General features: G+C 25.0%; 100 protein-coding genes, 2 rRNA genes, 1 other RNA gene and 1 other annotated feature (2 of these 104 running past the window's edge). Of the genes, 73 read left to right on the plus strand and 30 right to left on the minus strand.

Annotated elements, in window-relative coordinates; genetic code table 4:
- The 14 genes from JRW51_RS01875 to JRW51_RS01940 form a co-directional block, all read left to right on the plus strand.
- Positions 1-56, plus strand: partial view of a hypothetical protein gene (locus JRW51_RS01875; protein WP_250328485.1) — the final stretch only. It extends 982 nt beyond the left edge of the window; only the last 56 of its 1,038 coding nucleotides appear in the window; its start codon lies off the left edge, out of view; its stop codon occupies positions 54-56.
- A gap of 15 nt (positions 57-71) precedes the next feature.
- Positions 72-803, plus strand: a complete 732-nt coding sequence (locus tag JRW51_RS01880; protein WP_250328486.1) for an ABC transporter ATP-binding protein — start codon at positions 72-74, stop codon at positions 801-803.
- Complete coding sequence (locus tag JRW51_RS01885; RefSeq protein ID WP_250328487.1) at positions 784-1,986, plus strand: ABC transporter permease; 1,203 nt, start codon at positions 784-786, stop codon at positions 1,984-1,986. The genes JRW51_RS01880 and JRW51_RS01885 overlap by 20 nt, the downstream gene beginning before the upstream one ends.
- A 101-nt stretch (positions 1,987-2,087) precedes the next feature.
- Positions 2,088-2,615, plus strand: a complete 528-nt coding sequence (locus JRW51_RS01890) for a hypothetical protein (RefSeq protein WP_250328488.1) — start codon at positions 2,088-2,090, stop codon at positions 2,613-2,615.
- Positions 2,616-2,660: 45 nt separating this feature from the next.
- Entirely contained in the window at positions 2,661-3,242 is a 582-nt protein-coding gene (locus tag JRW51_RS01895) for an NAD(P)H-dependent oxidoreductase (protein ID WP_250328489.1), read from the plus strand.
- A gap of 97 nt (positions 3,243-3,339) precedes the next feature.
- Positions 3,340-4,242 carry a hypothetical protein gene (locus JRW51_RS01900; RefSeq protein ID WP_250328490.1) on the plus strand — a complete coding sequence of 301 codons (903 nt, stop codon included), beginning with the start codon at positions 3,340-3,342 and terminating at the stop codon, positions 4,240-4,242.
- 15 nt (positions 4,243-4,257) lie between these two features.
- Entirely contained in the window at positions 4,258-5,181 is a 924-nt protein-coding gene (locus JRW51_RS01905) for a hypothetical protein (RefSeq protein ID WP_250328491.1), read from the plus strand.
- 3 nt (positions 5,182-5,184) lie between these two features.
- A complete protein-coding gene (locus JRW51_RS01910; RefSeq protein ID WP_250328492.1) occupies positions 5,185-5,874 on the plus strand; it encodes a hypothetical protein in 690 nt (229 codons plus the stop codon).
- Positions 5,840-8,482: a valine--tRNA ligase gene (gene valS, locus JRW51_RS01915; protein WP_250328493.1), complete on the plus strand. Its 2,643-nt coding sequence runs from the start codon at positions 5,840-5,842 to the stop codon at positions 8,480-8,482. The genes JRW51_RS01910 and valS overlap by 35 nt, the downstream gene beginning before the upstream one ends.
- Before the next feature lie 32 nt (positions 8,483-8,514).
- Positions 8,515-9,819, plus strand: a complete 1,305-nt coding sequence (locus JRW51_RS01920) for a hypothetical protein (RefSeq protein ID WP_250328494.1) — start codon at positions 8,515-8,517, stop codon at positions 9,817-9,819.
- 116 nt (positions 9,820-9,935) lie between these two features.
- Positions 9,936-12,062: a PTS fructose transporter subunit IIABC gene (locus JRW51_RS01925; RefSeq protein WP_250328495.1), complete on the plus strand. Its 2,127-nt coding sequence runs from the start codon at positions 9,936-9,938 to the stop codon at positions 12,060-12,062.
- A gap of 20 nt (positions 12,063-12,082) precedes the next feature.
- On the plus strand, positions 12,083-13,036 hold the full coding sequence (locus tag JRW51_RS01930; protein ID WP_250328496.1) for a type I phosphomannose isomerase catalytic subunit: 954 nt from the start codon (positions 12,083-12,085) through the stop codon (positions 13,034-13,036).
- Between the two features lie 156 nt (positions 13,037-13,192).
- Positions 13,193-14,512 (plus strand): hypothetical protein, encoded by a 1,320-nt coding sequence (locus JRW51_RS01935; protein ID WP_250328497.1) that lies wholly within the window; start codon positions 13,193-13,195, stop codon positions 14,510-14,512.
- 50 nt (positions 14,513-14,562) lie between these two features.
- Positions 14,563-15,945 carry a hypothetical protein gene (locus tag JRW51_RS01940; protein WP_250328498.1) on the plus strand — a complete coding sequence of 461 codons (1,383 nt, stop codon included), beginning with the start codon at positions 14,563-14,565 and terminating at the stop codon, positions 15,943-15,945.
- Positions 15,946-16,032: 87 nt separating this feature from the next.
- Here JRW51_RS01940 and rpsT read toward each other — a convergent pair whose 3' ends face one another.
- A complete protein-coding gene (gene rpsT / locus JRW51_RS01945; RefSeq protein WP_250328499.1) occupies positions 16,033-16,323 on the minus strand; it encodes a 30S ribosomal protein S20 in 291 nt (96 codons plus the stop codon).
- 693 nt (positions 16,324-17,016) lie between these two features.
- Here rpsT and JRW51_RS01950 point away from each other — a divergent pair.
- The 7 genes from JRW51_RS01950 (at position 17,017) to JRW51_RS01980 (ending at position 24,854) form a co-directional block, all read left to right on the plus strand.
- Positions 17,017-18,417 (plus strand): DUF2779 domain-containing protein, encoded by a 1,401-nt coding sequence (locus tag JRW51_RS01950; RefSeq protein WP_250328500.1) that lies wholly within the window; start codon positions 17,017-17,019, stop codon positions 18,415-18,417.
- Positions 18,418-18,434: 17 nt separating this feature from the next.
- Positions 18,435-18,806 (plus strand): hypothetical protein, encoded by a 372-nt coding sequence (locus JRW51_RS01955; protein ID WP_250328501.1) that lies wholly within the window; start codon positions 18,435-18,437, stop codon positions 18,804-18,806.
- A gap of 208 nt (positions 18,807-19,014) precedes the next feature.
- Entirely contained in the window at positions 19,015-19,968 is a 954-nt protein-coding gene (locus tag JRW51_RS01960) for a methionyl-tRNA formyltransferase (RefSeq protein WP_250328502.1), read from the plus strand.
- Positions 19,969-20,002: 34 nt separating this feature from the next.
- Entirely contained in the window at positions 20,003-21,820 is a 1,818-nt protein-coding gene (lepA, locus tag JRW51_RS01965; protein WP_250328503.1) for a translation elongation factor 4, read from the plus strand.
- 22 nt (positions 21,821-21,842) lie between these two features.
- A complete protein-coding gene (locus tag JRW51_RS01970; RefSeq protein ID WP_250328504.1) occupies positions 21,843-23,141 on the plus strand; it encodes a hypothetical protein in 1,299 nt (432 codons plus the stop codon).
- Positions 23,142-23,259: 118 nt separating this feature from the next.
- Positions 23,260-23,685, plus strand: coding sequence for a hypothetical protein (locus tag JRW51_RS01975; RefSeq protein ID WP_250328505.1), 426 nt, complete (start codon positions 23,260-23,262; stop codon positions 23,683-23,685).
- A 14-nt stretch (positions 23,686-23,699) separates the two neighbouring features.
- Positions 23,700-24,854 (plus strand): hypothetical protein, encoded by a 1,155-nt coding sequence (locus tag JRW51_RS01980; protein WP_250328506.1) that lies wholly within the window; start codon positions 23,700-23,702, stop codon positions 24,852-24,854.
- Positions 24,855-24,910: 56 nt separating this feature from the next.
- Here the strand turns inward: JRW51_RS01980 and JRW51_RS01985 are convergent, their stop codons facing one another.
- Positions 24,911-25,078: a hypothetical protein gene (locus JRW51_RS01985; RefSeq protein ID WP_250328507.1), complete on the minus strand. Its 168-nt coding sequence runs from the start codon at positions 25,076-25,078 to the stop codon at positions 24,911-24,913.
- A 116-nt stretch (positions 25,079-25,194) separates the two neighbouring features.
- On the opposite strand from JRW51_RS01985, the gene JRW51_RS01990 reads away from it, so the two are divergent.
- The 46 genes from JRW51_RS01990 (at position 25,195) to JRW51_RS02215 (ending at position 81,347) form a co-directional block, all read left to right on the plus strand.
- On the plus strand, positions 25,195-25,848 hold the full coding sequence (locus JRW51_RS01990) for a hypothetical protein (protein WP_250328508.1): 654 nt from the start codon (positions 25,195-25,197) through the stop codon (positions 25,846-25,848).
- Positions 25,849-25,974: 126 nt separating this feature from the next.
- Complete coding sequence (locus JRW51_RS01995) at positions 25,975-26,913, plus strand: DegV family protein (RefSeq protein ID WP_250328509.1); 939 nt, start codon at positions 25,975-25,977, stop codon at positions 26,911-26,913.
- Between the two features lie 143 nt (positions 26,914-27,056).
- On the plus strand, positions 27,057-27,875 hold the full coding sequence (locus JRW51_RS02000) for a hypothetical protein (RefSeq protein WP_250328510.1): 819 nt from the start codon (positions 27,057-27,059) through the stop codon (positions 27,873-27,875).
- Positions 27,876-27,907: 32 nt separating this feature from the next.
- Positions 27,908-29,368: an aminoacyl--tRNA ligase-related protein gene (locus tag JRW51_RS02005; protein WP_250328511.1), complete on the plus strand. Its 1,461-nt coding sequence runs from the start codon at positions 27,908-27,910 to the stop codon at positions 29,366-29,368.
- Between the two features lie 121 nt (positions 29,369-29,489).
- Positions 29,490-29,711, plus strand: a complete 222-nt coding sequence (locus JRW51_RS02010; protein WP_250328512.1) for a hypothetical protein — start codon at positions 29,490-29,492, stop codon at positions 29,709-29,711.
- A gap of 74 nt (positions 29,712-29,785) precedes the next feature.
- The gene (gene rplU / locus JRW51_RS02015) at positions 29,786-30,088 is read left to right on the plus strand and encodes a 50S ribosomal protein L21 (protein ID WP_250328513.1); all 303 of its coding nucleotides are present in this window, start codon (positions 29,786-29,788) and stop codon (positions 30,086-30,088) included.
- 11 nt (positions 30,089-30,099) lie between these two features.
- Entirely contained in the window at positions 30,100-30,456 is a 357-nt protein-coding gene (locus JRW51_RS02020) for a ribosomal-processing cysteine protease Prp (protein WP_250328514.1), read from the plus strand.
- 5 nt (positions 30,457-30,461) lie between these two features.
- A complete protein-coding gene (gene rpmA, locus JRW51_RS02025; RefSeq protein ID WP_250328515.1) occupies positions 30,462-30,761 on the plus strand; it encodes a 50S ribosomal protein L27 in 300 nt (99 codons plus the stop codon).
- A 43-nt stretch (positions 30,762-30,804) separates the two neighbouring features.
- Complete coding sequence (locus tag JRW51_RS02030) at positions 30,805-31,809, plus strand: hypothetical protein (protein WP_250328516.1); 1,005 nt, start codon at positions 30,805-30,807, stop codon at positions 31,807-31,809.
- 6 nt (positions 31,810-31,815) lie between these two features.
- Complete coding sequence (cgtA, locus tag JRW51_RS02035; RefSeq protein WP_250328517.1) at positions 31,816-33,114, plus strand: Obg family GTPase CgtA; 1,299 nt, start codon at positions 31,816-31,818, stop codon at positions 33,112-33,114.
- Positions 33,095-33,892, plus strand: a complete 798-nt coding sequence (gene nadE, locus JRW51_RS02040; protein WP_250328518.1) for an NAD(+) synthase — start codon at positions 33,095-33,097, stop codon at positions 33,890-33,892. The genes cgtA and nadE overlap by 20 nt, the downstream gene beginning before the upstream one ends.
- A 26-nt stretch (positions 33,893-33,918) precedes the next feature.
- Entirely contained in the window at positions 33,919-34,698 is a 780-nt protein-coding gene (locus JRW51_RS02045; RefSeq protein WP_250328519.1) for a YebC/PmpR family DNA-binding transcriptional regulator, read from the plus strand.
- A gap of 90 nt (positions 34,699-34,788) precedes the next feature.
- Entirely contained in the window at positions 34,789-35,070 is a 282-nt protein-coding gene (locus tag JRW51_RS02050; RefSeq protein ID WP_250328520.1) for a hypothetical protein, read from the plus strand.
- A 19-nt stretch (positions 35,071-35,089) separates the two neighbouring features.
- Positions 35,090-37,684 (plus strand): hypothetical protein, encoded by a 2,595-nt coding sequence (locus JRW51_RS02055; protein WP_250328521.1) that lies wholly within the window; start codon positions 35,090-35,092, stop codon positions 37,682-37,684.
- A 9-nt stretch (positions 37,685-37,693) separates the two neighbouring features.
- Complete coding sequence (locus JRW51_RS02060) at positions 37,694-38,956, plus strand: hypothetical protein (RefSeq protein WP_250328522.1); 1,263 nt, start codon at positions 37,694-37,696, stop codon at positions 38,954-38,956.
- A gap of 19 nt (positions 38,957-38,975) precedes the next feature.
- Complete coding sequence (locus tag JRW51_RS02065; protein WP_250328523.1) at positions 38,976-39,527, plus strand: adenine phosphoribosyltransferase; 552 nt, start codon at positions 38,976-38,978, stop codon at positions 39,525-39,527.
- A gap of 89 nt (positions 39,528-39,616) precedes the next feature.
- On the plus strand, positions 39,617-39,766 hold the full coding sequence (rpmG, locus tag JRW51_RS02070) for a 50S ribosomal protein L33 (protein WP_250328524.1): 150 nt from the start codon (positions 39,617-39,619) through the stop codon (positions 39,764-39,766).
- 32 nt (positions 39,767-39,798) lie between these two features.
- Complete coding sequence (locus JRW51_RS02075) at positions 39,799-40,890, plus strand: M24 family metallopeptidase (protein ID WP_250328525.1); 1,092 nt, start codon at positions 39,799-39,801, stop codon at positions 40,888-40,890.
- Positions 40,890-41,453, plus strand: a complete 564-nt coding sequence (locus tag JRW51_RS02080) for a hypothetical protein (RefSeq protein ID WP_250328526.1) — start codon at positions 40,890-40,892, stop codon at positions 41,451-41,453. Before JRW51_RS02075 ends, JRW51_RS02080 begins: the two co-directional genes overlap by 1 nt.
- Positions 41,454-41,456: 3 nt before the next feature.
- Complete coding sequence (locus JRW51_RS02085; protein WP_250328527.1) at positions 41,457-41,798, plus strand: hypothetical protein; 342 nt, start codon at positions 41,457-41,459, stop codon at positions 41,796-41,798.
- Positions 41,799-41,846: 48 nt separating this feature from the next.
- Positions 41,847-42,251, plus strand: a complete 405-nt coding sequence (locus tag JRW51_RS02090) for a transcription antitermination protein NusB (RefSeq protein WP_250328528.1) — start codon at positions 41,847-41,849, stop codon at positions 42,249-42,251.
- Between the two features lie 43 nt (positions 42,252-42,294).
- Positions 42,295-43,005, plus strand: coding sequence for a zinc metallopeptidase (locus JRW51_RS02095; protein ID WP_250328529.1), 711 nt, complete (start codon positions 42,295-42,297; stop codon positions 43,003-43,005).
- Positions 43,006-43,173: 168 nt separating this feature from the next.
- The gene (locus tag JRW51_RS02100) at positions 43,174-43,554 is read left to right on the plus strand and encodes a DivIVA domain-containing protein (RefSeq protein ID WP_250328530.1); all 381 of its coding nucleotides are present in this window, start codon (positions 43,174-43,176) and stop codon (positions 43,552-43,554) included.
- 4 nt (positions 43,555-43,558) lie between these two features.
- Positions 43,559-43,905: RNase P RNA component class B (rnpB, locus tag JRW51_RS02105), an RNA gene on the plus strand.
- Positions 43,906-44,035: 130 nt separating this feature from the next.
- The gene (locus tag JRW51_RS02110) at positions 44,036-44,881 is read left to right on the plus strand and encodes an otopetrin domain-containing protein (protein ID WP_250328531.1); all 846 of its coding nucleotides are present in this window, start codon (positions 44,036-44,038) and stop codon (positions 44,879-44,881) included.
- 24 nt (positions 44,882-44,905) lie between these two features.
- Positions 44,906-45,496 (plus strand): hypothetical protein, encoded by a 591-nt coding sequence (locus tag JRW51_RS02115; protein WP_250328532.1) that lies wholly within the window; start codon positions 44,906-44,908, stop codon positions 45,494-45,496.
- 89 nt (positions 45,497-45,585) lie between these two features.
- Entirely contained in the window at positions 45,586-45,912 is a 327-nt protein-coding gene (locus tag JRW51_RS02120; protein ID WP_250328533.1) for an HPF/RaiA family ribosome-associated protein, read from the plus strand.
- 5 nt (positions 45,913-45,917) lie between these two features.
- Entirely contained in the window at positions 45,918-46,499 is a 582-nt protein-coding gene (locus tag JRW51_RS02125) for a DJ-1/PfpI family protein (RefSeq protein ID WP_250328534.1), read from the plus strand.
- 41 nt (positions 46,500-46,540) lie between these two features.
- Positions 46,541-47,296: a CDP-diacylglycerol--glycerol-3-phosphate 3-phosphatidyltransferase gene (pgsA, locus tag JRW51_RS02130; protein ID WP_250328535.1), complete on the plus strand. Its 756-nt coding sequence runs from the start codon at positions 46,541-46,543 to the stop codon at positions 47,294-47,296.
- A gap of 137 nt (positions 47,297-47,433) precedes the next feature.
- The gene (locus JRW51_RS02135) at positions 47,434-48,288 is read left to right on the plus strand and encodes a recombinase RecA (protein ID WP_250328536.1); all 855 of its coding nucleotides are present in this window, start codon (positions 47,434-47,436) and stop codon (positions 48,286-48,288) included.
- On the plus strand, positions 48,272-48,448 hold the full coding sequence (locus tag JRW51_RS02140) for a hypothetical protein (protein WP_250328537.1): 177 nt from the start codon (positions 48,272-48,274) through the stop codon (positions 48,446-48,448). The genes JRW51_RS02135 and JRW51_RS02140 overlap by 17 nt, the downstream gene beginning before the upstream one ends.
- Before the next feature lie 87 nt (positions 48,449-48,535).
- Positions 48,536-49,336 carry a TIGR00282 family metallophosphoesterase gene (locus JRW51_RS02145; protein WP_250328538.1) on the plus strand — a complete coding sequence of 267 codons (801 nt, stop codon included), beginning with the start codon at positions 48,536-48,538 and terminating at the stop codon, positions 49,334-49,336.
- Positions 49,337-49,521: 185 nt separating this feature from the next.
- On the plus strand, positions 49,522-50,277 hold the full coding sequence (locus JRW51_RS02150) for an MIP/aquaporin family protein (RefSeq protein WP_250328539.1): 756 nt from the start codon (positions 49,522-49,524) through the stop codon (positions 50,275-50,277).
- Between the two features lie 33 nt (positions 50,278-50,310).
- The gene (gene glpK / locus JRW51_RS02155; protein ID WP_250328540.1) at positions 50,311-51,831 is read left to right on the plus strand and encodes a glycerol kinase GlpK; all 1,521 of its coding nucleotides are present in this window, start codon (positions 50,311-50,313) and stop codon (positions 51,829-51,831) included.
- Positions 51,832-51,839: 8 nt separating this feature from the next.
- Positions 51,840-52,844, plus strand: a complete 1,005-nt coding sequence (locus JRW51_RS02160; protein WP_250328541.1) for an NAD(P)H-dependent glycerol-3-phosphate dehydrogenase — start codon at positions 51,840-51,842, stop codon at positions 52,842-52,844.
- 286 nt (positions 52,845-53,130) lie between these two features.
- Positions 53,131-54,656 (plus strand): 16S ribosomal RNA (locus JRW51_RS02165).
- A gap of 297 nt (positions 54,657-54,953) precedes the next feature.
- Positions 54,954-57,868: ribosomal RNA gene (locus JRW51_RS02170) — 23S ribosomal RNA — on the plus strand.
- The 16S and 23S rRNA genes sit together here, the layout of an rRNA operon.
- 104 nt (positions 57,869-57,972) lie before the next feature.
- Positions 57,973-58,061, plus strand: a sequence feature (5S ribosomal RNA rRNA prediction is too short).
- A 52-nt stretch (positions 58,062-58,113) separates the two neighbouring features.
- Positions 58,114-59,559: an ABC transporter permease gene (locus JRW51_RS02175; RefSeq protein WP_250328542.1), complete on the plus strand. Its 1,446-nt coding sequence runs from the start codon at positions 58,114-58,116 to the stop codon at positions 59,557-59,559.
- A 10-nt stretch (positions 59,560-59,569) separates the two neighbouring features.
- The gene (mnmA, locus tag JRW51_RS02180; RefSeq protein WP_250328543.1) at positions 59,570-60,727 is read left to right on the plus strand and encodes a tRNA 2-thiouridine(34) synthase MnmA; all 1,158 of its coding nucleotides are present in this window, start codon (positions 59,570-59,572) and stop codon (positions 60,725-60,727) included.
- Positions 60,728-60,789: 62 nt separating this feature from the next.
- On the plus strand, positions 60,790-62,082 hold the full coding sequence (locus JRW51_RS02185; RefSeq protein WP_250328544.1) for an AI-2E family transporter: 1,293 nt from the start codon (positions 60,790-60,792) through the stop codon (positions 62,080-62,082).
- A gap of 42 nt (positions 62,083-62,124) precedes the next feature.
- The gene (gene alaS, locus JRW51_RS02190; protein WP_250328545.1) at positions 62,125-65,097 is read left to right on the plus strand and encodes an alanine--tRNA ligase; all 2,973 of its coding nucleotides are present in this window, start codon (positions 62,125-62,127) and stop codon (positions 65,095-65,097) included.
- Between the two features lie 8 nt (positions 65,098-65,105).
- A complete protein-coding gene (locus JRW51_RS02195; protein ID WP_250328546.1) occupies positions 65,106-65,525 on the plus strand; it encodes a RuvX/YqgF family protein in 420 nt (139 codons plus the stop codon).
- A gap of 13 nt (positions 65,526-65,538) precedes the next feature.
- Complete coding sequence (gene greA / locus JRW51_RS02200) at positions 65,539-66,024, plus strand: transcription elongation factor GreA (protein WP_250328547.1); 486 nt, start codon at positions 65,539-65,541, stop codon at positions 66,022-66,024.
- A gap of 184 nt (positions 66,025-66,208) precedes the next feature.
- Positions 66,209-79,432: a hypothetical protein gene (locus JRW51_RS02205; protein WP_250328548.1), complete on the plus strand. Its 13,224-nt coding sequence runs from the start codon at positions 66,209-66,211 to the stop codon at positions 79,430-79,432.
- A gap of 112 nt (positions 79,433-79,544) precedes the next feature.
- Entirely contained in the window at positions 79,545-80,297 is a 753-nt protein-coding gene (locus tag JRW51_RS02210) for a protein phosphatase 2C domain-containing protein (RefSeq protein ID WP_250328549.1), read from the plus strand.
- Positions 80,298-80,300: 3 nt separating this feature from the next.
- Positions 80,301-81,347 carry a serine/threonine-protein kinase gene (locus JRW51_RS02215; protein WP_250328550.1) on the plus strand — a complete coding sequence of 349 codons (1,047 nt, stop codon included), beginning with the start codon at positions 80,301-80,303 and terminating at the stop codon, positions 81,345-81,347.
- Here JRW51_RS02215 and JRW51_RS02220 read toward each other — a convergent pair.
- The 17 genes from JRW51_RS02220 to JRW51_RS02300 all read right to left on the minus strand — a co-directional run bounded on the left by JRW51_RS02220 (position 81,344) and on the right by JRW51_RS02300 (position 98,942).
- Positions 81,344-82,453 (minus strand): sigma-70 family RNA polymerase sigma factor, encoded by a 1,110-nt coding sequence (locus tag JRW51_RS02220; protein WP_250328551.1) that lies wholly within the window; start codon positions 82,451-82,453, stop codon positions 81,344-81,346. The two genes, JRW51_RS02215 and JRW51_RS02220, sit on opposite strands and share 4 nt — an antisense overlap.
- Positions 82,454-82,561: 108 nt before the next feature.
- Complete coding sequence (gene dnaG / locus JRW51_RS02225) at positions 82,562-84,400, minus strand: DNA primase (RefSeq protein ID WP_250328552.1); 1,839 nt, start codon at positions 84,398-84,400, stop codon at positions 82,562-82,564.
- A gap of 5 nt (positions 84,401-84,405) precedes the next feature.
- Positions 84,406-85,776: a glycine--tRNA ligase gene (locus JRW51_RS02230; protein ID WP_250328553.1), complete on the minus strand. Its 1,371-nt coding sequence runs from the start codon at positions 85,774-85,776 to the stop codon at positions 84,406-84,408.
- Positions 85,777-85,794: 18 nt separating this feature from the next.
- Entirely contained in the window at positions 85,795-86,235 is a 441-nt protein-coding gene (gene ybeY / locus JRW51_RS02235; protein ID WP_250328554.1) for an rRNA maturation RNase YbeY, read from the minus strand.
- Positions 86,236-86,237: 2 nt separating this feature from the next.
- Positions 86,238-87,299: a hypothetical protein gene (locus JRW51_RS02240; RefSeq protein ID WP_250328555.1), complete on the minus strand. Its 1,062-nt coding sequence runs from the start codon at positions 87,297-87,299 to the stop codon at positions 86,238-86,240.
- A gap of 29 nt (positions 87,300-87,328) precedes the next feature.
- Positions 87,329-87,976 carry an energy-coupled thiamine transporter ThiT gene (locus JRW51_RS02245; protein WP_250328556.1) on the minus strand — a complete coding sequence of 216 codons (648 nt, stop codon included), beginning with the start codon at positions 87,974-87,976 and terminating at the stop codon, positions 87,329-87,331.
- A complete protein-coding gene (locus JRW51_RS02250) occupies positions 87,976-88,182 on the minus strand; it encodes a hypothetical protein (protein ID WP_250328557.1) in 207 nt (68 codons plus the stop codon). The genes JRW51_RS02245 and JRW51_RS02250 overlap by 1 nt, the downstream gene beginning before the upstream one ends.
- 1 nt (position 88,183) lies before the next feature.
- On the minus strand, positions 88,184-89,317 hold the full coding sequence (locus tag JRW51_RS02255) for a viroplasmin family protein (RefSeq protein ID WP_250328558.1): 1,134 nt from the start codon (positions 89,315-89,317) through the stop codon (positions 88,184-88,186).
- A 9-nt stretch (positions 89,318-89,326) separates the two neighbouring features.
- A complete protein-coding gene (locus tag JRW51_RS02260; protein WP_250328559.1) occupies positions 89,327-89,962 on the minus strand; it encodes a hypothetical protein in 636 nt (211 codons plus the stop codon).
- Positions 89,963-90,044: 82 nt separating this feature from the next.
- Positions 90,045-92,213 (minus strand): hypothetical protein, encoded by a 2,169-nt coding sequence (locus tag JRW51_RS02265; protein ID WP_250328560.1) that lies wholly within the window; start codon positions 92,211-92,213, stop codon positions 90,045-90,047.
- Between the two features lie 126 nt (positions 92,214-92,339).
- On the minus strand, positions 92,340-93,338 hold the full coding sequence (locus JRW51_RS02270; protein WP_250328561.1) for a ribonucleotide-diphosphate reductase subunit beta: 999 nt from the start codon (positions 93,336-93,338) through the stop codon (positions 92,340-92,342).
- 19 nt (positions 93,339-93,357) lie between these two features.
- Positions 93,358-93,621 carry a hypothetical protein gene (locus tag JRW51_RS02275; RefSeq protein ID WP_250328562.1) on the minus strand — a complete coding sequence of 88 codons (264 nt, stop codon included), beginning with the start codon at positions 93,619-93,621 and terminating at the stop codon, positions 93,358-93,360.
- A gap of 83 nt (positions 93,622-93,704) precedes the next feature.
- Positions 93,705-94,325, minus strand: a complete 621-nt coding sequence (locus tag JRW51_RS02280; protein WP_250328563.1) for a guanylate kinase — start codon at positions 94,323-94,325, stop codon at positions 93,705-93,707.
- 31 nt (positions 94,326-94,356) lie between these two features.
- Positions 94,357-95,076, minus strand: coding sequence for a purine nucleoside phosphorylase DeoD-type (locus JRW51_RS02285; protein ID WP_250328564.1), 720 nt, complete (start codon positions 95,074-95,076; stop codon positions 94,357-94,359).
- 245 nt (positions 95,077-95,321) lie between these two features.
- On the minus strand, positions 95,322-95,564 hold the full coding sequence (locus tag JRW51_RS02290; RefSeq protein WP_250328565.1) for a hypothetical protein: 243 nt from the start codon (positions 95,562-95,564) through the stop codon (positions 95,322-95,324).
- Positions 95,565-95,704: 140 nt separating this feature from the next.
- Positions 95,705-96,787 (minus strand): heat-inducible transcriptional repressor HrcA, encoded by a 1,083-nt coding sequence (gene hrcA / locus JRW51_RS02295; protein ID WP_250328566.1) that lies wholly within the window; start codon positions 96,785-96,787, stop codon positions 95,705-95,707.
- A gap of 13 nt (positions 96,788-96,800) precedes the next feature.
- Positions 96,801-98,942: an ATP-dependent Clp protease ATP-binding subunit gene (locus tag JRW51_RS02300; protein WP_250328567.1), complete on the minus strand. Its 2,142-nt coding sequence runs from the start codon at positions 98,940-98,942 to the stop codon at positions 96,801-96,803.
- 262 nt (positions 98,943-99,204) lie between these two features.
- On the opposite strand from JRW51_RS02300, the gene xseA reads away from it, so the two are divergent.
- The 5 genes from xseA to JRW51_RS02325 all read left to right on the plus strand — a co-directional run bounded on the left by xseA (position 99,205) and on the right by JRW51_RS02325 (position 103,602).
- Positions 99,205-100,557: an exodeoxyribonuclease VII large subunit gene (gene xseA, locus JRW51_RS02305; RefSeq protein ID WP_250328568.1), complete on the plus strand. Its 1,353-nt coding sequence runs from the start codon at positions 99,205-99,207 to the stop codon at positions 100,555-100,557.
- 154 nt (positions 100,558-100,711) lie between these two features.
- Positions 100,712-100,927, plus strand: coding sequence for an exodeoxyribonuclease VII small subunit (xseB, locus tag JRW51_RS02310; RefSeq protein WP_250328569.1), 216 nt, complete (start codon positions 100,712-100,714; stop codon positions 100,925-100,927).
- A 7-nt stretch (positions 100,928-100,934) separates the two neighbouring features.
- A complete protein-coding gene (locus JRW51_RS02315) occupies positions 100,935-101,708 on the plus strand; it encodes a hypothetical protein (protein WP_250328570.1) in 774 nt (257 codons plus the stop codon).
- 33 nt (positions 101,709-101,741) lie between these two features.
- Complete coding sequence (gene trpS, locus JRW51_RS02320; protein ID WP_250328571.1) at positions 101,742-102,770, plus strand: tryptophan--tRNA ligase; 1,029 nt, start codon at positions 101,742-101,744, stop codon at positions 102,768-102,770.
- A 1-nt stretch (position 102,771) separates the two neighbouring features.
- Positions 102,772-103,602, plus strand: a complete 831-nt coding sequence (locus JRW51_RS02325; protein ID WP_250328572.1) for a Cof-type HAD-IIB family hydrolase — start codon at positions 102,772-102,774, stop codon at positions 103,600-103,602.
- Here JRW51_RS02325 and JRW51_RS02330 read toward each other — a convergent pair.
- Genes JRW51_RS02330 through JRW51_RS02350 form a run of 5 tightly spaced genes read right to left on the minus strand, consistent with a single transcriptional unit; the run spans position 103,591 to position 107,865 of the window.
- Positions 103,591-104,595 (minus strand): GMP reductase, encoded by a 1,005-nt coding sequence (locus tag JRW51_RS02330; protein ID WP_250328573.1) that lies wholly within the window; start codon positions 104,593-104,595, stop codon positions 103,591-103,593. The genes JRW51_RS02325 and JRW51_RS02330 overlap by 12 nt on opposite strands.
- A 34-nt stretch (positions 104,596-104,629) precedes the next feature.
- A complete protein-coding gene (rpiB, locus tag JRW51_RS02335; RefSeq protein ID WP_250328574.1) occupies positions 104,630-105,202 on the minus strand; it encodes a ribose 5-phosphate isomerase B in 573 nt (190 codons plus the stop codon).
- Between the two features lie 15 nt (positions 105,203-105,217).
- Positions 105,218-105,667, minus strand: coding sequence for an RpiB/LacA/LacB family sugar-phosphate isomerase (locus JRW51_RS02340; protein ID WP_250328575.1), 450 nt, complete (start codon positions 105,665-105,667; stop codon positions 105,218-105,220).
- A 4-nt stretch (positions 105,668-105,671) separates the two neighbouring features.
- Positions 105,672-106,526, minus strand: a complete 855-nt coding sequence (locus tag JRW51_RS02345) for a class II fructose-bisphosphate aldolase (protein WP_250328576.1) — start codon at positions 106,524-106,526, stop codon at positions 105,672-105,674.
- A gap of 34 nt (positions 106,527-106,560) precedes the next feature.
- Positions 106,561-107,865: a thymidine phosphorylase gene (locus tag JRW51_RS02350; protein WP_250328577.1), complete on the minus strand. Its 1,305-nt coding sequence runs from the start codon at positions 107,863-107,865 to the stop codon at positions 106,561-106,563.
- Between the two features lie 118 nt (positions 107,866-107,983).
- Between JRW51_RS02350 and JRW51_RS02355 the strand changes: the two genes are divergently transcribed.
- Complete coding sequence (locus tag JRW51_RS02355) at positions 107,984-108,448, plus strand: inorganic diphosphatase (RefSeq protein WP_250328578.1); 465 nt, start codon at positions 107,984-107,986, stop codon at positions 108,446-108,448.
- An 11-nt stretch (positions 108,449-108,459) separates the two neighbouring features.
- On the opposite strand, the gene JRW51_RS02360 is transcribed toward JRW51_RS02355, so the two are convergent.
- From JRW51_RS02360 to JRW51_RS02385, 6 genes are all read right to left on the minus strand, one after another.
- Complete coding sequence (locus tag JRW51_RS02360) at positions 108,460-109,737, minus strand: HNH endonuclease signature motif containing protein (RefSeq protein WP_250328579.1); 1,278 nt, start codon at positions 109,735-109,737, stop codon at positions 108,460-108,462.
- A gap of 10 nt (positions 109,738-109,747) precedes the next feature.
- Positions 109,748-110,419: a class I SAM-dependent methyltransferase gene (locus tag JRW51_RS02365; RefSeq protein WP_250328580.1), complete on the minus strand. Its 672-nt coding sequence runs from the start codon at positions 110,417-110,419 to the stop codon at positions 109,748-109,750.
- A gap of 95 nt (positions 110,420-110,514) precedes the next feature.
- Positions 110,515-110,670, minus strand: a complete 156-nt coding sequence (locus JRW51_RS02370) for a hypothetical protein (protein ID WP_250328581.1) — start codon at positions 110,668-110,670, stop codon at positions 110,515-110,517.
- A 447-nt stretch (positions 110,671-111,117) separates the two neighbouring features.
- Positions 111,118-112,059, minus strand: coding sequence for a DNA (cytosine-5-)-methyltransferase (dcm, locus tag JRW51_RS02375; RefSeq protein WP_250328582.1), 942 nt, complete (start codon positions 112,057-112,059; stop codon positions 111,118-111,120).
- On the minus strand, positions 112,047-112,541 hold the full coding sequence (locus JRW51_RS02380; RefSeq protein ID WP_250328583.1) for a Bsp6I family type II restriction endonuclease: 495 nt from the start codon (positions 112,539-112,541) through the stop codon (positions 112,047-112,049). Before JRW51_RS02380 ends, dcm begins: the two co-directional genes overlap by 13 nt.
- Positions 112,542-112,787: 246 nt before the next feature.
- Positions 112,788-115,343, minus strand: partial view of an SIR2 family protein gene (locus tag JRW51_RS02385; RefSeq protein ID WP_250328584.1) — the 3' portion only. 1,437 nt of this gene lie beyond the right edge of the window; the window shows 2,556 of its 3,993 coding nt (coding positions 1,438-3,993); the start codon falls outside the window, past its right edge — the gene reads right to left on this strand; its stop codon occupies positions 112,788-112,790.

Genomic DNA, 115,343 nt, shown 5'->3' on the forward strand with positions numbered 1-115,343 from the left:
AAATACGTGGTATTTTTTCTGTCAAAGGACTAGAACAAATGAAAAATCAAACTTAATAATTTATTTTTTTTATGATGAATATTGAAAATGTCGATAAAGATACCGTTTTAGTAGTTGAAAATTTAACTAAACAATTTCCCTTATTTCGATTAGATAATATATCTTTTAGGGTTAATAAAGCAGAATCAATCGGAATCATAGGACCAAATGGTTCAGGGAAAACAACTTTAATTAATACAATTATTAAGGTCTATAAACCAACTTCAGGGAAAGCCTATTTTCCACGAATTAAGCGAAAAAATTTTTTTAAACACGTTAGTGTTCAGTTTCAAGAAACGTCTTTAACTCCTAATTTGTTAGTAAGGGACGTTTTAAGAGTGTTTGCCTATCGTTTTAAAACTGACTGGAAAATAGTTCTACAACTATGTCAAGAATTTAACGTTTTACACAAACTTTCATCAATGGCAGAAGGTTTAAGCGGAGGAGAAAAGCAAAAAATAGGTTTAATTATTGCTTTAATGAATGATCCTGATATTTTGTTTCTTGATGAAATAACTTCAAACGTTGATCCATTAGCAAGAAAAGATATTTTAAAAAAACTGATTCAAAAACAAAATGATGGTAAGGTTTTAATTATTATCAGTCATTACCTTGAAGAATTAGCACGTTTATGTAATCGTTTTATTTTATTATATTCTGGGAAAAAAATCTTTGATGGAACATTTGAACAGCTAAGACAAACATTTTCTCCAGATGATTTAAATGCAAGTTTAGAGGATATTTATGAAAAAGTTTACAGATAAAAGCAATCCTAAAGATAATATTAATCTAGATATTAAAAAGGGCAATCTACCTCTTTCTGAAAATTCAATCGCTAAACTTGAACAATTAAACGATCAAATTTCCAATAATCATCAAAAAAAACCCCATCGATTTAGATTTTTCAAAACCAAAAAACCACAAGAAAACTTTAACACCACTGATTTAGAAGATAATTTTTTTGCCTCAGATCAAGAAAAAGCTAAAGACAAACAAAAAACAGAATTTAGTGGTTTAAAAAAAGAATCTGTTCCGCTCGCTCAATATCAAAAAAATCGTTTGACATTAGAAAAAATTCAACAGATGCCATGACGGAAAAGAAGACGTTTAGTTAATTATTTATCTTTAAAAATTTTTAAAACGAATTTTAATCCAGTTCAAAGATATTTTCATATTCTTTTGATTCATGTTAAAAATTTTTTTACAAATCCGTTTGCTTTTATTTTTCCATTATTGATGCCAATGATTATTTTATATACGACAGGGCAAACTCTTAGTAATGAAACTAGTCTTCCTCCTGATGAAACTAATATGATTTGAGCGAATTTAATTTCACGTTTGCTTCTTGTTTCAGTTTTATCTTCTGCTTTTGTTTCTGTTCCAAGCGTTTTATCAATTAATCGATCACGGAAAATTTATTTAAGGTATTATTCAAGTGGATATTCGCCTACTTTTATTATTTCAATTCAAGCTAACTTGCTTATGATTATTGGTATTTTTGCTTCAGTTGTCAGTTTACTGGTTGGTAAATTAGCGTATGGACAACCAGATGTTAGTGTTTTAAGGTTATTTTTTGCTATTTTAGTAATTCTTGTCATGTCTATACCAGGCTATTGTATTGGAGCATGCTTAGCTTCATTGTTTAAAGATCCACGTTCTGTACAATCAGTTGGAGTTTTAGTTTATATGCTAATGTTATACTTAACAGGAGCATTCACCCCTGGAACAAGCATTCCTTTATCCTTAAATTATATATCTCCAGCGTGATACATGTCGCAAATTTTAATCTTTATAATGTACGGAGGTAATTTATCATCTTCTTTATATTCTTCTTTAGTCATTATTAATAATAGTGTAGCAGTCACAATTTTGACCTGATCATCTGTTTTAATTGGGATAACTATTTTATTTGGTATTATTTTCGTCAGAACTTTTAAATGATTGTAGGTTTAAAAAGTTTGTTTAAAAAAGATCAAACAAGAAAATGTTAACAATTTCAAAATTAGTCAGTTACAAACTTTGAATATATAATAAATTAAATAAATTTTATGAATAATCTCAATTTTAATGAAAATTTAATTTTAAATATTGAAGAAACGAATAAGTTAGTCAGTTATATAAAAACGCAATTTATTTATGGAATTAACGTTTTAAAAATATTTAGAAAGTTTTTAGAATCACAAACAAAATTAAATTTTAAAGCAATTAATAAAGAAATATCTTCTTTAAAAAAACTTTTAAAAAAACTAAACCGTTATTTAATAAATTTGCATATCGAAGATTTAAAAGTTAATATCAATTTATTAAAAGGTTATAAATCATTAGTTGAAAATTATTTATTATTAATAGAAAGTTTAAGAAAAATATTTAAAAGCCATAATAATTTTGATAATTGATTGATTTCTAATACCGCATCACTTGAAACTTTAGAAGATAAAAAAGCTTTATATTCTAAAATTAAGATTAAACAAATCAACCATCTTTTTAAAAAAGGTGAAAAAATATTAAAAAACTTTAATCAAGATTTACTAAATATTTCAAGAAATTTAGAAAAGGTTCAAAAATATCTTCAATAAAAAGCTGATAAGGTTTAGATTGAAGTTGTAATACGATTAAAGTAAATGAACAAAAATATCTTATATCTCTACATCGCCCCTGATCGATCATCTTTAAATAAAGCAATCAAAGAAATAGTTTTTAAGGCATTTCAAAATTTAGGAATTAAGTCAATCAAATTTCTTAATATTTTTGATTTAGATTTAACTTCTTTTTCTGATCCTTCTTTGAAAGAAAAAATCGGTTTATCGCAAGAATACGTTAAATGAGCTGATATTATCATTGCCCAGTTTCCAGTTTGATGATATTCTATTCCTGGAATTTTCAAAATATGATTTGAACTTGTCATGGTTGTCGATTTCGCTTATAAAACGGTTAAACCAAATGCTGGGATGGGTCTTTTGCAAGGTAAAGAAGTTATTTTTATCGGAACAGTTGGTTCTAAAAAAAATGATATCGTTAATAATTACACAATTCCAAATATTGAAGCATTGATTCATCCATGGGTTTTAGCCTTTAATTATGCTGCCATTGAAAATAAAAGAAATTTATTTTTTTATGGATGTAATCTTTTATCAAAAGAAGAATTTGAACAAATTGCAACTGACACAAATAAATTTATAATGGATAATTTTAGCAGTAAATAATTTTATTTATTTTTAAAATAGAGTTTAGTTCTTATCTTTTTTGTTCTATATTTTTTTATAATTGATATACAAATATTAAAATTTATAAACATTAAACATGAGCGATAACAACAACAATAAAGAAGTTAAAGATCAAGAACAAGGTTCTGTTCTTTCAAGAACAAAAAAACTTGAAAAACTTCATAATACAATCGAAAATCCAACGATTGATAAGATTGATAATTTAAACACTGAAGATGAAAGCAGTTTTTTTCAGACTTTGGATTTAAATTTAAAAGACATTAATTCACAATCAAAATATGAATTCAATAATACCCTTGAAGTTTATGGCACAAATTATAAAAAACAAACCAAGCAAAAGCAACAAGAAGTTAAAGCAGCTAAGGATACTGAAGATTTAAATCAACTTTTAACTTCAGAAATTGACAATTTCTCACATAAACTCCAACAATTAAAAAATAATGAAGAAAATTTGATCAATTTAAACAAAATTAGCGATGAGAAAAAAACATTAGCTTTATCAAAAAATGCAACAGCATTTAGTTCTAAACCTTCTAATATGTCTTTAACTGACATCATTGCTGAGTTGAATGATCAACAAACTGAACAATTATCGGTTGAAAATAAAGTTATGGTTGAAGAGTATTTACCTGAACTTGAAGCTAAAAAGGAACAATTTAATGAGTTTCAACAGAAAAACATTGACTATAAAGGTAAATTAAGAAAATTTTTTGGATTTAAAGCTTATTCTTTAAAAGAAGGGTATTTATTCCATAAATCTGCAAGAATATTAATCAAAGAGTTAAACATTTATCTTCAAAAGAATGCAGATGCTTTAGATAAAAACATTTGTATCAAAGCTCGTCATGGTATAGATGATTTAAAATATGAATCAAGAGCAATTTTCTTTAACCAAGTTTTACATTTACTAGGTTTTGTCGTTATTATTTGTTTATTTATTCTTTTGGTTATTTTTTTAATTCTTTATTTAGCATTTTAAGGATAAAATCAAATCATGAACAATTTTGAAATAAGTCCAGAAAACTATACACTTTTTATTTCCAATTCTTCATCGCCTTTTTCGGGGGTTTATACTGTTAAAATCAAAGCGTTCGCTTTTAAAACAGTTTGGAATAAATTATTAAATATAAACTTAAAAGACATTCCTAAAAAAGAGATTTTAATTTTTTTTAATCATGCTTTTAAATTTGTCTTTAACAGTCTTAATAATTTTGGAACCGATTTTGTTAATTCGCAACAATTGTATTCACAATTTGATGAAGCTGAAATCTTAGATCAACTAAATGCTAAAAATCATTTTTTCCAAGATAATGACTTGAACAAAAAAGGTAATTTAATATTTGATTTTTTTACCCCACCACATTTATTTTATGATCGAAATATTATTAAAATATTTTTTGATATTAGTTCTATATACAGCAAAGATATCAATTTTTATAAAAAATGTTTAGAAAAATCAAATGATGGATATCATTTTCATAAAATATCTTATTTATTTTCATTATTAATGTATAGCAAAATTAAACTATGAATTTATTTATTATTCATTAGCGTCTATAAAAGTTATGAAAAATTAGTTAGCGACAATACTTCAGAATTAGAAGTTTTAAAAAACGACAACTTCTTTAATTTTTCTAAAAACAAGACAAGATTTATTCAAATTAAAGATCATTTTGATAATTATTTAGATTTTGATCAAATTTTAACTGAATTTTTGAGTTTTATTTTTCAAGAAACCGAATTAGTTAATAAATCAAATGATGATAATTATTGAGTTAATAGTTATCTTAGAATTATAAAGTTTAAATCAGGTATAAAATCAAAATGAGAGGGGATAGCAGAAAAACTAATCCTTGATAAAAATAATTATTATGATAATTTATTTTTAGAAGTTCTTGAAGTTTTTAAGTCTATATAATGAATGATTCTTTTTTTTATTATTGTTAGCGGATGAACAGCATCTAATAAACATTATTTAGCAGAAAAATTAGCGGATAAATTTAAATGAAGTTTTTTTTCTGAAAAGTTATTAGTTTTAAGTTTTTTAAAATTTATTAAAAAAAACTATCCCCATCTAAAACCACAAGAAGGAGATAAATATCTTAAAATGATTTCTTTAAACCGTAAAAATAATTTCCTTTTTAACCAAGAAGAGATAATTTTAACTGATGATGATTTCCTTTTTAACCCAAATCATATAATTGATTGAAAAACGATCGGAAAAATATATTTAAATCCTGATAATTTCCCTAATCTTTTTAATTTAGCTTCAAAACTGTTAAATTCATTTGACAATCTTATTCTTATTTCCTATTACTTAATCGCCAACCTTAAAAAAAAATTAATTATTTTATTTTTAAAAACCGACCTATCACAACGTTGCAATTTATTCCTTTTAAGAAATAATTTAAAAACAGGATCTATTATTGCTTATTCAAAATACATTTCGGAAGTAGATGAATATGTTGCCAATTATTCACCTTTTTATTTAATCTATTTTAATGATAAAAATTTAAAAATATATCAAATTGAAGGTAATGTTGATAAAAATCAACTAGCTGAAGAAATTTTTAAAAATGTCGAATCAAAAAAACTTAACATCATTGGATAACGAAGCATTTAATCAAGCTGAATGGAAAGAAATTGAATCAAAACAGCATGATTGAATCAACACTTTCAATTTTGAAATTTATCAAAATCAAAACTTTAGTTTAGATACATCCCAAAATTTTTGTATTCTTTTACCCCCACCTAACATTACAGGTCTGTTACATTTAGGACATGTTTGAAATGTTATTTTACAAGACTTTTTGATTAAATGGGAAAAAGTCATAAACCATAAAAATGTTTATTGACTACCTGGTTTTGATCACGCAGGGATAGCAACGCAAATAGTTCTTTGAAGAATGATTGATGAAAAAAAACTTAATATTCAAAAAAATAATAAAGCTAAAATTGAAAAATTATTTTTAAAAGGTTATAACGGAGAAGAAAGTTATAAAACAAAAACGATTAAAAATATTACAAATCAATTAAAACAATTTGGGTTAAGTTTAAATTTTGATAAAACTTATTTTACTTTAAATGATGATATTTCGAAGATAGTTAAAAAAACCTTTTTAAAATATTTTAATGAAGGTATCATTTATCGAAGTAAAAAAATTATCCATTGGGATCCAATTCTTAAAACAGCGATAAGCGATCTTGAAGTAAAATTTGTTAAACAAAAGACAAAATTATATTATTTTAAGTATTATTATGAAACGAAAAAAGATTTTTATTTAGAAATCGCAACGACAAGACCAGAAACTATTTTTGCTGATACCGCTTTAGTATGCCATCCTGATAATAAGAAATATTTTAAATATTTAAATCAAAAATTTTTAAATCCTTTTACAAAAAAACCAATTCCGTTATTAGCAGATGAATCAGTTGATATTGAGTTTGGAACTGGAGTAATGAAATGTACCCCAGGGCATGATTTTGTAGATTTTGAAATTGGTAAAAAATATAATTTAGATTTATTAGTTTGTTTAACCAAAGATGCTAAACTTAATCATTTATGCGCTCAGTTTCAAAATATGACTATTAAAGAAGCAAGAATAGCAATTGAAAAAAAATATCTTCACAATTTATTAACTAAAATTGAAGATTATGAAAATATGATTTCGATTAGTTCAAGATCAGGGGCAGTTATTGAACCTTATTTAAGTAGTCAATATTTTATTAAAATTGAAAAACTGGTTGATATCGCCTTAAAATTTCAAAATAACCCAAAAACAAAAATTAATTTTTATCCGAAAAAATTTGAAAAAGTTTTCTTTAATTGATTAAATAATTGCCATGATTGATGTATTTCACGTCAATTATTCATTGGTCATCCGATTCCGTTATATTTTGATAAAAATGATAATATTTTTCTTAACGATGGAAGTGATCGTAAAAAATCAAATGATGTTTTAGATACATGATATAGTAGTTCACTTTTGCCACTTTTATTTTTAAATGATGATATAAAAGTAGGGGACAGTTTATCATCTGTTTTAGTAACAGGCTATGATATTTTATTTTTTTGAGTTATTAGAATGATATTACAAACAACATTTTTAGAAAAAAAAATACCGTTTAAAAATGTCTATCTTCACGGTTTAGTTAGAGATGAAAATAATATCAAAATGTCTAAATCGAATAACAATGGTATTAATCCGATTCAAGAATTAAATATTTTCAGCACTGACAGTTTACGTTTATATTTTCTTGAACATTCAACTTTAGGAAACGATTTAAGATATGATCGGAAAGCAATCAGTTTAAATAGTCGTTTTTTTTCAAAAATAATGAATATCTTTAAATGATGAGAAGCAATGAAAAGTAAATTTTCAAATAATCTAGTTTTATCAAAAGATCAACTTTTTTGGAAGAAAGAGTTTTTAAATAAGTTTGAGAATCAATTTATTATTTTTTTCAAAACAATTAATCATCATTATCAGAAGTTTCAATTTCATCTTTTAGTTGAAACGCTTAAAAATTTTACTTATGATATATTAGCTAATCAAATTATTTTAGAAATTAAAAACAATCCTTTTTTATTTCATGAATCAGATTTAAAGGAATATTTTCAATTATTTTTAATTATTTTATTTCCTTTTATTCCGTCAATTGGAAGTTATTTGTTAAATAAAGAATTTAATATAAGTCCAAAGGATATTTGCAAATCTCCCTTAATTAGTTCTTTTAAAACAAAAAGAAGTTTGAAAACGATTTTTTCTGATCTGATTACATTCGAATTAATTTGAAAAATTAATTTACTTTTAGCAGATAAGAATTGCAAAACAATTTTAATTAATATTTTGACTGACTCTGATCAAACCTTAATGATTAAAAATTATTCTTTATTACATTCTCAAAAAATAACAATTAAAGATAAAACTTTAAATGAAATTGATACAAATTGATCGCTTTATTTTAAATCTACTAATATAGAAATTTTTGCTATCTCAAAAAAAGTAAAATCTGAATCCTTAAACGCTGAAACTTTAAAAAGTAAAATTTTTGCTTTACAACAAAAAATTGCTAAAAAAAATCAATTATTAACTAATGATAAGTTAATTTCAAAAGCGGATAAAAAATTTATTGAAATGCTTAAAAGCGATTTAAATAAGCAAAAAGAAGAACTACAAGTTTTAGTCGATCAGTTAAATAAATTATCTAAAATTTAAAATATTAAACTTTAAAATTCCTATTAATATTTATGATGATTCATAAAGTTGATAGAATTTGTACAATCTTTTTTTTCGCAGTTGTTAATTTAATTATTATTTTAACTCTTTATTATTTTGATTGAAAGTTTTATTATTATCTTTTTTTTGGCGCTTTATTACTGGTTCAATTTTTTATTCTTAAAAGTTCTTTTTTCTGAACATTTTTCTTTTCAATCGGTTTTACCTTTGTTATTATTTTGTTTCATGCTCTTTTATTTAACTTTAATTTTGAAATTAAAAATATTCAAAAGTTTACAGTTGTTCAAGAATCTAAAAAAAATTATTTAATCAAATCATCATTTAATTTTTTTTGCTATCTTAAAAAAAGTAATTATTCTAACTTGAAGTTTTCAACAGGAGATACTATTTTTATTTCAATTACCGATCGATCAAAATATCAATTTGATCGATCTTTTTCTTTTACTTTTAATAATTATTTATTTTCAAATAATATAAAATATTTAATTTCAAAATATCAAATAAAATCAATTATTCACCCCAATTTTTTAAAAGGGTGGTGGAATAATTTAGAACATTATTTTAAAGATTGTCATTTGATAGAATCATTAATTTTTAATAATCATTTAACAGGAGGATTTTATAAAGAGACAATATTTTACAATGTTGTGCAATTAATAATTATCAGTAAGCATCATTTAAATCTTTGAAAAAAATTTTACTTAACCTTTTTTCAAAAAGTTTCACCAGAAATAATTGTAAATTTTCTTTTTTTAATTTTCTTTCTTCTTTATTGTTATTTAACAAATTTTAGTATTGTAGTGACAAGATTATTAGTTTCTGAACTTTTAACTGCTTGTTTTGCTTTTTTATTTTTTAGGAATATTTTTTCTTTCAATTTTAAGGTCATAAATAGACTACAAAAATATGAAATGAAATTAATTTGAAGCATTACTGCTTTCTTTTTTGTTTTTTATAATCCAAAAATTGTATTTGATATATCTTTTTATTTTTGTTTTATCATACCGTTAGCAATGATTTATTTTTTAAAATTAGAAATCAGTTCAGCATGAATTAAAAAAATATTTATTAATTATTTGGTTTTAATTGTTTGTTTACCAGTTTTTATTTCAGTCAATAATAGTTTAAATATAATTTCTCCTTTTTTAGTCCTATTAATTGAGCCATTGATTATGGTTTTTTATATTTTATTATGGCCATTAATTTTAACAAGCAATTTCTTTTTTCCTTTTGATTGGATTAATTTTATTAATTTATTTTTAGAAAAAATATTATCAAATTGTTTTAGTATATTTAGTTGAATTATTTATTTTTAATATTTTTTTTCTTGATTTTATGAACAATATATATTTTTATGGATCTTGGTAAGTTTAATTAATATAATTAATTGTGAAAGGAGTATATTTAAACAAACTATAAAAATTAATTTTTCATGATATACAAAGATTTAATTTTAAAAGGGACTTATAAGTCCCGCAGTCAGTTGTTTGAAGAAGTTGCACTTCTTCTTAAGCAAAAAGGCTTTGTTACCGATGAAAAAAAACTAGTAGATGAGTTAATGCAACGAGAAAACGAAGGAAGTACCAACTTTAATGAAGGTATAGCCATTCCACATGCTAGAAGTAAAAATATTTTAAAAACTTCAGTTGTTATCGTTAATTGTGTGAATGACATCGAATGAAATTCACAAGATGAAAATAAAGTAAAAGTTGCTATATTTTTGATTGTTGCTGATTCTTCAACTCAATTACATTTACCCATTTTAGCTAGGATTTCTTCAAAACTATTAGATGATGATTTTAAACAAAATCTGTTCAAGTTTAATAAAGCCAAAATATTGAAAATGTTGAAAGAAATTGAAAAAGAAGTCCAAAATTCAGTTTCTGAAAAATCAAATTTAAACACTAAACAAGAGATAAACGTAAAGCAAAATTTATCTTCAAAAGATGATGATTTAAAACCTCAATTTCCTCAAAAATTTGAAGCAGTTCCAGATGATAAAAAGCTTTTTATTGTTGGAGTTTCAAGTTGTCCGGTTGGTATCGCCCATACTCATATGGTTGCAACCGCCCTTGAAAGAGCAGCAAAATCATTTGGTTACGATGTTAAAATTGAAAAACAAGCCGCAGAGGGAATTGTTAATGGATTAACGTCTGAAGATATAATGAGAGCTGATCTTGTTATTATCGCTGCTGGTAAAACAATTCCAATGGACAGATTTGTCGGCAAAAGAGTATATGAAGCAAGACTTGGCGAAGTTCTTAAAAAACCTAAAGAAATCGTTAAAGATGCTGTAGAAACTGCCCGTGTTTATGAACAAGAAGGAGCACCTAAAAACGGTAAAGCTGGTTATTTTGAACGTAGAAAACAAAAATCAAAATCTGGAATAATGGGATACCTTATGTATGGGGTTGGATGAATGATTCCAATCGTGATTACTGGGGGGATTTTATTAGCTATTTCTTCACCTTTTGTTAGTGATCTTCCAAAAGATTATGGTTTTGGCCTTCATTTATTGAAACTGCTAAATGACCTTGGAGGCTTAGCATTTCAACTTATGATCCCAGTTTTAGGTGGATTTATTGCTTATGCTATTGCTGATAAAATTGCATTTGCACCCGCTGCTATTATTTCGTTTTTAGGAAACCAATTAAATGGAGATAATATGAACGAATTTTTATTCAATTGACCAGGATTGTCATTTGGATTAAAAGGTGGAGCTCTAGGATATCTTGGAGCGATTGCTATTGGGTTATTTATTGGTTATTTATGTTTATGAATGAAAAAATGAAAATGACCGAATGTTTTACTTCCATTAGTACCTATTTGTTTTGTTCCAATTATTGCAAGTTTAGTTGGTTGAGTTGCTATTGCTTTTATTTTAGCATTACCAGTTTATTACATCCAAACAGGTTTACATGATTTAGTTACTCTTCTACAGAAACATAGTTTACTATTATTAATGGGTCTTGTTCTTGGTGCTATGATTGCAATTGATATGGGTGGTCCTATCAATAAAATCGCCTTCTTTTTAGGAGTTGACGGCATTGGTACAAATGCTCCTAATAAGGGTGTTATTATGGGAATGGATGCATCTGCGATTGCTGTTCCGCCAATTGCTGCTTTTATTACCTGAGTTATTTTACGAAAAAAAATGGATGATGACGATTCAGTCGCAGGAAAAGCGGCTTTAGGACTTGGATTTATGGGTATAACTGAAGGAGCGATTCCTTTTGCAGTTAAATATCCTAAATTCATTATTGCTAACGTAGTTGGGGGAATGGTTGCAGGTGCCTTTTCTGGTGTCTTCGCTATCACCGACTTAGCAGGCCATGGTGGCATGATTGTTTATCTATTAGGAGCAATCGGTAAAAATGGTCAAACGAACTTCCTTTATGGACTATTACATATTGTATCTATTTTACTTGGTGCATGTGTTACTTCAGTGCTTTCAGTTTTATTCTTTACACTAGATTTAAAACGGAATAAAGTCAAAAAAGAATCATCAATCGGAAGTCCATTAAGTTATAGTATGGAGTCTCAAGCCACAAGATTATAAAATTGATAGTATTTTAATTTATGTTATTTCTAAATCCTATATTTATCGAAAAACTTTGAGGTGGTGAAAAATTTAAAAAATATAATTTTTCTTTGCCAAATAATAGTATTGGAGAAGTTATAGTTTGCGGTGCAATCGCAGAGGAAGCAGATTCTAAAATTGAAAGGGGAGTTTTTCAAGACTTAAATTTAAGTTTCGTTTGAAAAGTTTTTCCCAATCTATTTAATAATTTTCCATCAAATAACTTTCCGCTTTTAATCAAGTTAATCAGCGCTGAACAAGATCTTTCGATTCAAGTTCATCCAACCGAAGAATATGCTAAATTGCATGATACAGATCCTAAAACAGAAGCGTGATTTATTCTTGAATCTTCAAATGATAATAAAATAATTTATGGTCATCAAGCTAAAGATAAAGATGAATTAACGCAATTAATAAAAAATAAGAATTGAATCGATTTAATCAATGAAATTAGAATTGATAAAAATGATTGTTTATTATTAGTCCCAGGAACAGTTCATGCTATCAAAGCGGGAACCGTTTTATATGAACTGCAGCAGCCTAGTTTAGAAACTTATCGTTTATATGATTATGATAGGTTAGATAAAAACAAACAATTAAGGGCTTTGCATATTGATCAGGCCCTTGATAATATTTATTATCCTCAGCTTTTTCAACATCCTGATAAACCAATTTTAGAAATAGATACGATGCCTTTAAAAATTTGAAAACTTTTTGAATCAATTTATTTTATTGCTAAAAAAGTTCAATTAAATTCAAAAAAAGATATTAAAATTGATAGTTTTTCTGACTATTTTCTTGTCTTGACAATGATAAGTGGCCAAATTACATTCAATGATCATCTATTGACAAAAGGAGTCAGTTTGATTTTAACCAAAGACGAAATTGATAATTTCTATGTTTTTGGTAACGGAGAGTTTATTTTAGCTGCTCCGATAAGTAAAATTTCTTAGAATAATTATAAATAAATATAAAATTTACACAGATCCCTCAGTTTTTTAAATAAAACTGGGGGATTTGTTATTACATTAAAAATAAATTAGATAAAATAGATTTTTATAATATAATTAAAAATTAACATTAATTAATTAACTAAAATTTGGATAGCATTGGATAAATTAGATTTAGATAACAAAAGCAGTTCCTGTACCAAAATTAATATTGATAAAATTGATAAAAACACCAAAATTTACCAGAAATTGGTATCTTTGTTATGTTTTATTTTTTACAATTCAAAAGTAAATCAAGTTTTAAAAAAAAATTCTGGCATTTATAGCGATTTATTAATTTTGTTAAGTATTTTAAATTATCTTGAAGATTTGTTAAATATTACGACAAAGAAACGAGTTTTCACGAAGGTCTCAATGTGGTTTTCTAATTTTTTTCATAAAGATTTAGAAATTAGCGTTTTTGATGGCGTTTTATCTGAAAATTACATTTTTCAAAAAATTTCAACCCTTCAAACATTTTTATCCAATTTATCTTCAGTTGATTTAAAAGCATTAAAATTAGATTTATCAACGCATGATTTAGAAGAAATTGCAGACAATAAATTTGATTTTCAAAAGTTTGTACAATTGGAAAATAGTAATGATACGATTGTAGTTAAAGCCGAAGAAATGGAAGTATTACCGCAAGCTCAACCTTTACCATTAGATCGAGATATTGCTTTAGACAAACCATTTATTGAAAATAAACCAACAACGCAGTCACAAGAAATAAACGATCCTTACAAACCAATAACTCATCCAGCAACGACAAAGGCTGATAAAAAATTTATTTTTGATAAATTGAATAACGATCCGAAATTTTATCCCTTTACATCTAAACCAAAACTAATCATTCATTTAAAACAAGCCATAGCATGTTTAGCTTTATTTGCAATCGCTTGATCAGTTGCTTTTTTAATTTATTTTGGATCAAACGAAAACATAATTCTTTATGCTAATAAATGTCTAAATAAAGTATGGTCTGGAATTGGTACAAATGAAACAATATTTATTATGGTTGTTATATTATTTATTGTTTGACTGCCAGTTTATACTCGCTCATTATTTAAATTTCTGTTTATCCCAAAGCATGAAACGCAACGTTTTAATTTTCCTATTATTTCTAGTTTTTTAGCAATTGTTTGAGGTATGATCGTTTTATTCGCCTTATATAAATTTTGGTATAATTTTTTAAATATGTTATCAAGTTCTGGTTTATCGCTAGCGAATAATAGTTTGATAATCGCTTTTTCAACAGTAATATTAATTGTTGACATCGCTTTAATGATTTGTTTACTAATTGGAATTTACAAAAGACCAAGAGTAGATGTTAAAAAAATTATTTCAATCATTAACGAAAACAGACAACAAAATTTAGATAACTCTAATAATAACGACTATTGAAAAACTAATAATTCAAGTCATTATTTTAATTTATAATTTAAATAATGAATTGTCCCTTCAATTTTTATAATTTCTAATCTTTTTTTATGGAAAATTCAAAAAAAACATCCGCGCCTAAAATCAAAAGTGCACTTTCAAAAGCAAAAAATACATCTAAAAAAACATCTATTGTAAAAACTACAACAACCAAAAAAACCCTTTCAGTTAAAGGTACAAAAAGTCATAATGATTCAAAAAAATCACCGAAAAAAATCAAAATTTCCATTGTAGATGACTTAACATATGTTAATATATTAAGTTTTTTAACTAATTTTATTAAAAATAATCTTTTTTACCATCTTTTAGTTAAAAACACAACTTTACAAGATAAAATATCTGAATTATTAGGTTTTTTAAATTTTTTTGAAGAAAAACTAAATATTAAAGAAGATGAAAGATTTTTTTTCAAACTTGCCCAAATTTTTTCAAAAATTTTAAACAAAGATTTAGAAATCAATACTTTTGAGTCTGTAGAAAGTAAATTAGCGCAAGAAGAAGTTAATACTGTCAAAACATTTTTATTAAATTTAATTGACAAAAATATAGATAAAGATGTTTTTGATAAATTATTAAAAACAGATGAAATAAATGAAATTTTATTAAATTTCAAACAGAGTCCTTTGCTTGAAGATGATGAGATTGTTAAAACGAATGTATCTGTTTCCAATTTACCATCTGATGCAGATGTCCAAACAGATTTACCAGTTCCAACGAGAAGAGACTTAACACCTGAGACAACACCTAATCCGACAAAACCATTTGGTAATCAAAAAAAAGATCCTTTTGGAGGGCATATATATCCAAATAATAAATATATAAAATATATTGTTAAAACTTACCCTGATGTATATCCATTTCAAACAAAGCCAAAAATTATCCTGTTGCTTAAAAGATTGGTGGCTTCTTTTGCTTTATTAGGGTTTTGTTTCCTAGTCGCTTTTGTTTGATATTCTTTATCTCAACCAGCGATTAAAAATGTTATATTTGATATCATTAAAACAGAATTTAAATCTTATGGTAAAATTACTGAATCTATGGTGCCCGGCTTTTTGGGTGGTTTTATAATTTATTGATGTTTGTATATGGTTAGAGCACTTTGAGGATTTTTATTTTTACCAAAAACTGAATCTGCAAAATATTACCTTCCGTTAATAACACCTATTTTAGCTATAATATTAGCTGCTTTCTTATTATTTAATAATATAAATCTAATATCCCAATTTCATTCTGATCAACTAACGCATTTAGTTCCAAAATCTCAAAGAACCATATTTTATACACTTTTAAGTTTATCAAGTTTGGCTTATTTTGCTTCAGCTTGTTTATTATTAACAGCACTTGTTAAACGTCCTAAGCCAGAATCATTATCACGAATTCACGAAATTTTAACTTTGAAAAATTACCAAATACCAATTGGTATGATGTTTTAAAAAATTATTTTTTTCATTTTTATTTAAAAAAAACGCTAAGAATATTCTTAGCGTTTTTTTAAAATAACTTAAATTAGATAAAAAATTTTATGTTGAAATTTTTTGAGTATCTGTTTTTTTTAAATCATTTATTTTTTTGATTAATTTACTTTTTATTTTATTCGCTTTGTTTTGATGAATTACATTCGTTTTCGAAGCTTTATCTACTTTTTTTTGGATTAAAAGAAAAAGATCTTCTGAAGCCTTTAAATCACGATTTTGAGGGTTAACAGAAAGATTATATTTTTTGATATATGTTTTTATTTGATTTATTTTAGCTTTATTTTGGATTTTTTTAGCTAATTCTTTTCTTTTTCTTTTTTTATTGATCGGTTTCATATATTTAAAATTCAAGATTTATTATACTTTAAAATAATAAATTTTGGAACTTTAGTATTTTTTTATTTCCCAATATCTTTGATAATTTCAGATACTGATAGAAAATCTGTCAGTAGACTATATTCTTTTTTTCCACATATAAGATATTGATTTTTATAAGTCAATAGAAATGATCTAATCATTATCAAATAATAGTTTCTTTAACTATAATTACATTAATTGGGAATAGTATATAGAATAATTCAATTGGGGGTTGAGATGTATTTTGAAAGTTCTATTAATTTGTTCTTTCTTGGAGTAAACATCGGTATGGGTTCCAAGGTTCAACTATGGTTAAGTTTGGTAAATTATTGTTTGTTTGCTTTCATGGTACTATGAGCCTTTCTAAACTTTTTGTTTCCAATAAGACTAAGACCATTCAGTATTCCATTATTGGGGGTTTTGATAACTTCAACCGTTATTAATATAGTCTTCTTTGGATTTAATGATTCAACGGTTGTAGGTATATTGTATGAGCATATTAAGGATTTATTACAGTCCTTACATCTTGTATAAAGTGTATCGAAGTAAATGCTCTAATCATTTAGAACAATGCAGAACTAGAAATAGTTCTGCTTTTTTTTATACGACTAGTTTAAATTAGTTTAAACTTATAATAGTTTAAAATTATTATTTTAGATATCCCTTCCATCGATGAAAGAAAATAATTTCAGATACATTACAAAAAAAGATTATAAAAATTTTATAACTTGTAAATTTTTTTGGCAATTAGAACAAGAAGTTGAAGATATTAATTTTTTTAATGATTCAAATAAAACAACATTTGCTAAAAAAAAATATCATTCATTACTTGATGAATATGAGGTTAGCGATGAAGTTAATGATACTTATATGAAGGAAGGTCTCGAGTTTGATATTTTAGTTAAACAACTTTTTAGTCAAAAGTATGAAACGCTTAATTTAAATGATGAAAAATATAAAGATTTATCCCTTTCTCAAAAAGCCAAATTAACAAGGGAAGCGATTGATCAAAAAAATGTTCAATATATCATAAACGGTTGATTTATTTTTAACGATTTAATTTGTAATCCTGATTTAATCGAAGTTATTGATAAATCTGAAATTGTTTTAATTGAAATAAAAGGACGTAAAAAAGTTGATAACAGCCGAGATATCTCTGATTTAGCTTTTCAATATTACTTAATAACAAAACTAAAAATAAAAATTGAAAATGTTAAGGTAGTTTTATTAAGTGATAATTTTTTTTATACAAGATTAAATAATTACAATGAGATTTATAAGTTTGTTCACTTAGTAAGTATTAATCGTAAAATTTATTCATTATTGGATGCTGTTTTTGAACAATCATTGAATATTAGTAATGTATTAATTAAGATTAGACAAATGGCTTATCCAGTTCTAAAAGAACCTTTACCACGTAAAATACACAATAAGTGTTACATAAACGGAGAGTATTGTAAATATTTTAAATTTTGTGCAAAGCATATTAATAATATTGATATCGGAGAAAATAGTTTGCTCAATTTATATAACTTAAAATTTGATAAAAAAATAAAAATTTTAAATGATGGTTTTTATCATTTTCAAGATTATCCAACTTTCAAAGACCTTCTTATTGAATTAGGAGTCCAAAAGAAAGTCAACAGAATTAACACAATTAGAGAATTACAATATCTTGCAACGGTTGAAGATAGAGATATAGTAGATCATTTTTTAATCAACGAAGAATTAAAAAGATATAAAGGACCTATTTATATGCTTGATTTTGAAACTTTTGCAGTTATTATTCCTAAAATACTTTTTACAGGGTCATACCAACAAGTTCCGTTTTTATATAGTATTCATATAATTAATGATTTTGATTGCTTAAAAGAAGAAAACAAACAAATTTTGAAAAAGAAAATAGTTCATAAAACTCATATAGAAGATCCGAATAATTTTCAATTATTAAATTTTTTATCTCATTTAAGTCAAGATTTAAGATCACACGGCGATGGAACGATTGTTGCCTATCATGCTTCGTTTGAAATATCAGTAATTAAAAATTTAATTATGTCATGTGAAAAAATTTAATAAATAACAATAACAGAATGCAATATCAAGATGATATTAAATTTTTAAAATCTATCACTGAAAAAAATGGTAAAAATACAATTATTGATTTAAAAGATTTTTTTAATATTGGCGCTTTTTATCGAAAAATATTTAACGGAAAATTAAGCATTAAATCTGTCCTTCCATCCCTTGATAGTAATTTTTCTTATAAAAGTCTAAATATTCAAAACGGAGTAGAAGCTAATTCTGCGTATTTAAAAATCATGAACGATGATAATTTTCCTTTCATTATTAAAAAGAAAATTTTATCTGATTTAGTTTTGTATTGTGAACTTGATACTTTCGCTATGATAATTATTTTTCAATTTTTCTGAAAATTAAATCAAGAAAATATCAATAAAAGTTAATTTTTTAAAATTATTTTAACGTTAAAATTATAAATATTGTTTATTAATTTATATATAATAAAATTTAAGTAAATCTTATTCGTTTAAAAATTTATTCAATATGCATATTTTATTTGTTCATTTAGGCGCTGTTATTTCCGTCGTAGTTTTTGTTATTATTGTATATCTTGCTGAAGATGAATAGGACATTATCATACCTTTTTGTACCTTGGTTAAAAAATTAAAAATCGTTTTATTAGCCTCTGGCAATTTTGGGCATAGGTTACTTGAACATATTTTACACGAATCTGAGAAGTTTGAAATCGTTTCTTTTATTACTTATGTGAAACTTTCAAACTGTTCAATTATCAAAACAGCCCAAGATCATCATATCAATGTTTTGAATCTAAAAACAGAAAGGAAGTTAGACTTTGTTTCCATTTTAAAAAACCTTTATTCTAAAGTTGATTATTTTATTGTTATTGATTTTGGCAAAATAATACCATTAAAATTTTTTAACTTATATCCATATCCATTAACTAAAACGATTAATATTCATCCATCACTTTTACCATTGTTACGAGGGGCATCGCCTATTCAAACGACATTATTATTAGAAAAAAAAGAAACAGCGGTTACTTTTATTGAAATGATTAACGAATTAGATGCTGGTCCAATAATTTTTCAAAAAAAGATCACTATCTTAAAAGATGATGATTATGATAGTTTATTTGAAAAAATTGTTTCTGTTACAAATGAAAATATTTATGATGTTTTAATAAAGTTATCAACTAACCAAATCAAGCCACTAAAACAAGAATCTCAAAAAGTTTCATTAACCAGACTATATTATTCAAAGGATTTTTTTCTTGATTTTAAACAAATGGCGGTTGATAAAATAATTGCTAAAATAAAAGCATTTTCATATCGTGGTTGTTATTTTTATTTTTTGAAAAAAAAGTATTTAATTTATAAAGCAGAAGTCATTAAACATCCAAATAATAATAAACCGGGAACTTTAATTAAAATTTCTAATAAGCAATTATTAATCACATGTAAGAACAATTCAGTTGATAATTTAGTTTTAGATGTTAAACAGATTAAAGCAGCTACAAGAAAAAGTTTGCCACTGCTTGATTTTTTAAACGGTTTTAAGTTAGATAAAGCGCAGACCGTAGATTAAACCAAAACAATATTTCGATAAAAATTAATGAAAAATGATTAAAGATAAATCAAAAATACGATCTTTCTGTATAGTTGCCCACATTGATCACGGTAAAAGTACTTTAGCTGATAGAATTTTAGAAATAACAAATCCTTCTTTAAAAAAAGTTTTAGCTACTAAACATCAACTTCTTGATGAGTTATCCCTTGAACAAGAAAGAGGGATTACGATTAAAATGAATATGGTTCAACTTGAATATGTTTTTGAAAATGAAACATATTTTTTTCAATTGATAGATACCCCCGGTCATGTTGATTTTAATTATGAAGTTGAAAGAAGTCTTTTTGTATCACAAGGGGTTTTACTTTTAATTGATGTAAAACAAGGTATTCAAGCGCAAACTATCAGTAACTTTAATTTGGTAAAAAAACATAATTTAAAAATAATCCCTGTTTTAAATAAAATTGATATTCAGAATATTAATATCGAACACGTTGAAGATCAAGTTGAAAAAATTTTGGGAATTAATCGGAATGAAATAGTTAAAATTTCAGCAAAAACAGGTCAAGGTGTCACTGAATTATTAGAAACAATCATCAAAAAACTACCTGCTCCTGACGCTGATGATAAAAAAGATCTCAAAGCATTAGTTTTTGATTCATATTATGATCAGCATCGAGGTATAATTCTTTTAATTTATATTCAAAACGGCGTTATTAAAGAGAAAGATGATTTATATTTAGTTGGTAAGAAATTAAATTTTTTAGTCAAGCATATAGGCATTAAAATTCCAAAAGAAGTTAAGAAAAAAGAATTATCAGCAGGAGAGATTGGTTGACTTGAAACAAGAATTAAAAACACAAATTCAATCGAAATTGGCGATACAATCGTTCACAGCAACCAAGAAGATAAAACTGAACTTCTACCATATCGAAAATTAAAACCAATGGTTTTCATGGGTATTTATCCTTTAAATGCTGATGAATATGATAAATTGAAAAAATCTTTAGCTAAACTAAATTTAAATGATTCAAGTTTTGTCTATGTGCCTGAATCATCAGAAATTTTAGGGTATGGTTTTCGTTGTGGTTTTTTAGGGATATTACACGCTGAAATTATTACACAAAGATTAGAAAGAGAAGAAAATATTTCAACTGTTTCCTCTTTTCCAAATGTTATTTATAAGATAACCAATTCTAATAATGAAGTTAATTTTATTGAAAACTGTTCTAAAATTTTTCCCAATAAAGTTTTAAAAATCGAAGAACCGTTTGTAAGATTAAAAATTATTACACCATTGCAGTATTATGGAACGATTACAACTTATTTAATCAAAAAACTTGATGCTGTTTTTATTAAAAATAAATTATTAGATGAAAATTATCAAGAAATTACTTTTGAGTTGAGTTATGCAAATGTTATTATTGATTTATATGATCAATTAAAGTCAATGACAGAAGGGTATGCTACAATGGACTATGAAATATTAGACTATAGAGAAAATAATTTGACAAGAGTTGATATTTTATTAAATAAAAATCCAGTTGATTTTTTAAGTTTTGTTTGTCCAAAATCAAAAGCATATGAAAAAGGTGCATCGTTGTGCTTAAAACTAAAAAATGTCATACCAAGGAAAAATTTTGAAATTGCAATTCAAGCAGCGATCGGTTCTAAAATATTAGCAAGAGAAACTATTAAGGCTTATCGGAAAGATGTAACAGCAGGTTTATACGGTGGAGATGTCACTAGAAAGAAAAAACTTTTAGAAAAACAATCAAAAGGAAAGAAAAAAATGAAAAAAATTGGTAAGATAGAAGTATCAACTGATTTTTTTATTAATATTTTTTCTCATTTTAAGCAAAAACATTAAAATATTTTTTCAAAAACCTATCATGGATATCAACGGAACTAAATGTTATTTAAACAATTTGCCAGTAATTAAAACCAATGATAAAACTAAAGTTCGGTCAGATATCGATAAAAATAATAATATTTTTTATTTTGATATTGAAAAAGTTCTTCTTTTATCTAATACAACGATTAAAAATTGTTTTAATAATTTAACTTATTTCTACAACAGCATTAATAAACCAAGAGATTCTAAATTAATGTTCAAGTTATTTAAATATGAAGAAAAGCAATTTTTTAATCTCCTTTTTAGCAAAAAATATGAATTCTATTTTGAGTATTATTGTAATAAATACAATCTTTTTTTACATAAGAAAAATCAAAAATCTTTAACTTTAGAAGCATTTAAACAAAAAGTTCAAGATAAGATTAATGATTTTTTTGCATCTTATCAAAAAAAGAACTTTAGGTATAACATTGAAAATTTTAATTTTTTTATTTTTTATAATTCGTCTTTGTATAGAACTGAAAAATGAAAATTTATAAATAAAAAATATGATAGTTGAGTATTTGCGAATGGAGAAGAAAAAATTAAAAAATATTTTAATTCATTTTCAGACTATTTTAACAATGAAAAATTAGATCAAGAAATACCAGATTATGTCATTTTAAAACCTGTTATTGCATTAATTATCGTTAATAGAACTTTCTTTTTTGGTTATGACAACCCAGAAGTTCAAAATAAAAATCCATCGAAATTGTTTCAACAATTAGGAATTTTTATTCCAAATATAATCTTTGGGTTCTTTACCTTTTTTTATTTTTTCTTACCAAAAGCAAATATTCATTTCAAAAAATACATTCTTTTTTCGTTGTTGAACATTTTTTTTCATAAAAATCCAATCCAAAATTATTTAATGAAAATTATTGAATCAAACATTATATTTGATCTTACAGATCAAATTTTAAAAGTATTAAAATTAATAAATGATATTTTTTCAAATTTTAGAAAAATGTATAAAGAGTATGTTAAAAAAAGTTATTCTCGTTTAGCAAATACAAATATTTTTCAAGTTCTAAAAGAAAAATATAATGGAATTTCTGATTTTTTAATCTGTTTTTTAAATAACTTGAATATTAATAACGAGTTAGAGTTAGAAAAAATGTTTTCTATTAAAGATTTTCAAAGTTCAACATCTACATGTTATGAAACTTCTAGAAAAAATATTTTATATGGAGAGAATATTAATATTTTTAAGTGTGTTCGTCAAAAAAAACATAAAACTTGAGGATTTTATTTAACAAATGATATCAAAACAACTTTAAAAAATATAAAACACTAACATTTTTAGAGATATATCTTTATTTTGTTAAGTTATTTTTTATAATTAATTTAATAAAAAAAATATAAAAATATTATTTTTTTTAAAATAGAATCTATTTAAAATAATAACACCTCTAATGAGCGCAGATAGCCATAACATAATTTTGATACTACTAATTATCATTATTTTGTTGCTAGTTTTCTTAATTACTTTCTTTTTTGTTATATTTATTAGTAAATATTACCGAAGCAAAGCAGTTAATCCAAATCATAGGTTGGAAAAAAGGTTTTTTAGGACTTTAAAAAGACATCCTAAGGCACAAACCAATTTTGAAGAAAATATTTCTAAAAAATTTATCAAACCAAAAAGTCCACCTAAAAGAGATTATTTTGAAACAGTTGATTTAAGAAATACTACTAACGATAGTGATTTTGAGATACTATCTGATTCAACCGCAAGTGATGATAGTTTCAACGATGATACAACTCCAGATGACAATGATAATTTTGTTAGAGATTTTAAAAAACATCTTCATCATGTTAAAAAAAACATGGAGAAGTAGAAAGTAAATAATATATGAATAGATTCGACTTTTTTAAACAATCTTTAAAACATCATAAATATTATGATGAAACAGGTTCAGGCGGGAATAATTTTGAAGATATTAATTCTCCTTCAAATAATGTTCACTCCAATCTTCCAAGACCATGGTATTTAGAAGATCCTCAAAACTTAGAATTAAATAAACCGATAGTATCATTTAAAAACGATACTAATCAGAGACAACCAAAATGGTTTAATAAAAAATTACCAGATGATATAGTTGATGCTGATGATGGTGAATATGATGATCCACCTCCAAGAGGATACCCAAACGATAATTATTATCCGTTAGATGAATATGATGATTTAGATAAAATGAGGGATAAAAACGCCATTCGTGATAAATCAACAGGGGGAGCGGTTCATTTAGATAATAAAAATTGAATTTTCTTTCATATTACAAAGAAAAATAATATAGCATATATTTTGTCTATTTTTACTTTTATAACATTATTCATTTTAAATGGTTTATTTATTTGATATTTAACAAAACATCTTGTTATAAAAGAATATTGATTTCTTAATTTTGCATTCCTTTGAGCTGGAGCTTTGGTTTTAGGGCTAGGATGTATATATTTCATATGTTCTTTGTGTATTTTTAGAAGAAGAGAACGTCTTCATCATTTTTTCATTAAAACATCAGACACATACACTAAACATTACCATATATACTTATTTAATTTTAATAAACTAAAAAATATCTTTAATTCTGCAATTGTTCTCCTTTTGATCTATTTTCTTATCCTAGTTTTGAATTTATGTTTTGATAAATTTATTGTTAAGTTAATTTTTCCTGCTAATAAATGCGACATAAGTATAATTAATAAATTAACAGTTCCATTCATTGTTCTGATTTGTATTCCACTATTTTTTGGATTAGTTTTATTTATCATAAAAACTATTTTTATCAGTAATGCAAGATTTTATTCTACATTCTATAATTTAAATTCTTATGAATTAGAGCATAGTAGAACTAATTCAAGAAGACAAAAAAATATGCCTAATTTGAATACAAGAAATCGTGTTCCACAAATGCCTCCGCTTTTTAACAGCAGACGTTATAAAAGAGCAATGCCTGGATATGAAAGAAAAGAAAAACCACGTTCTTCATATTGAAGAAATAATTAAAGCGAACTTTTTTTAATATAATCGTATAAAATAATCTTTTTCTAAAAAATTAAAATTTAAGAAAATAAAATATAATTATTTTTAATCGTATTAATTTTGGATAAAAATAAATCATAAAAATTAACAGGAATTACTCTTAGATTGAAAGCATTCTGAAAAATATTAAGAATCATATTTTCTTTAGTTGTTGTCATTGCAATTATCTTGGGGATTATTTTAATCATCATTTTTGCTGTGCAAAAATAATATTTAATTGTTAAAAAATATTTACTTTAACGAGATTCATATAATTGTATTACTATAATATAGTTCTATTTACTTAGGTGAAAGGATATATTCTTTGAGATTAATAGATAAAAAAATCACTAAAAAAATCGAAGATCAAGTAAAAAACCCAATTTTAAAAATTATAAAATCGGGTTTTTTCCAAGATATTAAAAATATACTAAATTTTAAAAAATCTGTAGTATTATTTTCATATGTCGTTAGATTAAAAATATTATCTAGCTATATTCTTTTTTTTGCCAATGTTACTTATTTTTTAATTTATATTTTCTCGCTTTTTCTCTTTAATAGCGAAGAAACCAAGAACGGCAGTAATATTTCGATTGAATTGTTTTTTTGAGTTGCTGTTATTTTTAATTTATTAGTTTATTTTGTTTATATTTTTTTAAACTCATGGACTTCTAAAGTTATTAAATCAACTAAATATCAACACAATTTATTAGCAATTGTTTTTTTGGTTTTTCTTTCTTTTATTATTTTAATATTTTTAGTATCACCTGAAACGTCACAATCTTCAATGGCAACTGGCAATTTTTTTAAATCTTGGTCATTAGTCTTATCAATCATTGGATTTATTTTTATTTTGCTTTTTATGTTTTCAATTTTAGCCCTTGATCATGTTAATAATCAAACAATAAAAAAAATGAATGGAAAAATAACCAGTCTTTTAAAAGAGATTGATACCAAGTCCGATGCAAAATGATCTTAAAAATTATTGTCCTATATTTATAAGATTAAAACCATTTATAATTAAGGATAATAAAAAGGCAAAATTTATTATTTTTTAAATTGAAGTTTGATCACTTCTTAAAATAATTACATCAATTTTAATCTAATGACAGCTAAAAAACCATACATTATATTGACAGATTCATCTGCGTTATTACATGATCAAAAATCTAAACTTTTAGTAAAACAATTAAATTTAGATTTTTTTTACTTACATCTTCATTATCAAGAAAATGATGTTTGAAAATCAATTGTTTTAGATGAAAATTTTAATGAAAATAATTATTTAAAGCTTTATGAAACTAAATGTGATTTTAAAACAGCCCAACCCAGTCCATCAGATTTTATAAATAAAATTATTGATCTTTTAGAAAAATATGAAAAAATATATATTTTTGTTCTTTCTAAATTTATTTCAGGCACTCATAATACTTTAAGCAATCTAATTCAAAAAAATAATTGAAAGGATAAAGTTATTTTATTTGATTCTGTTAATATTTCTGCAGGTTTGCTTTCATATTCTAATTTGTTAAATAACCAGTTAAAAAATTATTCTTTTAATTTAAAACAATTTTCAAAATTTTTATCAGTTCATCAAAAATATCGTTTTTGGATTGTTATTCCAAATGATTTTTCATACTTAAAACGTTCTGGAAGAATGTCTGTCGCTGCATCTAGTATTGTTGCTATGTTTCGGATTAAATGTTCTTTATTATTTGAAAAAAAAGCTGAAAAATTAGTCATCGCTCATAATTTAAATAAAGTATTTGTTAAAACTTTTTCCTGAGCAGGGGAACAGTTTGAATCAAAAAAAATAAATTCAGCTAATATAAGTATCGTTGTTTTAGTTTGTTTCGTTAATGAAGTAAAAATTAAATCATGTATTCATACCCTTAAGAAATATTTTCCTAACGCAACGATTGAAGTTAAACCAATGTCAATTTTATTTGCTGTTTATAACGGAGTAGATTCAATTGTTATTTATTTTGAAGCTAACCCAGAAATATTTTTTAATAAAAAAGAATTACTCCAATTAATTTCTTAAGATACTATTATTAAGATAATTTCCATTTTTTTATATATTAGAAAATGTCCAACTACAGTCTAAATCATAAAATTAGTCTTTCGAAAGTGACTTTGCTGAAAAAATTGTATTATTATGGGTATACTTATCAGCAAAAACAATGTTTGCTAATTTCTTTACAATCGCCTTTTAGATGAATATATTTTTTTATATTTTATGGACTAGCAATAAAATATAATCATAATTTTCAATTGTTTCTTTTTATTTTTTTTGTTTGTGATGTTACGGTAATTTTTTGTTTTTGATTATTCAAGAAAATCTTTTTTAAACAAAAACCATCGAATCTAATTACTTATTTTGAAAAAATTAAATTTGATATCCCATTAAATGATTGAGAATATAATGACATTTTAAATAGTTTTAAAAAAATAAAGCAATCACAATCAGCTAAATTTTATAGCGAAATTAATTCTTTTTATAACAATATAGAAAGCAAGGGCAGTAATCTAAAACTATCTGAATATTTTTCTCATTTAGCTTTGATTAGTAAAATTAGACTTTGAATTTTTATAAAATTAGTCTTCAGGATAGTTTTTACTTGTTTTGTTCTAGCTATTCTTATTACTTTCCTTTTTTTAATTCATGAATCATTAAAAGGAGTAAAATTAATTATTTTAGTAGCTTTTTCTGTTTACTTTTGTTATTTTTTGTTAAATTATTTCATTAAAACTGCTACAAATATCCAAAAAGTAATTCACTATAAAAGAAGAATTTTTAGTTTAGAAGAAAAATTAATCAGTTTAGAAAATATAATAAGTTTAAATTATAATTTATCAATTACTACAAATAATCTTGTAACAAGCGAATTACATGCTTTAAAACAATATATCTTATCTGATATTAAACAAATTAGAGAAATAATTTTTCAAAATTTATTTATCATGATAATAGTAAAAAAAATTGTTACAAAAACACCTACGTAATTTTTTAATCTAAAATTATAAAAAAGATTTTAATGGCTAAAAAAAATATTATTAAAACAGACAAAAAGGTTAATTTTTTAGAATGATACGATGAAGTCATCAAAGTTTCTGAAATCGCTTTTCACGGAACTATTAAAGGAACTTTATTTTTATCTCCTTTGGCTACAAAATTATGAGAACAGGTTCAAATAATATTGAATGATAATTTTAAAAATTTAGAAATAGAGAATGTTCTTTTTCCTGCCATTTTTCCAAAATCTTTATTATTAAAAGAAAAAAATCATTTTAAAGGTTTTAATCCTGAAGTTTATAATGTTTTAAAATCAAATTTTAACTTTAAAAAATTAGATAATTCTGATAATTGAAGCGATGAAATAAGTATTTTAAGACCAACAAGTGAAATCTTATTTAGTATTTATTTTAAAAAAGTTTTGATTAATTATTCGCAGTTGCCTTTAAAATTAAACCAATGGGCAAATGTTTATCGTTATGAAAAAAATCCTAAGCCCTTTTTAAGAAATAATGAATTTTATTGACAAGAAGGTCACGCTTTATACCGCGATGAAGAAACTGGGAAAGACTTTTGTTTTAAAATAACGGATATCTATAAAAATTTTTTTCAAAATATACTTGCTATCTATCCATTTGCTGGATATAAAAGTAATCTTGAAAAATTTAGTGGTGCTAAAGAAACTTATGGTTTTGAAATTATTCTTGAAGACGGCCAATTTTTACAAGTTGCAACAGTTCATAATTTAGATAAAAATTTTTCAGTTGCATTTAATATAAGAGCTCAAGATAAAGATAATAAATATTTTCATCCATATAATTTTTCATGAGGACTTTCAACACGAGTAATCGGGGCAATCATTGCAGTTCATGGCGATGATAATGGACTAGTTTTACCTCCATTTATAGCACCATTCCAAATTGCTATAGTCGGATATGATGATAAAAATAAAGAAATTTTAGACTATATTACAAAGATTTTAAACATATTAAAAATTAACAATTATCGTGTTATTTACAAACCTAATTTGAACAACTCACCATCTAGAACTAAAATTAACTATATTATTAAGGGTGTACCTGTTATTCTAGAAATAGGAAAAAATGAAGTTATAAATAATAATATAACTTTATTAATAAGACATAATTTAGCAAAAATTTCAATCGATTTAGGATCATTTACAAATACTTATATTCTAAATTTATTGTTAGATATTCATCAAAAAATGTTGGCAAAAAGTAAATATTTTGCAACTATGAACGTCAAAACAATTACTAATGTCGATGAAATGCTCGCTTCTTTTAAAAATAAAAACGGATGTAAAGCATATTTTGATTTAAACGACATAAATGAAACTTTATTAAAGAATAAATATAAAATAACGGTCAGAGTACTTTTAGAAAAAGATACATTTTTGAATAAAACTTGTTTCTTAACAAACAAACCAGCTAATAGTTTTGTAATTTTAGGTAGAGCGTATTAGATTCTTTTTCTTTTTTTACCTATTATTATTTAAAGAGATTAATTAAAAAGAAAAATGAATCAAAATTATTATGAAATTATTAAATCAAGACGAAAAAAAATTTAAACAAATCTATCTTTCCATGCCTGGTATTCCGATTACTGAAATAATTAAAATCGTTCATATAGGTTTGGATCAACTTGTAAGAAGTTTTCATATAGGACCTGAGTTTGATGCTGCTAAAGCTGAATACTATTATCATAAATACGCAATGGATATAGTCAAAGAATATAATAACGCTGAATGACTAACTAATTACTTATCAAATCATCATGAATTAAAGTATTTAAATTGGTTAGAATAATTTATTATTTTAAATATTCGCTTTTTAAAGATTTTAGTATAATTAAAGGGATAAAATAAACAAAACCCAAAATTATGTATAAATCTGCAATTTTCGAAACATCTGGTAAACAATATTTTGCTAAAATAAATGACAGTATATTAATTGATAAAATTAATTCCCCTGAATCTAGCGAGATTTTTTTTGATAAAATTTTAATCGCTGATGAAAATATCGGAACACCATATCTTAATAATATTAAAATAAAAGCCATCGTTGAAAAACATGGAAAATTTAAAAAAATAATCGTTTTTAAGCACAAATCTAAAAAGAACTATAAACGTAAGTATGGTCATCGCCAGCAATATACAAGAATTAAAGTAATCGAAATTATATAATCAGTTTAATAGTGACTAAAGTATCTGTTTTAATAACTAATAACCAAATTAACCAGCTTCTAATTGTCGGACACGCTGAATCAAGACAATCAAATGAAGTAAGTTTAGTTTGCGCTGCAATTAGTGCGATAGCTTTTGGAGCAGTTAATGTTGTTGAAAGATATTTACAAAGTTCTATTGATTATGAAATAATTAATAAAAATATCGAAATTAGTTTTAAATTAAAAGAAAAATATAATTTATCTTTAATTAATGAGGTTAATTTTTTTTTCAATTGTATATTAATTCAATTAAAAACTTTGGAAAGTCGTTATCCGAAATTAATTAAAATCGTTCAATTAAAAGACAAACAATCAATAAAGAAATAATAAACATGGAAAATATTAATAAAAGCCTATATATTTTAGATCTTCAGTTTTTTTCTTCAAAAAAAGGATTAGGTTCATCAAAAAATAATCGTGATTCTCATTCAAAAAGATTAGGATTTAAAAAAAGTGATTCACAAAAAGTCGTTTGCGGTAATATTTTATATCGTCAAAGAGGGACAAAGTTTCATCCCGGAAATAACGTTGGTTTAGGAAAAGATCATACTTTATTCGCTTTAATAGATGGTAAAGTGAAATACGAACATATTTCCAAAAAAAGAAAAAAAATATCAGTTTATCCTGAATAATTTTAACAATATACTTTCAAATGGTTAATTAATTCCAAAAATAATGGAGCGCCAAGGAACATTTTTATCATTTATTGTTTTTTTAGGGGAAGAATTTTCTGATTTTAAAACATTAAAAGTTTGTTTTAAATCTTTATTATCTGCTTGTTTTTTAAAACATAAAATTAATATTGTAGTTTTTTCATTTCTTCAAGATCCTAAAAAACTACAAAATTTCTTAATTCAAGAGTTTGTTGCTAAACAACGAAAAAAAATCTGTTGTTGAGCAATTGATCAAAATACCGTTCAAAAAAATAAAATTTTAGAGTTAATTGTTAAAAAAATTTCAATTCACAACCCTGTTTATTTAAAAATAATTGATCCATTAGATTGATTGCAAATAAACGGAATAACACAATACATATCTACTTTAAGTGCTGTAGATTCAGATGTTTTTTTTCATAACTATGTTAGAGTAAATGATTTAAGTTATAAAAAAATAACATTAAATGATTGTTTTTCATCAACTGTTCAGGTTTTTGATACATTTCCTAAAGTACCAGCTAATCTCATTTGTTGAGAAACCATGATATTTAAATTTTCAATATTTAAGGATAAATGAAGAGAATTATTGTGATTAGATAATAATTTTTTGAATTATCAGCTTTCCTTATTTGTCTTTTTATTATCAAAAAAATTTTTCTTTATTGATAAGGTTTTTGTTTATCATATACCTCAAAAACGACTAATTAAGCCCAATTCAAAAATGATTAATTTTTTTTCAATTTTTATTTATTTTTTACTAAAAACTAATTTTATCTCTTTTAATATTGAACAAAAAATAGTTTTTGCTAATTATTTAAAAGAATTCTTTTTAATTTTTTTAAAAAATCTTCAAAGTTTAAAAAAATCTTTTAAATCAAAAAAAGAACTTATAAATTACAATAAATACTTAATAAAACAAATTAAATTATTGGATAAAATTGTATATAAAAAATTTTATAAATCCTTAACAATTAAAATATTTATTTTAACATCTGGAAAGGTTAATTTAAAGCGCTTTTTTTAATTCTTTATGAAGTATGTAGATTTGGTAGAAATAACCTGCATATCAGGGAAAGGCGGAAATGGAGTTATTGCTTTTAGTCATTTCCCGAATAATTACTATGGCGGTCCATGTGGTGGTAATGGCGGTAAAGGTGGTAATATTTATGTTAAAGGGAATATAAATACTAACAGTCTTTTAGATATTAATTTAAAAAAAATATATAAAGCAGAAGATGGACGCGATGGTGCGTCAAACAATCGTCAAGGTAGATTCGGGAAAGATTTAATTTTAGATTTACCAATCGGTTCTTTAATAGTTGATAAAACAACAAATGAAGTTATTTGTGATATTATTAATGATCAAGAAAAATTTTTAATTGTTTCAGGCGGTGTTGGTGGCCACGGTAACGCTTTTTTTAAAACAGAAAAACATAACGCTCCTTATTTATGCGAAAACGGAGAAAAGGGTGAAGCGAAAGAATTAAGAATTGAATTAAAATCATTAGCTGATGTTGCATTAATTGGTTTTCCTAATTCTGGTAAAAGTACCTTATTTAAGTCGATAACAAATACAAATGTTAAGATTGGAGATTATAAATTCACAACTCTTTTGCCAAATATTAGTTATAAAATTATAAATAACCGTAAAATTTTCTTTGTTGATATTCCTGGAATCATTGAAGATGCCCACCTTGGGAAAGGATTAGGTTTCACCTTTTTAAGACACGCTGAAAGGGTAAATTATTTAATTTTGTTATTAGATGGTCAGTTAGAAGTTGATGAAATTATTCATCAATACCAAACAATAGAAAGAGAATTAAATTTATTCTCAAACCGTTTAAGATCTATAAAAAAAATGATTACTATTTCAAAAATAGACATTATAAGTGATCAAAAAAAAGCTAAAATCAGAGAAACTTTTCAAAAGTTAATTAACAAAAAAGAGAATGAGTTAATCTTCATTTCAGGACTTAAAAACATTAACCTTGAAGATTTATATCAAAATATTTTTATAAATATCAAAGATTTAAAATTTTTTCACTGAGATCCAGAACAAAAACTAGTTATAGATGTTAATACCTATTTTGATAGAATTAACGTTCAAAAAATTAATCATACAACATGATCCTTATCTTCAAAAAAATTAAATTATTGAGTTGATCGAATACCATACAATTTAAGTACTGAAAATAGATTAAGGCTTGAAAAAAAAATAATCAATATTATTAATCGTGCTAATTTAGTCAAAAATTATAAATTTAAAAATAATGATTTGATCATAGTTGATAATTTTTCTTTTAATTATTATGAAGAATCTATTAAATAAATTAACAACTTTATCTACTTTAGAAATTAACAAATTGGATAAATATTCGCTATACCTAAAGGATTATTTAGCTAAAAATCTTATTCAATCGAAAATGAATGGGTTTATCGTATCAATTTCAGGAGGAGTAGATTCAGCTTTTATTGCTTTATTTTTAAACAAATATTTTAAAGACCAAACTTATTTTATTTATCAACCATCAAAAAATATAAGCAATTTAACAACTGAGTCAATTAAAGCGTTACAAGATAAAATCGACAATAAGCAAAAAATATTCACGATTGAGATTGAAAATATTTCAAAAACTATTATTAATCAATTTAAAAAGTCTGGTTTTAACTTCAAAACAAAAACTATTTTAAATATTTTTCCAAGAATCAGAATGACAAATATTTATACACTTGCTAATGAATTAAATTTATTAGTTGTTGGAACTTCAAATCGTTCTGAATGAGAATTAGGATATTTTACAAAACACGGAGATGGAGCTGCAGATTTGTTTCCAATCATTCATTTAAGTAAAGTTCAAGTATTATATCTAGCGAAAAAGTATAATGTTCCCAAAATCATCTTAGAAAGAGAACCAACAGCTGAACTTTTCAGTGGGCAAACTGATGAAAAGGATTTAGGTTTTAGTTATTTAGAATTGGAAAATTATTTTAATCAAAAAGAGATTAAAATAGAAAGCTATAACAAAATAAAAGCTTTAATCAAACTAAATAAGCACAAAAAGAATTTAAATTTTCCACAAGATTTAAATGAATTTACAAATAATTAAAATAATGTTAAATCAAAATTAAAAATATGTCTGGTCATTCAAAATTTTCAAATATAAAACATAAAAAAGCAATCCAAGATAAGAAAAAAAGTGAACTTTTTGTCAATTTTGCACAACAAATAAGAAATGCTTGTAAAAAGTATAATTCAAGTAATTTACAATTTAATCCATTACTTAAAAATCTTATTAAATCAGCTCAAAAAGCTGGAATGAAAAAAGAAAAAATTGAAAATCTTTTAAAAACTTTTGATTCTGAATCATTAACAAGTAAAACAGAAAATATTTATAACGCTTTTTATTTTAATGATTTCTTATTTTTAGTAATTTCTAATTTTAGTTCACAAAAAGCCGAAGTTTTACAATCCTTAAAAAAACTTTTAAAAAGCTTTAAAATTAGATGAGTAGGAACTGACTCTATTCATGGTTTAATAAGACCTTCGGGATATGGATTATTTGATTTAAATGAAGTTTTAAGGGATGATAGAGATAATCTTTTGTTAAAATTAATTGATTTTGGGATAACAGAATATTATTTTTATGGGATAGAGGATAATTATCTAGAAATTTTTTTTAACTTTTCTAAGCAGGATGAGTTAAATATTTTATTAAATGAATTTAAAAATATTAAAGTAATTTATCTATTAGATATTTTTATTCATAACATTTATCAACAAATTGATCAAAAAAGTTATGATGGCATAGAACAAATTTTCAAAATCTTGGCTAAAAACAAAGAAGTGAAATTAATTCACCCAAATTTTAAATATAAAAATATCAGCGATTTGCTTATTTTCGCATCAAATTAACCGATAGATTTTTTAATATATCAAAAAATTTTAATTATTATTTTATAATTTATAAATTGAATATCTTTTATATTATATTTTTTACTTTAAATGGGGACTATTAATGATTCAAAACAAACTCAATTAATTAAAAGAATTATTAAGTATCATTATTATTTTTATAAGTACTCAAATTTAGGAGTTGATTTTGATCTTTTTCAAGAATATATTTTAGGTCTTAAATTTAAACATAAAAAAATAATTTCTTTAAAAAATCTAATATTAGAATTAAAATCAATTGATAATCAAAAACTTTTTAATTATGTGCTTATTAAATCTATTGCTTGTCCAAAATTTGATTTGGAGACTTTAGCAAAAATTTTAGGTAAGTAAAAATTACATAACTTTTATTATGTTTTGAACAAAAAAATCAAAAAATAAATCTAATCTAATCAAAAAAAGTAAAAGCAGTAAAGCTATCTTTTCGTTGCGAAAAGATAAAATTGAAAAAGAAAAAAAAGAGCATCCTTTTTTAAAAGTTCTTTTTCTTTGAGTTGTAACTTTTTCAAAAGCATTCTTAAAACAGTGTAAAAAAATTCACCGCTTTTATTTAATTCATAATATTAAGTTTCGTTGATCACTTTTAGGACTTGTTGTTTCAGGATCATTGGCAGGGATTGGAGTTCTTTTTTCACCAGTTTCTAATAAATTTTTTCTTGACCCATTAAAGTCACATTTTAATGCCTATTTTAATTCTTCTGGAAAAATGTATATCAAATACATTAACAAAGATATTTCCAATCCGATTAAACAAGAAGATGTAAAAAATGCTATTTCTAAATCTATTTCAACCCTATTTTCAATTTATGCTCATACCTTTAGTAGTTATTCACAAAATGACTTAACGATTAATGTTGGGGGTTCATACAATGAATTTATGGCTGGTAAATATGTTACGCAATATTTAGTGTCAATTTCTGGCCCCCTAGATTTAATTCATCTTCTTGAAAGATATCATAATTTTCTATCAGGAACGCAAACAATTACAATAACTGATCAATGAGGAAATGGAATAGGTTACAATCCGGTTACAAAAACTATTTCTCCAACAGATCCAACTCCATTCGCTAATCTTTATATTAAAGATGATAAAGCCTTAAACCACCATTTAGGTTGACCATCTTTAGGACAGATGAGTTTTTCACGAGCAAGTGGAAGCGGGATTACAGCAACTGGTGATGAAAATTTAGGTAATCATCTACAAACTTCATTTGCAGCATCAGATAATGATATTTTTAAAACGATAATTTCAGATATTTATAAGCTATCACAAAAACCAATCAGTTCAACAAATCCTTGAGGATATTTTTATAAGGATAAAAATAATAATTGAATTACGGATTGAGGAAACCCTCCTTCACATTCTAAACCTTTTGATCCTAATATGGACGGACACCATAATTTTTTGATGTTTTGATTAGGTGATCCTTGGAACAATATGTATTGAAAATCAGATACTAGCAATCCTTATACTGGTCCTTATAAGGCATGACATAAGAGAGATCCTAAGAATAATCCTTCAGAATTTTTATCATACGATTTAGTAAGACAGTTATTTCCATCTTCTGATTCGCCATTAATAGAAACAACTGGAGATAATACAAAGAATGATTTTTTAAAAAATAATAATGACTGGAAAGAGATTAATTATTTATATTCACCATTAATTTTTGGTAATGGTCAAAGTAATTCTGCAAAATACTATTATTCATCCCCGTATTATGATAATAGTTATATGAATCCTTCTGCTAATATAAGTTTAAATGGATCTGCTGATAAAAGCATTACCCAAAGCGATTGGATCTCATCTCAAAATAATCCTTCTGGTTCTGAATTAGCTTTTTGCTTCCTGGGAGCTTATGACATTTCATCTTCTTTACCAGAAATAAAACAAGATATATCTGAGCTATATTCATCTTTAAATGATAAAGGAAAATTTAACCATTATACGAACCCTTCTTATTATGCATGACATAAATGACCTGGGAAAGATTCAAAAAGTGATACGTATTTAGATAAATTTAAAAATCCATACACAACTGATAATTTTGATATTAAAAACGTTTCTTTTACAAATGATATTGACAAGTTGACTCAGTACCCGAATAACATAAATAATTTTGCTAATTTTATTGATGATTCAACAATCAACGCAACAACTGATACATTTAAAAATATGTATAACCAATTGCTTGAAGATGCACAACAAGGATATGTTAATAATATCTATGCATTATATGACCAAGATCCAACAATAATGAATATGAATAACTTATGAATTATTGGTGTAGCGCTTCTGATCTTTTTATTAATTATCATCGCATATTTCTTTGTTCGTTTTGGTTTGATGGCGATTCCGTTAATTTTATCATTTATTTTTTATAACACTTTATTTTTAGTCTTTTTAATTCTTTTATCACCGAATTTACAACCATTTATTTTAATTATTTATTTGGTTTCATTGGTAATCTTTTTAATTTTTGGTTTAAAAAACCTTGAAAAAGTATACGGAATGATTAAAGGTATTTTACAATTACCTCACAATAAATTAGATAAAATGGCATGAAATAAATATCATAAATCATATTACATCGATTCACTTTCATTATTAATGTCATTTATTGTTGTTTATCTAGGATATAATTTCTTTTATAACTTTTTCCAAGGGGTTATTATTGTTTGATTGTTTGGATGATTTATATCTACTATTTTATTATTCTTTTTCTGTAAATTTATCTTTTCTACAATTATCTTAACTGTTCATAAAAATCCTGAAAAATTCCATCATTTAAAATTAAAACTTGATAAAAATGTAGCAAAAATTAATCTAAAACTAAAAATAGAAGATGAAGATAAAAGATTAAAACTGATTCTTTCAAAAAATAAGAAAAAAGCAAAAAGTCGTTTTTTTCAAAAAAAATCAAAAAAATCAAAAAACTTAAAATAAAATTGTACAATGACTAAACGTAGTATTCGAAAAATTTTAATCGCTTTTTGCTTGTTTATTTGAATAGGGCTCCTTTCTGTAACAATAACTTTATTTTCGCTATATTCTTCAAATCCTAAATTAATTAATTTTAGTGAAGATATTACTGGTAGAACTACGGTTTATGTTGTTGATAGGGAAGATTACACATCATTTAATGCTGGAAAAAATAATCCGTTTGCTCCATGTACTGAAGAAGATTCAAAACAAGGAGTTTGTAACACTTCTTCGTTATATAAATTTATTAGTTACATCAATGACAATATATCTTGAAAAGTTAAAAAATATCTTTCAAATTATGGTCTTGAATATTATGATAATTTAAATTTTTTAAATTCAAATCCAGCCAAAAATAACATTCAAAATACCGTTTTTTATGATGATGGAAAACTTCATTATGCTTATATGGTTGTTTTTAACAGCGGTTATAACGCAAGCTCAGATATTAAAACTTTGTTAAAAAATCCTATAGTTCAAGATATTACAAGAATGATTTCAAAAATCATTTATACAAGTGAATATAATTCTCAAATTGATTTTGATTCAAGTAAATATATATTGTATGCCCCTGCATCGTTCGGTCAATTAAAAGATATCTTTATAAAATTACTATTTGCTTTTATAGTTTTAATCGTTTTTAGTGTTATTATTATTTCTTTAATTCTTGGCTTAAAAACAATTCCTTCGATTCTTTTTATTTTTGTTGGATTTTTATCGACTTGTTTGATGATAAATATTGTTTTCCACTTTCAAATTACAATCGTTTCATTATTTTTAATTTTTGGGTGAGGAATTATCCTATTGATTAATTTAATTTATTCAAATATATCAATGCGGAGAATGTTCGATAATATTTATAAGTTTAAAAATACTTATTTATCAACTGAGATGTTGACAGACCACTGAAATAAACACAAAAAATTAACTTTAAAAAGATTATATTGATTTGAAGGTTTCTTTGTTTTGTCATTCTTAATTTTTATGATCATTGCTTTCTTTATTGCAACTAACTTTAGTTTTTCTACTTTAATTCTTTCTGTTACTTCAATATTTTCAATTAGTATTTTATTCTTTATTGTCTTGTTTATTTTTCACTACTATTTATATCAATTGATATGAATTCCATCATTTAAATACTTCCATAACAGATTTATTACTTATAAGAAAAATTCAAGAACGTTCCAAGAAGATAGCGAACAAGAATTTAAATCAATTAATGAATCTGTAGAATAAATATTTCTACTAAAAAAATATGAAAAAAAACTTAAATCAAAATATTAACGAAACTACACAATACGTTAGAAGTTGTTATCAAAATTATCCAGATTTTCCAATTAAAGGAATTCAATTTAAAGATTTTTCAAGACTTTGAAATACTCCAGAAAAATTTGGTACGATTATTAGTTATTTTTTTGATTACTTAAAAAATCTTGATTTTGATGGATTAATAGCTCCTGAAGCAAGGGGTTTTATTATTGGATCGGTTTTAGCATACAAATTAAATAAACCGCTTGTTTTAGCACGTAAAGAAAATAAATTACCCGGTGATTTATTTTCAACAGAATATGACTATGAGTACGGATCAGCAAAGTTAACAGTTAAAAAAGATACGATTAAAGCACATGCTAGATATATTTTTATAGATGATGTTTGTGCAACTGGAGCTACTTTTAAAGCGGTTAATAATCTTGTTAATATGGCTAATTCTAAAATTATTAATCAGGTTTATGTTGCTGTTTTAAAAAATATCCCTAAGAAAAAAATAATAAATAATTTTGATTGTTTTTATTTAATAGATCTATAATTTTTATTATTTTATAATTAAAATATAAATTTAAAAATTTAAGAATAATTCTTATAATATAAGATTAAATAAAATTTGTAAAAAAAACTATGAGAAAAGAATTTACATTAAAATGTACTGTTTGCGGTTTTGAAGGGTATATTTCTTCAAAAAACAAAATAACAACGCCTGATAAAATTCAGATTTTAAAATTTTGTAAAAAATGCAATAAGAGAACATTACATAAAGAAAAAAAATAGGATTAAGATAAATTTTAAAACTTTTGTCGCTAATGGAAAAACTAAACAACTTAATAAAATCTATTAAAGAAGCTAATTTAGATGCTTTATTGATATCATCAGAATATTCAAGATATTGACTAAGCGAATTAAATTCAACTGCTGGATGAATTTTATGTACCAACTGTGGTGAAAGAATTTTAATTATTGATGGTCGTTATTATTTCGGTTTAAAAGCTAATTTTCCTAAGAATATAACCAAAATCGTATTAGCAACTGACTATTACACTGAACTTAAAGATTTATTAAACAAAGAACAGATCAAAAACTTAGGTTTTGAAAGTGAATATTTAACCTATCAAAGTTATATTAATTTAAAATCTAAGATTGAAATAAAAAACCTAAATTTAGTTCCTTTTAAAACGATTCAGTTGCGAATGATAAAGTCTGAACACGAAATTGAAAAACTAAAAAAGGCTGCCAATATTATCACAAACATCCATCAAGAATTAGAGGCTTTTATTAAACCTGGATTAACAGAAACAGATGTTGCTAATCATATCGTTTTTTTAAGTCAAAAATATAATGCCGATGGATTAAGTTTTCCATCGATTGTTGCATGAACTAAAAATGCAGCTAATCCTCATTATCATCCATCATCAAATCAGAAAATTAAAGAAAACGGAATCGTTTTAGTTGATATGGGTGTTTATTACCAAGGATTTGCTTCTGATATGACAAGGGTATTTTTTGTTGGCGATAAAACAAAAATAGATCAAAAGATTTTTGAAATATATCAAATTGTTAAAGAAGCCCAACAAATCGGAGTTGATTTAGTCAAACCTGGTGTTAGAACTTCAGAAATTCATAAACAAGTTTTTAATCATATCGAAAGCAAAGGCTATGGCAAATATTTTATCCACAGAACAGGGCATGGTCTTGGGATTGAAGTTCATGAACTGCCTAACGTCGCTGATTATGATAACACAATTTTAAAACCAGGGATGGTTGTTACGATTGAACCTGGGATTTATCTTCCTGAGGTTGGCGGAATAAGAATTGAAGATGATGTTTTAGTTGGTCCAAATGGCCCAATTGTTTTAACTAAAAATGCAACAAAAGAAATTAATTTTATCAAGAATTAATGAAAAAACCAGTAAAAGAATTTAAAATTGGCGATATTATGATCGAAAAAGGTAATTTTTATCAAGTTTTATCAAGTTATTTATCAAAAACAGCAAGAGCACAGGCAATTGTTCATTTTAAAGTAAAAAATATTATCACTGAAACGGTAATAAATTTGACCTATTTTTCAACCATTAAATTGGAATATGGTGAAATAAAACATGAAAATTTTCAATATCTTTATTTAGATAATAATCAAAATTGTGTTTCTCAAAATACTAAAACTTTTGAAGAAATTGAAATCGGTCCCGATAAAAATGAAAAAATTTTAAAATATTTAAAAAACGGTGATACGTTCAAAGTTGTTTTTTGTAATGGCGTTTTTATTTCGATTCTTCTTCCGCAGCATGTTGAATTAAAAGTAATTGAAACATCAAGTGAAATTAAAAACGCATCAATAGTTAATAATTTTAAACAAGCTGTTCTTGAAACTAATTTAGCAATTACTGTCCCTAATTTTATAAAAATTGATGATATTATTTTAGTTAATACGACGACAGGAAAGTATTTTTCAAAAAAATAAACAATGAAATTTAAACAAATAACAAGATTATCAAGTCCAAATATTTTATTTTTTGTTTCAAGTCAAAAAAAATATGAATTAAAAGTTTCTGATTTAAAGACTAAAATCCAAGATTTTTTATCGGTGAACATTAACGGTATCAAATTGGTTAAAATCAAAAATAAAAAACTTTTTTTTGATGTGTTTGAAAATAAACTTTTAATTTTTTTAAATATTTGTATTTTAAAAAATGAAAATTTAACCGAAAAGAAGATTGAAATTAACAAAAAACTTGGAAATTTTTTACTTCATCAGTTTCAAATTGAAGAATATGTTTTAAATATTGTTTTTTGTGGCTTTTATTAAAGTAATTTAAAAGTAAAATAAAGACATAAGGAGTCAAAACAGAATAAATTGGTTATCTCGAGATTACAAAGAAAAAGAACAGTTTTTTTAATTTACCGTTATCTTTTAATAAATTTCAATGATGATAAACTATTTCTTGATTGGGTCTATGTAACCCTTAATAATGAAGAAATAAAATTTTACCTTCCAATTTTAAAAAGTTTATTAACTAAAAAAGACAAAATTATTGAGATGATTAATAACAATATGCAAAATTGAGTTTTTGTTCGGTTAGGAAAAGTTGAACAATCAATCCTTCTTTTTGCATGTTATGAAACAATCTATTTAAAGACCGATTTTTTAATTTCGATTAATGAAGCAGTTAAATTAGCTAAAAAATATTGTGAAAGTAAATCATACGGACTAATTAATTCGATCCTTGATAAAGTCCTAAATTCTGTTATAATAAACTAATATTTTTTTAAAGGTTATTTAATAAAAGGTACTTAATAAATTTATGAATTGATCATTTATTATCATCGTTGTTCTGGTCCTTGCTATGCTGTTTGGTATATGGGCGCAATTTGCAGTTATGAAGCGATTTACAATCGCTCTAAAAACTGTTAACAAGTCTTCGAACATAACAGCATCACAATTAGCTTTAAGAATGTTGAAAGATAATGGTATATATGATGTTGGAATAACACAAGCTAATGGTAGATTAATCGATAATTTTAATCCTATTTCAAAAACTGTTACATTATCAAAAGATGTTTATAATTCATCATCTGTTGGAGCATTAGCAATCGCTGCTCATGAAGTAGGGCATGTTATTCAATACGCTAAAAAGATGAAATTAATGAAATTTAGAACATCATTGGTTCCAATTACATCCTTCGCAAACCACTTGGTTTGACCAATTCTTATAATCGCATTTTTAAGTATTTTGTTATTTCATCAATTTACGATCGGTTATATTTTTGTTGGTTTAGGTGCTGCTGTTTTTTCAATTCTTGCCTTATTCGCTTTAGTTACATATCCAATTGAAGTTGATGCAAGCAGAAGAGGTTTAAAATATTTAGCAGAAAATAAAATTGTTCAAAATGAAGATTATCATATTGCTGAACAACTATTAAAAGCTGCTTCATATACATATCTTGCTAACTTAATTTCAACTCTTGCTGTTGCGTTAATGTGAATTTTATATTTCTTTTCACAATCACGTTAATCAACTAAATAATTTAATTATTTCCATATAAAACCACTTTCTAATTTTCTTAAAGTGGTTTTTATTTTTATTTTAAATTAATATAATCAACTTATTAATATCATTCATTCTCAAGTGTATCGGATGAAATATATAATTTTATTTTTCTAATATTCAATCAAAAACAACATGGACAAAAAAGACCTTGAAAATTCTCAAACAAAACCTTATTTATCAGCAGAGTATATCTATAACAAAGAATTTAATATAGCATTTAAAGGATACGATATTAAGGAAGTAGATAGCCTTTTAGATCAAGTTATCTCTGATTATAGTTATTACAATAATCAACTAGAAGAATTAAACGAATTAATAGAATTTTATAAAAAAGAAAATCAATTTTTAACCCTAAAGTTAAAAAAAATTGAAGATGATAATCTAGGTATGAAAATGAATATTCAGGAATCAAGCAAAAAAGTTTATAATAATCTTGATTTAATAAATCGAATCAATCGCCTAGAAGTTGAAGTAGATAAGTTATTTAAACATCTAAAAAAAACTAATTTATAATTCATTTTTTGAGTCATCAACAGGTTTAACAACTTGAGGAAAGTCCACACTTGTATATTCTGCGATGAATATAAGAATTGTGCGAAGGGAAAAAATAACCTTCGGAATGAGAAGTTAAATTCTTTTTACGGCAATACCTTAGACCTAAGTTTTAAAAAAAATATGGTTTATGGTAAATTAAAGTGCAACAGAGACGAGCCTTTAGGAAACTAAAGGGTGGAACGATGTAAACCCCGCAAACAAGCAACTTAAAATTTGGTAAAGGCACGATGTTAAAAGAAATGAATTTTAACATTGCAATTCATTTAGAATTGAGATAAATGATGACTAAACAGAATGTGGCTTATCAAAAAATGAATTATAAATTAGTTTTTTTAGATGTTTTGCAACATAATTTTCAAAATTTTTAAATATAATTTAAAATAATATATAAACCCATTAATAAATAAAAATAAAACGTATTAAATAAATTTAAAAATTTATGAAAAAATTAGCTTTTGGTCTTTTAATTTCGACAGTTTTATGATTAGTTTCGATTATTCTTTTCTTTACAGTTTCATTTTATGCATCAATAAATATTATAAATTCTATTTTTTTATTTTTATCTATCATAGCAGCCGTTTTTTGGTTATCGATTATTTGAAGGGTTTATAAACTACAGTATTATGATCAATGAGTTTTAGGTTGTTCATCTATTCTTGGAGTAGTTGAAACTGCATTTTATGGCTATTATCTATATGATTTAATTTCTACGTATCCTTTAAAAACATCAAATTCTATTATTAGTGTTATTGTAATTGGAATTGGACTTGTTGGTTCAGTTGGGCTTTTATTTTTTTCAAGTACTTTAATTATTTCGCAGTCTTCAAAATGAATTACTTTTCTTTTAAAATTGAAAAGAAAATTCCTTTTTAGAAACAAAAAGAAATTAGTTTATCCTGATCAAATAACAGAAAAAGTAATTTTTATCGATATTTCTAGCTCATTCCCTGCAAAAACAGATTCTATTTATAAAGCTGTTATTGTCGCTGCTAAAGTGTCACAATTTAAAATTGAAGTTGCTGAATATGTATTTGCTGTTAAAGATGGCATGATTGTTAAAATATTTAAATTTAAAGATAATAAATTTAAAGGGGTTGAAATCAATCACACTAATTTAGGTGCTGTTAAGTCACGTTATAATCGCCCAGACTTAGATCAATCAGATATCGGTAGTTTTGTTTTAAATCTAACATCTATTTCTGTTCCAAAAATCATAAACAAAAGCTATACAAATCATAAAGTGGTTATTCATCAAATCAAAGGTCAAATTAGTTATAACTTTTAGTTAACTTTTATCATTTTTATTGAAATGAATCTAAATAAATTAAAAAAAACTTTTAGAATTAATTTATATGCAATTTATTTTGGAATAATAATATCTTTTAGCTTTTTGGTTTTTTTAACATTTTGATTTATTTATGCATTAGTTAATTTTAATATTGATCAACAATCAATCATTACAATTAGTGTTTTTTACATTGTTGCCCTTATTTTTTTATTAATAATTTTATTTTTTAATTGAAAATTTTTAAATTTTCTATATATTAATAAAAAATATGTTACATCTTATTTAAAAATCTCAAATAAAAATGAGAAAAAAATAGATCGGAAAATTGATGAAACAAATGATTTTCAATTTCAGTATTCTAAGTTCTACCATTTCATTTTAATCATTTTTTCAATTGCATCGATTGTTATAACAATTTTTTCTTTTTTCTATAACAATTCATTAATAATAAATGATTTTCATATTAATAAATGGTTATTTGGAATATCGTTTTTAGTTTATTGTTACAATTTATTTATCGGATGCTATTTTTTTATAACAAATAAAAAGTTAAATAAGTTACTTTTGATTTCAAGATTTTACAAATTTAATAATCGTAAAAAGAATAATTAATTTCTGATTTTTTAATTTTAATTTACAATTTTTAGATATAATAAATAAAATTTGATTCAATATTTTTACAACCAAAAATATTTATTTTTATGAGAATAGAATGTAGTTATCGAAATTATCAACCAATCCCGGTATTTTCAGAATTCGTAGAAAATGAATTCTCATCTTTAAAAAAATACAGTTTAGTAACAGATGATACTTTATTAATTTTATCAATTAATTATCATGAGAAAACATCAAGATACAAAATAAAAGTTTTTGTTAAAAACTTAAAGTCTATTAATAGCATTTTTTCTGAAATTAAAGGGCATGATCTTCATAAATTAATAACGAAATTAAAATCAAAAGTGGAAAGTCAAATTCGCGTTTTAAAAGAAACAAAACACGTTCATAACAATAAAACAAGCAAAATATAAAAACCATGATTAATAATCAACCTAAAATTTTAATAATTGCAGCTGAAGGCTTTGAAGAATCTGAATTAGTCGTTCCGTTTGATTTATGAACAAGATTTGGTTATAAGTGTCAGATAGTTAGTCTATGTGGAACTGAAAGAATAAAAAGCAAAGATGGAATTTCCATTGTCCCAGATATTCTATGAAATGATTTTTTAGCTAAATATCAAGATTTAAAAAGCGTTCCAAATGATTTTGGTGCAATTTTTCTACCAGGTGGACCTGGTTATCTAGAATATCTAAAATCGAATCAATTAAAAAATTTGGTTAAGATTTTTAAAAATTCTCCAAAATTTTTAACCGCTATTTGTGCAGCTCCGATGGTATTAGATAATTGAAAAATCATTGAAAATTATAAAATAAGTGTTTTCCCTGGGTTTAAAGATCAAATTAAAAATAATGAAGTTATCGATCAAAAGAGTACAATTGATAGAAACGTCATTACTGGGCAGAATCCAGCAGCTGTTTTTGCTTTTAGTTTAAACGTTATTAAAGCTATTAGTGGTCAAGAAAAATCTGATAGTTTTAAAAAAATGATGAGATTATAAAAAAAATTACTTTATTAGATTGAAAAAAACTAATTACTATTGTGGATAAAGAATCAAACTTAAAAACGAATTCCAAGTCCGATGACTTAAAGAACATTAAAATTGAAACATTCAATTCTTTTAATGCTGTTTCTAATAAACGTAAACCATCATTCAATTTTGCTAATATAATTACCTTTTCAAGATTTGTTTTAGTCATTATTTTTTTAGTTATTTTTATCGTTTTTTATGCATTATTTTCAAACGAAACAACCCAAATTAAATTAGGAAATAAAAATATCGATTCATTATCATCACCTCATATTTATATCTTTAATATTATTTTTTTAGTTATTTTTTTATTAGCAATTTTAACTGATATTTTAGATGGATACGTAGCTAGAAAATTAGGTATAAGCTCAAATTTTGGAAAATTAACAGATCCATTAATTGACAAATTATTAATTAATTTTTATACTCTTGCTATTATTTTAGCTTATCCTTCTTTATACCAAGTTTGATGAGTCTTAATTATATTTTTATTCCGCGATTTTTTAGTTGATTGAGGCAGAATGTTGTTAGCTAAAAAAAATGTTGTTGTAAATGCTAATTTTTGAGGCAAAGCAAAAACATTTTTTCAAAGTTTATTTATAATTTTTGCTTTAGTTAATTTATTTTTTAGAGATACGGATTTACAAACAGCTACTATTTCAATCGGAGCAATCGCTGCTTTTGTTTCTTTGTTTTCTGGATTAATATATTTGTATCCAGTGTTCAAACAAATGAAACATTTTTTTCTAGTCGAAAAAGAAAAATAAAAATTTCTTAAATTTATTATTTTTTTAACCAACTAATTCTTCATTAGTTGGTTATTTTTTTTATTATTTGCCTATATATGGTTATAAAAAAGAAAGTTATAATAACAAAATTTTAAAATACAAACATATATAAATTAATGAAAACTCAAAATAAAAATTTATATGATCAAAGTTTAAATCAATTGATAAACAGTATCAATAAAAGTTATGGTGAAAATACTTTATTTTCGCACGGGATGGAAACTGATAATATTCCTGTTTTTCCATCTGGTTCTTTGATAATCGATAAATTAATTGGAGTTGATGGTTATCCAATCAATAAAATCATTGAAATTTTCGGTCCAGAAGGCTCTGGTAAAACAACAATTGCTTTAATGGCGATAAAATCTGCTCAAAATTATTTTGATAAAAAAGTTGTTTTTATCGATGCTGAGCATGCTTTAGATATTAAATATGCTAGAAAAATAGGTCTTTCGGTTGATGACTTAATATTATCACAACCTGGAAGCGGAGATGATGCAATTAACATAATAGAGCAAATGATTTTATCTAATTTATTTTCTTTAATAGTTGTTGATTCAGTTGCAGCGTTAGTTCCAAAGTCTGAAATTGATGGAGTGAATGAGCACGGTCTAGCAAGTCATGCACGAATGATGAGTCAAGGTTTAAGAAAAATTAATTCCGCTTTATCTAAAAGTGATACCTCAATCATTTTTTTAAATCAAGTAAGAGATAAAGTTGGCATTTTATTTGGTCCGAAGGAAACAACAACAGGCGGAAGAGCATTAAAATTTTTTGCATCGTTACGAATTGAAGTTAGAAGGGAAAGTTATATCAAAGATAACAACGGTCAAAATATTGGTATTAAAAGCAAGATAAAAATTGTCAAAAATAAAGTAGCACCGCCGTTTAATTACGATTTTATATCCATTTATTTTAACTCTGGATTTATGAAAGAATTGGAAATTATTGAGTATGCTATTAAAAAATAATTTTATAAAAATTAAAGGGCATAATTACTATTACAACGACATAAAAATCGCTAATTCAAAAGCAGAAATATTTGCTATTCACGAAACTAATAATGATTTATATCTATCAATAGAAGGTGAAATTAAAAAAAGCTTAAAGCCTAAAAAAGGACAAAAATAATTATCTAATTAATAATTATTTTTATATCAAAGCGAACATTAACTTTCCTATATAATAATACTTAGATAAGAACGCAATAATTAAGATATGAATGTTTTAGTCATCGGAGATGTAAGTGGAAATAGCGGAAAAAAAGCGTTAATAAACTATTTAAAACTAGTTAAAAACAAGTATTTTATTGACTTTGTAGTTGTAAATGCTGAGAATATAACTTTAGGTAAATCGATTAACAAAAATGACTATTTATTCTTAAAAGATTTAGGAATTAATGTTATTACAATGGGTAATCATATATATTCTAGAAAAGATGCATTTTGACTTCTAGAAAATATGAAGTCATTGATAAGACCAATAAATTTTTACCATAATGCTCCAGGATGTGGATCTATTTGCTTAAAAATTAAAAATAAAAAAATTCGGGTAACAAGTATTCTAGGAACTACTTTCATGCCGTTTAATTGCCAAAATCCATATATAGAATTTGATAAATTATTACTTCAAATAAAAAAAGAAAAAGAAGATATTCATATTGTTGATTTTCACGCTGAAACAACTAGTGAAAAATGCGCTTTTGCATGAAATTATGATGGTAAAGTAACAGCTGTCCTTGGAACTCATACTCATGTTCAAACTGCTGATGAAAGAATATTACCGAAAGGAACAGCTTTTTTAACCGATATTGGTATGACAGGTAGTTATCATAGTATTATTGGAGTTGAGCCAAAAGAAGTAATTGAAAAATTTAAATATGGATATGCAGAAAGATTTGTTATGTCAAACGGTGACCCGCAGTTTTGTGGTGTTGTTTTAAAAATTGATAACAATACCAATTTAGTAACTAATATTGAAAGAATATTAATTACGCCTGATAGAAAATTTTTATTCTAATTAAATTAATGAACAAAAAAAATACCTTATATATTTATGATTTCCCTCTAAGCAATCGGTTTAGAGGGAAATTTATTTAAAGTTGATGATGAAAATATCAGATTACTATTTTAGATCTTTTTAAAACATAAATTATTTAAAGTAGTAATTTAACAAATTTTTACTTAAAATCAAAAACAAAAAATATGGAGTTTTTAAAAATTGCCCTTCCTGAATTTATTGGTACTATGATTCTGATATTACTAGGAAATGGAATAGTAGCAAATGTTTTATTATCGAAAACGAAAGGTAATCGAGGTCAAACCTCAGGTTGAAATGAAATAGTATGAGCATGAGGATTAGCGGTTTTTATCGGAGCTACGGCATCAAGTCTTTCTGGAGCAAATCTTAATCCTGCGGTTTCTTTAACGCTTTTAATTGCAGGGAAAATATCAATTGCTAATTTATTTATCTACATTGTTTTCCAACTTCTAGGAGCAATCGCTGGTCAATTATTAGTTATTTTAATTTATTGAAACCATTATCAATGTACAAAAGACCCTGAACTAATAAAATTTACCCATTGTACAGCTCCTGCTATTAGATCATATGTTCACAATTGATTTTCAGAATTTATTGGAACAATTATTTTATTAGTAGCGGTTTTTTTAACAATCGGTATGACCAGACTTCAAGGTACTGGCCAAATTAATAATTTTAAAGCTGCATCTATTTTTGGACCAATGGTTGTTGGTATGACAGTTGTAGCGATTGGTTATTCACTTGGAGGAACAACAGGTTATGCAATTAACCCCGTTCGTGATCTTGGACCAAGAATAGTTTATGCATTGTTTCCTTTCAAGAATAAAATAAGTTCAGATTGACAATATGCGTGAATCCCGATCGTTGCCCCATTATCCGCTGCTGCAGTTACTGGTGGGCTATTCCTTTTATTTCAATAAAGTTACTTTAAAAAACTAACAAACTATTATTTTATGAACAAAAAATATATTATTTCACTAGATCAAGGAACAACAAGCTGTAGAACAATTATCTATGATAAAAATGGTTCAGTTATTTCATCTAGTCAAAAAGAATTTACTCAATATTTTCCTAAATCTGGTTGAGTGGAGCATAATGCAATGGAAATTTGGCATACACAATGTGCAACCTTGATTGAAGCAGTTAATTTAAAATCTATCAACGTAGATCATATCGCAGGAATTGGAACCACAAATCAAAGAGAAACAGTTGTGGCATGAAATAAAAAAACCGGTCTTCCGATTTGCCCTGCAATTGTTTGGCAGGATAGAAGAACTGCTGATTTTTGTAAAGAATTAATCAATGATGAAAAAACAGATTTTTTTAGAAAAAAAACCGGTCTTGTTATCGATGCTTATTTTTCTGCTACTAAAATTAAATGAATAATTGAAAATATCCAGCAAGCAAAAGAATTATTGAAAGATAATAATTTATTAGTTGGAACTATTGATACGTGATTGGTGTACAAGTTGACTAACCATAAAGTTCATATTACGGATGCTACAAATGCTTCTAGAACTATGCTTTTCAATATTAAAGACCGAAAATGAGACTCTGAAATTTTAAAACTTTTAAATATTCCTAGATCTATTCTTCCTGAAGTAAAAAATAGTAGTGAAATTTATGGTTATTTTGAGTTGCCATTATTTAAAACATTAAAAGATATAAAAATACCAATTGCATCAGCAATTGGTGATCAACAAGCAGCCTTGTTTGGTCAAAAATGTTTTTTATCCGGGGATGTTAAAAATACATACGGAACTGGATGTTTTATTTTAGTTAACACAGGCGAAAAAATAGTTTATAGTAAAAATGGTTTGTTAACGACAATAGCGCTATCAATTGATAACAAAATTCAGTATGCATTAGAAGGTTCTGTTTTTATAGCAGGAGCTGGTATTCAATGATTAAGAGATAATTTAAGAATAATCTACAATTCAGAACAAAGTGAATGATATGCCAATATGGCAGCTAAAAAAAATCAAAATCGTGTTTTTGTTGTCCCTGCCTTCACAGGTCTTGGAGCTCCTTATTGAGATTCATATGCAAGAGGGGCTATCTTTGGGATTGAAAGAGATACTAAAAGAGAAGATATAATCAAGGCAACTCTTGAAGCAATTGCATATTCATCAAAAGATATTCTAGAAACAATGAAAGAAGATATTGGTTATGATTTCAAAAATATAAAAGTTGATGGCGGAGCATCGCAAAATAATTACTTAATGCAATTTCAAGCTGATCTTTTTTCAAAAACAATAACAAGACCAAAAAATCTTGAATCAACCGCTTTAGGAGCTGCTTTTTTAGCAGGACTTGCAGTTAAGTTTTGAACATGATCTGATATAAAAAATATCAATGAAACTAATAAAACAGTCTTTAGTCCGAAAATATCAGAAGATAACGCATCCAAACTTCATACTACATGAAAAAAAGTGATTAAAAAAACATTAAATTGAGTAAACGAAATTAAATAATAAATTTTATGAACAACTTGAAAATAATAACAGTTATCGGTGCTGGAGCATGAGGAACAGCTTTAGCTAACGTTCTAGGTCTCAAAGGTCATACTGTAAAAATGTGATCAATTGAATCAGATGTTAATAAAGAAATTAATACAAAACATCAAAATAATAAATATTTCCCAAAAATAAATGTTACCCTTTCAAAAAATATAACAGCTTATGATGATTTAAAAGAATCACTTCAAGATAGTGATTATATTTTAATTGCTGTTCCAAGTCATATTATTAGCAAAGTTATTGGGTCAGTAATAAACCTAATTAATAAAAAAGTCATTATTATTAATGTCGCTAAAGGTTTAATTAACGAGCATTTACCGTTAGAATATTTTGAAAAAATTATCAATCAAATAAGCGGCAGTGATAAAATCAAAGGTGTTGTTTCTTTATTAGGAGGAACGTTAGCAGTTGATGTCGTTCAAAAACAACCTGCGATTGTTACTGTAACTGGAAAAAATTATCAATTAGCAACTGAAATTGCTAATTTCTTTAATTCAACTATTTTAAAAGCATATCCATCGCATGATTATATTGGATGTGAATTTTTAAATCTATTCAAAAATATTCTTGCGATATTAACTGGGTTTATTGATGGCTATGGTTATGGGATAAACTCACAAGCTAGAATTATTACAGAGGTTCTTCAAAAACTAAAACCGATTATTAAAAAATTTAAAGGTGATCCTGAAACAATTTTTATGCCATCTAGTTTAGGTGACTACATTGTGACATGTTTATCAAATAAATCTCGAAACTATTCTTTTGGTTATCAATTAGCAAAAGATAATGATGTTAAAATTACCTTAGATAAGTTTAAAAATATTACAGTTGAAGGGTATAGTAATATCTTTGAATTGAAAAAAATTTTGGTTAAAAAAAACCTTAACATCTTTTTTCTTGATCCATTAATTGAACTGTTACAAGAAAAAATTAATTGCGAAGAATTATTAAAAAAAATTTTTTATTAAATTTTTATAACTTTTATTTTTTCCTGATATACTTTTTAAGGTTAATCTAAAAAGTTAACATTTTTTGAAAAATTATTTCATTTTTTTGTATAAAATATTTTGATCGAATATATAAAATATTTTGATCGAACAGTAAAATAATGATATAATAAATCTTGATATAAATGGTCTTGATTGCTTAGTTTATTGAACAATAATTAAGTAAATTGGTTCATTTATGTAATTGTCTTTGAAATCTAAGAATCCACCAATCAATATGTTACTTAGTAACATATTAATGTAATTTCTAAATAAGAGTTTGATCCTGGCTCAGGATTAATGCTAGCGAAATGACTAATACATGCAAGTTGAACGGGAAGAGCAATCTTTCAGTAGCGAACGGGTGAGTAATATATACCTAACCTGCCTATATATCAGAAATAACAACTAGAAATGGTTGCTAATATTTGATAGTATGGTAAGAAAACAATTTTTTATCATTAAAGGGGCAATTGCCTCGTATATAGATGGGGGTATACCACATTAGCTTTGGCGTAAGGTAATGGCTTACGTAGGCGATGATGTGTAGTTGGCCCGAGAGGGCGACCAGCCACACTGGAATTGAGATAAGGTCCAGACTCCTCCGGGAGGCAGCAGTAAGGAATTTTTCACAATGGACGAAAGTCTGATGGAGCAATTTCGCGTGCTCGATGAAGGTCTTAGGATTGTAAAGAGCTGTCGCAAGGGAAAAAAAGAAAGATAATTGGAATGTATCTTTTTTGATGGTACCTTGCTATTAGTTACGGCTAACTATGTGCCAGCAGCCGCGGTAATACATAGGTAGCAAGCATTATCCGGAATTATTGGGTGTAAAGCGTGAGTAGGCGGTTTATTAAGTCTATGGTCAAATATCAAGGCTCAACCTTAGATGTGCCATGGAAACTAATAGACTAGAACGTAAAGGAAGGTAGTGCAATTCTGCAAGTAATGGTGATATATTTCGATATGCAGGAGAACACCTGAGGCGTAGGCGACTATCTAATTTATTGTTGACGCTCAATCACGAAGGTATGGGTATCGAATAGCATTAGTCCGCTAGTAGTCCATACAGTAAACGATGAGCACTAAATATTGGCAGTATTGTCAGTCATTAAAGTTAACACGTTAAGTGCTCCACCTGAGTAGTACGTTCGCAAGAATAAAACTCAAAGGAATTGACGGGGACTAGCACAAGTGGTGGAGCGTGTGGTTTAATTCGATTCTAAGCGAAGAACCTTACCAAGGTTTGACATTTGGTGCAAAGCTATAGAAATATAGTGGAGGCTATCATCAAACAGGTGGTGCATGGTTGTCGTCAGTTCGTGTCGTGAGATGTAAGGTTAAGTCCCATAACGAACGCAACCCTTCTTTTTAGTTGCTACCATTAAGTTGAGGAATCTAAAAATACAGTTAGCGTAAGCTAAACGGAGGAAAGGATGATGACAAATCATTATGCCCTTTATACCTTGGGCTACACACGCGCTACAATGGTCAATACAATAAGTTGCAAACCAGCGATGGGGAGCTAATCTTTAAAATTGATCTCAGTTCAGATTGAAGTCTGCAATTCGACTTCATTAAGTAGGAATCACTAGTAATCGCAAATCAGCCACGTTGCGGTGAATACGTTCTCTAGTCTTGTACACACCGCCCGTCAAACCATGAAAGTTGATAGTACTTGAAGCCAATACTAATAACCATTTTTGGATTTATTTGTCTAGAGTAAGATCAGCAATTGGGGTTAAGTCGTAACAAGGTATCCCTATGAGAACTTGGGGATGGATCACCTCCTTTCTATGGAGAAAAAAAGCACACTAAGTGTGTAATAAAAATCATAAATTATTCAATTTATGGTATGATTCAATAAAAAAATATGTGGATTCTTAGATTTGAAAGCTATTAACAACTTATATTTATATAATAAATATAATAATTAAGAGTTTTCAACAACTTTTGAAATGTTTTTACATTTCATATCTTTGGTTTTATAAATAATAAAATTCAACGATATTTCTTTGAAAAAATAGATAATTTATGAATTTAAAAATTCATTGAATAATTCTTTTGCAAGTAATAAACAAAATGCGTTTTAATTAAATTATTAAGAGCATACGGTGGATATCTTGGAAATAAGAGACGATGAAGGACGTGGCTACCTGCGATAAGCCTTGGAGAAATGGATGCAATTTATCACCCAAGGATTTCCGAATGGGGCAACCCGGTTTTTTTAAAAAAAACCATTACTATTTTTAATAGTAAAGTTAACTCAGGGAAGTGAAACATCTCAGTACCTGAAGGAAAAGAAAGAGAATTCGATTCCCTTAGTAGCGGCGAGCGAACAGGGAGGAGCCCAAACCATATTTATATGGGGTTGTAGGATATATTGTCAATAATAGTTACAAATTATTTTAATAGCAGAAATATTTGGAAAAATATACCATAGATAGTGAAAGTCTAGTAAGCGAAATTAAAATAACTATTCAAATATATTCCTGAGTACAACGAGACACGTGAAATCTTGTTGGAATCTACACAGACCATTGTGTAAGGCTAAATACTACTTATTTACCGATAGTGAACCAGTACCGTGAGGGAAAGATGAAAAGAACCCTGGAGAGGGAGTGAAATAGATCTTGAAACCGTATGTTTACAAAAAGTCAGAAGTCGTTAATGACTGATGGCGTGCTTTTTGGAGAAAGAACTGGCGAGTTATAATCAGCTGCAAGATTAAGTTGTAGAGACTGAGTCGAAGCGAAAGCGAGTCTGAATAGGGCGATTAGTATCTGGTTATAGACCCGAAACCAAGTGATCTATCCATGAACAAGTTGAAAATAAGGTAATACTTATTGGAGGACTGAACCGACGTTCGTTGAAATGACCGCGGATGATTTGTGGATAGGGGTGAAATGCCAATCGAACTTGGTGATAGCTGGTTCTCCCCGAAATAGTTTTAAGACTAGCCTTGAAATTTACTAATGTGAAGGTAGAGCACTGAATGTATGATGGCCCTCCTCGGGGTACTGAATACAATTAAACTCCGAATTTTGCATTATATTGTTCAGGAGTCAGTCCATGGGGGATAAGCTTCATCGGACAAAACGGAAACAGCCGAGACCACCAAATAAGGTCCCTAAATTTATGCTAAGTGTCAAAGGATGTGAGAACACTAAAACAACTAGGATGTTTGCTTAGAGGCAGCAATCTTCTAAGGAGTGCGTAACAGGCTTACTAGTCTAGTGTTTTTGCGCCGATAATGTACCGGGGCTCAAGCATAGTACCGAATTTGTGGACTTTAACGTAAGTTAAAGTGGTAGGGGAGCGTTATAGCAGCACTGAAGGTTGATCGAAAGGACAGCTGGAGCTACTATAAGTGAGAATGCCAGTATGAGTAACGCATAAAGGTGAGAATCCTTTACACCGATTGACTAAGGTTTCCTGAGGCAGGTTCGTCCTCTCAGGGTTAGTCAGGACCTAAGGCGAAATTGAAAAATGTAGTCGATGGACAATAGGTTAATATTCCTATACTCTTAACAAGAGGGATGGAGTGACAAAGTGAGTTTAGTTGAGCTAGTGATTGGTTGAGCTAGTCTAAGCATTTAGGTGGTTTTTATAGGAAAATCCGTAGAAACTTAACACTGAGATGTGATGGGGAGTGAAATCTTCGGAAAGTAACGTAGCAACGATAACTGTACTTTCTAGAAAAACTTCTACTGTTAATCTTGTTAGGACCTGTACCGAGAACGAACACACGTGGTCAAGGAGAATATCCTAAGGTGAGCGAAAGAACTATTGCTAAGGAACTCTGCAAAATTGCCTTGTAAGTTCGCAAGAAAAGGTGCTTGAGTAATCAAGTTTCAATAAAGAGGCCAGGGGAACTGTTTATCAAAAACACAGCTCTCTGCTAAACTGTAAAGTGATGTATAGGGGGTGACACCTGCCCAGTGTTGGAAGGTTAAAATTAGAGGTCAATAAAACGTAAGTTTTAGGCAGCTTCGACATTAAGCCCCAATTAACGGCGGCTGTAACTATGACGGTTCTAAGGTAGCGAAATTCCTTGTCAGGTAAATTCTGACCCGCACGAATGGTGTAATCATCCTGGCGCTGTCTCGGCAATAGATTCGGTGAAATTTTAATACCTGTGAAGATGCAGGTTACCCGCAATTAGACGGAAAGACCCCGTGAAGCTTTACTATAGTTTGGTATTGAATCTTTTTTGATTTTGCATAGGATAGGTGGGAGACGTTGATGTATCGGTTTAGGCTGATATTGAGTCAACCTTGGAATACCACTCTTAATCAATGAAGGATCTAACTTTATTAATAAAATAGAGGACAATGCTAGATGGGTAGTTTAACTGGGGCGGTTGCCTCCTAAAAGGTAACGGAGGCGTTCAAAGGTACTTTCAGCATGGTCGGAAACCATGTTTAGAGCGCAAAGGTAGAAAAGTGCTTAACTGTGAGACCTACAAGTCGAACAGATAAGAAATTAGGACTTAGTGATCCGGCGGTTCCCTATGGAAGGGCCGTCGCTCAACGAATAAAAGTTACTCCGGGGATAACAGGGTTATCTTCCCCAAGAGTTCACATCGCCGGGAAGGTTTGCCACCTCGATGTCGGCTCATCACATCCTCAAGCTGAAGCAGGTTTGAAGGGTTTGGCTGTTCGCCAATTAAAGTGGTACGCGAGCTGGGTTCAGAACGTCGTGAGACAGTTTGGTCCCTATCTGTTGTGGGCGTAGGAAAATTGCGAAGATTGGTTTTTAGTACGAGAGGACCAAAATCAACATACCTCTTATGCGCTAGTTGTCATGCCAATGGCACAGCTAGGTAGTTATGTATGGAAAAGATAAGCGCTGAAAGCATCTAAGCGCGAAACTTACTTCAAGATTAATTTTCCCATCTTGTAAAAGAGTAAGATCCCTTATAGATAATAAGGTTGATAGGTTAGGAATGTAAGTACTGTGAGGTATTTAGTTTACTAATACTAATAGATCGAGGATTTAATTAAAATTTTTTTTAATACGCAAAAGAATACACATTTAGTGGAGTTCATGAATATCTATTTTTTGAAAGAATATCTTTGTTTTAAGTTATCTTTCAAAACAATAAAAGAATGATATTAATAATGTAGTGGAAACACCTTTCCCCATCCCGAACAAAGAAGTTAAGCACTAAGATGGTTTTCGGACAAAATATCATTCTTTTTTTTTATAAAATTAAATAAATAATTTTATAAATTTTTTTTATATTTCAATGTTTTATTCATTTAAAAATCTTTTTTCTTTAACATTTAATTCTAAAAAAACTTATTTAAAACTTATTTCAATTATTTTAATTCCATTGATTTATGGTTTTATTTATATTAGCGCGTTTTGAAACCCGTTTGGCAATATTGATAAATTACATTTTGCGGTTGTTTATAATGTTAAAAACGATGGATCAAAAGTATTTGTCGATTTAATTAAAAATTCTTTACAAGAAGAATATAAAAGTGATACTCATCCAAAATTAGGTAATTTTACCCTTTCTATAGATTACGTAAATCAAAAAGATCCTGGTAAATACAATTATGATGCTAACAAAAGTAAATACCCGTATGCATTAACAATTGGTAATAAGTTTACTGACAATTTTATCAATTATTTGATTAATTACTATCCTGATGAAAAAAAACCAAAATTGAATTTCTATTCATCGTATAAATACAATTTTATCATCGGTGAATTAGGGAATTTTTTTTCAATGACATTAAACCAAATTATTAATAAGGAATTTGGGATGTTTTTTTTGAAAATTATTTTATTCCTCATTCATGATCCTTCTCTTCATGATCAAAATTTTTTAAATAATTTTAAAAATGCCTTTCAATCGATAGTTTCTCCAATATTCTTTCAAAAAAATGAACCATTAATTGATAAAATTAATTCACAGCATAGTATTTCTGAAAACAAATCTAATATCAACAAATTAATTAAAAAAGTTGATAATAGTTCTCAAGATTGATGAAAAGATCCCGGAATCAATCTCAACACACATGATCAAGGCGCAAACGAGGGTATAAATATCTATGGATATGGTTTAGCTCCTTTTTTCATATGTATAGCGATATGAATCGGTGCAGTCCTTCATATTTCAATTTATCGAAAATTAAACTTTACATCTTCAAGATCAAAAGAAAAATTATCAATCATTGTTAAAAATATTATTGTTAAATTTATTTTTATTGATATTATTGCAATTTTACAATGATTGATTTTACTTTCAAGTTTACTTTTGCTAGGATTTTCGGTCCATTATTTTGGTCTTTTTCTTTTATATTCAATCATATCTGTCACGATTTTTAATTTTATTCTTTTCGTTTTGTTTGAATTATTGTATTCTGATTTGGCAAGATTTTTGGCTTTGGTTCTTTTAATCCTGCAATTAGTTTCATCTGGTGGTATTTTTCCAGTTATTACACAAAGTGCCTTTATCCAATTTTTTAATCATTTAAATATCTTTAATTATTTTATTCAAGGTTTACGTGAATTTTATATCGCTCCTTCGTTTTCTAATATTTTTATTGACTTAGGAATTATTTGCATCTTTTTAGCCATTTTTGTAGTCATTTTAATCGCTAAAGTTTTTATCCATTGATATCTCCATAACAAAAAACTAGATACTAAAATTAATAAAATTATGCTTGAAAGTATCGAATAAATTTTAAATTATGAAAAACGAAAAGAAAAAGAAAACTGTCGTTCTTGCTTTATCTGGTGGGATTGATTCATCGCTTTGTGCTTATTTATTAAAAGAACAAAAATTTAATGTTATTTGTGTCTTTATTAAATGTTGAGATGCAACTTTAAACTCTGATATTTTGGGTAATATGGGGGTAAGTGATGAAAAAGGATGTCATGATGTTAAAGATTATAAAAACGCTAAACAAGTCGCTGATAGTTTAAATTTACAACTAGTTACTTTTAATTTTGTCGAAGAATATTGAAATTTAGTCTTTCAACACTTTTTAGAAGATATTAAAAATGGTTATACACCAAATCCTGATATTGACTGTAATTCAATTGTTAAATTTGATTTATTTATCAAAAAGGCGATTAAACTTTATAATCCAGATTTTATTGCGACCGGTCATTATGCAAAAATTAAAAAAACAGATAATGGCATTTTTCTTCAACAAGCTGAAGATAAAAGCAAAGACCAAAGTTATTTTTTAGCATCAATCAAAGAACATCAGCTTGAAAAAATCATTTTCCCGTTAGAAAATATATATAAAAAAGATATTAAAAATTTTTTGCTTCAAAGTAATGTTAATGTTAATTTAAACCAAAAATCTTCAAGCGGTATTTGTTTTATTGGCAAACGTAACTTTAAAAATTTTCTAACTAACTATTTCCCAATTAAACCAGGAAAAATAATCGATATAAAAACTAATCAAGTTTTAAAAGAAAAACATGATGGCTATTATTTTTATACTATCGGACAAAGAAAAGGACTTAAGTTAGGTGGATATGGAGAAAAACATTTTATTGTTAAAAAAAATATTCATAAAAATATTTTATATGTTGCTGGAATCAATGAAAAAAAATATCTTTTATCTAGTGGTTTTTCTGCAAAAAAGATGCATCTAATTAATAAAATAAATGAGCAAAAAGATCTCATAAATGCTACATTTGATGCAGTCCTTCGATATCAATCTAAAAGAATTAAAATAAAAATAACTGAATATAATCAACAAACTAAAAAAATAAAAATTTTATTTAACGATCTACAACCTTCTGTTACCCCTGGTCAATTTTGTGTTTTTTACCAAGACACAACATGTATTGGTTGCTGCCAAGTAGATGATGTTCTTTACAATGAAGAATAATTAAATTATTTTTTACTCTTTGATATTTTATAATTATAAAAATAAGTTTTAATAATAATTCCTTGAAAACAGATCAAAAACCAATCAACAATTCCCCTCAACAACAAACGCCAGAACCACCGTTTTTAAAAATATTTGGTAAATCAAAGTTGGCAAGAATATTTGCTGTAGTTTTTTTAATTTTAATCTTTCTATTTTTGTTAACCAGTTTAAAAACATATATTTTAGGTTTGGTTGTTATTTTTCTACCTCTATTTTTAGGAGTAGTGTCCTGTTCAATTGTAAACCCGATTGCTAAATTTTTTTCAACAACTTTAAAAATTAGTTATCGCTGGTTCACTTATTTAATCTATTTTATTTTTTTACTTTTTATCCTTTTTTTAATTCTTATTATTAGCGCTGTTTTTATTTTCCAATGAAATCCTTTTATTATTTCATTTTTGGGGAGTAATAAATCGATTGGAAGTTTACTAAAATTTTTAGATAACAATAAAGATACCTATTTTACTTCAATTATTATTAAAAATAATGTTTTAACTATCGTTCTTGATAATACACATTCTGGAACTTTTTCAGGACTTGGGGTAATTTATCTATTTATGTTTAAAATTATTCATATGTTTATATCTTCTATTTCAGTAAATACTTGTTATGCAATGTTAAATTGATTTTATACAAAAGTAGCAATTTATAACTCTGGTCCGTTTTTTCTGATTTATAAATTGGCACCGATTTTACTAGGTATCGGAATGGTTATTGCTTTTACAATATTTATAACAGTTGTTTTTTTAAATAAATATAACACAAAAATCTCAAAATGATTTGCTACTAAATTCTGAGAAGATAAATCACATCAAAAAAAAGTTGAAACTGTTTTCAACAAATCGATTAAATCATGAGCTTTAGCGTTAGTTATTGATGAAGCAATTATTTTTTCAATCATTCTTTTAACCGTAATTCTAGCTGGTAACCTTGGAGGTAACGACATATTTAGACATTCATTTATTATTTTCCCAATATTTATGGTTATTTGTTGTCTTGTCCCGATTATCGGACCGATTATTGGAACCATTCCAATGGTTATTGTTTCTATCTTACAAATTTCTTCAGATAATAATTATGCTTCAATGATTATCGTTTTGGTTGGAGTAGCGATTGCAATTAGTTTAGAAGCTTTTGTTATATCACCATTAATTTATTCAAAAACAACAAAGTTAAATATTGTAACCGTTTTGCTTGGAATTAGTGTTTTTGGACTAATTTTAGGGATATGAGCGATGCCGTTTGCTGTTCCTTTGATTATGATGTTTAAAGAAATATGTAATCAAATATATAACTTTAACCTCAAAATATAATTAAATATATAAAATATAACTTTAATTATTATTTTATCTCACATGAATCATATAGAATTAACTCATTTATTTACAGATTTTTTTAAATCAAAAAAACATTTAAGTTTACCATCTTTTTCGCTTATTCCTAACAATGATCCATCTTTGTTATTAATAAATTCAGGGGTTGCTGCAATGAAAAAATATTTTTTAAATATTGTTGCACCTCCTTGTAAAAGAATTGTATTAGCTCAAAATTGTGTAAGAACTATCGACATAGCTCAAGTTGGAAAAAGTCCATTTCATTTGACTTTTTTTGTCATGCTTGGTAATTTTTCTTTTGGCGATTATTTTAAAAAAGAAGCGATTGATTATGGTTGAGAATTTCTTACAAAAACTCTAAAAAAATATATAGACCCTGATAAACTATATATTACAGCATATAAAAATGACACTGAAGCAATTACGCATTGATTAAATGTCATTAAAATTAATCCAAAAAGATTAATTCTTCGCGAAAAAAAACATAATTTTTGAGATCTTGGGCAAGGTCCGTGCGGGGCTTGTACTGAAGTATATTATGATTTAGGAAAAAGTTTTCAAGAAGTAGATTTAGATCCTGACAATTTATCTACTAAATTATTAGAAGATGATATCCCGAATAATCGCTATATTGAAATTTGAAACATAGTTTTTTCAGAATTTAATCATTTAAAAGATGACACTTATAAACCATTAAATTCAAAAAATATTGATACTGGAGCGGGACTTGAACGGATTTATACAATTTTAAAAGGGAAAGCATCAATCTTTGAAACCGATGTTTTCTTGCCAATTATCAATATCTGTGATCGTATGTTTAAAGATCAATATTCAATAAATTTTAAAATTGCTTTTACAAAATCTGATCAAATAATACAACAAAAATATACGCAAGATCTTTGTACAATCGCTGATCATATCAGAACTGCCATTTATTTAATTGCTAATAATATTCTTCCCTCAAATAAAGGGAAGGGGTTTGTTGTTAGAAGGTTGATTAGAAAAATTTTAGATATTGCATCTGACTATTGTAAAGATGAAAATATTGATGATTTTCTAACTTTATTTGTGTATCAAATTTTTAGAGATATTGATTATTTCAAATTTCTTGTTAATATCCAATCTAAAATTACTGAAATTTTAGATTCTGAACAAAAAATTTATCAAAAAACTGCAACAGGTTTAATTGAATGAATTAATAAATTTTTTGATAATAATCCCAAAAATTGAATAAAAATTAATGACCAAAAAATAAATGATCAAAATATAGTTAATTTAAGGATAGCAGAAAAAATATTCACTCTTAATACGACATATGGTTTTAGTAAAACGAAAATTCTAAATAATATAAAAGAAAATAATTTGAATATATCTGAAACCCGTTTTAATCAAATTATTAATGCTTTAAATATTCTTTTAGAAAATCATAAAGAAATTTCAGGAGCAAAAGTCGGTAAACTAAATCCTATGCCCCTAAATGAACTAAAAGATCAGATTTTAAATAAAATAACTTTTATTCCAAAAACCAAAAAAGAAACTGATAATCAATTAATAGAAACGCAAATTATTGCTGCTTTTAAAATTGACAATATTCATAAAGTTGACGAATTAATAAAAAATCAAAAATATTATTTACTTTTTGAAAAAAGCAATTTTTTCCCAATAGGTGGGGGGCAGATATCTGACACTGGAACTTTATCTACAAATAATGATAAAATAATTGGTCATATATTAAACGTCTTTACAATAGATAATTGATTATTGCATGAAGTCGTTTGTATAAATAACTTCAACATATCTAATGTTAAACTGAAATTGAAAATTGATTATCAACAAAGAATGGAAGTTGCTACAAATCACACAGCAACTCATTTATTACACGCTTTATTAAAAAAAATTAATCCTTTAATATCACAAGCTGGTAGTTTGGTAGAAAAAAAATTCCTTAGATTTGATTATTTTCATCATATTAAACTAACTGATGATGAATTAGATTGATTAGAAAGAGAAGCTAAAAAAATAATTAAATTAAATACCCCCAGAATTGAAACATTTCAGAATTTATCAGATATTTTAAATAATAGTAAAATCCAAAAAAATTATTTAGAAAAATACTCATCAATTGTTAGGGTAATAACTTTTGGGGACATATCTTCAGAATTATGTGGTGGTGTCCATTTAAAAAATTTAAATGAAATTAATGATTTTTTAATTTTTAAAAATTTTTCTAAATCTATAGATACACAAAGAATTATTATTTATACAAACCCTTTATATTTTCATGAAGGAATAAAAAAAGAATTTGACAAAATATTTAAACAACAACAAATCAAACTAATTAATGAATTAGATTCAATAATAAAAGAACCTGAATATAAAATATATAAAAGCAAAAAAATATTTAATAATTTAATTGAAAATTGATCCCTTTTGAAAGAGTCAAACATCGAAGAAAAGATTTCAAAAATCAAAGGATATATAGATCTTAAACAATTCTTTGAAAATAATTTTCTTCAAATAACTCAGATCCAAAAAAACATAAATTTATTTAAACGATTTTTAGAAAATGAAAAGATTCAATTAGAACTTAAAACAAGCAATAATATTGAAAAAGACATTATTACTACAAAAACCTCTTTAAAAATTTTCTTTTATAAAATTACTGATAAAAAGCAAAAACTAAAAAATTTAGCAAATATACTTTTTAATAATAAAAAAATAGAAATCATCATCTTTACTAACGAAATTAACGAAAACGATAACCAAGGGTTTGAAATTATTAATATTTATTTTACGAAAGATCTTGAGTTTAATAAATTTAATAATTGATTTAAAGAATTTGAGATTTATTTGAAAACCTCTTTAAAATTGAATATTCCCAAAATAATTTATCCAATTCCAGATAAAACTTTCGCTTTGTTAAAAATAAGCGATAATGCTTTTTCTAAAAACATCGATAAAATAAAAAGAGAAATACAAAAAAATAAAATCTAATTTTATGTATGAATAGTTATTTGGGGATGGATTTAGGAGAAACAACATTAGGTTTAGCAGTTAATATCGGTAATTGTGTTATTTTGTTGAAACCTATTTATTATAAAGTTGGTGATTTCAAGTTTGTTTTAAATGAACTGGAATCAATATTTGAAAGATATGATATTAAAAAAATTGTAATTGGAAATCCAATAATAGAAAATATTACTTCAAAGATATCGAATATGGTAAAATATTTTAGTGTATTGTTAGAATCCAAATTTAATATTAAAGTTTATACTATTAATGAAAACTTTACAACAAAGATAGCAAAAAATATTTATTTCCAATCAAATAAGAATAATAAATTAAAAAATTTTAATAAAATAAAAGATTCGTTTGCAGCTAAAATCATTTTAGAAGAATTTATAAAAAATTATAGAAATTAATCAAGAATACATTATGAAAAAAATATTTGTTACAAAAGATAAAATAGAATCGTTAAAAAAAGAATTAGATTATTTAATTAACACAAAAAGGAAAGAAATAATAGAACTTTTGAAAGAATCGCGTGCCCAAGGTGATTTAAAAGAAAATGCAGATTACGATGCTGCTAAAAATGAACAAGCGATAGTAGAAGAAAGAATTAAAGAAATAGAAATTATTTTAAGTAATAATGTTGACATAAAAACTTCATCTTACATAAAACCTAATAAAGCTTCTATTGGTTCTGTTGTGGTTTTTGTAAACGTTAAAGACATTGATAATAAATCTAAACATCAAACAGTTCAAATAGTCGGAGAAATTGAATTCGATCCTTTAAGTCAACCGATTAAAATATCATATCTGTCTCCATTAGCACAAGCCCTTTTAAACCATAAAATAGGAGATACAGTAATAGTTAACGCTGAAAATATTTATAAAGTTCAAATTATTAGTTTAAGTTAATCATTCTAAAAAAATTAGATTCTTTTATACAATCCCCCCACTTTAGTGGTGGGGATTTTTTTTATTTAATTTTTTTTAATATTGTTCATTTTTATAATTGACCTACAATCTTGTATAGTGATAAAACGCGCACATCAAGGAATAAAGGAATATATAAAAAATATCTAAATTACATAAATCTAGAATGAAAAATAAAAATAAATCAAAAATAATCTATTGAAAATTACTGGTTTCAATAACATTATTTACTTTTGCTACTATTTCATCATTTTCAATTATTAGTCAAATTATAGGTGGTGATAATTCTGAAAATAATGTAACATTAAACTCTAATTTAGCAGAAAACCGTGTAAATAACTATGGTAATTTTCAACAAAATTTTGGTGATATTTTAAAAATAGACCCTATTTTAAATGGTAAACTACTTGGAAATACCAATTTTAATAAAATATTAGCGGATCAGATTCCTTATTCAATACCAAAAAAATATAAATATTGGATGATGTTTGATTTTACTGGATTTTTTAATCGAAATAATACAAAAGTATTTTGCTCTAATGCGTATTATCTTAATAAAGAAGATGGAAAAAATAAATCATTAATTATCGTAAAAGATATTAACAGAGGTTATGTTATTCCGTTGGAAGCTGACTATACAGGCAATAATATAAAAAGGGTTGCATTTACAAAAATCAGGGTTTCAAAACCTATTGCTAATAAATTTGGAGAATGAATAAATAATAACGATACACTTAAAGATGTTTTTGAAACTATTAAAAATAAAATAGGTTATGTAAATGGTTTTGAATTTAATGAATTAACAAAAAATTATATAAGACATTTTACTGTTTTGAACAATGGTTTAATATCATTGCCAAATAATAACTATACAATTACAAGTAGTGAAATTACGGGAGAATTCCAATGAAAAAATAATGGAGTAAAAGGAAATAACGTTAATGTATTAACATTTCAAAACAATAAATTAACTAACGATATTTTAAAACATTTCTCAGGTTCCTCAGAATATCAGATGGGTGTTGAGGATATTTTATCCATTGTCTTTATTATAATTACTGCCATAACTATCGTCATACCATTTTTTGGACCTGTTATATCAACAGCTGCTGGAACAGCAGAAGCCGGTCTTGCAGGTGGAGAAGCGGCAGCTGAAGGTGCAGGACTTCTAGGTGCAGCGGCTGAAACTGGGGCCGGTTTAAGTGAAGCGACAACAACAATAGCAAGTGCTGGCGGAAATATTCTAAATGCCTTTAGAAATATTGGTTCATATATTTATTCTGGAATAGAATATTTAAGTCCAAGTAAACCTCTTGCTAATATTATCTTTGGGGCTGCTGAAGACTGAACTTGAAAAACAGTCGCAGAAGCTGGATTAAATATCGGACTGAGTATCTTTGTTGGAGATATTCTTCCTACATATTCAATTATTAGCAAGTTTTCAACAATAAATAATTATGATATGTATCAAACTTCAATCACTACTGGTTATCTTTTTAATATTGGGTTAATGACTTTTTTTAGTGCCAGATTGCTTTGACAAATTAAAAACTTAGTATTAACGTCTAAATTATTGCTAAATTCAGGTGAAATATTGTTCATAAAATTTTGAGACAGTGTTAGATTTGGTGCAAAAACAAATTTTTTTAACCCCACATACATTGGGTCGTTTTTCATAAGATCGATTGCTAAAATGATTCCAAGTAGTATATTTTTTCTTCCAACAGTTATTAATTTTTTTAAACATTTAGAATTAATGAAAGAATCAAATTTAGGTTATATAAGTTCAAATTTTACAACCGCTTATTATTTTTTAGAAGTTCTGATTAATGCTGGAAGTTCAGGTATAGAATTAGTTTCTAATTTTATCATAGAACATCCTACTATATTTACTCGTTTATCTTCATATATGGATGCAACTGCAGGCAATCGTAATACTCATCAGGGCAGTTCTGAACATTTCCTTCCTCCAAACGATCCTTTAGATCAACCATCTACAAGTACAGGAATCAGAATTCCTAGCGGAGGATCTGAAGATCCAACTTTACATACAATAAGACTATTACAAAAACAAAAAAATTTATTTGGAACTCCCGATTCAACAACTTCAAATTACACAGATGCTTTAAGCGGTGAAATATCATTAAAAAAACGATCAATTGATGATTTAAGCGATTATCAAAGTTTAGACTTCAATGAAAACAAGTTTTCATTCACATCCGATAATGTCAAACCAACAACAAATCAAGATCATATTTATAGTGTCATTGATAAAACATCTAAAACACTCAAATCAAGCACGGATAATGAAATAAACGCATCAGGTTTTTTTTATACTCAAACTGATGAATATCCTCCAGAAGTACCACCTAAAACTTTTGGTTTATTTAGAAATAATTTATCTAATGAAGGCGATTCTATATCTGAAAAAGATAAAAGCGAAGAAGCCTCATTGTTGTGGGATGGTAAAGAATGAGACGATTATAAATTGGTTTCTTCTGACATATCTATAGATGATAGTAAATCTGAAGGTTCTTTATATTCAACACCAGAAGAATTTATAAATGGAATAGAGGAAAAAATTAATGATTTAGAACAAGATGTAAAACTAAGAAGTATAACTATTGAAAGTTTGAAAAAATTTGAAGACCACTATTCTTTGCTAAAAGGTGATGAAGAAGATAAATATTGAAATGATCAAAAAATATCTAGTTTAGTTGAAGATTATAACAAAGAAAAATGACCACAAATACTTGAAAAATTAACTTATGATAGTGATGAAAAAATAGATTATAATTTCCCTACTCTAAGACAGGATGAAGAAGATATTGACCCCATTTCCTTTCAACATGATTTAGCAGTTATTAAGTACAATTTATCAAGTAGCCAAGAAGATATTAATAATATTGAGGAGCCAGAAAAATCTATCACAGAAGAATTTGGAAGTTTAAACGACCATTTACATGATAGTTCATTTGAAAAATCAGAAAATAATCAATTAAATGATTCTTTTATATTAGATAAAAGCTTAGATGATGAAGAAAGCATCAATCAAAACTTATCTATTGATCGAATAATTGAAACAGAAGAACAAAGATTACAAGCACAAGAACCGGTCTTAGATATCCCTCAAATAGATACTGAAGCTCAACAAATAGATCAAATTTATAAAAATCCCGAAATTTTGTTTAATTTTACAGATGATGAATGTATTAAATTATCAACAGATAAAGATATAAGTTTAATATTTGATAACGGGGTTGGAGCATTTCACGCTGAATTAAGTAAAAATTCTTTCGATCCAGGAAGAGTATATATTGATCAAACAAAAATATTGGATCTTTCTAAACGAATAACCAACAAATTTTTAAAGGAATATAAGTTTTTAAATAATAGATTTCTTAATTTTGAAAAAATAATAACAAAAATTGATGACTTTTATCATAAGGTTGCAAAAATATCAATCTTATATGTATCGAATAAAAATAAAGTATTAGGAATTGAAACAATAAATATTAGCGATTTTCTAAATAATTTCTTAAAAATAAACGATGAAAATACTATTTTAGAAAGAGGAAATGAAGAGCTTATAAACGTATTTAAAGAAAGTCAGTTAATCAATAAACTGCCTAAAAATGTTAATGTATATTTTTTTGAAAATGAATATTTTAAAGAATTATTCTCTAGAAATAAATGAAACAATGAATATAACTTCTTGAATTTTATTTTCAGAAAATGAAACTTAAACACTATTTTAAACCTAATAACTAAAAATAAACTTACTTTTGATGATATAACTGATGGAAAATTTAATCCAATTGCTTCTATAAGATTAAATATAAACATTGATGCTATTGAAGTCAAACCAGACAGGGGTCATAACATTTTTTGATTCAATACATATCAAGATACTAAGTTAAAACTTGTTAGTTATCAAGTATTAGAAATTAGTGATCCAGAAGATAATACGTTACAACTTTTCAAAATTCCAGAAACCGAAAATGATTTTGTTTTTGTAGAACATTCATTACTTGCAAAAAACTTACATCTTTTCAATACAATGAAGAATCTTGCATCTGATATGAAACCATCAGCCCTTCAAAAATATATTGATAAATACTTTTTAACAAATAAATGGGATGCAAATTTATGAGAAAAATATCAACATTATAAATGATCCCTAAATCTAAAACCTGGAATCTTAATACATGATGAATGCATTGCTGCTGAAGTTGAATATATTAAAAAAAGACAGGCTGCTATTAATGCATTGACAACAATAAATGAATTTTTTGTTCCTCCACAAAAACCTATAATTCAAGACTTAAAAACCCAAGAACTAACTGATCAACCAACTAATAACATAATCTCAGAAAGTAATGAAATAGACCAAGTTTCAAAATTAAATGAACAAACAATAGTAGAAGATAAAGCTGAAGCGAGAAACATAACATCTCCACAAGAAGAAAGAGCGGAAGATAAAACAGAAGATCCTAATACAAAAGACAGTAAGAATATTAGTGTTGATGGCGAATTAAGGGAAAACTTAAATATAGTAAATGAATATGTTAATCCTTCAATAGAATCTATAATCAAAGATTCATCAATCCACGAACCAACTAATAACAAAATCCAAGAGCAAGAGTTTAATAACTTTTTTCGTGGATTGATGAATCGTATGAACCAAATTTCAGATTTAAATGAAGAAAGAGAAAATTTAATAAGTCAAAAAAATGCAGAACTAATCAATCAAATTTATAAAAATCCAGAAATTTTATTTAATTTTAAAGATGATGAATTAATTCAATTACCGTCAAATAAAGATATTCATTTTATATCTGATAACGGATTTAAAGAAGCATACACTGAATTAAGGAGTGCTACTTCTCTTGATCAAATAAGACTTCAAAATATAATCAACAAAGCGAATGAAACAATTAAACCTTCTGACGAATATAAGTTTTTAAATAATAATCTTCTTCATTTTGATGAAATAATAACAAAAATTGATGATTTTTATCGTAAGGTTGCAAAAATATCAATTCTATATGTATCAAATAAAAATAAAGTATTAGGAATTGAAACGATAAATATTAGCGATTTTCTAAATAATTTCTTAAAAATAAACTCAGAAAATAATATTTTAGAAAGAGGAAATGAAGAACTTTCAAATGTATTTAAAGAAAGTAAGTTAATTAATAAACTACCTAAAAATGTTAATGCGTATTTTCTAGAAAATAAATATTTTAAAGATTTGTTTTCTAGAAATGAATGAAACAATGAATATAACTTCTTGAATTTTATTTTAAAAAAATGAAATTTAAATACTACTTTAAATTTAATGAATGCCAATAAATTTACTTTTGATGATTTATCTAATGACAAACTTAATCCAATTAATGCTATAAAGTTAACTTTAAGTGTTGATAGAATTAAACCAGATAATGTTTCTTGATTCAATCGAAGTGGAAGTAGTAAATTAAAACTTGTTAATTATGAAGTATTGGAAATGAATGATTCAACAAATAATCCAGTAAAACTTTTTAAAATCCCAGAAACTGGAAATGACTTTGTTTTTGTAGAACATTCATTACTTGCAAAAAACTTACATCTTTTCAATACAATGAAGAATCTTGCATCTGATATGAAACCATCTGCCCTTCAAAAATATATTGATAAATACTTTTTAACAAAGAAATGGGATGCAAGTTTATGGGAAAAATGTAAAAATTATAAATGGTCTCTAAGCATACAACCCGGATATTGAGATCAAGAAAATGATCAATTGAATGATTTAGATTTTGATTTATCTAAAAATGGATTATCTAGTGACAATGAAGATCTTTTATCATCAAAAAATATAACCGAAAGAGGAAAATCGTTATTGCAAGATGATGAAGAATGACATGATGCAAAATCAAATACTTCAAAAATATCTATAAGTACCCAATCTGAAGAATCTGAATATTTATTAACAAATGAATATATAACTAACGCAGAACAAAAAATTAATGATTTAAAACAAGGGTTAGAAAAAACTGACCAAAAAGGTCAATTAACTATTGAATCATTGAAAAATTTAGAAGCGAAAGAATCAACATCGGTTACTCCAAGTCCAATAGGCAGTGAAGTTATTAAATTCGATCAAATTTATAAAAATGTAGAAATTTTATTTGATTTTAAAAACAATGAACTTATTCAATTACCAACAGAAAAATATATATATTGAATATCTGTTAACGGGGTCAGGGAGTTATACAATAAAATAATTAACAATTTTGATTCTCAAGAAAAATTATTAGATCCTGCAGGAGTAGATAGTGTAGTTGAGCCTTTTGAACCATATAAGTTTTTAGATAATAATCATCTCCGTTTTGATGAAATAATAACAAAAATTGATGATTTTTATCATAAGGTTGCAAAAATATCAATTCTATATGTATCAAATAAAAATAAAGTATTAGGAATTGAAACGATAAATATTAGCGATTTTCTAAATAATTTCTTAAAAATAAACTCAGAAAATAATATTTTAGAAAGAGGAAATGAAGAACTTTCAAATGTATTTAAAGAAAGTAAGTTAATTAATAAACTACCTAAAAATGTTAATGCGTATTTTCTAGAAAATAAATATTTTAAAGATTTGTTTTCTAGAAATGAATGAAACAATGAATATAACTTCTTGAATTTTATTTTAAAAAAATGAAATTTAAATACTACTTTAAATTTAATGAATGCCAATAAATTTACTTTTGATGATTTATCTAATGACAAACTTAATCCAATTAATGCTATAAAGTTAACTTTAAGTGTTGATAGAATTAAACCAGATAATGTTTCTTGATTCAATCGAAGTGGAAGTAGTAAATTAAAACTTGTTAATTATGAAGTATTGGAAATGAATGATTCAACAAATAATCCAGTAAAACTTTTTAAAATCCCAGAAACTGGAAATGACTTTGTTTTTGTGGAGCATTCAATCCTTAAAAACAACTTATCCCTTTTCAAAACAATGAAAAAATATATATATGTCGCGGATAAACTATCCCTTCAAAAATTTATTAATGAAAATTTTTTAACAAAGAGATGAGATGCAAATTTATGGGAAAAATATAGCGGATACAAATGATCTAAAAATTTAAAACATGAAAGCTTAAAAAATGATGAAAATATTACAACTAAGATTGAATCTTCTGTAAACCAAGTCGCTTCAAATGAAGAGGCAACAAAAGATATTGAAAAAGCTAAAAACGATGATTTTTATGCTAATTACTCAGAACCAGAAAGATTACAATTCTGAGAAAATTTAAAAATACCAGAAGATAGTATTTATGATTATAAAATAACAAATAACCCTGAGACAATAGAGTCAATGTACGATTATGATCCTTTAACTGAAAATCTATTAAATGTTGATCTTATCGTAGACCAAATATCTAAAACAAAAGAAATCTATGATGATAATATTGATTTAGAATCAGTTCCGATTAATAATACTATTTTGGATAAAACTGATAGTATTGCTAATGATGAACCAGAAAAAAAATTAATAAAACCAGGAGAAATAATTAATAGATCTGAGCTAATAATAGATTCAGCTATCGAAACTGATAAGGATTCTGTTGTATACTTTAGTAATTTTATCAAAATGAATAAAGATGCGTTTATAAATGCGTTTATTCCCTATAATAATGGTCATAAAACTATATGATATTTCGATGAAGAGTTATTTTTAAACATTATTTCTACTTTTTCTACTATAAACTTAGAAATATTTGAAAGAATAGTAAATAATGATGAAATTATTTCTGATAAAGATTTTAACCAAATTCTTAAAATCATCGATATAAAAAATCCATCCATAATAGAAGCGTTTAAAAATTATTTTAATAATATAAATAATCACAAATTATTTAATAATCATGTTAAAAAAACTATTTTATTAACCGATGACGTTGATTTAAAAGACTATAAAACAATAACATCCATAATATTAAATGATATATCTGAGATTAAAAACAATCCTGGTTCTTCTAATACTATTTATCCAAGCAACTTTTTCAATGATATTCTATTTAACTGTAAAGTTCAACACTTCTTCCGAACAAATCAAGACTTAATTAATTTTGGTCTAAAAAATAAATTGATTAAAATTCTTGACAATAATGTAGTATTTATTACGGATAATAATTTTCAATTTATGAATCACGTTTATAAACTTTTTGGTTTAAAACCGTTGAGATATTTAAATCTATACTTTAAAAAACTAAATATTATGTTGTCTCAAAACTCTTGAAGTATAGATAGAATAATTGAAGAGTATTTCCCTCCACTTATGAAAATAAAATTATATGATTCAGACTTTGATGAAGTAAATATTGAAGGTAATGAAAGTGATAGCTTTTATCATTCTATTAATATATCGAATAAATATATTAATGTTCCAACTAATGATTTATTAGATGGTAGCTTTGAACTAAAAACAACCGACCAACTAATGGAACTTGAAAACTTTAGTAAAAGAACTTTTACTAAAGTTGATATTGAAATCAAATTTAACGATGCATTAAAACATGCTATTGTAGACAATCCTAATCTAAATTTTCTTCATTGATATGTTGTTAATGAAGCGTATAACAGTCTTACCCAAAATGATATTGCATTTATTAATACTGATGAAAAATTTTTTAGGTTTGATGTTATAGATTTGGAATCTAATAAAGCAAGTCAATATTGAATGACTAAATCTGAATTTACTTCATGATTTAATTCTATAGATCCTATAAATGAATCCGATCTAATAGATCCCAATCTTCTTCAAGAAAAACTAGTAGCATCTATTAAAACTATTTGAGAAGAGCAAAACAAAGACATTAGTATCTTTGATCATGAAAAATATTTTTTAAATTTTGCACCAAAAGATATTCCAAATAGTTATTGAATATGTCTAAATAAACATCTAATTAATAATTTAAGCATAATGAAAAGTTTTACTTTATCAAAAATAATGGATTACGCTAGAAAATTAGCTAAAGTTTTTAATCCAACCGCTACAAAAAATTTATCACCCAGCGATATATATAGTTTTAAAACAGTTAATAACGCAGAAATTAAAGATTTATATTTCAAACTCTTTGATAAATGACTAGAACCAAGTTATAAAATGAGCACAGTTGATGCTTATTATATAAATGATGCTGTTGATAGAACCGACAATCTACTTGCTAAAGTAAATGTTAGAATGATGATTCCAAAATCATTTAATACAAATAAAATTGCTAATAAATTGTGATTTTTTGCTAAAATACGTGAACTAAACTTTTTTGCCATTAAAACTAAAAATCAAAAATTAATAATAACTGATTCATCATGAGCTGATCTTAAAAAACATTTTTCAACAGAACAACTAAAACTTATTAAAGACTTTATTAATTTTACTAATGTTAAAATTTTTAGAAATAAAGAAACTAAATGAGCAGTAGATAGTTATAATGTAATGCCAAAAAACATTGAATTAATCAAAAATGAATATATAAAAAATGTTAATAATTTTTATCATTATTTAATTTCAAATATTAAAAAAATTAATTTCCAAGAATTGTTAATAAATAAAAGTGAGTCATTTATATTCTTAATAAAAAATAAAATTATTCCTGTAAATGATTCTTCATATTATTATTTTGATTTCAATTTTTCAACTGAACAATGACAAAACATTTATTTAAATTGCCCAGATAAAAATAAAGAATACATGGTTAAATGATTTGAAAAAATGATTAATGTAATATCTGAACCTATTAACGTATTTGACCATATTGAACCTGCATTTTGAATAAATACCGATACCCTTGAATATAATAATATTCCAAAAATTGAGTTATCAAACCATATTTACTTATACAGAGATTTTGAAAAATTTTTTAAATTATTCCCTAATGCAAACATTTCTAACTTTATTTCAGTTAGTCAAGATATACATGGACGTTATTACGAATATACTGAAAAAATACAAAGTGTTAATTTTAATAAAAATTTAGTGGGTTGATTTGATAATAATTACGAAAAAAGAGCATTAACAGATATAAATAATAATCCATTAAATAATTTGATCGCATTACAAATATTATCAAATAATAATTCTCAACAAAATATAATTGATATTTCAGCTAATGAAGCAGTTGTAGATTTATTGGTTAAATTGTATAAAATAGAAAATTCATCACAATTATTTTATAAATTTATAAACGAAAATGTTCAAAATTATCAATTTGCTGAAAATATAATTTCTTTGACTAATGAAGTGTTTGGTGTAAAAGATAATCATGCTTTGTCTATAATTTTAGAAAATATAAAAGAAATAACCACTCTATGCAGTTTGGATGAGTTTATTACTAAGTTTTATCCTGATTTTGACATTGACAATCAAACTTTAGTTTATGGAATGCATTTGGAATCATTTCATTTGAAAAATAATGGACTTTCGCCAAAAGAGTATATAAAAATAAATGTTTTGCTAAAAAATTTCAAACAATTTATTCCGTTTATAGAATCTATTAAAAAAGTTAGTATAAAACAACAATCGTTTAATTTTCAAATTTTTAAAAAGGAACTATTAAACTATACAAGAACATTACACTTTTTATTTGATAAAGAACAACTAAAAAAATTAATCCCTGATTTAAATAGAACATCAAGATCAATAGAACCAGAAGTTTCTAATAATTACGAAAACAAATATATTACAGAAATAATTAGCAAAAAGTATACAAAAAGTAGAGCAAAATATGGAGTGATACCGAAAATAAATATAAAATTAAAAGTGCCCACTGGTCTTGAAACAACTCTTGGAGACGGCAATTTCCCAACAAGAATTAATGATAACACAAAAATAATTTCACTTGCGCAAGTAGAAAAAGATAAAACAAATATTCTAAATGTTAAAAAATATATTCCCGTTACACGCGGTATGTTTAAAAGTATTATAAAAAATATTTTAGAATCGAACTTAAAAGTTTTATTAAATTCTATCTCAGAAAGACATTTAGATAGAAATAACGGAGAAGCATCAAGTTCATTATCCGATGATCCATTTATTTTTAATACATTACAATATAAATTTGATTCAATTGATGATTACACCAGAGCTGTATTGGGTTTTAATCGTTCAGTTAAAATGGCTATCTTAAAACTTACATTACCAGAACATGAATATGTAAATGCTATCGAATCGCTACCTGATTTTATTACAATAATTCATGATAATTCTTTATTAGATATTCGTAAGTATTTCACAGAATTTAATATACCAATATTTAATCCTGAAAATGATTTTAAAATGTTTTTGGATGGAATATTTAATTCAAATTTAAGTTCTATAATGAGTTTTATATCAACATATGAATATTTTAAAAATATGAATATAACTTCTAAAAATATAAAATTAAAAATCAAAAATTCTCTTTTTGCAGAAAATAATATTTTAATTGATCTAAAACATATTAAAGAAATCGATGCACAAATAAGATTTAATATATTTAACGGAGAAAATGCTAATTTTAATTACTGACTTCCTCAAAAAAATGAATTACCATTTAAGTTAGATCAAATAGTGAATCTCTTTGTGGACCCCGATAATGTTTTTAAATACAATTTTACTACACATGATTGTAACGATAAGATATATGAAAAAATATTCTTTAATTGAATTAGTTTCAAAAGGAATAAAATGATTCCGCTTGAAAAATTTAAAGAATTATTAGATTTAAATTGAATAAAATTAAAAAATGGAAGAATGTCTGAAGCAGAGTATAATCAAGCGAGAAAAATTATTTATCTACCTAATAAATTACTGTATAAAATATCATTTGCTTTAAGACCGAAATCATTTTTATCTTTAATCAATTGAATAGTCGAGAATAATAAAGAATATATTCTTGCTATTCAAAAACAATTATCTTTAGACAAATTTCACTCTGAAAAAGTTGTAACAAAATGAATAGAGGAGCAATATAATAAAATCTTTAAACACAATATTTTATTAAAAAGTAGTGAAAATTTCCTTAAATGAACTAACTTTACAACTCAAAATTTAAATGAAAAATGGAGTATTGATAACAAATCTTTAGAATATATTCCTTTAAAATATCCACATTTATACCATGCTTTAGAATTACATAAAAGCGATAATGCTATGTGTGTTTGAATTAATCTAAATATAAATAATATTGAAAAATCAATAAGAATTAATATAAATGATTTAATAAATAACGTTTTTGATAAAAACTTTGATAAATATTTAGAGAAAGCGAGTTCTACAGAACAACGATTAACACATCATGAACAAATAATGTTATTGAATTTAAAACAAAAAATAATTTCTAAAACTATAAATCACATAATACATCAAATATACGATTGATTAATAAAAAATAATGTTTTTAAAGAGTATAGATTATCATATATTAATTTATTATTTGATAGTCAACTTATAACATATATAAAAAACTTTAATTTTAATGTTTGATCAATTATTACAGATTCATTTATTTATCTTCATGACAAACAGATAAAAGATATTATTGGCACAAATGTAGAAAAACTAACAATTCCTACTCAATCAATCGATAATAATTATTCAATAACTTCAGATACAAGAAATCGTATGATGAATTACTCTCATCAACTTTTTGAATTAAATACGGGAGTGTGACTTGTTAACTTTAATAATTCAATATCAAATGATAAACTTCTTGAAATGTTTAATGGATGAATATTGCATGCGAAAAGATTGTTAAATTTAAATACTGATATTCAATATAATTTATCCATGATAAAAAGTGATATTTTACAATATTTAAAACCACACTTTAAATATTGTATAAGTCTTGAAAAATTTAAAGAATTTAATAAAATGGAACTTGCTGGCATTAAACCGTATAAAATTATTAAAAATATCAGACAAACCCAATTAAAAAATGTTATTATTGAGGATATTCAAGTAATGGATGGACTGAGCAATAAAAGAATTGAAGAATTTAAAATATTTTTAAATCAAATGGGACATTCATTAATATCTATACCAAAAGAATCTATTTTACGTCATACTGATATAATCCAAGCTTTAGTTTTCGATGAAGTTAATAAAAAAGTTGTCTCTTTGATTAATATTGATCTATCTTTTAATACTCTAACAAATATAAGAGAATTTATCATTAATAATATGCATTCAGAAAAAATAGCATTATCAAAAAATTATAAATTTATAATTTACTATAACTCTAATGTCGTTGATAGCATATATCAAAATGCAACTTCTTACGAAGATGCTAAAATGATGATAAAAGGATTAAATGATTTCGTCTACAAAAAACATAATTTATTAATAGATTAATGTTAATAATTAAATCAATATAGATAAATTTATATTTTTATATTAAGTCTTATATATAATTAAATTAATTTATTACTTTCCTAAAAAATAAAAAATAAATAAAATATAAAAAATGTATTTATTAGGTATAGCAGCTCAATACTGCGGAAAATTTCGAAAAGAAAATCAAGACTACTCCACTTTTGTTTTTAATAAAAATGGAATTAATTTATGTGCAATAGCGGATGGTATGGGCGGTCACTATGGAAGTAAAAATGCTTCTAAACTTGCTCTTGAAATATTAAAAACTGAATTTTTAAAATTTAATATTTCACAAACTACAGAAATTGATGATATTCAAAAATGAATAGTCGATGTATGTAAAAATATTAAAAAAGAAATGATAGAGTTTTGCCAAAAAAATACTACTTTTTATGATATGGGCACTACTCTTAACTTCACTATTATCCAAAATGATAAAATTTTTGCAGTTAATATAGGTGATTCTAGAACTTATTTTACAACACAAAAAAGTATTATTCAGCTTTCTAAAGATCAAAATATTCTAAACGAAAAAAATGAAGAAAACGAAAATAGTAATTTGTTTAAAGACTTGTCAAAAAACATATTAGCAAATAGTTTAACTAGTGCTTTAGGACCTAATAAAAAATATATAGTTCAAATTAAATTAATTGAAAATGTCCAAAAAGGATGGCTTTTATTGTGTACAGATGGGATATACTCTGTTGTTGATGATCGTAGTTTGTTAGCCACTATTATTAGACCAATAAACCTTTTTTCGAAAATAGAATCTTTAATAAACCAAGCTTTTGTCCTTGGTTCAAAAGATAACTGTAGTGCTGTTATGATTAAAATTGAAAATTAGGTTATGAATTCACATGATTCAATTACCCGTTATAAAATTATAAAAAAAATAGGATCAGGTGGAATGGCTGAAGTTTTTTTAGCCCATGATAAACTTCTAAATAAAGAAGTAGCTATTAAAAAAATTAAATTTTCAAGAACGAATAATAACGAAAATACTAGCGAATTATTAAACGCTGATGCACAAGCTAAAAAATTTGTAAAAATTAAAAGAATTGACAGAGAAATTCAAACTCTTTCAATGCTTAGGCATAAATCATTAGTAAAACTTCATGATTATTTTGTTGATAATGAAGGATATGATAATATCGTAATGGAATATGTTCCTGGGTTAACCTTAATTCAAAAACTTAAACAGGATGGAGTTTTTGAATTAAGAACTGGTCTTAACTTTTTTTTACAAATTTTATATGCGGTTAAAGCAATTCATGATAACGGAATCATTCACCGTGATTTAAAACCACAAAATATAATAATGAACCCAAATGGAAGTTTTAAAATTACTGACTTTGGAATAGCTATTTTAAAAGATCAAGAACATGTTACCAAAACTGATAATTTAATTGGCTCCCCTTTTTATCTAGCTCCTGAAATAATTTTGGGAATTAATGATAAAAAAACAGATCCAAAGGTGGATATTTATAGTTTGGGTATTATTCTTTATGAAATTTTTGTAGGTGCTCCGCCTTTTGCAAAAGATGCAAATGTCCTGAAAATTATTCAAAATCAACTAACTACTAGCATACCGTTGGTATCATTAATAAATAACTCCATCCCGTCATCGGTTGATAAAATAATTTTGAAATCTACTTTTAAAGATCCAAAAAAACGTTATAACTCAATTGATGAAATTATAATTGATGTTAATAAGATACTAAATAATAAACCATTAGATATCAAAGCAAAAAAAATTAATTGGTATACAAAAAAATGGCAAAAAGTTTTTACAAAAAATAAAACTATAAAAAAATATTACCATTGAATTGGTTTTTTATTGTTTATATTTTTTACTTTACTAGCAATAACTATTATTTTGTTAATTAAAATTTAATTGTTTTGAAAATGCTTTAAATTTATTGGATATCTTAATTTTTTAATAACTTTGGATTCAATTTGACGGATTCTTTCCCTAGATAAATTAAAAATTATTCCAATTTCTTCTAATGTATGCTCTTTATTGTATGGTGCTAAACCATATCTCATTTTAATTATTTTTTCTTCTTTTAAAGAAAGAACATTTTTAAAAATTTTGTCCATTTTAATTTTTAGCATTTTATTTTCAATAAAAAGTTCAGGATTTAATGTTTTTTTGTTTTCTACAAAATTTTCAAAATTACTATCAACACTTTCTTTCAAAGGTTTATCTAAACTTATTGGTTCAAGAATAATTTTTTTAATATCTCTTAATTTTTTTAGTGTAATATTAGGATGGGTTTTTTGTAATTCAAACAAAACTTCGTTATCAAAAGGATCTCTGCCTAATGATTCATTTAAATTATGATTTATTTTTGAAAGTTTATTTATGATTTCAACCATATGAACAGGAATACGTATCGCCTTGCCTTGATCTGCGATTGATCTTGAAATTGCTTGTTTTATTCATCAAGTTGCATATGTTGAAAATTTATATCCTAACTTATAATCAAATTTTTCAATCGCTTTCATTAAACCGATATTACCTTCTTCAATTAGATCACTAAAATCTAAGCCACGGTTACTATATTTTTTAGCAATCGAAATAACCAATCTTAGGTTAGATTCTATTAATTGAAATCTCGCAAATTCGGCTTCTTCAGGATCGCCTTCTTTAATTTTACGAGCAAGTTCAATCTCTTTAGATTTATTTAGAAGATTTTTTTTACCAACAGCATTTAAATAATATTTAATGTTATCAGAGATTTTTTCTTCTTTTGTTAAATTAATAGATAAATGTTTTGTTTGAAAGGTTGATTTAAGCTCAACATTATTTTTTAAAATTTCATCTATTTTATCAACTAACTTTTTATTGTCTGAGTTTTTATCGCTATCGACATCCACAATAATGTCTTCTTCTAAATCACTTATAATCTCAAGACTTTTTTCAGTAGATAAACTATCTGAAATAGTTTTTTTACGCTTAATTGATTTTTTTGAGTTAATGTTGTTTTTATCGCTCATATTTATTAAATTTTCATTTAAATGTTATTCAATATTTTCATTAAAGTTTAAAACAATAGAAAATTATTTATCTATTATCTTTTTAAAAAACATAAAAAAATTAAGTTTTTATTTAACTTGATTTAGTAATTTTAGTAGATCGGATAATAATTTTTCTTGTTTAAATTTATTTTCCAATAACTCAAATTTTTTGTTAAAATCGTTGCACTTTCTAATGTCTGAAATCAATTTTATAATGTTTTCTTTTTTTTCTAAAATTAAATGACTAATAATAAGGTTTTGAAAATCAATGATTTTAATTTTATCAACTATATACTCTGGCTTTTTTTGATCTATTTTTTCTAATGATTTAATTAAATTATTAATTTTATCATTATTAAGTTGTTTTGTGTTCAATAAGTTTATGATATTTTTATATTTATCTGCATTATTTGTATCAAACAATAAAAAAAATAAGACCTTTTTATATAACTCATTATTAAAGTTACAAGGCATGGAAAAAAAAACTTCTTTTAATTTTTGATGAATGATTATTTGATTTAAAATTAATAATTCTAAATCCTCAAAACTATTGCCCTTTTCTTTGGATTTAATGGCCTTATTTTCATTAGGTAATGAAATATCAGAAAAAAAATTTGAATTTGTAAAAAAAGACTTAAACAATAAATTATATTCTATTTTAAAAAAATTCGATAATTTTTTTAATAAATTCTGTTGTAATATTTCATCATTGATATTTTTAATAATTTTAAAAAATGAATTTTTAACATCATTTTTTAGATTGGTGTTATTAATTAAAAAAATTATTAATTCAAATAAATCAAAAGTCTTTTTCGATAAATATTCTATATAATCTTTCTTCTCAGATGCAGAAAAATTACAATAAAATTGATTTATATCTTTAAAATTGTTATCTAAAATAATACCCTTAATATTATAAACACCATTTTTAAATAATAAAATTAGATTTTTTAAGCAACCTGATAATCCAGGAGAATCGGTATCTGGAACCAAAATAATACCAAATTCATTAGCTTTTTTTAATAAATTTATGTGTCCTTGACTTAAATACATTCCCATAGTGCCTAGTACTGTTTTAAAGCCTAAAATAACCATGGTTATGACATCAAGATAACCTTCTGTTATATAAATATTTGAATTATTATTTTTTAATGAAATTTCATTAAAAAAATGATCACTTTTGATAAATATCTTTGAATTTTTTGTATTAAAATATTTGATTGAATCTTCAAATAATGATCTACCTGCGTAAGCAATAATGTGATTGTTTATATCTATTATCGGAAAAATTATTCTATTTTTAAATATCTCTTTAAATTCTATTTCTTTGTTTATTTCGCCATGATAAGTGATTAGTCCAATATCTAGTAAATCTTCAAAACCAAACTCTTTATTTTCTTTTAGAATTGTTACAAAATTTTCTAATCCTTCAGATGAACCTATTTTAAAGTTTTTGATTGCTGATTTATTTATTTTTCTAGATTTTAAAAATTCAAAAGATAAATTATTTTTTGTTTGAATTAAATTCATTAACTGATAGTTATATAAATTGGAAACAAATTCCGTAATTTCAAAATATCTATTTTTTAGAAGTTCTATTTGAGATATTTTTGAATTAAAAAAATCAAGATAATCATCCTTTTGTAAATCGTTTATCTCTATTAATTTTTTAACTGCATCTATAAAACTTAACTTATAGTAATCTTGGATAAATTTAATTGAATTACCTCCAGCTCCACAAGAAAAACACTTAAAAATTTGTTTTTTTGGTGAAACGGACATGCTAGGATTCTTATCATCGTGAAATGGACATAAACCAATAAAATTAGCTCCAACTTTTTTTAATTTAACAACCTGGCCAATTGTTTTTATAATATCGACATTTTCTAATAATTTATCGATATTGCTATATTTTTTTTCTTGCATAAGTTTTAAGAATAATTTATTTTATTTTTAAAATATGTCATTAAATCTTGGATCTTATATCTTTGCTGATTAGTTGAATCTCTTTCACGGATTGTTACGGTTTGTGTATCGATTGAATCATAATCAAATGTAACGCAATATGGTGTCCCTATTGCATCTTGCCGATAATATCTTTTTCCTATAGAACCAGAATCATCATAAACAACAGAAAAATCTTTTTTTAAATTTTTATATATTTCATAACTCTGCGCTTTAAACTTTCCAACTAACGGCAAAACAGCAATTTTATATGGAGCAAGGTTAACAGGTAACTTTAATACCACTCTATTATTTATACTATCTTCGAAATACCCTAATGTCAAAATAACTAATAAAAGCCTTTCTATACCAATACTAAACTCAACAACATGAGGAATAAACTTAATTTGTTTGTTTTGATCAATAAATGTAATTTTTTCTTTTGGAAAATGACAAAGTAAGTCATAATCTGATCTATATGCTAATCCTAATAATTCCTTTTCCCCAAACGGAAATTTAAAACAAATGTCTAAAGTTTTTTTAGAATAATGTGCAAGTTCATCTTTAGAGTGATAATGTTCAGAAAAATAATTATTAAATAATTTTTCAGAAACTTGCAAACTATTTCTTAAAAAAGTTTTTATTTTATCTAAATAATAACTAAAACCTTTTTCTCATTCATCAGGGAAAGTAAAATATTCTAATTCAAATTGTTCAAATTCTTTCGTTCTGAATATAAAATTACCAACTGTGGTCTCATTTCTAAATGCTTTTCCGATTTGTCCAATCCCAAAAGGAAATTTTAATCTTTGTGATTGAACAATATTTTTTAGATTTACAAATATATTTTGAGCAGTTTCTGGTCTTAAATAGGTTGATATTGCTTTATCATCAGTTAAAGATAAATTAACATTAAAAAGCATATTAAACTTTTTAAATAATGTTAAATTAACAGAATTACAGTTTAAACATTTTAACTTTTTTGAAGCAATCAGTTCATTTAATTCTTCAGGTGTATTGTCCTTATTTAATTTTTGATTAAATTCATCTATTTTAAATCTTGATTTACAATCTTTACAATCAGATAAATAATCAAAAAATAATTTTGCATGTAAACTATTAATTCATGTTTTTTGATTTGATAAAATTGCACCATCAAAACCTAACACTTTTTGTTCGCTTTCATTTTTTATAAAATAATCCCATAAAATCATTTTTATATTTCTTTTAATTTCGGTTCCAAGTGGACCTCAATCATATTGATTTCTAATTCCACCATAAATTTCACTATTCGGCCAAACAAAGCCGTAAATTTTTAAATGATTTATTAAATTTTTAAAATTAGTATTTTCAGCCATATATTATTATCAGTTATTTTAAATGTATTTATCGCAAGATAATATATTTCTTTGTAGAAAAAACATTTCATTATGTGTTTTTTGATTATCATGATCATAACCACATAAATGAAGAAGACCATGGATTATCATTAAATAAAAAATATTACTTGATTTTAAAAGTAAATTTTCGTGTTGAATATTGACAAATATTTCTCCTAAATAAAATGTTTTCAATTTTTCTTCCCCAAAAACAGGCGCATAAGAAAAAGAAAGTACATCTGTTGGTTTATTTTTACCAAAAGTCTTAAAATTTAATTCTGTTATTTTTTTGTTATCAACTAAGTAAATTACAAATTCAGTATTTATATTTTTGATTTTATTTTGAACTTGAAAGGCGATCTCAATAAGATAATTTAATCTATCTAGATTAAAATTATATTTAATATTTGTTAAGTTTAAAATTTTAAAAGAATTCATAATTAAATATTTATTTTAAATATTTTTAAAAAGTAAGCATTTATATATTTATTTAAAAAAACCAAAAAAATATTCGAAGAAATAAACAGCATAATTCAATTAATATTAAATATAAAATAAATTAATAAAATTAAAAAATAAACAGAAAATATTAAAAAATAATTTATGACTCACCTGTTTGAAAAATAAAGTTTTTGGACTATTTTTATATTATATTTTTTAAAAACTAAAAATTTTAATAATTGAAATACAATTTTGGTAAATAACAATAATCCCAAAAATGTTACTCCCATAAAATATTGAAATAATAAAAAATATATGATCAATATTCAAAGTTGAAAACTATATTTAAAAAATGAAATTTTATCGTAAAAAAGTCTCAAACATACATTAGAATAAACTTTTTTAGATAATAAAAATAACTTTTTGTTAACTCGTTTTTTTTCAATTTCTATAACAAAAATTATGCAACTATAAATTAAAAATAAAGCTATAGAAAATAATAATGAAAAATCGAACATAATAAATATTCTTAAAATAAACGGTAAAAAAATTAACAAAATAAGTCCGATAAAATCTAAAACATAACTCCCAAAAACTAATTTTCAATCAGGGTTAAAAAGATAGTTTAAGGGTGGTTTATTTTTAAAATGTTCGTTGCTAAAAAATATATATTTACAATCATTATTTATTTTTTGAATTAAAACAAATAAATAATCGCAATTATTTAAAAATCAGTTTTTATCAACTAATAAATGTCCTCAAGTTGGGTCATATATTAATATTTTATTTTTAAAAATTTTTAAAATGTTTAAAATGTGCTTTTGATGATTTATTTTAATGATAGATAAACAATAATAATTTTTATTAATAACTGGAACCGAAGAAATTATATAGCGATACTTTCAACTTTTTAAAATATTTAAAAAATTGAAAAAATCAATACCTTTTGCTGTTAATATATTTTTATAAAATGCTAAAAAAGTAAAATAACTAATTGAAAAATTTAATATATTAGTTTTATTTAATTTATAAATTATTTTTATTCCGCAATCATTTATCATGAATAAAAATAGGGAAAATAAAATAATAATTATAATTTTTGATCGCAATTAATGTTTTGACTATTTTGATAATAATCAATTAAAAAAGAAATTGGAATTGGTAAAAATATAGCAAAAAATAAATATGTTCCGACCATATAATAACTATTTAAAACAAGAGAATTTGCCCAAACCTTTCAATTTTGTCAATTGCTATTCGAAGGAGCAAAATATAAAGCTCCAGAAATTACATGTAGAACAAAATTTATTAAAAAAATAATAATAAATACTATTTCTAAATAAATTATTTTTTTGGATTTGGAAAAATTATTGAATGCTGTTAAATCATTTTTAAAAAAGAAAATTTTAAATAAATTAATAACTAAGGCTGGAATTATATATGGTAAGTTGTAATCTAAAATTACTTGTACTGGATTTATTAATCATCCGCTACTTGATGGGACTAATAAAATTGCTAATAATGATGTTATGATCCCAAATGTAAATGAAACTAGAAAACCAGTAATAAAACTAACTAAAATAATCGGTAAAAAATGAATCTCAATCGTCCCCCCGGTTGAAAATTTTGGAAAAACTCCTTCAAGAACAACAAAAACAATGGTTACTGCCATTAAAACAGCAATAATTGCAATTGTTTTTTGATTAAATCTTTTCTTTTTAGGTCAATCTCAATTCATTAAATGATTCCATTAAAAGTTTGTATATAAGTTTTAAATTTAGCTAATTGATTGAAACTTATTTTGTTATCTAAAATATTTAAAAGTTCTAAAATATTATTTAAATTATTTTTTATGAATTGGATTGTTTTTAACCCATCATAGTTTTGATCAATTAATAAAGAAAAATTTATATCTTTGGTGTCGATATTAATCTCTTTTAACAAACTAGAAACAACAAGCGAAAAAGCAAAAAATAATTTTAAAGGAGAAAAATTTTCTATAACAAAAATTTTTTTTTGAACATCTTGTAAAATAAAAAGTTTTCAGTTGGTTTTCTGAAAATTTATTTTTTAATAATTTAATAATTTCTTCTTCTGTCTTGGTGTTGAAAAAATCTAAATTAATAAAAAAATAATCATAAACGCCGTGGTATTCTAATTTATAATTTTTAAAAAGTCAAGATGAAATTAACTTAGTTTCTTTAGATTTATCTAAAAGACTATTATTTAAATACACTAAACCATCATTTTGTTTTATAAATTCTAAATGAATTGGATTGTTATTGTAATTTATAGTTAAATGTTTTTTAAATTTAAGTATTTTGTAATCTATGATTTTTATCTCATTAAAATTAGTTTCTAAAATCGATTTTAAATAATTATCTGTTAAAGTTTCAAAGTTAAAAACTAATGAATTTTTAACTCCTATTGTTTCGCTGTAGGCTTTGTTTAAATGAGCTTCATTTGCTAATTTATCTGTTAAATTTAAGAAATTATTATCGCTGTGGCCTTTAATTTTTAAAAAATCAATTTGTGAATCATTATTAAAGTTTTGTTTGAATAGGTCTTGATACATTTTTATCATCGGATTGTTAGATTTTCAGGTTTTACAAAATTCACTTATCCCGATATAGTCATGACAAATTAAAGTCTTTTTAGAATTTAAGAGCAATGAGTATTTCATCGCAAACACAGCGGCCATCAATTCTCCTGCTACATTATTATGTTTTGAAAAAAATTTATGTAAAAATTTTTTTTTGATTGTTATTTTTGTTAACTGATTGTTAAATGAATTTGTTAATATTAAAATTCCTGCTGTGAAAGACTTTGTCAATTTATTAAAGCTGCCGTCAATAAAAAATACTAGGTCATATTTTTCTAATCTTTTTTTGATATCATCAATTGTTTGAACAGATAAAGGGCTAGTATTTAAATAATTATTAATTGAATCTTCTGCTTCTTTTATTGTTTTAAATGATTTATAAATTGCGTTAGGGTAACCGTTAACTTGATCAAAACACTCTTTTCAAGAATTATAAATTCCCGTTTTTTTCCCAACGTAAACAACATAATATTTCATAAAGATATTTTAATCAATTCTGTATTGATTATTTTTAAAAATATCTATTAATCTTATAGTTGGAATATATAAAACGATGTTAAATGTAAAAAATCCTATAATTCCAAAAAAATTAGATAAAAAACCATATCCTCATTTATCTAGACCTCCACGATTACCAGGCAAGGCGAAAAAATATAAAGCGCCAGCGACTGAACGTGATATATAAATAGCAACAAAAGAAGCAATAACGACAAATTCTGTAAAAAAAAGTTTTTTAAAAACGGATAGTTCTGTGAAATTACGATATTTTTGCGCTTCTTTTCTACTAAAAAGTCAAACTATACTAATAAATAATCAAACAAAAAACATTGGAACTAAATATGGGATAACAAAATCTAAAAAAACTTGTCCAAAGCCAATAATTAAACTTGGTTTTATAAAAATCATTCTTAGTGCAAACGAAAGAATTGAAGCAACCGATGCAATTGAAAAAGGTGCTGTAAAAGCAAGAATAAAAATCGGAACAAGGTAAACTTCGAATGCAGAATTAACTAGGAAACTTGGAGATCAAAAAAATTGAACCATCGATATAACAAGAACTGTTGTTATCATCATAGAGCAATAAGCTATATATTGATTGGTTCACATTCTTTTTTTATTCATATTTATTAAAAATTTTAAGAAGGTAAAATATTGGTATTAAGTTTTTCTACTTTCTAAAATGAAAATACAACTTAACAAATTTTTAGGTTAATTCTATTTTATTAGAACTGCTTGATGGGTTTATTTTTTTGATATTTTTAGGTTTTGGAACAACTTTACTAGCCTTTTTATCATTATTGTCTTTAGAAGCGGTTTTTTTAGCAGTTTCTTTTTTGGTTTTTGGATCAACGACTTTTTTCTGATCTTCTGATTTTTTACTATCTACTTTTTGGTTAGCAGGAGGTTTATTTTCTTTAGGATCAGGATCATTTGGTTGTAAAAACTTTTTGAAAAAATCATCAAGTTTGGCATAGTTAGGGAAACATTCACGCATTAAGCGCATAAATTTAAATGCTCCGCCTTTACAACGCATATTATTAGTGAATATTTGTTTTAAAAATCCTGATTGCCCCTTAACAATTTTCTTTAAAGCATTCGTTGTCGTGTAAACAAAAAATGGTAAACGAGAAGCTTCTTCATAAGTAATTGAGCGTAATGTTATTTTTGATTCACCTATCCCCATTTGAACTGAGTAAACGTTATCAAAAAATCAACCAATTTGAATTGTAGTTCAACGATCATTTAAAGGGGCGTAAGCGTATGATAAAAGTTTTAAGATGTCAGTTCCTGATAATGAGTCAATTAAAGCATACATTTGCCGTTTTTTTATTTTTACTTCAACAGCGTTTGATGCCCTTAAAGCTGAATAAATTGAAAATCATGGATTGATTCCAGGAAGCCCAGATTTTGATGCAACCAAAAGATTTTTATAAGGTGTAGAAAAATAATGATCAATTCAAGGATTATATCCTTCTACTTTCATTCCATAACCGCCATTTAAAGTATTGTCAGTTAAAGCTGCTTGATCTTGGTGGAGATAAACTTTCATAAAATAAAAATGACCAGCTGTTTTTGGTCAAAATTGATTTAATCGATTAATTATAATATTTTGAATTTTTTCTCTTCTTTCATCTAATTTTTTTGGATCATCAAATTCATATTTACTGAAATTATCAACAAAGGAAATATTTAACGAACAAGTTTTATTAGAATGTCCTGGATATAACAAACCATGATTAATAATTTTTAATGGTACATGTTCATAATCATTGTTTAATGTAGCATGATAAGCTTGATCATCATCTAAACTATGTTCATTTAATATAACTATTTCATGTGTAAGCATGATAGTTCGAAAATTTTTTGTAATCCCAGCACAAACAGAAACCTTATAATTTTTAAATTTAAACTTATTAATCGTATTTGTATATGTTTTATAACTTTCTGAGTTATCACTAATTAAATACTGAAATGTATCATATAAAGGAGCGGATAAAACATATTTTCGAACTTTTAAAGTTTTATTTAAAGTTGAAATTTTTGTAATATAATCATCATTTACTTTCAAAGAAGTGATGGGAGATGATTTTATAATCAAATCTTTGTTCTTTGAATTAGATTGAATGTAACGAGCTAAAACACCGACTAGTTCTTTTGAACCTGAACTTAAATAATGTAAACCTCCAATAATATAATCAGCTAAAAATATAGCAAAGGTAAAAGGGTCTAATTTGCTTAGAGGAATCCCAAACTCCATTCACATCCAATCAAAATTCAGCATTAGATTACGATCATATCTAGTGTAATGTTCTAAAAATAACTTAGCATTTTTAAATTTTTTTAAAGTTTCAAAAAAATAAAAATTATCATCAAAACCCTTTTTAAGGATTTGAAATAAATCATTTAATCTTAATTCTATTAAAGGATATTTTTTCTTTAATGATGTTAATAATTGTTTGGAATTATTATTTAAAGTAAATTCTTGGAGTTTATTTTTAATAAAAGCGGAATGTTTAAGATTGATAATATTAAATTTATTGTATACCCCGATTTCTTTTAAAACCCTAGATAGCAAAGAATGACTATGTAAAGAGAGCCCCTCGAAATTATCAAAATGAAAGAAACCGTCTCGTGAAATATTTTTATCAAATGTTATCCAACTATTTGCTAATTGTTTCTGTTTTTCTACGACCCCAGTTTTAATTGCTTTTGCATTTAAAATTGATGCAGTCAAAATACCAGTAAAACCCCCACCAAGAACAAATATTTTTGGTTTTGATTTTAATCATCTTTTATCTTCTTTCGCTCTTTGCTTATTTTCTATATCGCTTTGATATATTTCATCTTTTTTGGGTCTAATACGTTGTCTCATAATTTAAAAAGTAATTAAAAAATAATAAAATAGTTTATACATTTAATTTATTATAAGAGTTTTTGATCTAAGTAAGATAAAACCAGGCGAAAAAATAATAAAATCTATTCAATATTTTAATAATTGTTAAAGTTCAAAAGTTTCATCATCATCAAGTTCTACAGGTGTCGTTGATTTGAAATATGTATTCCCTTTTGTAGAAAAGAAATCATGCTGAATTGTTATGTTTTTCATATATTTTTCAACAATTGGATCTATTACTTGATTTTCATATGGTTGTGGTTTTTCAAAAATTTTATAAATTCTATTTAAATTATGTTTCATAAAAGCTAAAACTTTATCTACAAGTCCTAACTTTGTAAATAGTTTTTTAGTTCATTCTGTTTCAAGGGCAACCAATGTATTAGTGATGTTTTGAAACTCTTTATCGACATATTCTTTATCACTTTCTGATAAAGTTTTATAAAGGTTTTTCGCTAAAAGTCCAACAAAAGCGCCATGTAAAATTTCATCACGAATAATTAAAAAAATAATTTCTCCACTTGCAACCATTTTACCATGACCTGCTAAATATAAAGGATAAAAAAAACCAGTATAAAAAAGAAAATATTCTAACATACAAGATGCAACCATTGCCAAATAAACGTCTTTTTTGGGTGCATTTTTGTTAACGATTGAAATAAAATACTTATCAATTGTTGCAGCTTTTTCTTGAATTAATCTTTCTTTATCTGCATAGTCAAATAATTCATTAATTTCCTTATTTGACAAAATTGTCATAAAAATAGTTGAATAAGACTTAGCATGAATATGTTCCATCATATCCATGAATCCAAGTACCGCTTTTTGTTGTAAATTATCAATATTTAAAATCAAGCTTGGTAAATTATTACACCCTTGTTGTGTATCTAAAACTGTTAAAAAAACAAGAACTTTTTTATAAACTTCTTTTTCTTCTTCAGTTAAAGTTATTTTTCAGCATTTTATATCCTTTGAAACTGGAATTTCATCAGGGGTTCACATTTGTGAAATATTTTGTTGATAAAATTTATGGGTAAAATTATCATATTCTATATTCCAGTTAACAGCATTAATTATTGAACTTTTGTTTTTTTTTGTTTCCATCTATTTTATTATTCCTCTATTATCCCTCTATTAAAATATCGAAAGAAAGACTTTCTCCGTTTGGAAAGTAATACGCAATTAAAGTTAAAACAACAATTAATATTACCATTATGATGGTATTAAAAATGAAATTTAGTAAACTACGTTTGTAATCTAAATATTTAACTTTTTCTAATGTGAATCTTATCGTTCAAAATAAAACAGCTAAAATAGATAAAAATAAACAAAACGAAACTAATGTTAAAATAACTATTTTTATTATCTCTACAGAAGATGCTTGCACTTTATTGATTTTAGTTTTTTTAATTTTTAAATTATTTTCCTAACCCTTGAATTTTTTGTTAATTTTAGGGTTAAGAAAATTAATTAACAATTTTTTAAAATAATTTTTTTTACTTCCTTTATGGTTTCTGACAAATTTTGATCTTTGTTATAAACAATATAATTATAAAGTTTGTTGTTATATTTTATTAATTCCTCTTTTAAAATATAACTTAAACGTTTTTTAATTATCTCAGGATGATCTAGATTTCTTTTTTTTAAGCGAGAATCAATTAGTTTACCAATATGCTCAATATCTTCGCTATGATATGGTAAAACCCCAATACTTACAATATATACGGAATTTTGAAAAATTTTCTTTAAATTTTCAAGTCCTTTATACTCTATTTCTAATAAGACAGTTTTTTTATCAATATTATCAAAAATTTCAGATTTCAAAGTACCATAGTAATTACCAAGGTATTCTGTATATTCAATAAATTCATCATTTTTGATTTTTGACTCAAATTCTTCTCTGCTTATAAAATGATATGCCTCATTATTAACTTCGCCATCTCGAATTGATCTTGAAGTGCAAGAAACAGAATAATGCAAATTTAATTCGCTATCTTTTAATAACTCTTTAACAATTGAATTTTTGCCAACTCCGCTTGGGCCTGAAATAACAATTAACTTATTATCTTTTTTTCCTTGATTATGAACCATAAATTAAATAAATTAACAAACTTTATCTTAATTATTTGTCATAAACATTTAATACAGAAAATGCTATTTCTACCATTTTATGATAATTTTTGGCACGACTTGCGGCATCTCATCATGCACCTGATATTAAATTATCTGATACTGTACAAATAGAAATTGCTTTTTTATTAAAAGTTCTAGCTAATAAGTAAAGAAAATAAGATTCCATTTCAACCCCATCAGCAACAGCGCTTTGAGATGCTGTTAAACTTTCTTGAGCATAAAAAACATCACATGAAAATAATGAACCAAAAATAAAATTAGGATCATTTTTGTAATTTTTATGTAAATACTCATATAGATCTGATGATGCTTGGATTGATTTTTCTTTTGTATGGTTGAAAACTTCTCCAACATTTGAATTCGTTTTTGAATACTCAGCAACAATCACTTTTCCTGGTTCATGTTCAGCTTTAAGTCCGCCACATGTTCCAATTCTAACTATACATTTAACGTTGTAAAAATTAAAAAGTTCATAGAAATAAATTCCACAACTTCCAAATCCCATTCCATGTCCCATTACTGAGATTTTTTTACCTTTATAATTACCGGTAAAACCAAACATATTTCTTACACTATTAAATTTGTAAACATCTGTTAAAAATTCTTTTGCAATTTTTTCAGCACGTAGTGGATCACCACACATAAATACTATGTCTGCGATTACTCCCTGTTTATCAACTTCAATATGAGGTGTAGGTATTTTTGCCATAAATTATTATTTTTAATTATTTTCTTAAATATATTTTGCCACTTAATTAAATATTATTAATTCTTGTTTTATGAAATGAACAAATTTTTTATTACAATATTTATTTTAAGTGTATTTTATTATATAAAATAATATATTAATATTACCTTTAATATAGGTGTAAAGTAATAAATATTTTAAATCAGAAAGATTACAAGAAGATAAAAGTTATAAATTATTTTAAAATAAATTCTATTTTTTAGAATTTAACGTTTTTTCCGTTTTAAATTACTAATCTCTTTTCACAACACATTAAAAACTGCTATAACATGCGCTATATCTTCATCTGTTAATTTATTAAATCTTCCATAATGATTCATAATTTGCATCATTAAGACAGATTTTATTTGTAAAATGTTTGCTTTTCTGGTTTGAAATGTATTAAATGCATTCATTAATTCATTCCCAGAATATTGAGGTATTTCGATTGCTTGAACTAATTGTTCCATAATTAATTATTTCTCCATAAATATTATTTTGTGTAATTATTTAAAATTATACAATTATTAATATTAAAAAAATTGCTACCTTTTAGGAATATTATTTAGTTTTAAATATTTATCCAATTGATTCTATAAATGGTAATAAATTAATTACCGCGATTTTTAAGATTATCTTTTAGTCATTCTAGAATATAAAAAATATTACTGTAATTTATTCTTTTTGGTCCGATAAGAACAATTTTTCCTGATTTATTAATTTGCGATGAATTATTATTTTTGGTGTTATAAGTTGTTGAAATTAATGATAAATTTCGAAATGCATCTTGATTGATTTCTTTCCCTATTAATATATTAATATCTTTGTCCTTTTCTTTAAATGAAGAAGGCTTAGCTAATTTATTTTGTAAAATTTCTCAAATTGAATGATTTTCTAAAACTTTTATCAAATTTTTTAGATTTTCAACTTCATTAAACTGATTAGGCGCAATTAAATTTTCAATTCCATAAACATAATCATTAAACAAATTAATGTTAAAAATCTTACATATGCAGCTTTCAAAGAGTTTTTCAAAGTTAATAATTTTTTTGATAAGAATTGGTTTTAATCCTAATAAATATTTATTAATTTCAATTAATTTTGTTCCCTTTAATTTTTCATTAATAACAGAAATACATAATTTTAAATCATTTATATTTATCGATTTATCAATTAAAAAATTTTTGGTATAGGTTTTCCCGCTATCTGTTACAATAACTGATAAAGAATTAAAATCTTTTAAAAGAAAAAGATCTAAATGGTTTAAAACTTCATTTTCACTAGCATCACTGGTTGTATACAAAGATGTGATATTGATTGAATCTGAAATTATCTTACATGAGTTTTCTACCACTTCTTCAATCGTTAAACTTCTATTGTTAATAACTTTTTTTAAATGTTCTGTTAACTCTTTGATTTCAGCTTCTTTTGGTTCTCTTAAATATTGAACATAGTAATGATATCCTAAATCAGTTGGAACCCTGCCTGAAGTTTGATTATTTTTAGTAATATAATTTAGCTCCTCAAGTTCAGACATTCGATTTCTAATTGTAGCTGAAGAAATACTTAATCTATAAAAATCTTTTAAAACATTACTACTTACAGGTTCATTAAAGTCAATAAAAAAATCAATAATTAACTTTAACAGAAACTTTTGATCTTGATTTAAATTATCTTTTGATTGATTGTTCATAAACACTAATTTTTTAACTTAATTTTTCTGTTTTAATATAAAAATTATCATAATTATCTAAATCTAATACCAATTTTTCTGACACTTCAGGGGTAGGTTTTGAAATCATATGAAGGGCTATTATTGATTCAATATGTCTTTGAATATAACGATTTAAGAGTCTTGCTCCGTATTTATCACTATTTTTATAAGTATCATCAACAATTTTATTTAAAGCAGCGATCGTTGAAATTAATTCATAATTTTTCTCTTTTAAACGAAGGTTTAGATCACCTAATTTTTTTCTAGCTATTTTAGTAATTGCTGTTTTTGTAAGTTTATTAAAGATGATAATTTCATCAATTCGATTAATAAATTCAGGAGAAAAATGTTCTTCAAAAATGATTTTTCCTTCTTCAATATTTCCTTTTAAAATACTGTTTGTCCCTAAATTTGAAGTCATAATGATAATTGTATTTTTAAAATTAATTGTTTTTTGAAAATTGTCTGTTAACCTTCCATCATCTAGGATTTGTAATAAAATATTAATAACGTCAGGATGGGCTTTTTCGATTTCATCAAACAAAATAATTGAATACGGACGATGAAGAATTTTTTCAGTTAATGAACCACCCCTTTCATATCCAATATACCCAGGAGGGGCGCCTATTATTTTACTAATACTATGTTTCTCAGAAAATTCAGACATATCATAACGAATTAAATCATTTTCTGAGTTGAATAAATTTTCTGCTAAAACTTTTGCTAACTCTGTTTTCCCAACTCCCGTTGGCCCTATAAAAGCAAATGAACCGTATGGTCTGTTTGGATAATTAATCCCGGCTTGCGCACGTAAAATAACTTGATAAACTAAATCAATTGCATTAGATTGACTGATTATTTGTTTTTCAAGGTTTTTTTTCAAATTTAAAGTTTTTTGGCGATAACTTTCAGAAATTTTATTAACTGGAATGTTTGCTCATTTTGAAACAATTAATGCAATATCATCTTTATTAATTGATTCTTTTAAAATTTTTCTTTTTGAAGACTCAATTTCTTGCTCTTTTAATTCTTCTTTTAACTTTGGTAAAATTGAATGTTTGATCTTACCAGCTTCTACAAAATTACCAGAATTTAAAAATTTGGTTAAATTTTGTTCATTTTCGATAATTTTTTCTTTCAAAAGATTAATTTTATTTAATAATTCTTTTTCTTTACCTCAATCTTTATTAAGTGTTTCAACTAAATCTTCTAATTTTTTTAATTCAACTAAATCTTCTTTTACTTTCTTTTTAGATAAAATTGATTTTTCTTTTTTTAAAGCTTCGACTTCTATCTTTAAATGGGTAATTTTTTGATTAATTTCCTGAATTTCTTCTGGAACTGAAGACATGGAAACCTTAACCTCTGAACACGCTTCATCGATTAAATCTATTGCCTTATCTGGTAAATAACGATTACTAATATATCTTTGACTTAAATTAACAGCTGCAACTAACGCTTCATCAAGAATTTTAACTCCATGAAATGTTTCATAGTTAATCTTAATTCCTCTCAAAATAGTCAAAGCTTCTTCCTCTGTAGGTTCTGAAATATTTATCTTTTGAAATCTTCTTTCAAGGGCCATATCTTTTAAAAGATACTCACGATAATCATCATATGTACAAGCTCCAATACAATGGATTTCGCCTCTTGCTAAAGCTGGTTTTAAAATATTAGCAGCATCCATCGCTCCGCCTGTTTTGCCTGCTCCAACTAACATATGCACTTCATCAATAAATAAAATTATTTTGTTATTAGATTCCTTTATCGCATTGATAACAGCTTTTAATCTATTTTCAAATTCACCCTGATAACTTGCTCCTGCGATCAATAAACTAACATCTAAAACATAAATTTTTTTATTAAATAAAATACTAGGAACCTGCCCCTCTGATATTTTTAAAGCAAGTCCTTCAATGATTGAAGTTTTCCCAACCCCTGGAGAACCGATTAAAATAGGGTTATTTTTATATTTTCTAGTTAAGACACGAATAATACTTTTTATTTCTGATTCTCGTCCAATAACTTGTTCAAGTTTATTTTTAGCCGCTAAATCATCAAGAAAATAGCCAAATTTATCTAAAACTTTCGGGTCTTTTGAATAATCTGTTAGAAAAAGATTTTGTAAGTTCATATTTTGTTATTTTGTTTTAGCAAATAAATCTATATATTGCTAATAATAAAAATATTATATAAAAAAAACTACTATCTTGTTAATTTTTTTTAGGCATAATTATTTGTATTTTTTAAATTATATTTTAAGAATGAAATCATTTGTTACCTTAGCAAAAATGATAATATTTTTTATTATTTTTTGATTAAACAAAATAATAGTAAAATTAAATAATATTTAAAAAAAATTACTTTTTCCTTTTTTGAATAACACTTTTAAAAAAATGAATAAAATTTGAACCATTACAGAACTTAATAAATATATATCAGGGATTTTAACTTCAGATTATAATTTAGAAAATTTTTTTATCAAAGGGGAAATTAGTAATCTTAGAGGAACTAAATATAGTCGATATAACAGTAAAATGATTTTTTTCGCTGTTAAAGATGATGAAAGTGTAATTAATGCTATTACTTTTTCAGAACGTGTTATCAAAGCGATTGAAAATCGTGAAGTAGAAGAAGGCAGTGAAATTATTGCTAATTGCTCTATTTCAAGTTACTATAAGCAAGGTCGTTACTCTCTTAGAATTTTAGAAATTTTAAATACAAAGGTTGGCTCTATTTCTCAAAAAATTGAAGCTTTAAAAAAGAAACTTTTAGAACTGGGAATATTTGATAAAAAAAATAAGGTTCCAATTCCTGAATTCCCTAGAAATATAGCTGTTATTTCAGGTGATGACTCTGCTGCTTTTAATGATATTAAAAAAACAATTTTTAGTCGTTCCAGTTTAATTAATAATTTTTATTTCTTCCCGTGTTTGGTGCAGGGTGAAAAAGCGGCAAAAAATATCATCAAAACTATTGAATTAACAAAAAAATATAACATCGATGTTTTAATCATTAGTCGTGGTGGGGGCAGTATTGAAGATCTTTCTGTCTTTAGTGAAGAAGAAGTAGTAATGAGTATTTTTAACTATAAACATGCTCCGATTGTTACAGGAATCGGACATGAAATTGATACTAGTATTTCAGATTTAGTAGCCGATCATTCTGCTGTTACTCCAACTGCGGCTGCTGAATATATAACAAGAAACAGCAATGAAATAATTTATAACTTTTTAAAAGATTCAGAAAAAACTATTAAAAAATTGGTTACTTTTTTAATCGAAAATAATTGACAAGATCTTGGATATTCATCAAATGATTTAAAATTAAAAATGAATCAAATTTATAAAATTAAGGAAAAAATATTTTTAAATTTAAAAGATGCTTTTAATATTCATATTAATAATTTCATAACATCACAGAAAAAATTTTTCTTAACAAGTAAATTAACGGTTGAAAATAAAGTTAAACAGTTCTTATTTGAGGAACATCAAAAACTAAAACATTTTAAAACAAATTTAGTAAATGAATTGAAAAAATTTCTAACAACCCAGATTCATCTTTTAAAAAATTTAAAAATAGAACTAAATGCCAATGATATAGAAAATAATTTAAAACGTGGTTACTCTATAGTTACAGCGAATGAGGAAGTTGTAAAAAATTCAAACAAATTATCAACAGACCAAACAATTGATATTAAATTTTATCAGGGGCAAGTTTCAGCTAAGATTAATAAAATAATAAAATAATAAAATATAAATTAAAATTATATATATGATACATAACAAGATATTATTAAAAAATATAAAAAAAGTCATCCATCAAATAAATGCTGGTCAAATAGATTTATATGAGGCTGTTAATAAAATAAATAAAATTAAAAAAATTAAATAAAGCGTAATCATGAGTAATAAAAATTTTAAAAATTACGAAGATTCAATTAAAGAATTAAAATCAATTATTGATGAACTAAATTCAGGCAAAGTTGATTTAAATAAAGCGTTAGAAAAATTTAAAAAAGGAAATGAAATTATTAAATATTGTGAAAGCGAACTTTCTAATGCAGAAACAGAAATTGAAAAAATAATTGATGAAAATAGTTCGATCGCTAAAAAATAGTTTTTAAATGTTAAAAAGTAGTTTTTATAGTAAATCTATTAGAAACGCTGTTAGAAACACAATCAACGAATTACCAGTTTTATCAAGTGATAAAAAAAACATTTGGAAAATAACTAAATTAATCAACAGAGATTATCTATTTAACTATCATAAAACTCTTAATTCCATTTATCAAATTTCATTTAAAAAAGATTACAGCGAGAGTTTAATTAAACAACTTTCAAAATATATTGTTTTTGAAAGTTTACAATTTAATTTATTTTTTAAATTTAAACGGTTTAAAAGAAAGTATAAATCAATTAATACTTGCCAAACTAATAGTTTTAAAAATACATCTTTAAAATCTATATACGATGATTTTTTTAATTTACCAAACAACACGCTTCGTTTCAAACCGAAAAATATAACTGAAATTATTAATCAATTGTTAATAGATTTAAATGCTGACCAAAAAGTACTAGAGAGTTATAAATTATTTATTACAAATGGTGCATGTTTTTTTTTAAATGAAATTTTTAAAGAAATAAATTTAGAAAAGAAAAAAGAATGAGAAGAATTAATAGTTTTATTTTTTTTATTGATTTTAATTCACAATAACTATTATTATTTTTTTGTTAATAACAATCGTGAAACTGGTATTATTTCTGAAAAAAATGAATATAACGTTTGTCAATTAATTTTAAAAATTCTTAAAAATTTACATTTTAATTGTAAAGAAATTTTTAAAATTGAATTTAACAAAATTATCCAAGTGATAAATAAAAATTTAAGATTGATATAATAAATAAAATAAAAAAATATTCATTTTTAAACAATGCTTCATAATTTTAATAACTCAAAAAAACCAATTGCCTTAACAGGAATTACCCCCACTAAACACTTAACTATTGGCAATTATTTAGGTGTTATCAAAGAAATGGTTCATGAGCAAAAGAACTATTCTTATGTTATTTTTATTGCTGATTTACACAGTTTAACTGGTTATCATCCCCCTAAAGTTTTGCATGACAATCGTCAAATTATTGCTGCTATGTATTTAGCTTTAGGGATAAATCCTGATGATCATATTATTTTTTTTCAAAGCGAAAATCAAGATCATGCTTATTTAGCATGAATTTTAGCAACATTTTCTGCTGTTGGCAATTTACAAAGAATGACACAATATAAAGATAAAATTGCAAAATTAAATAAGCAAAAAAATCAAACTTTACATATACCATCTTCTCTTCTTTTTTATCCAAACTTAATGGCTTCTGATATTTTGCTATATGACCCAGAGTATGTTTTTGTTGGAATGGATCAAATTCAACATTTAGAATTTACGAAAGGAATTATTGAGCAATTTAATAAAACCTATGAAACTAAAGTTTTAAAAAACTTTAAGGTTAAAATTTCTAAAACAACCGCAAAAATAAAAAGTTTAACCGATCCGTTAAAAAAAATGTCTAAAAGTGATCCTAATCCAAATAGTAGTATTTTTTTACTTGATGATCCAAAACTTGCTAAAGATAAAATATTAAAATCTGTCACTGATTCAGAAAATAAAATATATTATGATGAAAAAAATAAGCCAGGAATATCAAATTTACTAAATATTTATAGTGGTTTTACTGATACACCTGTTGCAGAAATAGTTGATAAATATAAAAACAAAAATTATTATCAATTTAAACTTGATTTAGGAATCGTTATTGAAAATTTTTTAATTGATTTGCAAAAAAAATATCACCAAATTTTCAAGTCAAACCAATATAAAATTATTCTTGAAAAATCAAAACAAATATCCTTGTCAATAACAAATAAAAAAATAAACGAAATAAAAGAAACTATGGGATTAAACTAAAATGAAACAGTGAATTATTCTTTTAGATCTTGATGGTACATTATTAAAAAATGATGGTTATTTTATTCATGAAGATAACATAAAAGCAATTAAAGAATTAACCAGATTAAAGCATTATGTTATTATTAATACTGGAAGACCGCCTAGAGCAATTAAAAAGATTTACCAACAACTAGAATTATCAACCCCTGTTTCTTGTTATAACGGATCTTACATCTTTTTCCCAAAAAGCGAAGAAATAATTAATAATTTAACAATTGATAAGGATGTTGTTTTAAAAATTTTAAATACCCCTTTTATTAAAAATAACTCTTTATGTACATTAGTTGAAGCACAAAACGAATCATATTTAAGCAATAATTGTTATGCTATTTTTAATGAATGTTGATTAAACTATTCAACTAAAATCCATGTCGGAGAAATAGAAAAATGTAATCCATTGATTAATGGAATATATTTTCAAACCTTATCACATATTGATCCAATAAAATATGGTCAAGTTTTAACTAATTTTTCAGATGTTATATCTTATCGCGTTTGAAAAGAAGTTAGCAATAAAGCATCTGTCATCATTAATGTTTATCCAAAAGGAATAACGAAAAAATTTTCAATCGATTTTTTTCAAAAATATTATGGAATTGACAAAGAAAATATTCTTAGTATCGGTGATGGTAATAATGATTATGATGTTATTCAACATGCAGGGGTCGGAGTAGCAATGAAAAATGGAAATCCACACATTAAAAAAATTGCTAAATTCGTAACTGAATTTAGCAATGAAGAAGGCGGCGTTGGTAAATTTTTAATTAAATTTTTTAAATTAAAAAATTAATTTATTTAATTTAACAAGAATATAATCAACTGATTTTAAAGCATCTAATTTATTACCACCAGCATAAGAAATCGAAGATTGTAAATCTTCTTTACATTCTTTTAAGGTAACAAAAAGCGAACCACGAAGTTTAATTAATTCTTTTTTTCCTTCTAGATAACGTTTTTCTGGTTTGTTGTATTCACTTGCTGAACCAAAATAAGTTTTATACTGTACTCCTTTAACCATGACAATTTCTCCTGGTGATTCAAGATGAGCGGCAAATAAACTTCCGATCATAACCAAACTAGCTCCAAATCGTAATGATTTTGCTATATCGCCATGAACTCTAACTCCGCCATCAGCGATTATCGGTTTCTTAGTTGCTAAAGCACATCACTGAACACATGAAAGTTGTCAACCTCCTGATCCAAAACCAGTTTTAATTTTAGTAATACAAACCTTACCAGGACCAATCCCGACTTTAATTGCATCAGCTCCTCAATTATCTAATTCTTTAACAGCTTGAGGAGTACAAACATTTCCAGCAATAATAAAGACTTCATTTCCAAATAATTCCCGAATTAATTTAATCATCCCTTGAACTAAATCGGAATGACCATGCGCTATATCAATCGTAATATAATCTGGAATTAAATTTTCTTTTTTAAGGGTATGCAAGGTTTCTATATCAATATCTTTAACTCCGATCGAAATAGAAACGATAAGATTTTTCGCTTTCATTTTTCTAACAAAGGCGATTGTATCACATTTAAAGCGATGCATTATGTAGAAAAAATTTCTTTCTGCTAACTTTAAACATAAATTTTCATTCACAACACTTGCCATATTGCTTAAAACAATTGGCATTTCAAACTGATGTTTTCCAAAAACCACTTTAGTATTACATTCGGTTCTTGATTTGACAATACATTTTCGTGGAATTAACTGCACGTCATCATAATCAAAAATAGGAATATTTATTTTATCTTTGTCTAAAAACCTATTAATCATAATTTCTATCTTAACTTTTTGAGTTTAATTTGAACTAAATAGTTCCAACTCTAACTTTTTGAACTTTATGTTCAGGAGCAGGCGGTTCAGGTTTTTCAATCCCGTCAGTATAATAACCAGCCACTCAACGATTATTTTCAATTTTAAAAAAATTACCACTTGAAACATTGTTTGCTTTTAATAAGTTATTTGTTGTTGTTATAAAGGTTTTATTCTTATCTAAATAAGGGGTGTTGATAAAAGCATCAACGATCATTTCAGCTAATCCTTGACCAATAATTCTTGCTCCAAAAGATAAAACATTAATGTTATATTCTTCTTTTGCTTTAATAGTTGTATAAAGATCACGCACAGTTGCTGCTCGGATTCCTTTAACTTTATTAGCAGCAATTCCTATTCCAATTCCTGTTCCGCAAATAACAATTCCTAAATCAACTTTTTTTTCAGACACTAATAGTCCAACTTCTCTTCCATACATTGGATAATGTGTTTTTGTTAAATTATATGTACCACAGTCTATTACTTCAATTTTTTTAGAAAGTAAATAGTCAATGATTTGATTTTTCATTTCAAAGGCGATATGATCGCACCCAATTGCAATTTTCATATTAATAATTTTCTCCTAACACATTTTATTTAACATATCAATTCTTACAAGATGACGTCCTGCTTCGAAACTGGCAATTAAATATTCTTTGATTATTAATCTCATTCGTTCTAAAGCTAGATTTTCAAACCCTAATGCGATAACATTTGAGTTATTGTGAAATCTTGTCATATAAGAACTATGTTCATCGGTTAATGAAGCTACTACAAATTTATGAAATTTATTTAAATACATGCTAGCTGCTATACCATATTCATCAAAAATAATGCCACAAGATTGAAAGTTATCCTTTTCAATTTTCGCCTTTAAGTTATCAGCTAAAATAATAAAATCATTATTATCCTGTGATATAAGGGTAAAAGTTAGATTTTTATCTTTAACTTCTTTATCTTTTTCTAAAACAGAAATAATAGATTCTATTCTTGATTTGTCTTTTTGAAAAAAAGCAAAATATATATTCTTCATGGTTTTAATATCTGTTATTACTTCTACAAATTAATATTTTTTCTTTAGCTACTTTTTTAACTGCTTCAATAGCGGGTTTAAAAAACTTTCTTGGGTCATTTTCTTTAGGGTTTTGTTGGAAAAATTGACTTAATGAATTAGCATAAGGAGCCTTTAATTCAGTCCCGATATTAACTTTAGAAATCCCAGCAGCAATACATGTTCTAATTTGTTCTTTTGTTAAACCAGATCCACCGTGCATAACTAAAGGCGTATCACATATTTTTTTAATATCTTTTAATAATTCAATATTAAGTTTTGGTGTTTCGTGATAAATTCCATGCGCTGTTCCAAAAGCAACAGCGATTGTATCAACATCTGTGTCTTTACAAAAATCTCTAACAATTTCTGGAGTTAATCATTTTTTAACATTTGCTTCTTTAACATCCAAATCATCTTCTACTCCAGGAACTGAACCCAATTCAGCTTCAACGGTTGCGTCATATTTTCTGCAAAGCTCTACTACTTCTTTCGTTGTATCAATATTTTTTTCTAATGAATAATAAGAAGCGTCGATCATAATAGATTTAATCCCAAGATCTAAACCTTGTTTTATTTGATTAATTTCATGGTGATGATCCATATGTAATGCTATCGGAATATCATGCATTTTAGCCATTTTTTCGCATATTCCTACTATATAAGACATTCCAAAAAATTTAAAAGTTGCGGGAGTGCAAGCTAAAATTAATGGACTTCTTAATTCCTTAGCAGCATCACAACAAGCTAAAATATTAACTAAATCATGAACGTTAAAAGCAGGAACTGCATAGCCATTTTTTTGGGCATCTAAAATCATTTTTTTTGTGTTTGCTAACATAAATATAAGTTTTTATTTTTGTTTAAGTTTGTAATTAAAAATTTCTTAAAACCTTTTTAATTAATTTTTCTTGAATAGGAGGTTTATCGTGAATTTCAAATGATTGATAAGCTAAATCTTGATAGTTATTAACATTTTTATTTGTGAATAATTTTAAAATAGGTTCTCCCTCTTTAACCTCTTCTCCAGATTTTTTATAAACATAAATAGCTGCTTTCATATCGATTTTATCTTCTAATGAATGACGACCAGCTCCAAGGTTAGTAGCTAAAATTCCTAGTTTTGCTGCATCTATGAATTTTAAATAACCAGATTTAGGCGCTTTAATAATATGCTGATATTTTGTTGTTAATTCGCTATTTGCAAAATTTTTAATAAATTCAACATCCCCGCCTTGATTTTTAACCATTTTTAAGAAATAATTGTATCCTGATTTATCATCAAAACATTTGCCAATTTTGATTTTGGCTTCTTCTTTTGATAATTTTGGATCAAAAAATTGCAAAATATTAACTATTGAAGATTCAATTAAACTATAGATATCATGCGGTTTTTTAGTTAATAAAACTTCAACAGCTTCTCTAACTTCTGCTTCATTACCAATTCAATGCCCTAATGGATCATTCATATCAGTTATTTCAACGATTAGTTTTTTGTTAAATGAGTTGGCTATATCCATCATTTTAGTAGCTAAATCTAAAGCTATATCATAAGTTGGACAAAACGCTCCTGATCCACATTTTACATCTAAAAGAAGAATATCACTTGAAACAACTAACTTTTTAGACATAATACTACTTGCTATTAAATCATTACAATCAACAGTTTCTGTAACATCTCTAAGAGCATAAAATATTTTATCTGCAGGAACTAGATTAGCAGTTTGACCAGCGATTGCAAAGTTATCCTTTGTTACTATTTCTTTAAATTTTTCAAATGGTAAAGCAACATTAAAAGATGGAATAGATTCTAATTTATCTAAAGTACCGCCTGTTTGCCCTAATCCTCTTCCTGATAATTTAGCAAACTTATAGCCTAAAGCTGCGATAATAGGTCCAAAAATTAATGAAATTTTATCGCCAATTCCTCCTGATGAATGTTTATCAACGATCGGTGTATCAAAATTAAGTTTAATATAATCGCCACTGTCCATCATTTCTTTAGTTAATACATACAACTCTTTGCTAGTTAATTTGTTAAATCATACAGCCATTAAAAAAGCTGATATCTGGTAATCAGGAATTATTTTACTTACTGCGCCATTAACTATATAATGTATCTCTTCAGCAGATAATTCGCGATTATGTTTCTTTTTAGAAATTAATTCTTGAATATTCATATTAATAATGTTTTATAAAGTAGAAAATTAAAATATATCATTAAAAATATTATAAAATTAAATTAATACAAAAGATAAATAATAACGTAAAACTGTAACTAAATATTCCTATTTTAATATGAAAATTAATATAACTGTTGAAATCCCTAAAAAATCAAATATTAAATATGAAATCAACGAAAAAGGCCAACTTTGTGTTGATAGAATTTTATTTTCTTCATATTGTTATCCCCAAAATTATGGTTTTATTCCAAAAACATTAGATGATGACGGCGATCCTTTAGATGTTATTCTTATAGCTGATCATTCTTTCCCTTCTAAAACAATAGTTCCTTCTAGAATTATAGGTGCCCTTGAAATGATTGATGATGGAGAAATTGATCATAAATTAATAGCAGTAATTGACTGTGATCCAAGGTATAAATCTATTAATAAATTAGAAGATTTAGATCCTTGACTTTTAACTGAAATAAAAGATTTCTTTTCAAATTACAAAAAACTTGAAAATAAAATTACAAAAATAGGAGACTTTTTAGATATAAAAAAAGCGATCCAAATTTACAATAAATGTTTAAAAAAATAATTTAATTATCATTAAAAATCATTAAAAATTCTTTTTTGATGCAAATTTACATTATTTACAAATTCATCACTAAATGTTACATTTGTAAAATTATTAGAATAAATTTCAGTAATTAAATGATTGTATTGCTCTGTTGTTAATTTAGACTTATTGGGGACAAAACACTTCTTATTTAAATCAAAAAATAACATACCTTTTTCGAACTCTTTATCACAATTTGGGGAAAGTAAAAAACCATTATCTTCGCTAATTATTAATTTAGCAGCTGTTTCTGCTGATATTTTTTTATTGAAAAAATCTTTTTTAATATCTGCATATCTATAAATATGAGCACCAATTAAATTAGATTCTAAATAATATTTGCTAGCAAAACACTTATGAACATCAAACCCTTTTATATGAATATATTTTTTTATAATGTTAGCTTTAAATAAATGTTGATTCCTTCTTAATATATTTTCATACTCATCGCTTGTTATATTTTTTTTCTGCAAAGCATTAATAAGGGGTTTAAAAATATTATTTGTATCTACAACTAAAAATCCCATCTTTTTTAATTCATATTGTCAATTTTTTCTTGAGACTTTGAATTGGAATGGAGTTATATTATAAAATTCTATTTCACTGTTAATATTTTTTTTACTAAAATGAGATATAAGATTACAAACAATTAATGTATCAGAATAATTAGCGCCATCTAACCTACCAAATACTGTACATTTATTTAAACGTCTATTATATTCAATAACCGTTGGACTATTACCAGAATTTTTTTCCCTTAGGTTTTTTCTTTCAAATAAAAATTCTTCTATTGAATTAAATAAATTAATGTTTTTAAAATGAGAAAGTAAAGAATTATTGATTTTTACTCCTATTGATAAAAGCATTTTAATAGACATTATTATAAAATTAGGAAACAATATAACTTCTTGTTCATCAAATGGATTTAAAGAAATAGAAATAGATGCGTTTTTAGAAATAGCAAATTTATTCGCGGGATAAAAATTTTGCAATACAAAAGTATTCCTACTTTTAGGTTTATTATCAACACCTAAAAGTTGAGTAAAGTAAACAACTTTTTTTAAATCTACTATGTATAGTCCTTGAAATTTTTGAGTTATTTTTATTCACGAAATTTCAGATAATTTAATATTTCTAATTATAGAGTCCGATATTAATCTTTTATATATAAATTGTTTAATATCATTTTCAGAATATGTTTCTAAGTGGTCTTTATTCGTTGAACTGATTAATACTTTTAATAAATTAATAGAAATTTCTATCTTCATATTATTTATATTAACAATATTCTTTATTATCTTTTTTATAATTTACGCCATTCCATACTTGTATATCTTTGCTAAAAAAATTATTACAAACTCACATTGATGCAAAGCTGGGTCTATCTAATTTCATTGGATTATATTTTAAATGGTTTTTTGTAAAACACATCCTTCTTTTTAAATGGACATATTGTGGTTTGGAAAATTTTTGCAACATATCGCAAAATTTTTCGCTATTAAGACATTGAATTCCAAATATTAAAGCTCACGGTTTATCTTTTCCGAATTCTAAAAGTCTAGATAATATTTTATGTTTGTTTCTAAAGGGGGGATTTGAAATGATTATATCTCATTTACTTTTTGGTAAATATTGATAAAAATCACCTCCGGTTAAAATATGCGAGTGAATTGTTTTATACCCATTTTTTCTAAATATTTTAACAAAATTGCTATTTTCTAAATCAAACGGACATCAAATAATTTTTGTTTTAGGAATATTAGCCATATCAATAAAATGCTGAACATCTTCCTTTGTTGTATACCACTCATCATCATTAGAAAAGTTAAAAGCTTTATTAATTGAATTTTTTTTACGAGCTTTGCTTGTCTCCTCAGAATCTTTTTTAAAAGATACAATGTCTTTTTTTTGAATTTTATCTAATTCAGTTTTTGTTAATTCAATATCCATTTGTTTAATAAATTCTTAAAATATTTAATTGAAATTAAATATTTTTTTATTCGTAATTTTATTGATTATAGTTATATTATTTATAAGTTTATAAATTATTTTGTTTTTGGTTCGTTATTATTTTTTAATAAGATGCTATAAATTTGATCCAATTTTTTATTTTGAGCTTCTATATTTACATTTATATCTACTAAAAGATTGTATGTATCAATCACATTATTATTAATATCCTCGATATAATTTACTCACATTCATCTTTTTCTTTGTGGTCTTTTAAAATATTTATCCATTCAAATCTGCTCCCATTAAATATTTTTATTGAGATTTTATTAATAGTACTATTATATTTTTAATTTAGTTAATTTTATTTAAACTCTCAAGTTAATGATTTTATCATGTTTTTAGGTAGCTCTCGTATAACAGAAGCTGCTTCTGAATGTTCAAATTGCTTATACATCTGATTGTAAGATACTACTTATTTTAAAAATATCTAGAAATCGACGTAATCTTGCACATATCTGTATGTTAATTTTCTTGTGTTATTGTTTCTTAAAATAAAAGAATTTCTGAACCATCTTTGTAATACCAAACAGATAAAGTGCTTCAATATTTTAAATTATTATCAAATAAAAAATAGATAATTTTTGGTTTTTAAAAATGAAGTAGAAAAATGTAAGAAAGATTTTATTTACAAAAGTTTAAAATAACACTTCATTTAGTTTTTTAACGATTGCATCGACAACATTAATGGAAACAGCATTACCAACCAACTTATACAATTTATTATCAGCCAATTTTGGTAGCTTATAATCCTCGTTAAATCCTTGAAGTTTAAAACACTCTTTTGGGGTTAACTTTCTAATTTTATTATTGTATTTTATCAAAGGCACGTTATTACCACCAGTCCCCATGTTGGCAGTTAAAGTGGGGCAAATATTATTCTTATTTCTTCTTAAATAAACTCTTCTTCATTGATAAAAAGTTTCTAAATCTTTATCATTTAAAATTGTTTTTATTTTTTCATAATGTTTGAATTTATGAGTATAAAAATATTTATTTTCTACAGAATCATCTAATATAAAAAAATTTTTAATATCATTCTGACTCAAGCTTTTATCTGGAAAATTAAAGGAATCAAACATCTTTTTATTTAAAAAACAGACAATATATAATCTTTCTCTATTTTGCGGTAAACTAAAATTTTTAGTATTTAATATTTTGTACTTTACAAAATAACCTATTTTTTGAAGTTTTATAATAATCTCTTCAAAAAATAATTCATTATTTAGTATATTTTTTACATTTTCTAATAAAACTATTTTTGGTTTTTTTGTTTGTATTATTTTGAGTAATTGTTTTATACACTTTGCTCTATCATCCTTAAAGCCCTTTCTCAATCCAGCCACTGAAAATGGTTGACAAGGAAAACCTCCGGTTAAAATATCAAAATCTTCTATATTATTTTCGTCTAAAAGTTCTATTTTTTCTTTATATATTTTTGTATTTGGAAAATTGGCTTTTAAACATTCTATAGAACTATTATCAAAATCATTAAAAAAAATTACTTTATATTTGTTATATTTGGCAAAAGCTAACTCAATACCACCAGTGCCAGAAAAAAAACTTGCTATTTTATACATTCTCTTAAATTTATTATTTTTATAGGGTTTAAATTATTTTTTATTACTATACTTTTATATAGGGAGAATCTTGGTCTTCTTTTCTGAAGTTGTTGCTGTTTAAATGTTTCATGCTTATTTACCAATATATTAATTACTTGATCTTTATCTATTAAAAAAACAAACATTTCGTCAGTGTCCTGTTGTATATAACAAAAGATTAATTTATCAAAAATAGAAGAAGGTCCAAAACTTGTTAAATCATTTTTAGAACTAGCTCCTTTAATTTGATATGTTTTATTTTGTAAATCAAAAGCGTCAACTGAATTTGAATTTTTATTGTTGTTTAATTCTAAATTAAAATGATAACAAACAATGATTTCAGAAAAAGCTTCATGCAAATTTATTCCTCTTGAATATATTTTTTTTATCTCTTGATTTAATTCTTTTCATTTTGGATACAAACTTATTATTTTGTTATACAAATCTTCTGTAATTTTCAAAATTTTACCAACCTTTTTTTAGATATTTTTTAAAATTTTTAATTTTATTCTTAAATACTTAATGAAATAAATTTTTTGTTGCAAGATTATCGACTCTTTGTATTTAACTTTTATCTATATTTTTGTTTATAAAATTATTTATAAATAAAAACTCTTTTTTATTATATTAAATTATTATTTTTACAAATATTCATTTTATTTTGCTATTCTAGAAAAAAGTAATTTTTAGCATAAAAATAGATTTCTTTATTTTCGAAATTTGTCTATTTTATCCCTGAAAACCTTCAAATCATCATACCTTTTAAATAACAGTGAATATCAATAATTATTTTTATAGCAATGATTAATTAAAAGCTTAATATTTTCTTTTTTTTCCATTTCCCAGTCGCATAGTTTATTAATATCCGAGAAATGAAAATCTAATATTAAACGTATAATTTTTTTCTCTTGTTTGAAACTAAAAAGATATGTTTTATTATTTTCTAATCCTTTTTTTTCCTCATCGGTAAAAAAAGGAGCATCATTTGTAGAGCAATGCGTAATCATAACATTTAATAAATTCTTGATTTTTTGTTTCTGTACAGATGATATTGTTGAATAAAAAGCATCAAGAACAATTATAATCATAGTTAATTTTATAGAATTTGAAAAATAAAAATCAAGATTGTTTTTAATAAATGTTAAAAATTTTTCAAATGGGTGTTCTTGAATTATATAAGATAAAAGTATATTAATTTTACAATAGTCTTGCCCAACCAACCCCCCAGTTTTGTTACAATTAAAGACATCAAAAATATTCTTCTCTTTTGAATATTTATTTTCAACTAATTTTAAAAATAGTTCTTGGATCGATTCATTATTATTTGATAACTCTGGATCTTGTTTTAAAAATCATGGCATATATCTAGAATTAATATCAATTAAATTTGATAAATTCCAATTAAGAAAACTAATAAATTTTATCCATATTTCATATCGATTTTGTTTTAAAAAAGTTTTTTTAAAAGATCATTCATTAAATCAAGTTATTCCTATATTATTAAAATATAATTTTACAAAGTTATCCTTAATGTATTCATAGTTTATTGCATCTAAAGTATTTAGTACATCATCGAGGCTAATAAAAAGGGTTATTAATTGAAAGTATACAAATTTATAATTTTTAAAAAATGAAAAATTTGTACTAAAAATTTTTCATATTTTTAAATAATTGTTGTAAAACATTTTTTGAAGCTTTTTATAAAAATCAATAAAAATATTATTAAAATTAAAATATAGATTATTAATAAATTGGGATAATTTTAAGGAAATAGGATCTATCTCGCTATACAATAAAATAAAAAAAATGATTTCAATATCTTTTTCAAAAATTAATTGAAATGTATCCAAAATCTTAGAACAATGTTCTCTTCTTTCATCATCTTTTACATCATTCTTTATGAGTAAACTCAATAGTATATTTTTTAGTTCTATAGATTTAAAGTAATAAATTATTAATGACACGTTCTGAGATGATTTTATTTGAAATAGGCTATCTTTTAACTTATGCTCATTTATCACGGAAATTAAACTTTTAAAATTAAAAGGAGAAAGTTCGTTGTTTTTTAAAAAATTATTTAAAAATAATATTTTTTGTTTTGGACTATAATTTAAAAATTCTTCTTCTGTTGTGTTTATTACCATATAGTCTGTTAAATTATGGACAGATGAATCTGAATCAATTGTTGAAGCCCGCGGATACACCGCCTCTAGTCCTTGATTAAACTCTTTTTCCGCGACATCATTTAAAATGTTATTGAACGGTTCGTAGGAATAAGAAACTTTTTTACTGTTTACTGATTGAAATATTTCTAAATAATTTTTGATTAGATATTTACGTTCATTTACATATTGCTGATTATGTATGTATATATATTTGATAGCTTCTTCAAAACTATACCAACTTAAATAAGTTGCTAATAAATAAATAAATTTTTTTGAAAAATAATAATATTCAAGTATTTTATTTGAAGATTTTTGATTGATTTTCTTAATTTGTTTTATTAATTTATCAAATAAATGTTGAAAAGTTTTAAAATTATTTTCTTTTTTTAAATCAATGGCAAAAATAATGAATATAAAATAATAACTAAAAGAAAAATCTGACTGTTGAACAGGAAATTGATTCAATATAGAATCCTTTATTTCTTTTGTTATTTGATTTTCAACTTGTAAAAAATAAAAATAAATTTTATAAATTAGAATATTGTTTCATCAATCGTTTAAATTGATAGTATTGTATTTAATAAATAGTTTGTCTATTCCTCCAAATCCAATCTTTTCAATGACTTTATTAATTTCTAAAAAATCATCAAAACTAATATATTTATTAATGTCTATATCTAGTTTAGTTGTGATAGAATAATTTAATTTACTTTTGTTAATAAATATATCAACTTTTGTTATATTAAATTCTAATTTACCGCAATGAATATTTAAAATATTTATTGGTAATAAATAATAATTATCTAATTGTCATTTTGTATCATACTCTATTAATAATCTGGTTAAAATCTGATAATATATTTTCTTAATGTCAATATTCTTCGTTTTAAAATTACGTAATCTATACAGTATAAACAAAAATGTTTCGGTGTTATATTTATCTTCATCTTTTTCAGCTTGATAATTTTTTGAAACGATTTTTATGTCTTCAAATCATGATTTTTCCATTTGATTATTGTGTTTTCGAAAATAATAATCAAAAAATAATCTAAAATTTATATTCCCGCTTACAGTTAATATATTGGTACAATGATACAT

Origin of the sequence: Mycoplasma sp. SG1 (assembly GCF_023612375.1) — a bacterium.
Taxonomy (GTDB): domain Bacteria; phylum Bacillota_I; class Bacilli_A; order Mycoplasmatales; family SG1; genus SG1.